This is a genomic window from Rhodobacter capsulatus SB 1003 (assembly GCF_000021865.1).
Lineage (GTDB): Bacteria > Pseudomonadota > Alphaproteobacteria > Rhodobacterales > Rhodobacteraceae > Rhodobacter > Rhodobacter capsulatus_B.
In genome coordinates, this window is record NC_014034.1 from 1116782 (window position 1) to 1226028 (window position 109247).

The 109247-nt window shown below is 67.4% G+C and carries 115 protein-coding genes, 1 tRNA gene, 3 pseudogenes and 2 riboswitches (2 of these 121 running past the window's edge); of the genes and pseudogenes, 79 read left to right on the forward strand and 40 right to left on the reverse strand.

Annotation, left to right across the window (positions count from 1 at the left end; all coding sequences use genetic code 11):
• Together RCAP_RS19200 and RCAP_RS05210 are read right to left on the reverse strand one after the other, a co-directional pair.
• On the reverse strand, nt 1-334 hold the 5' portion of the coding sequence (locus RCAP_RS19200; protein WP_013066776.1) for a hypothetical protein. 686 nt of this gene lie to the left of the window's left edge; 334 of the gene's 1020 nt are visible here — the first part of the coding sequence; its start codon is at nt 332-334; its stop codon lies beyond the left edge, outside the window.
• 13 nt (nt 335-347) lie between these two features.
• On the reverse strand, nt 348-2612 hold the full coding sequence (locus RCAP_RS05210; protein ID WP_131618284.1) for a hypothetical protein: 2265 nt from the start codon (nt 2610-2612) through the stop codon (nt 348-350).
• 399 nt (nt 2613-3011) lie between these two features.
• Here RCAP_RS05210 and RCAP_RS05215 point away from each other — a divergent pair, with 399 nt between their 5' ends.
• The 5 genes from RCAP_RS05215 to RCAP_RS05235 all read left to right on the forward strand — a co-directional run bounded on the left by RCAP_RS05215 (nt 3012) and on the right by RCAP_RS05235 (nt 6756).
• Nucleotides 3012-3506: a hypothetical protein gene (locus RCAP_RS05215; RefSeq protein WP_013066778.1), complete on the forward strand. Its 495-nt coding sequence runs from the start codon at nt 3012-3014 to the stop codon at nt 3504-3506.
• A gap of 1 nt (nt 3507) precedes the next feature.
• On the forward strand, nt 3508-3864 hold the full coding sequence (locus tag RCAP_RS05220; RefSeq protein WP_013066779.1) for a hypothetical protein: 357 nt from the start codon (nt 3508-3510) through the stop codon (nt 3862-3864).
• On the forward strand, nt 3861-4118 hold the full coding sequence (locus RCAP_RS05225) for a hypothetical protein (protein WP_013066780.1): 258 nt from the start codon (nt 3861-3863) through the stop codon (nt 4116-4118). The genes RCAP_RS05220 and RCAP_RS05225 overlap by 4 nt, the downstream gene beginning before the upstream one ends.
• Nucleotides 4119-4139: 21 nt before the next feature.
• Nucleotides 4140-6281 carry a heavy metal translocating P-type ATPase gene (locus tag RCAP_RS05230; RefSeq protein ID WP_013066781.1) on the forward strand — a complete coding sequence of 714 codons (2142 nt, stop codon included), beginning with the start codon at nt 4140-4142 and terminating at the stop codon, nt 6279-6281.
• Between the two features lie 88 nt (nt 6282-6369).
• Nucleotides 6370-6756 (forward strand): HMA2 domain-containing protein, encoded by a 387-nt coding sequence (locus tag RCAP_RS05235; protein WP_013066782.1) that lies wholly within the window; start codon nt 6370-6372, stop codon nt 6754-6756.
• A gap of 7 nt (nt 6757-6763) precedes the next feature.
• Here the strand turns inward: RCAP_RS05235 and RCAP_RS05240 are convergent, their stop codons facing one another.
• The 5 genes from RCAP_RS05240 to RCAP_RS18335 form a co-directional block, all read right to left on the reverse strand.
• Entirely contained in the window at nt 6764-7621 is an 858-nt protein-coding gene (locus tag RCAP_RS05240; RefSeq protein WP_013066783.1) for an ATP-grasp domain-containing protein, read from the reverse strand.
• Nucleotides 7618-8400: an ABC transporter ATP-binding protein gene (locus RCAP_RS05245; protein ID WP_013066784.1), complete on the reverse strand. Its 783-nt coding sequence runs from the start codon at nt 8398-8400 to the stop codon at nt 7618-7620. The genes RCAP_RS05240 and RCAP_RS05245 overlap by 4 nt, the downstream gene beginning before the upstream one ends.
• Nucleotides 8397-9440 carry a FecCD family ABC transporter permease gene (locus tag RCAP_RS05250; protein ID WP_013066785.1) on the reverse strand — a complete coding sequence of 348 codons (1044 nt, stop codon included), beginning with the start codon at nt 9438-9440 and terminating at the stop codon, nt 8397-8399. Before RCAP_RS05250 ends, RCAP_RS05245 begins: the two co-directional genes overlap by 4 nt.
• Nucleotides 9441-9450: 10 nt before the next feature.
• The gene (locus RCAP_RS05255; RefSeq protein ID WP_013066786.1) at nt 9451-10569 is read right to left on the reverse strand and encodes an ABC transporter substrate-binding protein; all 1119 of its coding nucleotides are present in this window, start codon (nt 10567-10569) and stop codon (nt 9451-9453) included.
• A gap of 123 nt (nt 10570-10692) precedes the next feature.
• Nucleotides 10693-11565 (reverse strand): helix-turn-helix transcriptional regulator, encoded by an 873-nt coding sequence (locus RCAP_RS18335; RefSeq protein WP_013066787.1) that lies wholly within the window; start codon nt 11563-11565, stop codon nt 10693-10695.
• 132 nt (nt 11566-11697) lie between these two features.
• On the opposite strand from RCAP_RS18335, the gene RCAP_RS05265 reads away from it, so the two are divergent.
• The 14 genes from RCAP_RS05265 to RCAP_RS05330 all read left to right on the forward strand — a co-directional run bounded on the left by RCAP_RS05265 (nt 11698) and on the right by RCAP_RS05330 (nt 22033).
• Complete coding sequence (locus tag RCAP_RS05265) at nt 11698-13824, forward strand: TonB-dependent siderophore receptor (protein WP_013066788.1); 2127 nt, start codon at nt 11698-11700, stop codon at nt 13822-13824.
• On the forward strand, nt 13824-15389 hold the full coding sequence (locus tag RCAP_RS05270) for an enterochelin esterase domain-containing protein (protein ID WP_013066789.1): 1566 nt from the start codon (nt 13824-13826) through the stop codon (nt 15387-15389). The genes RCAP_RS05265 and RCAP_RS05270 overlap by 1 nt, the downstream gene beginning before the upstream one ends.
• Before the next feature lie 258 nt (nt 15390-15647).
• A complete protein-coding gene (locus tag RCAP_RS05275; RefSeq protein ID WP_131618285.1) occupies nt 15648-16655 on the forward strand; it encodes an AAA family ATPase in 1008 nt (335 codons plus the stop codon).
• Nucleotides 16652-16888 (forward strand): hypothetical protein, encoded by a 237-nt coding sequence (locus RCAP_RS05280; RefSeq protein ID WP_013066791.1) that lies wholly within the window; start codon nt 16652-16654, stop codon nt 16886-16888. Before RCAP_RS05275 ends, RCAP_RS05280 begins: the two co-directional genes overlap by 4 nt.
• Entirely contained in the window at nt 16885-17277 is a 393-nt protein-coding gene (gvpO, locus tag RCAP_RS05285) for a gas vesicle protein GvpO (RefSeq protein ID WP_013066792.1), read from the forward strand. Before RCAP_RS05280 ends, gvpO begins: the two co-directional genes overlap by 4 nt.
• Nucleotides 17277-17732, forward strand: coding sequence for a gas vesicle protein (locus RCAP_RS20215; RefSeq protein ID WP_013066793.1), 456 nt, complete (start codon nt 17277-17279; stop codon nt 17730-17732). The genes gvpO and RCAP_RS20215 overlap by 1 nt, the downstream gene beginning before the upstream one ends.
• Nucleotides 17729-18163, forward strand: coding sequence for a hypothetical protein (locus tag RCAP_RS05295; protein WP_013066794.1), 435 nt, complete (start codon nt 17729-17731; stop codon nt 18161-18163). Before RCAP_RS20215 ends, RCAP_RS05295 begins: the two co-directional genes overlap by 4 nt.
• A gap of 3 nt (nt 18164-18166) precedes the next feature.
• Nucleotides 18167-18952: a GvpL/GvpF family gas vesicle protein gene (locus RCAP_RS05300; protein ID WP_013066795.1), complete on the forward strand. Its 786-nt coding sequence runs from the start codon at nt 18167-18169 to the stop codon at nt 18950-18952.
• Nucleotides 18952-19209, forward strand: coding sequence for a gas vesicle protein GvpG (locus tag RCAP_RS05305; protein WP_013066796.1), 258 nt, complete (start codon nt 18952-18954; stop codon nt 19207-19209). The genes RCAP_RS05300 and RCAP_RS05305 overlap by 1 nt, the downstream gene beginning before the upstream one ends.
• Nucleotides 19199-20149, forward strand: coding sequence for a GvpL/GvpF family gas vesicle protein (locus RCAP_RS05310; RefSeq protein ID WP_013066797.1), 951 nt, complete (start codon nt 19199-19201; stop codon nt 20147-20149). Before RCAP_RS05305 ends, RCAP_RS05310 begins: the two co-directional genes overlap by 11 nt.
• Nucleotides 20146-20841: a GvpL/GvpF family gas vesicle protein gene (locus RCAP_RS05315; protein ID WP_013066798.1), complete on the forward strand. Its 696-nt coding sequence runs from the start codon at nt 20146-20148 to the stop codon at nt 20839-20841. The genes RCAP_RS05310 and RCAP_RS05315 overlap by 4 nt, the downstream gene beginning before the upstream one ends.
• Nucleotides 20834-21043 carry a gas vesicle protein gene (locus RCAP_RS05320; RefSeq protein ID WP_013066799.1) on the forward strand — a complete coding sequence of 70 codons (210 nt, stop codon included), beginning with the start codon at nt 20834-20836 and terminating at the stop codon, nt 21041-21043. Before RCAP_RS05315 ends, RCAP_RS05320 begins: the two co-directional genes overlap by 8 nt.
• Nucleotides 21036-21698 carry a GvpL/GvpF family gas vesicle protein gene (locus tag RCAP_RS05325; RefSeq protein WP_013066800.1) on the forward strand — a complete coding sequence of 221 codons (663 nt, stop codon included), beginning with the start codon at nt 21036-21038 and terminating at the stop codon, nt 21696-21698. Before RCAP_RS05320 ends, RCAP_RS05325 begins: the two co-directional genes overlap by 8 nt.
• Nucleotides 21695-22033 carry a gas vesicle protein K gene (locus RCAP_RS05330; protein ID WP_013066801.1) on the forward strand — a complete coding sequence of 113 codons (339 nt, stop codon included), beginning with the start codon at nt 21695-21697 and terminating at the stop codon, nt 22031-22033. Before RCAP_RS05325 ends, RCAP_RS05330 begins: the two co-directional genes overlap by 4 nt.
• Before the next feature lie 10 nt (nt 22034-22043).
• Here RCAP_RS05330 and pcl read toward each other — a convergent pair whose 3' ends face one another.
• The 5 genes from pcl to RCAP_RS05355 are packed head-to-tail and all read right to left on the reverse strand — an operon-like array spanning nt 22044 to nt 25287.
• Nucleotides 22044-23309, reverse strand: a complete 1266-nt coding sequence (gene pcl, locus RCAP_RS05335; RefSeq protein WP_023911149.1) for a 4-coumarate--CoA ligase — start codon at nt 23307-23309, stop codon at nt 22044-22046.
• Nucleotides 23290-23781 carry a hypothetical protein gene (locus RCAP_RS19530; RefSeq protein WP_013066803.1) on the reverse strand — a complete coding sequence of 164 codons (492 nt, stop codon included), beginning with the start codon at nt 23779-23781 and terminating at the stop codon, nt 23290-23292. The genes pcl and RCAP_RS19530 overlap by 20 nt, the downstream gene beginning before the upstream one ends.
• Nucleotides 23782-23797: 16 nt before the next feature.
• Entirely contained in the window at nt 23798-24457 is a 660-nt protein-coding gene (locus tag RCAP_RS05345) for a hypothetical protein (RefSeq protein ID WP_013066804.1), read from the reverse strand.
• Nucleotides 24458-24460: 3 nt separating this feature from the next.
• Nucleotides 24461-24835 carry a photoactive yellow protein gene (gene pyp / locus RCAP_RS05350; protein ID WP_013066805.1) on the reverse strand — a complete coding sequence of 125 codons (375 nt, stop codon included), beginning with the start codon at nt 24833-24835 and terminating at the stop codon, nt 24461-24463.
• 23 nt (nt 24836-24858) lie between these two features.
• The gene (locus RCAP_RS05355; RefSeq protein ID WP_013066806.1) at nt 24859-25287 is read right to left on the reverse strand and encodes a hypothetical protein; all 429 of its coding nucleotides are present in this window, start codon (nt 25285-25287) and stop codon (nt 24859-24861) included.
• A 57-nt stretch (nt 25288-25344) separates the two neighbouring features.
• On the opposite strand from RCAP_RS05355, the gene RCAP_RS19205 reads away from it, so the two are divergent.
• From RCAP_RS19205 to RCAP_RS05370, 4 genes are all read left to right on the forward strand, one after another.
• Nucleotides 25345-25593 (forward strand): hypothetical protein, encoded by a 249-nt coding sequence (locus tag RCAP_RS19205; RefSeq protein ID WP_131725992.1) that lies wholly within the window; start codon nt 25345-25347, stop codon nt 25591-25593.
• Nucleotides 25594-25709: 116 nt separating this feature from the next.
• Nucleotides 25710-26162: a hypothetical protein gene (locus RCAP_RS05360; protein ID WP_013066809.1), complete on the forward strand. Its 453-nt coding sequence runs from the start codon at nt 25710-25712 to the stop codon at nt 26160-26162.
• Nucleotides 26159-27094 (forward strand): hypothetical protein, encoded by a 936-nt coding sequence (locus tag RCAP_RS19535; RefSeq protein ID WP_013066810.1) that lies wholly within the window; start codon nt 26159-26161, stop codon nt 27092-27094. Before RCAP_RS05360 ends, RCAP_RS19535 begins: the two co-directional genes overlap by 4 nt.
• 54 nt (nt 27095-27148) lie before the next feature.
• On the forward strand, nt 27149-28744 hold the full coding sequence (locus RCAP_RS05370; RefSeq protein ID WP_013066811.1) for an HAL/PAL/TAL family ammonia-lyase: 1596 nt from the start codon (nt 27149-27151) through the stop codon (nt 28742-28744).
• A gap of 9 nt (nt 28745-28753) precedes the next feature.
• On the opposite strand, the gene gvpA is transcribed toward RCAP_RS05370, so the two are convergent.
• Nucleotides 28754-28966, reverse strand: coding sequence for a gas vesicle structural protein GvpA (gvpA, locus tag RCAP_RS05375; protein WP_013066812.1), 213 nt, complete (start codon nt 28964-28966; stop codon nt 28754-28756).
• A gap of 209 nt (nt 28967-29175) precedes the next feature.
• Entirely contained in the window at nt 29176-30915 is a 1740-nt protein-coding gene (locus RCAP_RS05380; RefSeq protein ID WP_013066814.1) for a methyl-accepting chemotaxis protein, read from the reverse strand.
• 144 nt (nt 30916-31059) lie between these two features.
• On the opposite strand from RCAP_RS05380, the gene RCAP_RS05385 reads away from it, so the two are divergent.
• The 11 genes from RCAP_RS05385 to RCAP_RS19785 all read left to right on the forward strand — a co-directional run bounded on the left by RCAP_RS05385 (nt 31060) and on the right by RCAP_RS19785 (nt 42587).
• Nucleotides 31060-31758 carry a hypothetical protein gene (locus RCAP_RS05385; RefSeq protein WP_013066815.1) on the forward strand — a complete coding sequence of 233 codons (699 nt, stop codon included), beginning with the start codon at nt 31060-31062 and terminating at the stop codon, nt 31756-31758.
• Between the two features lie 128 nt (nt 31759-31886).
• Nucleotides 31887-32234, forward strand: a complete 348-nt coding sequence (locus RCAP_RS05390; RefSeq protein ID WP_013066816.1) for a thiol-disulfide oxidoreductase DCC family protein — start codon at nt 31887-31889, stop codon at nt 32232-32234.
• A 74-nt stretch (nt 32235-32308) separates the two neighbouring features.
• A complete protein-coding gene (locus tag RCAP_RS05395; RefSeq protein WP_013066817.1) occupies nt 32309-32587 on the forward strand; it encodes an SH3 domain-containing protein in 279 nt (92 codons plus the stop codon).
• Nucleotides 32588-32829: 242 nt separating this feature from the next.
• Nucleotides 32830-33084 carry a spike base protein, RCAP_Rcc01079 family gene (locus RCAP_RS05400; protein ID WP_013066818.1) on the forward strand — a complete coding sequence of 85 codons (255 nt, stop codon included), beginning with the start codon at nt 32830-32832 and terminating at the stop codon, nt 33082-33084.
• Nucleotides 33081-34058, forward strand: a complete 978-nt coding sequence (locus RCAP_RS05405) for a phage head spike fiber domain-containing protein (RefSeq protein ID WP_013066819.1) — start codon at nt 33081-33083, stop codon at nt 34056-34058. Before RCAP_RS05400 ends, RCAP_RS05405 begins: the two co-directional genes overlap by 4 nt.
• A gap of 415 nt (nt 34059-34473) precedes the next feature.
• Nucleotides 34474-35655, forward strand: coding sequence for a glycosyltransferase family 4 protein (locus tag RCAP_RS05410; RefSeq protein ID WP_013066820.1), 1182 nt, complete (start codon nt 34474-34476; stop codon nt 35653-35655).
• A gap of 10 nt (nt 35656-35665) precedes the next feature.
• Nucleotides 35666-36859: a DUF1972 domain-containing protein gene (locus RCAP_RS05415; protein ID WP_013066821.1), complete on the forward strand. Its 1194-nt coding sequence runs from the start codon at nt 35666-35668 to the stop codon at nt 36857-36859.
• Nucleotides 36856-37920: an NAD-dependent epimerase/dehydratase family protein gene (locus RCAP_RS05420; RefSeq protein ID WP_013066822.1), complete on the forward strand. Its 1065-nt coding sequence runs from the start codon at nt 36856-36858 to the stop codon at nt 37918-37920. Before RCAP_RS05415 ends, RCAP_RS05420 begins: the two co-directional genes overlap by 4 nt.
• A gap of 234 nt (nt 37921-38154) precedes the next feature.
• Complete coding sequence (locus RCAP_RS05425) at nt 38155-39309, forward strand: hypothetical protein (protein WP_023911157.1); 1155 nt, start codon at nt 38155-38157, stop codon at nt 39307-39309.
• A 3-nt stretch (nt 39310-39312) separates the two neighbouring features.
• Nucleotides 39313-40578 (forward strand): hypothetical protein, encoded by a 1266-nt coding sequence (locus RCAP_RS05430; protein WP_148214844.1) that lies wholly within the window; start codon nt 39313-39315, stop codon nt 40576-40578.
• On the forward strand, nt 40575-42587 hold the full coding sequence (locus tag RCAP_RS19785; RefSeq protein ID WP_013066825.1) for a glycosyltransferase: 2013 nt from the start codon (nt 40575-40577) through the stop codon (nt 42585-42587). Before RCAP_RS05430 ends, RCAP_RS19785 begins: the two co-directional genes overlap by 4 nt.
• A 59-nt stretch (nt 42588-42646) precedes the next feature.
• Here the strand turns inward: RCAP_RS19785 and RCAP_RS05440 are convergent, their stop codons facing one another.
• Entirely contained in the window at nt 42647-43567 is a 921-nt protein-coding gene (locus RCAP_RS05440; RefSeq protein ID WP_013066826.1) for a proline iminopeptidase-family hydrolase, read from the reverse strand.
• 77 nt (nt 43568-43644) lie between these two features.
• Nucleotides 43645-44430: a helix-turn-helix transcriptional regulator gene (locus RCAP_RS05445; RefSeq protein ID WP_013066827.1), complete on the reverse strand. Its 786-nt coding sequence runs from the start codon at nt 44428-44430 to the stop codon at nt 43645-43647.
• Nucleotides 44431-44709: 279 nt separating this feature from the next.
• Here RCAP_RS05445 and RCAP_RS05450 point away from each other — a divergent pair, with 279 nt between their 5' ends.
• Genes RCAP_RS05450 through RCAP_RS05470 form a run of 5 tightly spaced genes read left to right on the forward strand, consistent with a single transcriptional unit; the run spans nt 44710 to nt 51769 of the window.
• Complete coding sequence (locus tag RCAP_RS05450) at nt 44710-46392, forward strand: ABC transporter substrate-binding protein (protein ID WP_013066828.1); 1683 nt, start codon at nt 44710-44712, stop codon at nt 46390-46392.
• A gap of 26 nt (nt 46393-46418) precedes the next feature.
• Nucleotides 46419-47453 carry an ABC transporter permease gene (locus RCAP_RS05455; protein ID WP_115503929.1) on the forward strand — a complete coding sequence of 345 codons (1035 nt, stop codon included), beginning with the start codon at nt 46419-46421 and terminating at the stop codon, nt 47451-47453.
• Complete coding sequence (locus RCAP_RS05460) at nt 47453-48424, forward strand: ABC transporter permease (protein WP_013066830.1); 972 nt, start codon at nt 47453-47455, stop codon at nt 48422-48424. The genes RCAP_RS05455 and RCAP_RS05460 overlap by 1 nt, the downstream gene beginning before the upstream one ends.
• The gene (locus tag RCAP_RS05465) at nt 48421-50250 is read left to right on the forward strand and encodes an ABC transporter ATP-binding protein (protein WP_013066831.1); all 1830 of its coding nucleotides are present in this window, start codon (nt 48421-48423) and stop codon (nt 50248-50250) included. The genes RCAP_RS05460 and RCAP_RS05465 overlap by 4 nt, the downstream gene beginning before the upstream one ends.
• A 43-nt stretch (nt 50251-50293) precedes the next feature.
• A complete protein-coding gene (locus RCAP_RS05470; protein ID WP_013066832.1) occupies nt 50294-51769 on the forward strand; it encodes a leucyl aminopeptidase family protein in 1476 nt (491 codons plus the stop codon).
• A 57-nt stretch (nt 51770-51826) separates the two neighbouring features.
• On the opposite strand, the gene RCAP_RS05475 is transcribed toward RCAP_RS05470, so the two are convergent.
• The gene (locus RCAP_RS05475) at nt 51827-52480 is read right to left on the reverse strand and encodes a pyridoxamine 5'-phosphate oxidase family protein (protein ID WP_013066833.1); all 654 of its coding nucleotides are present in this window, start codon (nt 52478-52480) and stop codon (nt 51827-51829) included.
• Between the two features lie 57 nt (nt 52481-52537).
• On the opposite strand from RCAP_RS05475, the gene pdxR reads away from it, so the two are divergent.
• Nucleotides 52538-53971: a MocR-like pyridoxine biosynthesis transcription factor PdxR gene (gene pdxR / locus RCAP_RS05480; RefSeq protein WP_013066834.1), complete on the forward strand. Its 1434-nt coding sequence runs from the start codon at nt 52538-52540 to the stop codon at nt 53969-53971.
• 6 nt (nt 53972-53977) lie between these two features.
• Here the strand turns inward: pdxR and RCAP_RS05485 are convergent, their stop codons facing one another.
• Together RCAP_RS05485 and RCAP_RS05490 are read right to left on the reverse strand one after the other, a co-directional pair.
• Nucleotides 53978-55396, reverse strand: coding sequence for an amidohydrolase (locus RCAP_RS05485; RefSeq protein WP_013066835.1), 1419 nt, complete (start codon nt 55394-55396; stop codon nt 53978-53980).
• A gap of 228 nt (nt 55397-55624) precedes the next feature.
• Nucleotides 55625-55699, reverse strand: a tRNA-Gln gene (locus RCAP_RS05490).
• A 99-nt stretch (nt 55700-55798) separates the two neighbouring features.
• Here RCAP_RS05490 and RCAP_RS05495 point away from each other — a divergent pair.
• From RCAP_RS05495 to RCAP_RS05515, 4 genes and pseudogenes are all read left to right on the forward strand, one after another.
• On the forward strand, nt 55799-56986 hold the full coding sequence (locus RCAP_RS05495) for a BaiN/RdsA family NAD(P)/FAD-dependent oxidoreductase (RefSeq protein WP_013066836.1): 1188 nt from the start codon (nt 55799-55801) through the stop codon (nt 56984-56986).
• 512 nt (nt 56987-57498) lie between these two features.
• A pseudogene (locus RCAP_RS18805) lies at nt 57499-58281 on the forward strand (IS5 family transposase).
• 532 nt (nt 58282-58813) lie between these two features.
• Nucleotides 58814-59104 (forward strand): helix-turn-helix domain-containing protein, encoded by a 291-nt coding sequence (locus tag RCAP_RS05510; RefSeq protein ID WP_187148637.1) that lies wholly within the window; start codon nt 58814-58816, stop codon nt 59102-59104.
• Nucleotides 59094-60374, forward strand: a complete 1281-nt coding sequence (locus tag RCAP_RS05515) for a type II toxin-antitoxin system HipA family toxin (RefSeq protein ID WP_013066839.1) — start codon at nt 59094-59096, stop codon at nt 60372-60374. Before RCAP_RS05510 ends, RCAP_RS05515 begins: the two co-directional genes overlap by 11 nt.
• A 24-nt stretch (nt 60375-60398) precedes the next feature.
• On the opposite strand, the gene RCAP_RS05520 is transcribed toward RCAP_RS05515, so the two are convergent.
• From RCAP_RS05520 to RCAP_RS19215, 4 genes are all read right to left on the reverse strand, one after another.
• Complete coding sequence (locus RCAP_RS05520) at nt 60399-60836, reverse strand: hypothetical protein (protein WP_013066840.1); 438 nt, start codon at nt 60834-60836, stop codon at nt 60399-60401.
• 72 nt (nt 60837-60908) lie between these two features.
• Nucleotides 60909-61436 carry a DUF6634 family protein gene (locus RCAP_RS18345; RefSeq protein ID WP_013066841.1) on the reverse strand — a complete coding sequence of 176 codons (528 nt, stop codon included), beginning with the start codon at nt 61434-61436 and terminating at the stop codon, nt 60909-60911.
• Between the two features lie 119 nt (nt 61437-61555).
• Complete coding sequence (locus RCAP_RS18350; protein ID WP_131618289.1) at nt 61556-61849, reverse strand: P-loop NTPase family protein; 294 nt, start codon at nt 61847-61849, stop codon at nt 61556-61558.
• A gap of 120 nt (nt 61850-61969) precedes the next feature.
• Nucleotides 61970-62554 carry an AAA family ATPase gene (locus RCAP_RS19215; protein WP_187148642.1) on the reverse strand — a complete coding sequence of 195 codons (585 nt, stop codon included), beginning with the start codon at nt 62552-62554 and terminating at the stop codon, nt 61970-61972.
• Here RCAP_RS19215 and RCAP_RS18815 point away from each other — a divergent pair.
• Together RCAP_RS18815 and RCAP_RS19220 are read left to right on the forward strand one after the other, a co-directional pair.
• Nucleotides 62463-63014: pseudogene (locus RCAP_RS18815) on the forward strand (Mu transposase domain-containing protein); the annotation flags it as partial. The gene RCAP_RS19215 and the pseudogene RCAP_RS18815 overlap by 92 nt on opposite strands.
• Before the next feature lie 9 nt (nt 63015-63023).
• Nucleotides 63024-63243 (forward strand): annotated as a pseudogene (locus RCAP_RS19220) (ATP-binding protein); the annotation flags it as partial.
• Between the two features lie 273 nt (nt 63244-63516).
• Here RCAP_RS19220 and RCAP_RS05540 read toward each other — a convergent pair.
• On the reverse strand, nt 63517-64389 hold the full coding sequence (locus tag RCAP_RS05540; protein ID WP_013066844.1) for a glycosyltransferase family protein: 873 nt from the start codon (nt 64387-64389) through the stop codon (nt 63517-63519).
• A 96-nt stretch (nt 64390-64485) separates the two neighbouring features.
• Nucleotides 64486-65226 carry an NAD(P)-binding domain-containing protein gene (locus tag RCAP_RS05545; protein WP_013066845.1) on the reverse strand — a complete coding sequence of 247 codons (741 nt, stop codon included), beginning with the start codon at nt 65224-65226 and terminating at the stop codon, nt 64486-64488.
• A 154-nt stretch (nt 65227-65380) separates the two neighbouring features.
• On the opposite strand from RCAP_RS05545, the gene RCAP_RS05550 reads away from it, so the two are divergent.
• The 22 genes from RCAP_RS05550 to RCAP_RS05645 all read left to right on the forward strand — a co-directional run bounded on the left by RCAP_RS05550 (nt 65381) and on the right by RCAP_RS05645 (nt 86840).
• Nucleotides 65381-66190 (forward strand): alpha/beta fold hydrolase, encoded by an 810-nt coding sequence (locus RCAP_RS05550; RefSeq protein WP_013066846.1) that lies wholly within the window; start codon nt 65381-65383, stop codon nt 66188-66190.
• A gap of 6 nt (nt 66191-66196) precedes the next feature.
• Nucleotides 66197-68380 (forward strand): putative bifunctional diguanylate cyclase/phosphodiesterase, encoded by a 2184-nt coding sequence (locus RCAP_RS05555; protein ID WP_013066847.1) that lies wholly within the window; start codon nt 66197-66199, stop codon nt 68378-68380.
• Between the two features lie 75 nt (nt 68381-68455).
• Nucleotides 68456-68620, forward strand: coding sequence for a hypothetical protein (locus RCAP_RS19540; protein WP_013066848.1), 165 nt, complete (start codon nt 68456-68458; stop codon nt 68618-68620).
• Nucleotides 68617-68778, forward strand: a complete 162-nt coding sequence (gene hemP, locus RCAP_RS18820; protein ID WP_013066849.1) for a hemin uptake protein HemP — start codon at nt 68617-68619, stop codon at nt 68776-68778. The genes RCAP_RS19540 and hemP overlap by 4 nt, the downstream gene beginning before the upstream one ends.
• A gap of 151 nt (nt 68779-68929) precedes the next feature.
• Entirely contained in the window at nt 68930-70249 is a 1320-nt protein-coding gene (gene miaB / locus RCAP_RS05560; RefSeq protein WP_013066850.1) for a tRNA (N6-isopentenyl adenosine(37)-C2)-methylthiotransferase MiaB, read from the forward strand.
• A 219-nt stretch (nt 70250-70468) separates the two neighbouring features.
• Nucleotides 70469-71026, forward strand: coding sequence for an OmpA family protein (locus tag RCAP_RS05565; protein WP_013066851.1), 558 nt, complete (start codon nt 70469-70471; stop codon nt 71024-71026).
• 11 nt (nt 71027-71037) lie between these two features.
• On the forward strand, nt 71038-71340 hold the full coding sequence (locus tag RCAP_RS05570) for a hypothetical protein (RefSeq protein WP_013066852.1): 303 nt from the start codon (nt 71038-71040) through the stop codon (nt 71338-71340).
• Nucleotides 71341-71520: 180 nt separating this feature from the next.
• Nucleotides 71521-72540, forward strand: coding sequence for a PhoH family protein (locus RCAP_RS05575; RefSeq protein ID WP_013066853.1), 1020 nt, complete (start codon nt 71521-71523; stop codon nt 72538-72540).
• Entirely contained in the window at nt 72521-73033 is a 513-nt protein-coding gene (gene ybeY, locus RCAP_RS05580) for an rRNA maturation RNase YbeY (protein WP_013066854.1), read from the forward strand. Before RCAP_RS05575 ends, ybeY begins: the two co-directional genes overlap by 20 nt.
• 28 nt (nt 73034-73061) lie before the next feature.
• Entirely contained in the window at nt 73062-73967 is a 906-nt protein-coding gene (locus tag RCAP_RS05585; protein ID WP_013066855.1) for a transporter associated domain-containing protein, read from the forward strand.
• Nucleotides 73968-73988: 21 nt separating this feature from the next.
• Nucleotides 73989-75524, forward strand: coding sequence for an apolipoprotein N-acyltransferase (lnt, locus tag RCAP_RS05590; protein ID WP_013066856.1), 1536 nt, complete (start codon nt 73989-73991; stop codon nt 75522-75524).
• A 7-nt stretch (nt 75525-75531) separates the two neighbouring features.
• Nucleotides 75532-75580: riboswitch (SAM-SAH riboswitch) on the forward strand.
• A gap of 7 nt (nt 75581-75587) precedes the next feature.
• On the forward strand, nt 75588-76754 hold the full coding sequence (metK, locus tag RCAP_RS05595) for a methionine adenosyltransferase (protein WP_013066857.1): 1167 nt from the start codon (nt 75588-75590) through the stop codon (nt 76752-76754).
• Between the two features lie 250 nt (nt 76755-77004).
• Entirely contained in the window at nt 77005-77730 is a 726-nt protein-coding gene (gene trmB, locus RCAP_RS05600; RefSeq protein ID WP_013066858.1) for a tRNA (guanine(46)-N(7))-methyltransferase TrmB, read from the forward strand.
• Nucleotides 77731-77825: 95 nt separating this feature from the next.
• Nucleotides 77826-79169 carry a 3-phosphoshikimate 1-carboxyvinyltransferase gene (aroA, locus tag RCAP_RS05605; RefSeq protein WP_013066859.1) on the forward strand — a complete coding sequence of 448 codons (1344 nt, stop codon included), beginning with the start codon at nt 77826-77828 and terminating at the stop codon, nt 79167-79169.
• Between the two features lie 96 nt (nt 79170-79265).
• On the forward strand, nt 79266-79853 hold the full coding sequence (locus tag RCAP_RS05610) for a (d)CMP kinase (protein WP_013066860.1): 588 nt from the start codon (nt 79266-79268) through the stop codon (nt 79851-79853).
• 78 nt (nt 79854-79931) lie between these two features.
• The gene (locus RCAP_RS05615) at nt 79932-80564 is read left to right on the forward strand and encodes an NAD(P)H-dependent oxidoreductase (protein WP_013066861.1); all 633 of its coding nucleotides are present in this window, start codon (nt 79932-79934) and stop codon (nt 80562-80564) included.
• A 161-nt stretch (nt 80565-80725) separates the two neighbouring features.
• Nucleotides 80726-82405, forward strand: coding sequence for a 30S ribosomal protein S1 (gene rpsA, locus RCAP_RS05620; RefSeq protein ID WP_013066862.1), 1680 nt, complete (start codon nt 80726-80728; stop codon nt 82403-82405).
• 275 nt (nt 82406-82680) lie between these two features.
• A complete protein-coding gene (gene ihfB / locus RCAP_RS05625; RefSeq protein WP_013066863.1) occupies nt 82681-82968 on the forward strand; it encodes an integration host factor subunit beta in 288 nt (95 codons plus the stop codon).
• 6 nt (nt 82969-82974) lie between these two features.
• Nucleotides 82975-83331, forward strand: coding sequence for a lipopolysaccharide assembly protein LapA domain-containing protein (locus RCAP_RS05630; protein ID WP_013066864.1), 357 nt, complete (start codon nt 82975-82977; stop codon nt 83329-83331).
• Nucleotides 83332-83338: 7 nt separating this feature from the next.
• On the forward strand, nt 83339-84010 hold the full coding sequence (locus RCAP_RS05635) for a phosphoribosylanthranilate isomerase (protein ID WP_013066865.1): 672 nt from the start codon (nt 83339-83341) through the stop codon (nt 84008-84010).
• 116 nt (nt 84011-84126) lie between these two features.
• Complete coding sequence (trpB, locus tag RCAP_RS05640) at nt 84127-85359, forward strand: tryptophan synthase subunit beta (protein ID WP_013066866.1); 1233 nt, start codon at nt 84127-84129, stop codon at nt 85357-85359.
• A gap of 863 nt (nt 85360-86222) precedes the next feature.
• Nucleotides 86223-86840: a helix-turn-helix transcriptional regulator gene (locus tag RCAP_RS05645; RefSeq protein ID WP_013066867.1), complete on the forward strand. Its 618-nt coding sequence runs from the start codon at nt 86223-86225 to the stop codon at nt 86838-86840.
• 6 nt (nt 86841-86846) lie between these two features.
• Here RCAP_RS05645 and RCAP_RS18360 read toward each other — a convergent pair whose 3' ends face one another.
• From RCAP_RS18360 to RCAP_RS05660, 3 genes are read right to left on the reverse strand one after another with little or no spacing between them, the layout of a single operon-like run.
• Nucleotides 86847-87347, reverse strand: coding sequence for a GbsR/MarR family transcriptional regulator (locus RCAP_RS18360; RefSeq protein WP_013066868.1), 501 nt, complete (start codon nt 87345-87347; stop codon nt 86847-86849).
• Between the two features lie 9 nt (nt 87348-87356).
• Nucleotides 87357-88355: an aldose epimerase family protein gene (locus RCAP_RS05655; protein WP_013066869.1), complete on the reverse strand. Its 999-nt coding sequence runs from the start codon at nt 88353-88355 to the stop codon at nt 87357-87359.
• A 54-nt stretch (nt 88356-88409) separates the two neighbouring features.
• Nucleotides 88410-89372, reverse strand: coding sequence for a zinc ABC transporter substrate-binding protein (locus tag RCAP_RS05660; protein ID WP_013066870.1), 963 nt, complete (start codon nt 89370-89372; stop codon nt 88410-88412).
• A gap of 84 nt (nt 89373-89456) precedes the next feature.
• Here RCAP_RS05660 and RCAP_RS05665 point away from each other — a divergent pair, with 84 nt between their 5' ends.
• The 3 genes from RCAP_RS05665 to RCAP_RS05675 are packed head-to-tail and all read left to right on the forward strand — an operon-like array spanning nt 89457 to nt 91532.
• Nucleotides 89457-89960 (forward strand): Fur family transcriptional regulator, encoded by a 504-nt coding sequence (locus tag RCAP_RS05665; protein ID WP_013066871.1) that lies wholly within the window; start codon nt 89457-89459, stop codon nt 89958-89960.
• A gap of 2 nt (nt 89961-89962) precedes the next feature.
• On the forward strand, nt 89963-90754 hold the full coding sequence (locus tag RCAP_RS05670) for an ATP-binding cassette domain-containing protein (RefSeq protein WP_013066872.1): 792 nt from the start codon (nt 89963-89965) through the stop codon (nt 90752-90754).
• Nucleotides 90747-91532 carry a metal ABC transporter permease gene (locus RCAP_RS05675; protein ID WP_013066873.1) on the forward strand — a complete coding sequence of 262 codons (786 nt, stop codon included), beginning with the start codon at nt 90747-90749 and terminating at the stop codon, nt 91530-91532. The genes RCAP_RS05670 and RCAP_RS05675 overlap by 8 nt, the downstream gene beginning before the upstream one ends.
• 42 nt (nt 91533-91574) lie before the next feature.
• Here RCAP_RS05675 and RCAP_RS05680 read toward each other — a convergent pair whose 3' ends face one another.
• Complete coding sequence (locus RCAP_RS05680) at nt 91575-92522, reverse strand: 1-phosphofructokinase family hexose kinase (RefSeq protein WP_013066874.1); 948 nt, start codon at nt 92520-92522, stop codon at nt 91575-91577.
• Between the two features lie 144 nt (nt 92523-92666).
• On the opposite strand from RCAP_RS05680, the gene RCAP_RS05685 reads away from it, so the two are divergent.
• A complete protein-coding gene (locus RCAP_RS05685) occupies nt 92667-92876 on the forward strand; it encodes a hypothetical protein (protein WP_013066875.1) in 210 nt (69 codons plus the stop codon).
• A 13-nt stretch (nt 92877-92889) separates the two neighbouring features.
• Entirely contained in the window at nt 92890-93879 is a 990-nt protein-coding gene (locus RCAP_RS05690; protein WP_013066876.1) for a DUF6976 family protein, read from the forward strand.
• 43 nt (nt 93880-93922) lie between these two features.
• On the opposite strand, the gene RCAP_RS05695 is transcribed toward RCAP_RS05690, so the two are convergent.
• The gene (locus RCAP_RS05695; RefSeq protein ID WP_013066877.1) at nt 93923-94327 is read right to left on the reverse strand and encodes a metallopeptidase family protein; all 405 of its coding nucleotides are present in this window, start codon (nt 94325-94327) and stop codon (nt 93923-93925) included.
• 99 nt (nt 94328-94426) lie between these two features.
• On the opposite strand from RCAP_RS05695, the gene gltX reads away from it, so the two are divergent.
• The 4 genes from gltX (at nt 94427) to gcvP (ending at nt 100496) form a co-directional block, all read left to right on the forward strand.
• Nucleotides 94427-95755: a glutamate--tRNA ligase gene (gene gltX / locus RCAP_RS05700; protein ID WP_013066878.1), complete on the forward strand. Its 1329-nt coding sequence runs from the start codon at nt 94427-94429 to the stop codon at nt 95753-95755.
• A 185-nt stretch (nt 95756-95940) separates the two neighbouring features.
• Nucleotides 95941-96031: riboswitch (glycine riboswitch) on the forward strand.
• 136 nt (nt 96032-96167) lie between these two features.
• On the forward strand, nt 96168-97277 hold the full coding sequence (gene gcvT, locus RCAP_RS05705; RefSeq protein ID WP_013066879.1) for a glycine cleavage system aminomethyltransferase GcvT: 1110 nt from the start codon (nt 96168-96170) through the stop codon (nt 97275-97277).
• A 15-nt stretch (nt 97278-97292) separates the two neighbouring features.
• Nucleotides 97293-97649 carry a glycine cleavage system protein GcvH gene (gene gcvH, locus RCAP_RS05710; RefSeq protein WP_031321040.1) on the forward strand — a complete coding sequence of 119 codons (357 nt, stop codon included), beginning with the start codon at nt 97293-97295 and terminating at the stop codon, nt 97647-97649.
• A 12-nt stretch (nt 97650-97661) separates the two neighbouring features.
• The gene (gene gcvP / locus RCAP_RS05715; protein ID WP_013066881.1) at nt 97662-100496 is read left to right on the forward strand and encodes an aminomethyl-transferring glycine dehydrogenase; all 2835 of its coding nucleotides are present in this window, start codon (nt 97662-97664) and stop codon (nt 100494-100496) included.
• Nucleotides 100497-100723: 227 nt separating this feature from the next.
• On the opposite strand, the gene RCAP_RS05720 is transcribed toward gcvP, so the two are convergent.
• From RCAP_RS05720 to RCAP_RS05740, 5 genes are read right to left on the reverse strand one after another with little or no spacing between them, the layout of a single operon-like run.
• The gene (locus RCAP_RS05720) at nt 100724-101842 is read right to left on the reverse strand and encodes a beta-ketoacyl-ACP synthase III (protein WP_013066882.1); all 1119 of its coding nucleotides are present in this window, start codon (nt 101840-101842) and stop codon (nt 100724-100726) included.
• A 57-nt stretch (nt 101843-101899) separates the two neighbouring features.
• Nucleotides 101900-102841 carry a 2-hydroxyacid dehydrogenase gene (locus RCAP_RS05725; protein WP_013066883.1) on the reverse strand — a complete coding sequence of 314 codons (942 nt, stop codon included), beginning with the start codon at nt 102839-102841 and terminating at the stop codon, nt 101900-101902.
• A complete protein-coding gene (locus RCAP_RS05730) occupies nt 102841-103179 on the reverse strand; it encodes a tRNA-binding protein (protein ID WP_013066884.1) in 339 nt (112 codons plus the stop codon). Before RCAP_RS05730 ends, RCAP_RS05725 begins: the two co-directional genes overlap by 1 nt.
• A complete protein-coding gene (gene proC, locus RCAP_RS05735) occupies nt 103176-103988 on the reverse strand; it encodes a pyrroline-5-carboxylate reductase (RefSeq protein WP_013066885.1) in 813 nt (270 codons plus the stop codon). The genes RCAP_RS05730 and proC overlap by 4 nt, the downstream gene beginning before the upstream one ends.
• Before the next feature lie 24 nt (nt 103989-104012).
• Nucleotides 104013-104516 (reverse strand): type III secretion system chaperone family protein, encoded by a 504-nt coding sequence (locus RCAP_RS05740; protein ID WP_013066886.1) that lies wholly within the window; start codon nt 104514-104516, stop codon nt 104013-104015.
• Between the two features lie 259 nt (nt 104517-104775).
• Here RCAP_RS05740 and aroC point away from each other — a divergent pair, with 259 nt between their 5' ends.
• Nucleotides 104776-105876, forward strand: a complete 1101-nt coding sequence (gene aroC, locus RCAP_RS05745; protein ID WP_013066887.1) for a chorismate synthase — start codon at nt 104776-104778, stop codon at nt 105874-105876.
• 28 nt (nt 105877-105904) lie between these two features.
• On the opposite strand, the gene RCAP_RS05750 is transcribed toward aroC, so the two are convergent.
• The 4 genes from RCAP_RS05750 to hisA all read right to left on the reverse strand — a co-directional run bounded on the left by RCAP_RS05750 (nt 105905) and on the right by hisA (nt 108235).
• A complete protein-coding gene (locus tag RCAP_RS05750; protein ID WP_013066888.1) occupies nt 105905-106207 on the reverse strand; it encodes a DUF1330 domain-containing protein in 303 nt (100 codons plus the stop codon).
• A gap of 70 nt (nt 106208-106277) precedes the next feature.
• Nucleotides 106278-106589 carry a phosphoribosyl-ATP diphosphatase gene (locus tag RCAP_RS05755; protein WP_013066889.1) on the reverse strand — a complete coding sequence of 104 codons (312 nt, stop codon included), beginning with the start codon at nt 106587-106589 and terminating at the stop codon, nt 106278-106280.
• Nucleotides 106586-107347 carry an imidazole glycerol phosphate synthase subunit HisF gene (gene hisF / locus RCAP_RS05760; protein WP_013066890.1) on the reverse strand — a complete coding sequence of 254 codons (762 nt, stop codon included), beginning with the start codon at nt 107345-107347 and terminating at the stop codon, nt 106586-106588. The genes RCAP_RS05755 and hisF overlap by 4 nt, the downstream gene beginning before the upstream one ends.
• 168 nt (nt 107348-107515) lie before the next feature.
• Nucleotides 107516-108235, reverse strand: a complete 720-nt coding sequence (gene hisA, locus RCAP_RS05765; protein WP_013066891.1) for a 1-(5-phosphoribosyl)-5-[(5-phosphoribosylamino)methylideneamino]imidazole-4-carboxamide isomerase — start codon at nt 108233-108235, stop codon at nt 107516-107518.
• Nucleotides 108236-108372: 137 nt separating this feature from the next.
• Between hisA and RCAP_RS05770 the strand changes: the two genes are divergently transcribed.
• On the forward strand, nt 108373-108756 hold the full coding sequence (locus RCAP_RS05770) for a DUF2147 domain-containing protein (protein ID WP_013066892.1): 384 nt from the start codon (nt 108373-108375) through the stop codon (nt 108754-108756).
• Between the two features lie 66 nt (nt 108757-108822).
• Here RCAP_RS05770 and RCAP_RS05775 read toward each other — a convergent pair whose 3' ends face one another.
• A protein-coding gene (locus RCAP_RS05775) for a universal stress protein (protein ID WP_013066893.1) crosses the window boundary here: on the reverse strand, nt 108823-109247 show its 3' portion. Its footprint extends 415 nt past the window's final position; 425 of the gene's 840 nt are visible here — the last part of the coding sequence; its start codon lies off the right edge, out of view; it ends in the stop codon at nt 108823-108825.

Genomic DNA, 109247 nt, shown 5'->3' on the forward strand with positions numbered 1-109247 from the left:
GGCCCGGCACCGCCGCAACCGCGCGCGCCCGTCGTTCGGCGCCCGATGCCCCGGGCACCGGATCGAGCGTGGCGCGGATCTGCTCTGCCCCCGCGGCGGTCCAGAGCGCCTGGAATTCCACCGGATCGCCGATCGCCGAGAGGTTGCTGTCCTGCGCCCCGGGCTCGGCACAAAGCCCGCGCAGCGCGCGGTCCCATTGCGCGGCCGGGACATCGGCCCCGCCCGCCGCCCGACACGCCCGAGAAAGCGCATCGGAGGGATCGGCGGCGGGATCGGGGGCGGGGGGCGGCGCGGCGCCGCCCGCCGCTACGGCACAGGCTGGAACCGGGTCCATCGCGCTGCCGCCGCTATCGGGTCGTGATGCGGGCGGCCTGCAGCAGGCCCGGCGGTTCGGTGGCCACCGGCGGCAGGTGGATCTGCAGCTTGTTCGTCACTTCAAGCCGCCCCGTGCCCTTGCGGGTGCCATCGTTCAGCACGTAATCGGCGCTGTAATAGAACACGATGTCCGGTGCCCCGCGCGGCCGGTAAAGCGTGTAGTAAAGCGGCAGCGATTTCACGATCATGTCCGAGGCGGGCGGGATCATGTTGAAGGCGATCAGATTCACCGCCGACACCGATCCGCCGCGCCCCGCGTCCGGCGGCGGCGTGTCCTGCAGCCGCCGCATCAGGGTGAAGCTTTGCTGCGCCGCCTCGTGAAGATCGGCCAGAACCGTGCCCTTGGCATCGGCAAGTTGCAGGATGTTCAGCGACACCTGCCTGACCTGCGTCCAGTCGATCTCGTTGGTGAAGATCTCGACGCTGTAGATCTCTTCGGTATCCTTGAGGATCAGCGCCCGGCGGCTGTAGGGCACCTTGATGTTCGACAGCGTCGCGACGTCGCCATCGCCATAGATCACCTGTCCGTTCAGGTCGAAATAGGCGGTCTGCGGATCGGGCTGCGCCTGGAACGCCCAGGTCGGCGAGGTCGAAAGACCCGGCTGCGGTTCGGGTACCCAGCCGTCCCAGTTGTAGTTCGGCGGCACTTTCTGCGACGGGTTCTGGTCGTCGTGATAGGCGCCGTTGACATTCAGCTCGAGGAAGCCGGTGCCGCCCTTCATCGCCAGCGCCCGGAACGAGAAGGTCGTCAGATAGTCCTGCGGCGTGAACACGAACACCGTGTCGGCATTGTTCGATCCGAACAGCACCGGGGGCTGCACCGTGATCACCTCTCCGGTTTTCAGCTGATACCGCAGCCGGTAGTTGTAAGTGTTGGTGATCGGCACATGATAGGTGGAGGAAAATTCCACGGGCGTGCCGTTCCGGGTCATTTCCTTCGTCTGCAGCTTCGGCGGCTGACCGGCCGGAGGCGTCTCGAAGAAATCGATGAACAGCGTCCTGACCGCATAGGGCGAGGTGCCCTCGAACGGGACCCCGTTCCCGAGGCAGGTCACCTTGCGGATGCCAAGCAGGTTGGGCCGGAACGAGACCCGCGTCGCCGCGGTTTCGATCCGGTCGGAGGTGTAGGGGCTCTCGCCGCCGCCGAAATTGACCGTGTAGCGATAGGCATAGCCCGGCTCGAAGCTGCCGCCGCCGGGCGCGCGATACACGACCGAGCTTTCGCCCCCCTTGCCCAGGCTCAGCTTGAAGCTGTTGTCCGTGGTGCGGGTCGGATAGAAGACCTCGACCTCGACATCCTCGAAGCCGATGACGCCCGCCGCATCGCTCGGATCGCCCGTCAGTTCGAAGACCACGACCAGTTCGCGGTTGTCGACCTCGTGGTAGAGTTTTTCCCAGGTCGCGGCGTCGAAGCGGGGCAGGAACCGCGACACCGGCGTGCTCCATTCGACGATCGCATCTTCCGCATAGGTCAGGAAGATGTCGCTCACCACCGAGATCGGGTTCTGGTTGCCGGTGGCCTGGCGCTGCGCCGTCTCGATCGCCGAGGCGACCTGGGTTTCCAGCACGCTCCAGGCCCAGTCGCGCACCATCTGCACCACTTCGGGGGTGCCGCCCGCGCCCGGCGTGACCTTCACATCCCCCGCGCCCGAGGATTTCAGGTTCTGTTTCACCTCGACCAGAACCTGTTGCGACTTGCCCCAGGTGTCCTTCTTGGATTCATAGGTGCGCTCGTAGTCGATCGCCACCGAGGCGGTGTATTTCACCTCGGCCCTGGCGCCCAGAAGCTGCGTCAGCACCCCCATCGAATAGGTGATCGAGAACGGCGCCAGCCCCCCCGTGCCGGTGAAGGCGCCGACAAAGGTGTTGAGCGCCGCCTCGGTCTCCAGCTCGACCAGAAACCGCGCCACATTGGAGCCGAACAGCGAGGGCGAGACGCAGATCTGCTGGCCTTCGGGCTTGCCCTCGACCGGCAGGTCGAAGTCGAAGAACACGTCACCGCCGATCCAGGTGAACTGACCCCAGGCCCTGATGTCCGGGATCTGCTCCTGCGCGGCGCGCTTGGCATCCTCGGGGGCGAAAAGCTCGACCTCGAAGGTGCAGATCCCGGCGTTTCCGTCCTGATTTTTGAGGTATTTCGTCAGGTTGAAGGTCGGCTGGCCGTTGTCGATCCGCAATCTGGGCACGGGAACCAGATACCACAGGCCCTTGTCCTCGCGGTCCTGGAAAACGGTCACTTGCAGTTGATTTCCCTGGCCGTCCCTGTAGTCGACTTGTCGGGCAGTGGTCACGTCAAACATGATGTCGTCCCTTTGGCAACCTGCGGTTGAATACATTTTAGGCATTTCAACCAGAATGCTACACCGTTTCGGGCAATTTGAAAGCGCGAACTGGCGCGAAGGTAACGTCTTCGCGGGTATGGATTATTCATCTGTCAACCTTTGGTTGTGCGCGGATTGACCGATTCGGAACGGCGCCTTGCGAAAGACGGCCTCCGGGCCGGGGGCGGCCGTCCCTGACCTCCTGCGGCATTTTGCAACCATAGAAAAACAGTCGGGAATTTGTCTTGACCCCGGCCGGTCCGGGCTATTCAACTGAGGCGTGAACTGGCGCAAGCGAGACGGGACAGCGAGACGATGAGCAAGCACGACGACGAGGACGACGACCGGGGCCGGGGGCAGGGCGCTGCGGGCCCGGGGTTCGGGGCGGCGCCGCCGGTGGGGTGGTATTATTTCGGGCCGGAACCGCCCTGGGTTTCGGGCTGTGCGCCCGGCTGGGGGCCGCAGGCGGCGGCAGGACAGGCGGGGACAGGACAGGCGGGGGGACCGGGGTTTCAGGGCGGGGCGCAAGCGGGCCCGCAGCCGCAGCCCGACAACCGCGACCTGATGCAGGCCTTTGACCGGCTGGCGCGGGGCGATGTCTCGGCCGAGACGCTGGGGATGCTTTTCAACCTGCGCGACCGTGATTTCTGGAAAGGCGCGGTGGCGGGCTCGGCCGTGGCCCTCGCGCTGGCCAATCTGCCCGCGCTCAAGGCGATGTTCGCGGGCCTGGCCGCACAGGGCTTCGGCATGGGCGCCATGGCGACCCCGCCCGCCGCGGCGAAACCCGCCCCCACCACAGAGGAGAGCTGAGATGACTTCACAACCGAAAGCCGCGCCGCTGATGCCCTCGACCACGCAGATCGTGCGGGCCGGGGTGAACGGCGCCGCGATCACCGGCGCCTGGACCGCAATCAACGAGGGGATCCGGGTCCGCAACGGCCAGACCACGACCGATGCGGCGATGCGCGCGACCGCGAGCAGCGCCGCCATCGGCGCCGGGGCGGGGGCGGTGGCGACGCTTGCCGCGCATCTGGCGCGCAATGCGCCGGTGCTCGGGCTCGTCGCGCTGGCGGCGGGGGTGCTGTACTTCGCCAATTCCAGCCGCAAGCCCGCCCCGGCCGGCGCCGCCCCCGAAACGACCCCCGAGGATGCGGAGGCCGCGCAATGACCGACACCACCTCGCAAACCCCCGCGACTTCGGGCACGGACACCGGCCAGACCGGTCTTCTGTCGAACCCGCGGTTTCTGACCGGGGCGGTCGTGGGCGGGCTTGTCACCTATGTGCTGACCAACGAGGCGGCGCAGCGCAAGCTGATGGGGGGGCTTGCCCAGCTTTGGCTTGGGCTGCAGGGCGGGCTCGAGGAGGCGAAGGAACGCTTCCGCGATGCCGAATCCGAGGTGCGCTCGCAGCAGCAGAAGTAACGCCGAAGGGCAGGTGGCCGGATGCGTCTTGATCTTTCCCTGACCGGCGGCCCGTCCGCCCTGTCTGCGCCCGCTGGCGCCTTCCCGCTGCGGATCGCGCATGAAGCGCCCGGGCGGCTGCGGCTGAAACTGCCCTGGCTGGCCCGGCCCGATCTGGACAGCGAGACCCTTGCCCGGACGGTGCGGCAGATCCGCGGCGTCCGGTCGGTGCGGCTCAACCCGGCGGCGGCCAGCGTGATCGTCACCCATGACGGCACGGCGGCGACGCGGGCGCGGCTGCTCGACGGGATCGGCCGCCTCGATCCGGATCAGCTGCGCCGTCCTGCGCCGGGCGGCGCCGCCGGGGGACCCTCGGCCGCGCCGATCCTTGGCCGCCTGACGCTGCTTGCGGCGCTGCCGGTGCTGCCGCGGCCGGTCGGCCGGGCGCTGGTGCTTTGGGCGATTGCGCCGCGGGTTCTGGGGGGGCTGGATGCGCTTGTGACCCGGGGCGTCTCGGTCGAGGTGCTGGATGCGCTGGCGGTGTCGCTGGGCGTTGCCCGGGGCAGTTTCGGCACCGCGCTGACCACCGACATGATGATGGAGGCGGGCGAATATCTGGAAGAGACCACGATGCGGCAATCGGGGGCGCTTTTGCAGGGGCTGTTGATGCCCAACCCCGCGACCGCGCGGATCGAGCGGGCGGGGGCGGTGCTGGATCTGCCCTTCGAGCAGGTGGCGCAGGGCGATATCGTGGTGGTGCAGACCGGCGAGGCGGTGCCGGTCGACGGCCTGGTGATCGCGGGCGCGGCGCAGGTGAACGAGGCCTCGATCACCGGCGAAAGCCTTGCGGTGACGAAGGAACCGGGGGCGCAGGCGATTGCGGGCTCGACGCTGGAAAGCGGGCTGTTGCGGATCCGCGCCGAGCAGGTGGGGGCGGAAACCACGACGGCGCGGATCGCGGCGCTGATCCGCGGCGCGCTGGAGGAACGCTCCGAGACCGAGAAACTGGCGGGGGCACAGGCGAACCGGCAGGTCTGGATGACGCTGGGTCTTGGCGCGGCGACGCTGGCGGTGACGCGCGATCTGCGGCGGCTGTCTTCGGTGTTTCTGGTCGATTACGCCTGTCCGATCAAGCTTTCGGCCCCGGTCGCCGTGCGCGCGACGATGTCGGCGGCGGTGGCGCGGGGGATCCTGATCAAGGGCGGTCCCTCGATCGAGAAGCTCTCGGCCGCCGATACCTTTGTCTTTGACAAGACCGGCACGCTGACCGAGGGCACGCTGGAGCTGTGCGACGTGCTGCCCCTTGGGTCGCAGCCCGGGGCGGAGCTGCTGGCGCTTGCGGCGGCGCTGGAAACCTCTGCGCATCATCCGATTGCCCGGGCGATCCGTGCGGCGGCGCGGGCGGGCGGGCTGACGCCTCCCGCGACGGGCGATGTCGGGGTCGAGGTCGGCCAAGGGCTGCGCGCCCGTGTTGCGGGGGCCGAGGTGCTGATCGGCGCGCGGCATTTCATGGCCCGCGAGGGGGTGGATTTCAGCGCGCATGCGGCGCAGATCGAGGCCCTGGCCGAGGCTGGCAAGATGACGCTTTACATGGCGCTGGACGGGCGTCCGGCGGCGCTGTTCGGGCTGCGCGACCGGCTGCGGGCGGATGCGCGCGCCACCGCCAGCCGGCTGCGCCGCGCCGGGGTGAAGCATCTTGTCATGCTGACCGGCGATCGCCGCGCCCGGGCCACGGCGCTGGGGCGCGCGCTGGGCTTTGACGCGGTCCATGCCGAGCTGCGCCCCGAGGACAAGGCCGAAATTCTGGCGCGGCTGAAGGCCGAGGGGCGGCAGATCGCCTTTGTCGGCGACGGCATCAACGACGCGCCCGCGCTGGCTTCGGCCGGGGTCGGGATCGCGATGGCGCAGGGCGCCGACATTGCCCGGGCGGCGGCCGACATCACCCTGTCAGAGGACCGGATCAGCGCCGTGGCCGACGCGCGCGAGACCTGCGACCGGGCGATGGCGATCATCCGCACCAACACCACGCTGGCGCTTGCGATCAACACCGGGCTGTTCGTGGCGGCGTCCTCGGGGCGGCTCTCGCCGGTGGCGGCCTCGCTGATGCACAACGGCTCGACTTTCGCGCTTTTGCTGCATGCGCTGGCGCAGGCGGGCTTTCCCGAACGCCCCGTGCGGCCCTGACGCAAAGAGAGGGCCAGGATGCGCTTTATAATTCTTGACAGAATTACTTTGGTTCTGCATCCTTGCCGGACCAAGGACGGAGGCTTTCATGGTCTGCTGCGTGCATCACATCCCCGGCCGCGCCCGTTTCAAGATCGAGGCGCTGCGCCGCGACGCCGATCTGGCGCAGCGGCTGCATGAAAAGGTGGGGGCGCTGGAAGGCGTGCTGGCGGTGGAGGTGAACCGCGGCGCGGCCTCGGTGATCGTGCATTACCATGTCGGGCACGGCGAGGTGGGGGCGATCATGGATCATATCTGCGCCCATTGCCCGAAAGCCGCGCTGACCCGCCCGACGGCGCAGCCCGTCGCGAACCGCACGAGCGCGCCGGTTCTGGGGGCGAAACTCTCGCCCGAGTTCAAGCAGGCGATGACCGTGGCGATGAGCAAGGCGGTGCTGAACACCTTCATCACCCGCATCGTCGCCGCCGCGATCTGAACGCCGGTTACGCCTCGGGCCGCCGCGCCGCCGCGGCCGCGAAGCGCCGGGCAAGGCCGCGCCGCATCGTCGCCGCGGCATGGTCCAGAAACAGCGCCGGTTCGATCAGCTCGATTTCGGAAATCACCGGCCCGCGCGGCGTGTTCAGCAGATCGACCCGGGCATAAAGCGGGGCTGCCGTCAGCGCCGCCAGCGCCTGTGTCGCAAGGGTGATCCGCGCCGCGCCGGGATCGACCGCCTGCACGCTGGCGCCGAACTGGGTGTTGGCGCGAAAATCGCCCGCGGCGGGATTGCGCCGCACCGCATGGCTGAACCCGCCCGCGACGAAAACAAGCGAGGTCTCTCCGGCGGTGACCTGATCCAGAAACGGCTGCAGCACCACCGGAACCTCGGGCAGGGGGGGCATCGGCCCCGCGGCGGCGATCCGCGTGACGCCAAGGCCGCTTTGCCCGATCGCGGGCTTGAGCACCGCCTGCGCCCAGCCGCGCGCCGCGAGCTCGGCCCGGATCTGCGCCGCCTCGGGGCGGTCAAGCGCCAGCGTCGGCACCACCGCCACGCCGCGCTGCGCCAGATCGCACAGATAGGATTTGTGCAGGTTCCAAAGCATCAGCCCGGCCGGATTGCCAAAGCGCCCGCCCGCGGCGGCAACGGCCGCGATCCAGTCGGCAAAGGCCTGCGGCGTTTCCGCGTAATCCCAGGCGGCCAGCGGCAGGACCAGATCGGCACCGGCAAAGGGGGCGGCGCCCGCCTGCCAGGGGGCATGATCGACGGCCAGCCCCTCGGCCGCGAGCAGATCGATCAGCGTGGCAAGACCCAGCGCGGGCGCGGGCCAGCGCGCGCAGGTGGCAAGGGCGATCCGGGTCATGGCTGCGGCTCCGGCGGCAGCGGGCGGATCACCGGCGTGCCGCGGCTGTCGCAAAGGCGCTCGACCGCGACGCCGTAAAGCCGCCCGATCAGCGCGGGATCCAGCACCTCGGCGGGCGGGCCGTCGGCATGGACCTGCCCCCCGGCGAGCAGCACCAGACGGTCGCAAAACTGCGCCGCAAGGCTCAGATCATGCAGCACCATCAGCGTCACCAACCCCCTTGCCCGTGTTTCGGCTCTCACATGCGACAAAAGCACCATCTGGTGGTGCATGTCGAGCGCGCTGACCGGCTCGTCCAGCAAAAGCAGCCGGGGCTGGCGCAGCATCACCTGCGCAAAGAGCGCCAATTGCCGCTGCCCGCCCGACAGCGAGGCGATGTCGCGCTGTGCCAGATCGGCGATGCCGACGGCAGAAAGCGCCGTCAGCGCCTCGGAGATGTCGTCCTCGGACAGATGCATGTGCAGCGCATCAAGCTTGCCCAGCAGCACGACATCCAGAACCGAGAGCCCCGCCTCAAGGCCGGTGTCCTGCGGCATGTAGCCGATCGGCTTGCGCCAGGCGCGCAGGCCCCGCGGCGCCAGCGCCACGCCATCCAGCCGGATCGTTCCGGTCTCGGGGCGGATCTCGCCGAAGATCGCGCCGATCAGCGTCGATTTGCCCGCCCCGTTCGGGCCAAGGATCGCCACCACCTCGCCCGGGGCGACGCGCAGCCCGATCCCCTGCGCCGTGCACAGCGCGCCCCGCCGCAGCGTCAGGTTTTCCAGCGCAAGCCCGGTCATTTCGCCCTCAACAGGATCCAGAAGAAGAACGGCACGCCGACGAAAGAGGTGACGATGCCGACCGGAAACAGCGCCCCGGGCAGGATCACCTTGGACAGGACCGAGGCCCCCGAGAGGAAGGCCGCCCCCGCGATCATCGCCGCGGGCAGGAAGAAGCGCTGATCCTCGCCCACCAGCATCCGCGCCACATGCGGCGCGACAAGGCCGACAAAGCCGATGATGCCGACAAAGGAAATCGCCGTCGCGGTCATCACCGCCACCAGAACAAGGGTGCGAAAGCGCAGCGCCGCGACATCGACGCCAAGGCTTGCCGCCCGGGTCTCGCCCAGTTTCAGCGCGGTCAACCGCCAGCTGTCGCGAAACAGCAAGACGACGCAGACCGCCGTCACCACCGTCGTCACCGCAAGCGTGGTCCAGCTGGATTTCGTCAGGCTGCCGAACAGCCAGAACATGATCTGCTGGCTGATTTCCGGCGCGGACAGGAATTGCACCAGCGACAGGAAGGATTGAAACAGGAACAAAAGCGCGATGCCCGCCAGCACCAGCATGCTGGACGACACCCGCCGCAAGGACGCCAGCCCGAACAGGATCGAGGCGGCGAGCATGGTGAACAGAAAGGCGCCGATCGGCACCGCCAGCGGCAAGGGCAGGCCGAAACTGCCGTAGGCGATCACCAGCGAGGCGCCCAGCCCCGCGCGCGACAGGCCAAGCGTGTAGGGGCTGGCCATCGGGTTGTTCAAAAGCGTCTGGATCTCGGCCCCGCCGACCCCCAGGGCCGCCCCGGCGACCAGCGCCATCAGGGCCATCGGCAGGCGCAGATCCTGCACGATGATCCGCGTCATCGGCGCCACCTCCTCGGGGCGCAAGAGCGCGCGCAGCACCTCGGCCGGAGAGAGCAGCGCGGGGCCGGTGGCGATGTCGAGGATCAGGCCAAGAAGGCAGAGCCCCGCCATCACGGCAAGGATGCGCCAGCGCCGGAATTCGCTCCGGCGCTGGGCGGCGATGGCCTGCGACAGGCCCTTGGGCAGCGATGCCGTCACGGTGCCGGGGTCACTTGGCCAGGGTCAGGGCAAAGGTACCCTCGGGCGCGACCGGCAGATAGGTCTTCCAGAAGTCGCGATAGGCCGCCTCGGGGTCGAGATCGGCAAAGACCTGCGGGTAAAGCACCTTGGCGAAGACCTGGATCATCGCGTAATCGGCGATCGTGCGCGAGGCGCCCTGATAGACCGCATGCACGCGCCCGTCGCGCACCGCGGGCAGCTCGGCCCAGCCCTTGCGCGCGGTATAGCCCGCGAGCCGTTTCTGCGCCTCGGCCGGGTCGATGCCGACGCCCATCACCAGCGCCGACGGGTTCTGCGTCAGCTCGGTTTCGCGACCGGCCAGAACCACCACCTCGGGCTGCGCCGTCAGGATCTGTTCCTCGCTCAGCGGCCCCCAGTTGTCGATCACCGGCGCGGCGATGTTGTCGCCCCCCGCCAGCGTCGCCAGCGCCCCCCACATGCTCTTGCCAAAGCTGTTGCCGATCTCCTCGGGGCCCTTGTTGGCGAATTCGACATAGACGCGCGGCTTCGGCAGCCCGGCCTTGGCCAGCCGCTCCGAGACCATGTCCACCGTGCCCTGATAGAGCGCCGAAAGCTCGGCCGCGCGGTCGGTGCGGCCGGTGATCTGGCCCAGCAGCTCGGTCGATTTCGCATGCCGCGCCGGGTCTTCGGCGTTGTAATCGACGACGACGATATCGACGCCCGCTTCGTTCAGCCGGTCCTCGTCCGAGCCGAGCGCCTGATATTGCCAATCCGCCAGCACCACCACATCGGGGTTCAGCGACAGCGTCTTTTCGACCGAAAAGGTGCCGACCTCGAATTCGCCGACATCGGCGATGGTCTCGATCTGCGGCATCGCGGTCTTGAACAGCGTCCAGTTCGTCGGGGTCCAGCCCTCCCAGGCCTCGCGCGAGAGGCCGACGACCTTGTCGAAGCTTTCGGTGCCGCCGACGGCGATGTAATCGGTGAAATAAAGCCCCAGCACCACGCGTTCGGCGGGCAGGTTGACCTCGACCTTGCGGCCCAGAACATCGGTGAGGGTGGTTTCGGCGGCCTGCGCCGAGAGGGTGGCAAGGCCGGAAACGGCAAGACCGAGCGCGATGCGGCGCGCCAGAACATGGAATGACATCTTTTCCCCGGATCTGATGAACGGAACTGGCTGCCCCTCGGGGTGGCTGGCGTGCTTCTCGCTTGCACGATAAAAAGAGTCAACAATTTTCGCCCTGTGGCAGAGGACGGGGGCGGGGCGCTCTCAGCCCTCGGCCGGGGGCCTGCGCCGGGCCTCGGTCGGGGTGATGCCGGAGCGGTTGCGCAGCGCGGTGGCGAAATTCGCCGCGCTGCCATAGCCCGCCAGATGCGCCGCCCGGGTGACGCTGGCGCCGCCGCGCAGCGACCGCAATGCCATCTCCATCCGCTCGGCCCGGATCAGCGCGCCCAGAGAGCGGCCCTCGGTTTCGTGCACCAGACGTTCCAGACTGCGCAACCCGATCCCGCAACGCCGCGCCAGATCCGGGGCGGCAAGCTTTTCGCCCGCCGTCGCGGCGATCTCGCGGCGCAGCCGCGCCAGGATCGCCGGCCCGTCCGTCCGCCCGTCCGCAAGACCGCCGCCGGGATCCTCCGGCAGCGGCCGCGCCAGCGTCTCGGGCTGCTGCCCCGCCAGACCCGCGATCACCTGATCGAGCAGCGTCATCCCCAGCGCCATCCGCCGCAGCGGCGTCTTTTCGCGCAGGATCCTGCGCGCGGTTTCAAGCGGCGCAGGGCCGGGCAGGAACCGCAGCACCGCCAGATCCTGCCGCAGATCGGTCAGCGCCCCGGCGGGCGGCGTCGCCAGCCCGTCCAGCCAGTCGGGCGGCATCGCCAGCGACAGCTTGGTCAGCGGCTGGCCGACATTGTGTTCGAACACCACCTCGGTCGGCTTGCCGATGCGAAACAGCGCGCCATCGGGCAGGGTGCGGGCGTCCATCTCGATCCGCCGCCCGCCCAGCACGAAGCGCTGATGCCCGCCCAGCAGCAGGAACACCATCAGTTTCGGCTCGACCCGGCCGGGGGTGGGATCGATCACGCCAAGGCGCGGCTCGTTGAGGACGCCCAGTCGGAAGTCGCCGGGGAAGTGCTGGATGCTCATCGGAGGGTCCGGGGGATTTGTCGGAATTTCAAAGCGGATTGACGGGTTGCCAGAGGCGCCGGGGATCGACCCGGCCGAAGCGAGCCTATAATACCTGACAAAATTACACAAGATAAGCCTCAGGAGGCCCAGATGTCCCGACCCGCCCCCGTGCCCCGGTTTTCGCCGCTTCTGGCGGTGCTGATCTGTTCGACGGTGATTTCGGCCGCGCCGCTTTGCGCCGAGGAGGCGACCGAACTGCAGCAGATCGATGTGGCGGGCGCCGCCGTCGATCAGGCGGTGAACGGCTATGTCGCGCAGGGCTCGCAGTCGGGCACCAAGACGGCGGCGCCGCTGACAAAGACGGCGCAGGCGATTTCGGTCGTGCCGGCGCGCCAGATCGCCGATCAGGGGGCGACCTCGGTCGCGCAGGCTTTGCGCTACACGCCGGGGATCTTCACCGAATATCGCGGGTCGTCGAACCTGCATGACGAGACCTTCGTGCGCGGCTTTTATTACGTGCCGCGGTTTCTGGACGGGCTGGCCTTCGGCACCAACAGCTTCGGGCAGATCGACCCGGCGCTGCTGGAGCGGATCGAGCTGGTCAAGGGTCCGTCCTCGGTGCTTTACGGGCAGGCGAACCCGGGCGGGCTGATCGCGATGACGACGAAAAAGGCCGATGGCGCGCATCACGGCGAGATGGTGGCAAGCTTCGGCAGCGGCGACCGGGCGGGGCTGTCGGTCGATATCGGCGACCGGCTGTCGGACACGCTGTCCTGGCGGCTGGCGGGCACGGGCTGGCGCGTCGACACGCAGGAAAACGGGCTGGAGCAGGAACGCTATTCCTTTGCGCCCTCGCTGACCTGGGCGCCGACCGACGACACCCGGCTGACGGTTCTGGCGCTGGTGCAAAACGAGCCGAAGGCCGGGTTCCGCAACTTCCGCGAGGCGGCGGGCTCGCTGACGCCGACGGCGACGGGCGCGCTGGTGCCGTGGGATTTCCTGGTCTCGGACCCGGCCTGGGACCGCTCGACCCGCAACACCAAGGCGCTTGGCGTCGAATTCGAGCATGATCTGTCGGCCAGCACGACGCTGCGCGCCAGGGCCCGGCTGAGCCAAATCGACAGCGATTACCGCACCCTGACCTGGGGGGCGCTGGCGGCGGACGGGGTGACGATCTCGCGCACGGCTTCGGGCGGGACCGACGATCTGCGCCAGGGCCTGCTTGATCTGTCGCTGGAACATCGCTTCCGCACCGGCGCGGTCGAACACACGCTGCTGGCCGGGATCGATCATCAGGACAGCCACCGCGATTATCACTGGGGCTATGATTTCTCCACCGCCGCGATCGACTGGACGCACCCGGTCTACGGGCGGGACGATTTCGTGCTGAACGACCGCGTCAGCGACACCGACACCGATGCGCGCCAGACCGGGCTTTATCTGCAAGATCAGGCGACGGTCGGCAACTGGACCCTCTCGGCCGGGCTGCGCTTTGACGATTTCAAAAGCGAGATCAAGGACAACCAGACCGGCACGCGCAGCGTCTTCGACGATACCGCCACCACCGGCCGCATCGCCGCGCTTTACAGTTTCGCCAACGGCATCGCCCCCTATATCAGCTATGCGACCAGCTTCGAGCCGGTGACGCAATCCTCGGGCACGGCGACGCCCTTTGATCCGACCGAGGCCGAGCAGCTGGAAATCGGCGCGAAATGGGCCTCGGCCGACGGGCGGCTGTTTGCCCAGGCCGCGGTCTATGATCTGCGCCAGACCGGGGTTCTGGTCTACAACAACACCCTGTCGGTCTATGAGCAGATCGGCCGGATCGACAGCCGCGGGCTGGAGCTGGAGGGCCGGGCCGAGCTGGGGCAGGGCTGGAGCGTGATCGCCTCGGCGGGCTGGATCGATGCCGAGGTGAAGGAAACGACGAATGCGGCCGAGCTGGGCAAGACGCCCTCGCGGGTGCCCGATGTGACCGCCTCGATCTGGGGCAAATACACCGCCGGGGCGGGCTATGACGTCGCACTGGGGCTGCGCCACATCGGCACCTCGCAGGGGAACGGGACGAATACCTTCGAGGTGCCCTCGGTGACGCTGGTCGATCTGGCGCTGGGCTATGATCTGGGCCGTCTGACGCCCGCGGCCGAGGGGGTGCGGGCGCAGCTGAACGTGCAGAACCTGGCCGACAAGCAATATGTCGCCTCCTGCGCCAGCGCCTATGCCTGTTTCGTCGGCTCCGAGCGCACGGTGACCGTGAGCGTGAGCACCAAATTCTGATGCGTCCCGCGCTTTCCCTCGGCGGGATCGTGCTGGCGGCGGGGCTTGCCCTGCCGTCAGCGTCCTTTTGCGACGGGCTCGGGCCGGACGGGACGCTTTCGGCGACGCTGTCCGGCGGCGCGCGGCTGATCCCGCTTGCGGTGCCGGAGCGCAGCTATGTCAGCGGGCAGTTCCAGCCCGGCGGCGTCGAACAGGCGCTGGATCTGATCGGTCCGGACGGGCGGCGGCGCGATCTGGCGCGGGGCAGCGACGGCGTGCAGGAGTTTCATCTTGTCATGCCGCCCGCGGGGGCGCTGCGGGTCACCGGCGCCGCGGGCAGCGCCTTTTCGCTGCGCCTGACCCGGGTCGTGCCGCCCGGGGCGCAGGTCGCGCCGCCCTCGGTCCCGCGCAGCCCGCGGATCGCCGCGCTGGCCGAGACGCTGGCGCGCGGGGGCGACAGCCGGGCGTTCTGGGCCGAGGTGGCGCAGCAGGGCACGCCGCTGGTGGAGCCCGACGGCGACGGGCTGATCGTGACCTTTCTTTATCGCGGCGCGGCGCAGAACGTGCGGCTGGTGGGCGGGCCGTCGAACGATCACGACTGGCTCGAGCGTCTGGGAACCTCTGACGTCTGGCTGCGCAGCTATCGCGTCGGCCCGGATATCCGGCTGTCCTACCGGCTTGCGCCCGATGTGCCCGCGCTGCCGGGCCCGCCGCGGGCGCAGCGGATGGCGCTGCTGGCGACGGTCGGCCCCGATCCGCTGAACCCGCGCCGCTGGCCCGAAGACCGCGCCACCGCCTCGGTCTACGAGGGCCCCGCCGCGCCGGAGCAACCGGGCTTTCCGGCCCCGGCCCTGCCGGTGGAGGAGCTGCGCTTCGCCTCGGCGATCCTGCACAACAGCCGCCGGGTGCAGATCTGGCGCAGCCCCGGCTTTGCGCCCGCCGATCCGCAGGCGCTTTTGCTGGTCGTCTTCGACGGGCCGACGGCGGTGCGCGACTGGCGCCTGCCCGGGGCGCTGCAGGCGCTGGTCGCGGCGGGCCGCCTGCCGCCCCTGGCCGCCGTCTTCATCGACCCGATCGACAGCGAGACCCGCAGCGCCGAGCTGCCCGGCAATCCCGATTTCAGCCGTGCGATGGCCGAGGAGCTGCTGCCCTTTGCCGCCCGCCATCTGGGCCTGACGCCCGCGCCTGCGCGCACGGTTCTGGCCGGGGCAAGTTTCGGCGGGATCGCGGCGGCCCGGATCGCGCTGGATCACCCCGACCGGTTCGGCGCGGCGATTGCGCTGTCGGGCTCGTTCTGGTGGGCGCCCGAGGGGCGGGGGCCGCAGCCGCTGGTCTGGATGGCGGAACGCGCGCTGGCCGCGGCGCAGCTGCCGCGGCTGGTGCTGAGCGCGGGCAGCTATGAAACCGCAAGGCCGGACGAGGAGGGCCCGCCCCCCGATGACATCCGCGAGGCCAGCCGCCAGCTTTACGCCGTGCTGCGCGCCCGGGGCGCGGAGGCCGCCTTCCTGCCCCATGCCGGCGGGCATGACGGTTTCGTCTGGCGCGGCGAGCTGACCGAGGCGCTGCTCCGCCTTTACGGCCGCTGAGCCCGGCCCGGCCGGGCAATGCACGCCAAAGGCGATGTCCGGGGGCTGCCGCCTCCGGCGCGGGGCCGTTCCATCGCGGCGCTTTGCGCCCGTTTTGCGGCTGCGGCGGGCGGCCGGGAGCCAAGGCACATTGGGGTTCGGGTCGTCTTCGGTCCGTTTCGAGCTGTTTTTATTCACTCGTTCTTAAGTTGTGGGGGTTAAGCATGTTTTCGCACAGAAGATCGCGTGCAGAGCCAACGACCGGACCGGGAGGCCGACGTGAACCAGGTCACGCCCACATTGCCCAACACGTCGCCCCCGATTGCCAGCGCCGCCGCGGTGCCGCAGACGGATCCTGCGACGGCACGCATGACGATCCCGCGGGACCTGCCCTGGGGCGATGCGCGCACGCCGCTTTTTGAAGACGAGGAGTTGCGATCGCTGCTTGATCGCGCGGAAATCTACCTGCGCGAGGGGATCGCCATTCATTTCCGCGGTCCGGCCGGGGTCGGCAAGACCACGCTGGCGCTGCATCTGGCGCAACGCTTCGCCCGTCCGGTGACCTTTTTCGTCGGCAACGACTGGCTTGGCCGCGCCGACATCTTCGGCCGCGATCTGGGCGAAACCGTCTCGACGGTGCAGGACCATTACATTTCCTCGGTGCGCCGCGCCGAGCGCAAGAGCCGGATCGACTGGCAGGAGGCGCCGCTTGCCCGCGCCATGCGCGACGGCCATGTCCTTGTCTATGACGAGTTTTCGCGCTCCCGCCCCGAGGCGAACGCGGCCCTTCTGTCGGTGATCGAAGAGGGGGTTCTGCCGCTTTCCGACCCCGCCGCGGGGCGCAGCCACATCGTCGCGCATCCCGACTTTCGCGTCATCCTCACCTCCAATCCGCGCGATTACGTGGGGGTGCAGGCGGTGCCCGATGCGCTTTTGGACCGGATGATCACCTTTTCGCTTGACGGGATGTCGTTTGAAACCGAGGTCGGGATCGTGGCCACAGCTGCGCGCACAGATCCGGCGGATGCCCGCGCCATCTGTGCGCTGATCCACCTGTTGCGGGCCGAAAAGCCCGGCACGATGGAGATTTCAATGCGCTCGGGCATCATGATCGCGCGGCTGGCCCGGGCGGCCGGTGTCGCGCCCGATCCCGCCGATCCGGTCTTCGTGCAGATCTGCGCCGATGTTCTGGGCACGCGGATGCGCGGCAGCGATATCGACGATGTCATGGCGCTGCTGTTGCGGCCCGATCCCGCCCCGGCCGCCTGTGCGGGAGGCGCGCGATGAAGAAGCTCCGCCGGGTGACGATCCCGCAGCCGCCCAATGCCGCGCGCCGGATGCCGCGCACCCGCTTCGAAATCGCCGCGCAGCTGCTGCGCCTTGAATTCGAGCGCGCCCGGCTGCTCAACGAAATCGAGACCGCGCGGCAACGCGGCGCCGCCTTTTCGCGCCGCCTTGTCCGCACCTCGGAGACGATCCGCAACAATCTGAACCGATTGATGGAAGGAAAAGAGCCGTGAGCGCCGGTGCCAAGCAGATCGACCCCTTTGCCGAGGCGCAAAGCCTTGCCGCGCCGGCTGCGGCCGCGGCGCCCGGCCCCACCACCACCGGCCCCGCAACGCCTGCCGCCGGTGAAAGCTGGAAGGCCGAAGCCGGGGGCATGGCCCTGATCGAGGCGCTGGCGCTGGCCAGCCGCACCGCCGAGGAACTGACCGGACGCGCCGTCGACGCCGTGGTGAATTCGGAACTGAACGCCCATGGCGGCTGGACGATCGACATCGACGTGCTGGAAGCCAAGGCCAAGATGGGCACGAACGATCTTTTGTGCTGCTACCGGATCGGCTTCGGCGCCGATGGCAGTCTGGTCGGATATTCCCGCCTGCGCAGGTATCACCGAGAGGACGGCTGATGGGCTATCGCAGCGCCTCGCAGCCGGAAGGGCTTGCGGACGTCCTCGAGCGCATCCTCGACAAGGGGATCGTGATCGCCGGGGACGTGTCGGTCTCGCTGGTGGGCATCGAGCTGCTGACCATCCGCCTGCGGCTGCTGATCGCCACCGTCGACAAGGCGCGCGAAATGGGGATCGACTGGTGGAGCCACGATCCCTATCTGAACGGCCGCCTCCGCCCGGGCGAACCCGCGCCCGAGACCGAAACCGAAACCGCCGCCCTGCGCGACCGTCTTGCGCAGCTCGAGGCGCAGCTTTCCGCGCTGGGCGCGCAGGTCGGCGCCGCGCCCGCCCTGGCCGAGCCTGCGCTCCGGGGCCTTGCCGCCGCCGGGTCTTCCGCCCTGTGCGCGGCCCCCGAGGCGTCCTCGGCAGACGTCGTGCAACCCGTTTTCCGTCGTTACAAGGAGGCCCCATGACCAGCCCCCCCAACCCTCCCGAGCAGGGGCGCGAGGCGTTCGAAGAGATCGAACGGCGTTTCTCGCAGCTTCTCGGCCGACTTGGCCAGACCTTCGAGGAAGCCCTGTCGGCCGTGCCGCAGGGCACGGCCCGCAGCCGCACGCGCAGCTTCGTCGGCTCGGTCGACGAGTTTCTGGCGGAACGCCGACAGGCTGCCGCAGCGCCGGAGGCCGCGGAGATCGTGGAGGATGCGGCCGGTGCGGACATGCCGTCCCCCGACGCCGCCGCTCAGGCGCCGATGACGGGGGTCAGTCTGGATCTGTCCGGTGGCAGGCTGACCGTCGCTTTCGGGGAAGATCCCCCGGTCGAGATCGACCTGCCGAACCTGCGCCTCGGCGCCGCCTGGCGCGTCTCGATCGGCGGCGGCACCCTGCGTTTCGATCCGGATTGAGCCATGGGACATTATCTTTACGGCCTTCTGGCCCCCCCGGCGCGCGGCACGCTGGCGCAGATGCAGGCCGCGGCCGCGGGCGTGACAAGCCTTGGCGGTCCGGTCGCGCTGTCGGCGGTGGAGGGCATGCTGCTGGTCCATTGCCCCTGTGACCTTGCGGAAATCTCCCAGACGCGGCGCAACATGCTGGCCCATACCCGCATGCTCGAGGCGCTGATGCCGCTTGCCACCTGTCTGCCGGTGCGCTTCGGCGTCATCGCCCAGGATCTGGCGGAGGTCGCGCGGATGATCCACGAGCGCCGCGCGGAGCTGGTCGGTCATGCGCAACGTCTTCTGGATCCTGTGGAAATCGGGCTGCGCGTGCGCTTCCCGCGGGACCGGGCGCTGGCCCAGCTGATGGCCGAAACGCCGGATTTCGTGGCCGAGCGGGACCGGCTGATGGGGCAGGGGGCCGGGGCCCATTTCGCCCGGGCCGATTTCGGTCGCCGTCTGGCAGAGGCACTGGACGCGCGGCGCACGCGCGACCAGAAGCGGCTGCTGGCGGCGCTGCGCCCGCATGTGCGCGACCACGTCCTGCGCGCGCCCGAGGAGGATGTCGAAGTGCTGCGCGCCGAATTCCTGATCCCGGCCGCGGGGGTCGACGCCTTTTCGCGCATCGCGCATGATCTGGCCGCGGCGCTGGGCTTTGCGGGCGCCGCCGAACCGGAGCTGCAGGTGATCGGCCCCGCGCCGCCCTATCACTTCCTCTCGCTCAGCCTGGCGTTCGACAATACCTCGGAGGCCGCCTGATGGGCCTGTTGCGCAAGCTTTTGCTGGCCCCGGTGGAGTTGCCGATCACCGGCGCGCTCTGGATCGTCGAGAAGATCGCCGAGACGGCCGAGAGCGAATTGACCGATCCGGGCACGGTGCGGCGCCTGCTGCGCGGTCTTGAACAGCAGCTCGAAGCCGGGGAGATCACCGAGGAAGAATATGAATTTGCGGAAGAAATCCTGCTCGATCGCCTGAAACGCGGGCAAGCTGCGGAGGCACGATCCGGTGGCCCATGAGATCATTGCCATCCTGCCATGCGAAGCGGCCCAGCTGCCTTCGGGGCTGACGGGTGTCGTCGGCAGGGGGGCGACGGCCGTTCTGGCGCCCGCGCCGGGCTGGGCCGAGCGCCTGACCGGCGGGCCGAAGCAGACGGCCGTGCGCCATCACAGCCGACTGGAGGCGCTGATGGCGATGGGATCTGTCCTGCCCTTCGCCGCGGGCATCGCCTGCACGCCGGAGGAGGCCGCGCTGCTGCTGCGGCTTGATGCGCCGCTGATCGCGCGTCTTGCCGCCGAGATCGGCCCCCGGCGCCATTTTCAGCTTGCCCTCGACTGGGATGAAAGCCGCGTGCTTGCGGCCTTTCGCGACAGTCCCGAACTTGCGCCGCTGTTTTCGGGCGCCGCGGTCACCCCCGAGGCGCTGCGCCAGGCCATCACGGCGCTTGCGGACCGGCTGAGCGCCACCGCCCTGCGCCTGCTCGACCCGGTCGCGGAGGATCCGGTCGAACAGCCGCGGGCGCCGGGCTGTCTGCTCAACCTCGTGTTCTTGCTGCGGCCCGAGGACGAGCCCCGCCTGGATGCGGCGCTGCAGGCGATCGACGCGCTCTGGAGCGAGGGCCTGCGGCTGCGGCTGATCGGCCCCAGCGCGCCGATCAGCCATGCGCTTGTGGACATCGACCGCGCCGATGTCGCGGCGCTGGCGGCCGCGGCCGACCTGCTGAAGGTGGCGCCGGAGGCCGGACCGGAGGCCGTCACCGAGGCCGCGAAGGCGGCCCTGCGCAGCCCGGATCTGGCCGCCAATGCCGCCGAACAGATCCGTGCCGCGGCGCGGCTGCTGCTGCGCGCGGGGGATATCGCGGCGCTTGGCCTTTCGGGCGCCGCCACCCTGCCGCATCTTGTGCATCTTCGCCCCGGGGGGCGCAAATCTGGCCTGACCAGCTCTGGCGAGGCGGCATGACAGGGCTTGCGCTGCATGGATTCGTGTCGCCCGACGGGTGGAGCGCCGCGGCCGCCCCGCCCGCCCGGTGCGCTGTCGTTCTGGGTGGCGTCGCGGCGCTGGTCTCCGAGGCCGGGGACGCGCTTGATACCCCCGAAACGGCGCAGGCGGCTGCGCTTGCCCATCATGCGCTGATTTCGGCCTGGCATCGGCGGGGGCCGGTGTTGCCGGTACGGCTGGGGACGGTGTTTTCGTCGCAAGCCGCGCTGCAGACGGCGCTGGCGCCCAAGGCGGCGCAGCTGCGCGCGGCGCTTGACGCCCTCGCCGACAAGGAAGAGATGGTGCTGACGATTGTGCCTGCGGCACGGCCCCCGGATCTGCCGCCGCCCGCGGCGACCGGGGCGGATTGGCTGCGCGCCCGCAAGGCGGTCCGCGACCGCGGTCAGGCCCGGCAGACGGATCGACAGCAGACCTTGGCCGGTCTGCAGGACGCGCTTCGCGCTCAGGGCGTGGCCTCGCTGGCGGCGCCCGCCCCGCGCGAGGGCGGATCCCGCTGGCATCTTCTGATCGCGCGCGACGACGGCGCCGGGCTCGACCGCTGGCTGGCCGCGCAGGCCGATCGCTTCGATGCGGCGGGGCTCGACCTTACCCTTGACGGCCCCTGGCCGCCCTATCGTTTTGCTGCGGAGATTCTGGAGGCGCTGGATGGATGACCGGTTCAGCTTGCGGCTTTTCGGCCCCGAAGAGGTGTTCGACGCGCCCTCCGGGGGGCTTGCCGATCTGCTCGACGGGCTTTTGGGGCATGGTATCGTGCTGCATGGCGATCTGTGGCTGACCGTCGCCGATGTCGAGCTGGTCTATGTCGGTCTGAGCGCGGTTCTGGCGTCCCCCGAGGCCTTGCGGTCGCATGAGTGAGCCCCGGATCAGCGGCCTGGCCCCCTGGAGGGCGGATCTGCCGGATGTCATCGGCTGCCACGGCGGCTGGGTGCTGATGGGCGCCGCCGCGGATGAGACCCCGGAGGCCCGTCTGCGCCGTCAGGTCGGATGGTGCCGTGCCGCCGTGGATGTCCTGCCGCTCAGCCCGCGCCTTGCCCCGACACGGGCAGAGGCGGAGCGGCTCGTCGCGACGCGCGGCCCGGATCTGGAGCGGGCACATCGGCATATTCGGGGCCGACTGCAGGTGATCGTGCAATTGGAAATGTGCCGAACCGACCTTGGCCTTGTGCGACGCGAGATCTCGGGGGGACGCAGTTGGTTGCAAGATCGGGCGGAACGGGCCACGCGCGAGGCCAGGGCGAACGCAGATTTCGAGGCGCAGGTGCGGCGGGTGGTCCGCGCGCTTTTCCCGCGGGAGGGACAGGTCGTGACGCTTGCCCCAAGCGGAACAGCCGGGCAACTGCGGCTGCGCCGGGCGGTGCTTGTGCCACGCGCGGGCTTGCAGGCCTTCGCGGCGGCTCTCTCGGCGGATCTCGACCGCGACGGGCGGGGCGGTCTTTGGGACGTGATCGCGCCGCTGCCGCCGCTGGCCTTTGCCGCGCTCGAGGCGGGCCCGGGCGGAGCCGTGACATGAGCGCCGCGATGCATCTTGAGCTTGGGGATGTCGATGCGGTGCTGTCGCAGGCCGCGCGCAGCCTGGCGGCGGGGGGGCGGCTGACGCTTGATCCCGAACGGGTCGAGCAGGATCTGGCGCGGCTTGTGCTCGGCATCGTCGAGCTGTTGCGCAAGCTTATGGAATTGCAGGCGATCCGGCGGATGGAAGCGGGCAGCCTGACGCCGGAACAGGAAGAGACACTGGGCCTGACCCTGATGCGGGCCGAAGCGGCCCTGCATGAGGTGGCGGCGAAATTCGGCCTTCAGCCAGCGGATCTGATCCTGGATCTTGGCCCTCTGGGCCGCAGCGTCTGAGCGGCGGCGGTCAGTCCCAATCCCGGGCCTTGCCTTCGCGGGTCAGCGGCAGGGCGCGACCGAAGCGATAGTGTTGCGGCCGCGCCGGGGCGTCAAGCCCGGCTTCGGCGCGGGCACGCAGCCGCGCCTCCAGCCCGGCTTCCGCATCGGCGGCGCAGACCACGAAAGCCTTCAGCCGGTCGCCGCCAAGCCGCAGCGCAAGCGCCTCGACCCCGGGCTCGGCTTCCAGCACGGATTTCACATGTCCCAGACGGACATTGACGCCGCCGACCTGCAGCGCCTGATCGAGGCGTCCCTCGATCACGAAGCGGACCGGCCCGGTCCAGCGCAGCCGATCCTGCAGCGGCAAGGGGGCGGGGCCGTCGGAAATCCCGTCATCGGCGCTGCGGGACAGGAACGGCAGCAGGGTGAAAGCGGCGCCGGGGGCCCTGCGCAGGCCGATGCCGCCGGTTTCCGAGGCGCCATAGACCTCGGTCAGATCCTCAAGCCCTGCCGCAAGCAGGCTGTGCCACAGCGCGTCGGGCATCGGCGCACCGGAACTGACCCCGCGCAGACCGGGCGGGAAGGCTCCGGCCGCGCCCAGATGCGCCCAAAGATGCGGCGTGGCGATGATCAGATCGCCGGGCTGCGCCGTGCGCAGCGCCGAGGCGGGCGGCGCGGCGGTCAGATCGCGCAGGGCCGCACCTGCGAGTTCTGGCAGAAGCGCCGTGAACAGGCAGCCGAACAGGTGGTGCGCGGGAACGAGCCCGATCACCGCGCCGCCGGGCGCGGGGACGAGGCCCTGATCGCGGGCCATGCTGGCGGCTTCGCGCATCAGCTTCGGCCAGGGATGCGGGATCGGCTTTGGCGTGCCGGTCGATCCGGAGGTGCGAAACACCGCCTGCGCGGTTTCGGACCGGGCGGCCAGAAGGTCGAAATGCTGCATGATCCGGTCGATCCAGCCCTGCAGGGTCGGTTCGACATAGACGTAATCCTCGATCCCGGTGCGGGAGAGGTCGAAGAAATCGCGCACCGCCCCGATCAGGTCGAGCCGGGCGAGCGAGTCGAAGCCGAGACCCTCCTCGTCGATGCGCGGATCGCCGGTGAAGGCGGCTTCGGGCAGGATCTGGTTGCGCCCGCGCCGGGCCTCGGCGCGGATCAGGCTGATCAGAAGACGGCGCACCATCGCGGCGTCGGGGGCTTGTGGCAGGACCGCGCCGAGGCCGTCCGGGCCGGGGGCCGGGGGCGACAAGGCCCCGGAGCCGGCGCGCCGGACCTCAGGCATCGTCGAGTTCATAAAGGAACTCGCCCAGAAGCGCGGCGTAATGCTGCCGGACGGCGGCAATGCGCGCCTGCAATTCGAGCGCCTGACCGTAAAGCTCTGCCGCCGACAGCCCGGCCCCGCCCAGCTTCGCCTGCGGACGCACATCCTGCGCCGGATCGAAGGCTTCGAATTGCGAAATCGCCTCGTCCAGCGTGTCGGCCTGCCAGGCGCGGAACACGTCGCGCTCGTCCACCGAGGAGAAGAAGGTCTTGATCGCCGTCACGAACCCGCCATCGGCGGTGCGGAACAGGTTGATCTCGTACCAGTAGGGCAGATCGGGCGTGAAGCTCATCGCCATGCCCAGTTCCGCGCCGCGGAATTGCAGCGGGCGCGCACCGACGCGGCGCAGGCTGTAATCCAGCATCGAGGGATCTCCATACGGGGCGGTTTCCTCGTAAGCCTGTTGGGGAGCCGCGAATTGCTTGCTTTCCGTCATATAGGCCATGATGCCTCCAAGTCTGTCACTGTTGAACCGTGCCCCGCAGATGCGACATCAGCCGCCGCGGCGCTTGGCCGAAGAAGGTTTCCATTGCCCCCCGCTCGGCCTCGCTTGGCGTCAGGCCAACCGGATCGAGCAGCAGGACCAGAGGATCGAGCCCCGCCAGCAGCCGGGGCAGTTGCGCCAGATCCGTCACCCGCCGCGCCAGATGCATCGGACGGGCGGCCGCGACCCCCTCGATCTCGCGCTGGGCCGCGAGGACAAGGCTGTCGTCGGCGCTCAGATAAAGCGCCAGGTGCTGGCGGACCGTCACCGGGCAGTCTGCCAGCTGCAAATCGGCCGCGTCCGTCTCTTCGAGCAAGGCGGCGCCCAGAAACACGAGCGGGCGCGCGCCGTCCCGACGCAGGCGGATCCGTTCGCGCAGCGCCAAAGGGCAGGTGTCGGTGTCCCCGGCGTCGGGGGGCGGCGCCGTCACCGGCCCTTGCGCCTGCGGCCTGAGTTCCGGTTCCGGCAGAAGCGGGGCCCCCTGCCGGACCGGCGCCGCAGCGGCCCTTTCGGGCGGGCGGGCCGGCGTCGGCAGCCTGTCGGATCCCCCGGCCGGGTCCCGCCCCCGACCCGCGCGCCGCAGCTGCAGCAGCGCGGGCGAGATCGAGACGGAGATGTCGGGCCGGGGTGCGGCCACGGCTCAGGCCCGCTTCACGAAGAGCCAGCAGAACTGGCCGTCGGGTTGGGACTTGAGGTGGATCTTCACCGCCACTTCGGCGCCCTTGTAATTGAACTTGTAGTCCAGCATCACATTGGCCTGGCCGGTGCGGTTGAATTTCAGGAATTCCCCGTGGAACCGCTTGCCCTTGGCGCAGGGCGCGATCTCGTTGAAGAAATCGCGGCCGATCACCGTCGAGGGATCGCGGCCCGCGATCAGCCCCTCGGCCTTGTTGTATTTGGCGATCCGCCCCATGCGGTCGAGAAGCACGGCGCCGAACGGCAGGCTTTCCGCACGCGCGGGCTCGCGCGCCAGGATGTTGTCGATGTCGTTCGTCCCGAACGGAATGATTTCCATGTTCTTTCCTCGCGCAGGTTGAATTAGTGGCCGCTGGTGTCGACGCCGTTCTCGTTGTCGAGAAAGCTGTCGTTGCGGGTCATGGACATGTCGTGCACCCGGGTGACGGGATTGCCGTCGAACGTGGCGCAGTGCTTGGCGCGGCCCTCGGGGGCAACCCAGCGGTAGTCGGTCCGGCCCATCGTCACCACGCATTGCGGGATGATTTCGAACCGTTCCTTGGCGTCGTATTTGACCGAGTCGATCTCGATCTCCGAGGCTTCGCCGAATTCGACGAGCGCCTGCAGTTCATCGATCTTCGAGTCGACCTCGCGTCTGGCGACGATCCCCACCATCTCGGCGGCCGCCGCCATGACCCATTCCGGGAAGTCGCCCGTCACCCGCAGGTTCAGGGTGTCGCTACGGAAGGTGTAGCGCCCGTTATCGGTCATCAGCTGTCCAACAATATCCATCCGTAGCTCACTCCTCTCCAACTTGCAGGCCCGCCCTTCGAGGCGACCCAGTCGAACTTGCGGAAAAAGGTGGGCCCAAGGCTTGAACAAATCGCTAAAACGCGCGAGCCTGTTTTAGGCAAATCGAGGAAATGGAAAATGGCGGGTTACTCCTGGCAACCCCTCATCAGGCTGACGGTCGTGCCGGACGGGGCGGCGGAGCTGATTTATGTCTTCTCTGATCGCGCGCGCGCGAGCGAGATGGTCCGTTACCTGTCGGATTTCTTTCCCGGGGCGCAAATGCGGATTTCCGAAACTTTCAACTGACGGTTGATGAAAGATGACTTTCCGGGGTGTTTTCCCCCGGGAAAAGCCGTTTACGGCTATTTTACGGCGCTCGCGTCTACTCGCCTGATGAGTGCAGACAGCCCCCAGGCCGAATCATGAGCAAGAAATCCCGCGCAACCGGCCCTGCAAGGTCCCCCGGTGTCGCAGCTCCGAAGCGCAAGGCGCAGCCCGAGGCGCGGGCCGCGGCCGCGCCTGCCGAGGTGCTGTGCGCGCTGTGCTGGGATCGCACCGATCCCGCGGCCGGACAGATCCTGCTGTGCCGGGACGCGGCCGGAGGCTTTGCCGGATCGGTCGTCCTGCCCGGGATGCAGGCGATGCAGCGCCGTGCCGAGGATCTGGCGACGCTGATCTGCTGGCTTGAAGCGCTGCAGGCCCCCGCCCGTCCGCCGGGCGTCGAGGCGGGCTGCTCCGCCGAGTGTCTGGCCGAGGATCGGCTGGAGGATCTTCTGCTTCTCGCGGCCAATCGGGCGCTGCAGGACAAGTTTGACCAGTTGCGGGGCGAGGCGCTTGCGCTCTGGAGCGACATCGAAGGGAAGGATTGCCGATGACCGAGGGGTTCACCGCCTATCGCGCGCGCGCCGCATTCGTGCGCGGGGCGGCGCGCGATCATTTGCGCCAGCTGCGCATGGAGCGCATTGCGGCCCGGGAGGCGGCGCGTGCGCCAGAAAGCGGGACCGAGAGCGGGACAGAGCCCGCCCCCGAGCCCGCAGAGGAGGCCGTCCTTCTCCCCGCGCCGGAGATCGAGGCCGCCGGGACGCCCGCGCCGGAGCCCGCCGTCGCAACTGCCCCGGAGACCGCCGTCGCAGCGGCCCCGGAGCCGCCCGCACCCGAACCCGCGGCCCTTCCGCCGCCGGCGCAGGCCCGGCCCGGGGTGCCGCTCTCGCCGGGCATGCGCCGGATGCTGCAGGCGCGCGCCCGGGCGGCGGAGACGGCCGAAGATCCGGTCGCCGAGGCGCCGATGGCGGAGATCCCGGCTGCGGATTGCGTGACGGCGGAGCCCGCGGCGACGGAATGCCCGGTCGCGCCGGAACGTCCCGCCCTTGCGGCTTTGGAGGGGGCGACCGGGGCGGAAGACCCGTGTTGCGCCGCGCCGGAGCCGCCGTCCGAGCCCGAGGTCGGCGCGGCCGAAGACGTTGCCCTGCCGGAGGCGCCGATGCCGGACCCGGAGCTCGCCGCCGATGCCGCCGCGGTCCCAAGTGCCGCGGATCCCGCGGCGGAGATTTCCGGCGCGCCGTCCGAGACGCACACGCCCTGCGCGAGTGCGGCAGAGGGCGCCGCGGAGGATCGCAGATCGGATCTCGCACGTCTGCCCGGGGCGGGTCCGGGGCTGATCTGGATGCTGAAGGAATGCGACATCCACCGGCTGGAAGACCTTGCCGCCGCGGATTGCGCCGAATTGACGGCGCGGATGGGGCTGGCGGGACGGATTCTGGATCTGGGCGGCTGGATCGCTTTCGCGCGCGCGGCCGATCGGCATTAACCCTGCGTTAGCCATGTTGCCGCTATGCTCGATGCAACCATCGGGAGAAAGCGGATGACCCTGCAGTCACAGACGGCCAAGGACTGCCTCGCGCTGGACGGGGCGCTGACACTTGTCCAATGCGAGGCCATCGCGACACATCGCAGCCGGATTTCGGTGACCCCCGCGCTGCGCGAGCGCTGCGCGCGGGCCCATGCCCGGCTTGAGCACGCCATCGCCGAGCAGCGCCACATTTACGGCATCACCACCGGCTTCGGCCCGCTGGCGAACCGTCTGATCGGGGCCGATCAGGGGGCGGAGCTGCAGCAGAACCTGATCTATCATCTGGCCACCGGCGTCGGGCCGAAACTGAGCTGGGCCGAGGCGCGGGCGTTGATGCTGGCGCGGCTCAACTCGATCCTGCAAGGCGCGTCGGGGGCCTCGCCGGAGACGATCGACCGGATCGTTGCGGTGCTCAATGCGGGGTTTGCCCCCGAGGTTCCGGCGCAGGGAACGGTGGGCGCCTCGGGCGATCTGACCCCGCTTGCGCATATGGTGCTGGCGCTGCAGGGACGGGGGCGGATGATCGACCCCTCGGGCCGCGTGCAGGAGGCCGGGGCGGTGATGGATCGGCTCTGCGGCGGTCCGCTGACGCTGGCGGCCCGTGACGGGCTGGCGCTGGTGAATGGCACCTCGGCGATGACCGCGATTGCGGCCCTGACCGGGGTCGAGGCGGCGCGGGCGATCGACGCCGCGCTTCGGCACAGCGCGGTCCTGATGGAGGTCTTGTCCGGTCATGCCGAAGCCTGGCATCCGGCTTTCGCAGAGCTGCGCCCGCATCCGGGGCAGCTGCGGGCGACCGAGCGGCTGGCGCAGGCGCTGGATGGGGCGGGGCGGGTCTGTCGGACCCTGACCGCGGCGCGGCGGCTGACCGCCGCGGATCTGCGGCCCGAAGATCATCCGGCGCAGGATGCCTACAGTCTGCGCGTGGTGCCGCAACTGGTCGGCGCGGTCTGGGACACGCTGGACTGGCACGATCGTGTCGTCACCTGCGAGCTCAATTCCGTCACCGACAATCCGATCTTTCCCGAGGGCTGCGCGGTGCCCGCCCTGCACGGCGGCAATTTCATGGGCGTGCATGTCGCCCTTGCCTCCGATGCGCTGAACGCGGCGCTGGTGACGCTGGCGGGCCTGGTCGAGCGTCAGATCGCCCGGCTGACCGACGAAAAGCTGAACAAGGGCCTGCCCGCCTTCCTGCACGGGGGGCAGGCGGGGCTGCAATCGGGCTTCATGGGGGCGCAGGTCACGGCGACGGCGCTTCTGGCGGAAATGCGGGCGAATGCCACGCCGGTTTCGGTGCAGTCGCTGTCGACCAATGGCGCCAATCAGGATGTGGTCTCGATGGGAACGATTGCCGCGCGGAGGGCGCGGGCGCAGCTGCTGCCCCTGTCGCAGATCCAGGCGATCCTGGCGCTTGCCCTTGCCCAGGCGATGGATCTGCTTGACGACCCCGAGGGGCAGGCCGGATGGTCGCTTACGGCGCGGGATCTGCGGGACCGGATCCGGGCGGTCTCGCCCGGGCTTCGCGCCGACAGACCGCTTGCCGGGCATATCGAAGCGGTGGCACAGGGTCTGCGTCATCCCTCCGCCGCCGCCGATCCCCCGGCATGACGATCCGGATCAGGGGGTCTGCGGATCGACCGTAAGCCCGATGGCCTCGGCATATTTCAGCCAGGTTTCGACCGACGCGACGACGGCACGCAGTTCGATCGCCAGCAGTTCGATCCCGACAAGGGAAATCCGGACGAAGGCATCGACAACGATGCCCTTGTCGAGAACACGGTCGATGACTTCGGCGATGCTGGCCGAAGCAAGGCTCTTTTCGATGGCCATAGGGCTCTCCTCAGGTTGTGAAACGGGCATTCTGTCTGCCCCAAACTACTTTAGGATGAAGGGCTTAAACCGCCGTAAATCCGCGAATAACCGAAGTGCCCAATCATGTTTAACTGCAAGCATGGTTCGCGAATGGATAATCAAAAAGGCCGCGGGAAATTGCGCGGCCTTCGGAGAGAAAATATATCGGGGCGGACTGGGTTTAACCCTCAGCCGGTGTGCCGCCATTCCGCCGCGGAGGGATTTTCGTCCCGCCTGTTCCGGCTTGATTTCCATTCCACCGTTTCGGATGTGGCTTCGTCCAGATGGAATAGAGACATCTTGTTCATCAAGGTGTCGGATTTTTCCAGCAATCCTGCCGCGACAACCTGATTTTCCTGCGCCATCTGCCGGTTGTCCCGGGTCAGGCGGTCCATGGCCCCCATCTGCCCGGCCAGTTCCTGCATCGCCACCGATTGCGCCGCGCATTGCGTGGTGATCCGGCCCATCTGCTCGTGCAATTCCTGCACCGCCGTCTCGACATGGCCGATGGCCTTGCCCGAATCCGTCACCCGATCGCTGGCCACCTGAATGCTTTTCTCGATCCCGCTGACAAGGCCGGTGATTTCCGTGGCGGCATCGGCGGTCTTGGTCGCAAGCGAGCGCACCTCGTTCGCGACGATGGTGAAGCCCCGGCCCGCCTCTCCGGCACGGGCGGCCTCGACGGCGGCGTTGAAGCCCAGGATGCGCGATTGCAGGGCGATCGAGTTGATCAGGCTGGTGAAGCGATGGATCTGGCCGCTGACGGTGCGAATCGCCTCCATCGCGTCCTTGACCGAGCCGACGGCCTGGCCGCTTTCGGTGACCCGCTGCAGGCTCATTTCGGCGACATGGTTGCCCGCGCTGGCGGTCTTGGCCGTGGTTTCGATCTTGCGCGCGGTCGCGTCGATCGTCTGCAGGGTCTGCGACAGCGTGTGGCTTTGTTCGTCCGAGCGGCCCTGCAGCACCTCGGCCGAGGCCGCCACCTGGCCCGAGATCTGGCTCACCTCCTGCGCTTCGGCGGAAATCGCCGTCACGAGGCTCTTCAGCCCCGCGACCATCTGGTTGAAGTCTTCGCGCAGCGGTTCCAGCTCGATGTTGAACGGATCCTCGATCCGGGCTTCCAGCTCGCCCTGTTTCATCAGCGCGATCGCCCGGGACAGGGCGTTCAGCGCGGTTTTGCGTTCGGTCACGTCGGTGGCATAAAGCACGATCCGGTCGACGCAGCCCGCCGCATCCATCACCGGATCGAGCGAGCCCTGAATGAAGATGTCGCGCCCGGATTTCGACCGCAGCTGCAATTCCCCGACAAAGGGCAGACCGGCATCGCGGTCGGACCAGAATTCGGCATAATCCGCATCGCTCAGGATCGCGTCATCCTGCAGCCGGCGCGCGTCTTCGCAGACGAGTTCGCTCGGGTCGTAGCCCAGTGCATTGCAGAAAACAGCGTTGGCGGAGAGGATCATGCCCCCGGCCATGAATTCCGCGGTCAGCTGCGTGTTCTCGATCGCGGCAAGCCGGGTGCGGATGTCGAATTCCCGCCGCTGCGCATGGCTGACGTCAAGGGCGGTGATCGTCACGCCGCGGAACGTCCCGGCGTCGCAGCGGGTCGGGGTCAGGGCGGCCTTCAGCCAGAAGTTGCGCCCGTTCGGCAGACGTATTTCAAAACGCTGGGAAAATCCCTCGCCCTCCGAAAGGCCCTGCAAACGGGATTCGGCCTCAAGCGCGAAATCGCAGTGCGGGCCGATCAGGTCCAGGAATTTTTGGCCGATGATTTCCGCCGCGTCGATCGACCATTCTTCAAGCGCATGATCCGAACAGAAATCCACGATCCCCTCTGCATTCAAATGCAGCACGAGGACGGAGGCCATGACGGAACCGATGAGACCATCGGGAAGCGGGGGCTGCGTCTGAATATCGGTCTCGGTCATGCGGGATACCCTTGAATCACAGCGCAAAGGGTGCGCCCGCGGGGTAAAGGTGCCGTTAAGCGGAAACAGTTTGTGCCGACAGCGTTCACGAAATCTTATCTGCGCGCTTTTAAAACCGAGACAGGTTCAGCGCAGGAGAGTGGCATGCACGACGGCACGACCGATCCGCAATTTGCGACGACATCGCAGGAAATGACGGCCGGGACGGAAACTGCGGTTTCTGCGGAGCCCGCCGCGCCGGAGGAGGATTGGCAGCACAGCCAGATCTCGGTGATCTGGAAGGGTGTCGAAACGGTGATGCGCCACATGATCGGGCTGCTCGACAAGATCGACGCCGGGGTCGAGGGGCTGCGCGGCGTCGGCACGGAGCATGTCGGACGCGCGCTTGAGGACAATGCGCTGGCGGTGGACCGGATGCGCAAGCAGCTGCGCGAAGGCATCGCCCGGCTGGATCAGCAGCTGGTGGTGTTCTCGGCGCAAGGCCTTGCGCAGCAACAGGATCTGCGACGGCAGATGCGTGCGCTCGAAGCTCAGGTCGCGACGCTTGCGGCGACGCAGAAAGCGGCCGCGCCGGGTGCGCCCCCGGCCTGGGTCGAGGATCTGCTGACGCGGATCGAGGAGCGTCTGGCGACGCGGACGGCCGCGGCATCGCAGGAGCGGATCGCCGATCTGGAGCTGCAGGTGGCGGCCTTGCAGCGGCAGCTGTCCGAGGCGGCAAGACGCGATGTGGCGCCGCTGGGCGGGGCCGCGCAGGAGATCCGGCTGCTGCTGGCGGAGTTGATCGCCATCCAGGAACGCGACCAGAAAGAGGGCCGCGGCGGCGCGGCGCAACACGTCGCCTGACGCCCGGGCAAGAGATCGCCCCGGGGTCGGCGGAAGCGGGGGGCGTCACGCGCGCCGGTCCGCCGCCTTGACCGGCGCAGGATCCGGCCCATATCGAAACCGCACCCCCTGCGAAAATGAGGTCCGGCATGACGGCCCATGTGACGGTATGGTTCGACGGCGCCTGTCCGCTTTGCCAGCGCGAGATCGCGCTGATGCGCAGGCTTGACCGGCGCGGGGCGATCCGCTTCGTCGATCTTCGCCTCCCCGATGCCACTTGCCCGATCGACCGCGCCGCGCTGCTTGCCCGGTTTCATGCGGAGGAGAACGGCCGGCTGCTTTCGGGCGCGGCGGCCTTCGGGGCGATGTGGCGGGCCATCCCGCTTTTGCGCCCGTTCGGGCTTCTGGCGGGCTGGCCGCCCCTTGCTCCGGCCTTCGAGGTTGCCTATCGCCGCTTCCTGCATCTGCGCCCCCGCCTGCAAAAGCTGTTCCGCTAGCTTGCGGCGGCGGCCCGGCTTTCGTCGCGCCCGAGGATGTCGTATGCAGGCAAAAAAACGCGTCAGGACAGATCATGCGACTTCATCTTGCAGCCCTTCTTGCCCTGCTGATCGCCACCGCCTGTGCGCCCGGGAACGGCGCCGTGGTCAAAGGTGCGGGGCCGGACGATCTTTTGAAGCTGCGCGCGGGGCCGGGCCTTGATCACAAGATCATCCTGGGCCTGCCCGACGGAACGCGCCTGACGCGGGGTGCCTGTGTGACCAAGGCAGGAAAAGTCTGGTGCCGGGTTTCGCTCACCGACAGGCCCGAGGTCTCGGGCTATGTTTCGGCGGAGTATCTGGCGCATCGCTGAGGGCGCATCCGGCCCGCAACCGCAAGGCCCGTCCCCGGAGGCCGCCCGCAGCCCCGGGCGGGCCTGCCCCGGTTCCGTTCCGCTCTGCCTGCGACTCGCCACGCGCCGCCTCTGCGCGGGGGGACCGGCGGGCAGGTCACGGGAATAACGCTGCGAACGGTCCGTTTGGATCGCAGTTTCCTTTTCCCGCCATTCTCCTGCGCGGTCTGAGCCGTCAATCGGCAAACTCGAAGGAGAGACATATGGACGTCTTTGCAAAGCATGCGGTTTCGCTCGAAAGCCCCGCCGTCCGGCATTACGAGATCACGCCCAGCGATAGCACCGATCTGGCGCGGCGGCCGCGGGCGCTGCGGGTTCAGACCGGGGGGACGCTTGTGCTGCGCGACGAGACCGGCATCACCGTGACCTATACCGTCTTCGCCGGGGAAATCCTGCCGGTGCGTCCGGTGCGCGTGCTGGCGACCGGGACGACGGCGACTGCGGTGGGGTGGGAATGATCGCGCTTGGTCTTGGCCTCGGGCTTGCCGCCAATGGCGGTCCGGCCCTCCGGCGATATGCCGTGAATGGTGTCGCCCCCGTCGCGGTGCTTGATTTCGAACGGCATTTCCTGTCGCATCCGCTTGCCCTGACACGGGCCACGAGTGCGACCTATGCCGATGCGCTGCGGGCCGTTCAGACGGCCCCCGCCGATACGCCCCGCTATGATTACAGCACCGGTAAGCGGGCGCTGCTGCTTGAGGCATCCGCGACCAACCTGCTGCCCAACAGCGCGCAGTTCGAGGCCGCCTCCTGGGGCAAAACCCGGGCCAGCGTGCTGGCAAATGCCGCGCTGGCCCCGAATGGCACGATGACGGCCGACAAGCTTGTCGAAGATACCAGCAACAACAGCCATTTCGTCGCCCGCACCGGGACGCAGATCGCGGCGGGGACCTCCGTGACCGCCTCGATCTTCGTCAAGGCGGCCGAGCGTCGGTGGTTTGCCCTGGTGACCGCCGACAGCGCGAATGCCTTCCGCACCACCTATTTCGACCTGCAGACGGGGACGCTCGGGGTGGTGTCGCAGGGCGCGGCGGGGCATGTGGCGCAGATCGTGGCGGCGGGGAATGGCTGGTATCGCTGCAGCGTGACGCAGACGCAGGCGGCGAGCGGCAATTTCAACTTTTACCCGAGCGTTGCCAGTGCGAATGGCGCGACCTCTTACCCGGGGGATGGCGCCTCGGGGCTTTATCTTTGGGGCGCGCAGCTGGAGGCCGGCGCCGCGGTCAGTTCGGTCATTCCGACCGAGGCCGCGGCGGTGACCCGGGCGGCGGATCTGGCCAGCGTGGCGGTGGCGGCGGGAAGCTATGATCTCCGCCGGGTCGATGCCGCGGGAACGGCCGTCACCAAGGGGGTCGCGCATCCGGGCGGGGCGCTGACGATCGGCGCCGGAAGCCTCTACCTGCTCAGCCTTTTTCCGGCCGGGGCGCTCTGACCGGATCGAGCGGGGCGTTGCGCAAACGCCCCTTGCGGTTCTGGCAGAGCGACCGGCTGGCCGCGGCGGGAGGCCCCGGCGCGCGGGTGTCTTGCACAGCAGGGCCCGGTCGCAAGGCCGGGCCCTGCGGCGGATCCGTCATGGATGCTGCCTTGTTTTGCCGGGGCACAAGTGCTAAATGGCGAGTGAATTGATTCCGCTCGCCTTCTGGCTGTATCGGGGCGTGGGCGGGGTTTCTCTTGCCCCGGTTTCGGCGTTTGCGAGCACTTTGGTATATCCTTCTCGGATCGGCTGAAAATTATGCATGTGGTGGGAATTTGATGTCCATTTCGGAACAATCGGCGCTGCACGCCCCTTGCCGCGGGCCTGAAGACACCCCCGTTCCGGGTGAGGGCGCTTCCGGCAGGGTGTCCGGATGAAAGTGGTTCTGGTCTGCAACACCGACGGCGCGCTTGCCAATTTCCGCGCCCCCCTGATCCGTGCGCTGGTGGCGGCGGGGCATGAGGTCGTCACGATCAGCGGATCGGGCGGCTATATCGACACTTTGCGGGCGATGGGGGCGCGGCCGATCGTCGTCGAATTTTCCCGCCACTCCGCCGCGCCGCTGCGCAATCTTGGCCTGCTGCGCGATCTGCTGCGGCTCTTGCGGCAGGAACGCCCCGATGTGGTGCACTGCTTCACCCACAAGGCGGTGATCTTTGGCAGCCTGGCCGCGCGTCTGGCCGGGGGTTCGAAGATCGTGGCGACCGTCACCGGGCTTGGAACGCTTTTCGTGCGCGGCGATGCGAAGACACGGCTGCTGAAGACCCTGCTGGTCTGGCAGTATCGGCTGTTGCTGCGGCCCGATCAGCCGGTGCTGTTTCAGAACCCCGACGATCTGCAAGAGATGGTGTCGCTGCGCGCCGTCCGCCGGAAACAGGCGGTTCTGACCTATGGCTCGGGGATCGATCTGGCGGAATATGCGCTGCCGGACGCGCGATCCGTGGCCGAGGCCCGGCAGCAACTGGCGCAAGAGACCGGCCAGGACATGTCGAACCGGATCATCGCCTTGTTTCCGGCGCGCGGCGTTCCGGAAAAGGGGTTCAAGGAATTCTATGCGGCGGCCCGGACCCTGTCGGAACGCTTCCCCGGTCGCTTCGCCTTCGTCCATATCGGGTTGATCGACACCGAGGCCTCCGGCGCGCTGAGTGCCGAGGAGGTCAGGGCCAATGCGCTTGCGCAGGGGGTCCATTACCTTGGCTACAAGATCAACGCCCGCGACTACATGACCGCCGCGGATGTCGTCGTGCTGCCGTCCTACTACCGCGAGGGCGTCCCGAGATCGCTGATCGAGGCGCTGGCGCTGGGGAAATGCCTGGTCACCACCGACATGCCCGGCTGCCGGGAAACGCTGATCGACGGCTGGAACGGGTTTTTGTGCGGCACGCGCGATGCCGCCTCGGTTGTTTCGGCGCTGGAACGGATCGACGCGGATTTCAGAGAGACGGCGCGGCCACGGTCCCGCCAATTGTGCGAAGACCGGTTCGACGTGCGCCGGTTGAACGCCCTGACCTTCGGGCTTTACGGCCTGCCCGCGCCCGAAGCGGCGCAGGGCTGAGGGGGCGGGCATGGGCACATCCGGCAGCAGATCGACGCGGCGCTTGCGGCTGGCGATCATCGGATCGGTCGGGGTTCCCGGTCGCTATGGCGGTTTCGAGACGCTGGTGGAAAATCTTGCCACCCTTGCGCCGGGCCTGGCGCCGGACATGGAGCTGACGATCTATTGCAGCGCACGCGCCTATCCGCAGCGCGCGGCCAGTTTCCACGGCGCGAAGCTGCGCTATCTGCCGCTGAACGCCAATGGCGCGCAAAGCATTCCCTATGACATCCTGTCCCTGGCCTGGGCGGTCTTGTCGCGCGTCGATGTGGTGCTGGTGCTCGGGGTTTCGGGGGCGGTGGCAATTCCGCTGTTTCGCCGTCTTGGCGGGGCCAGGATCGTGACCAATGTCGATGGCATCGAATGGAAGCGCGAAAAATGGCGCGGTCTTTCGCGCTGGATCCTGCGGCTTTCGGAACGGCTGGCGGCCCGGCATTCGCATGCGGTGATTGCCGACAACGACCATATCGCGGCGCATATCCGCGAAAGCTACGGGGTGGACTGCGAAACCATCGCCTATGGCGGCGATCATGCGCTGGCGCCCGAAGCCGATCCCGCCCGTCTTGCGGATTTGCCCGCGGGCTATGCGCTGTCGATTTGCCGGATCGAGCCGGAAAACAATGTCCGCATGATCCTCGAAGCCTTTGCGCAAAGGCCGGGGGTGCCGCTGGTGCTGATCGGCAATTGGGCGGCCAGCGATTATGGGCGCGCGCTGCGCGACAGGTTCGGAACTCTGCGGCATCTTTTCTTGCTGGATCCGATTTATGATCTGGGCCAGCTCAAGGCGATCAGAGAGCAGGCGCGGTTTTACGTGCATGGCCATTCCGCGGGCGGCACCAATCCCTCGCTGGTCGAGGCCATGCAGTTTCACGAAGACATCCTGGCCTTCGACTGCGGTTTCAACCGGGCGACGACGGAAAATGGCGCGTTGTTTTTCCAGAACTGCGATGACCTTGGGGCCTTGATCGATGCGCTGCGCGCGGGAACCCGCGGCTGCGGCGCGGGGGCGATGAAGGAAATTGCCGATCGGCGATATGCCTGGTCCGTCGTGGCACAGCAGTATTTCCGGCTGGTGCGCCGTATGTGGGACGAAAAGCGGGCCGGGATCACCTCGGGTCCCCAAAAAGGATACCCGCGTCGCGCCGACGGGATCGAAAAGGAATGACCGTGCCGCATCAGGAGAATGCGCCTTTGACGGATCCGAAAACCGGGGCCGGCCGCAGGATTTTGCTGACCGGGACCGCCGGTTTCATCGGCTTTCACCTGGCCCGGCAGCTTCTGGCCGAGGGCTGGCGGGTGCAGGGCTATGACGGGATGACGGATTATTACGATGTCGCGCTCAAGCATGACCGGCATGCGATCTTGCGCGCGCATCCGAATTTCACCGCGACCGAGGCGATGCTGGAAGATCAGCCCCGCTTCGATGCCGTGGCCGACGCCTTCCGCCCCGAGGTGATCGTGCATCTGGCCGCCCAGGCCGGGGTCCGCTACAGCCTGGAAAATCCGCGCGCCTATCTCGACAGCAACGTGATCGGCACCTTCTCCGTGATCGAGGCGGCGCGGCGGCTGCAGGTGAAACATCTGCTGATCGCCTCGACCTCCTCGGTTTACGGCGCCAACCCGAAGATGCCCTTTGCCGAGACCGACAAGGCCGACACCCAGCTGACGATCTATGCGGCGACGAAAAAGGCCAATGAAAGCATGGCCCATGCCTATGCGCATCTGTGGAACCTGCCGGTGACGATGTTCCGCTTCTTCACCGTTTACGGGCCCTGGGGGCGGCCGGATCTGGCGCTTTACAAATTCGTCGATGCGATCCTCGATGACCGGCCGATCGACATTTACAACCACGGCGAGATGTATCGCGACTTCACCTATATCGACGACCTCGTGCGCGGGATCCGGCTTCTGATCGATGCGGTGCCGGTGCGGCCCGAGGATGGTATCGTGCCCGCGGGCGACAGCCTGTCGCCGGTGGCGCCGTTCCGCATCGTCAATATCGGCAATTCCGACAAGGTGCGGCTGCTGGATTTCGTCGAGGCGATCGAGGCCTGTCTGGGCAAGACGGCGCTCCGCAATTACCTGCCGATGCAAAAGGGTGATGTGCCCGCGACCTTTGCCGATGCGACGCTGCTGCACAGCCTGACCGGCTACCGGCCGCAGACTGATTTCCGCGAGGGCATCGCCCGGTTCGTCGACTGGTATCGCGGGTATTACAAGAAATGACCGGGCGGCGGGCAGATCCTGCGGCCTTCTTGAAGGGCGGGAACCGCGCGGAAGGCCGCAAGCATCCGCGCGGCCTCGCCGCCGAAACGGGTCCGGGGCGGTGATGCCCGCGGCGGGGGGGCCTCTCGGCGCGCGAAGGGCGGGGCAGGGCGGGTCCGTGCCCGCGCCAGACTATACGGGGGATGAGGGATCGTGTCCGGTTCTGCGGCGCTTTTGAAGATCGTGCGATTTGGAATGATCCGGGTGGTCCCGGGTCTGTTCAACTTTGCGCTGATCCCCTGGCTGCTGGTCACGCTTGGTCCGGCCGCCTACGGGGTCTATTCGACCTGGCTTGGCTATGCGGCGCTGGTGGCCAATACGGTGGCCGCGATCGTGACGCAGCCGATGTTCCGCTACCTGCCGCATCGCCCCGAGGAGCGCGAGCTGTTCACCGGCTTCGCCCTGGTGGCGGCGCTTGCGGCCGCGGCGCTGAGCGGCGGGATCTTCCTGCATCTTGGCGTTTCGACGAGCTTTGCCCTTGGTTTTGCGGCCTTTTCCTTTGGCACGGTGCTTGGCTCCTCGGTCGGCGTCGATTTCGTCCTGAGCCAGCGGGTGATGCGTCTGGCCAGCTTCGAGGCGCTGCGCATCCTGTCGATCCTGGTCGTGCTGGCGCTGCCGCTGCTGCGCGGGCTGCCGCTGCGGACCGAGGATGTCGTCCTTGGCCTTGCGGTGTCGAACCTGCTGCCGATCCTGCTGCTGGCGGGGCGGCCCCGGCTGGCGCTGCCCTCACGCGAGTGGCTTGTCCGGACCCTGTCTTATGGCGCGAAATCGGCGGCCTGGCTCATGATGGCGGGGCTGCCGATGGTCAGCGCCAAGACGATCCTGATGCAGGCCATGCCCGAACATGCCTTTGGCGCCTATACCGCGGTGGCGGACCTGACCTATCGCGGCTTCGCGCTGGCCAATGCGGCGCTGATGATGTGGGCCTTTCCGCTGCTGTCGGCGCAATTCGACGCGGGCGAGGTGGCCGAGACCCGGCGCACCCTGCGGTTCACGCTGCTGGTCTATACCGGTCTGGGCGCAACGGCGGTGGCGGTGCTTCTGGGCGGGATCAACCTGTTTCGGATTGACGCGGCGGCGCTGCCCGGCGGGATGATCGGGGTGGCGCTGATCACGCTGGCCAGTTTCGGCTGGCACGGCATGTCGATCGCGCACAAGCCCTTCGAGATGACGCAGCGGACAACGCAGATGGCGGCGCTGATGGCGCTGGGGGTGGCGGGCTTTTACGCAAGCACCTTCGGGCTGATCCGGCTGGCCGGGTTCGAGGCGTTTTACGTGGTGATCCTGAGCCTGATCGCCGTCGCCCTTGTCTATGGCGGCATCGGGCTGAGCCAGAAACTGGAGCGGTAGAGAATGCATGAGGTTTCTCGGGATTTTATCTCCGAATGTTCCCGCCGCCCCCAAGTGCGAACAAATCCGATCGAGTTGTGTCTCTGGCTTGGCTTGTCGACGCTGACGGTTATCCTGCCGAATGCGTTGAAGGAAATTGCCGTGATGTTTCTGCTGCTTACGGCAGCATATTATGTATTCTGGAAGCGTTATCCCATTAATTTCAGATTGCTTGCGATATGGCTTGCGATCGCCGGAACGTCATTGCTTTATATCCTTGTCGGAATGGCTAGGGGAGCGCCCCTTGAGGCCGGAAGTCAAGTTCTGATTATCTACATACTGAGTCCTCTGCTTTGGATTATTTCCTTGAATGGTGCGCTCGCCACCTTCGGGTTGGCTCGTATTGTTGTTTTTTTGCTTTTTTTGACCTCCGTGGCAATCGCGTCTCAGGCTTTTTATTACTGGGCTTTTCCTTCGGGGCGGTTTTCAGCTATTCTGACCTATATGGCCGGAGTGCCAAACCTTGATTTTTCAAACAATCAAGTCGCAGCCGTCATGTTTGTTTTTGGCTCAATGACTTTTCTTTACGCGGGACTTTTCGCCTCTCCAGATGTCTTGAAGCTGAAGTCAGTCAGACTGGTTTTGATCGTCGCTTCTTTTGTTTCGGCCGTCACATCTGGTCGAAGCGCAGTGATCCTTGCGGTGGGAATCGGAGCGTTCATATATTTTGTGTCCTCAATTGGCCTTTCGTTTCGTGTGTCGCGTTCGTTGTTTTTCGGCATTGTTGCGATCATCCTTGGCCCCATGGTCGGTGGATATTTTCTTTCTGAACTCTATGGCATTGATATTTTCGTTTCCGTGAATGAATTGATCGAGAAAATAACCTCCGGCGGGGGTGCGGGAAGGCAAGATTATCTGCCAAGTCTTATTAGTGGTGCCGCTGACTATTATTTTTTTGGTGCTGGTCACGGAATTGGGGTCGAGTTTACAGTAAGCGAAAAATACCCCTGGAGATATGAAGTCGTTGGTGCCGCCACCCTGTTGAGAGTTGGTCTTGCCGGAACGATCATCTATTGTCTTCCGTTTATTTTTGCGCTGTGGGCTGCTGTGCAAAAGGCGCGGCGGCGCGGTCTCGATAAATACGAGAAATACATGCTGGGCGGCTTGATCTCCTCGTTGTTCGTCATGAATACGAACCCCTATGTCGAGGCTGTTGTGTTCCAGTGGATGTTTGTTTTGCCGTGCACCTATTTTATCAACTGCGCCAAGACGGGTCAAAAAATACCATGAAAACCGATATCGTCATCGTCAACTGGAACTCCGGCGCGCAGCTGCAGGCCTGCATCGAGAGCATCCGGGCCCATGGCGCGGGCCGGGTCGGGCGCTGCATCGTCGTCGACAACGGCTCGCAGGACGGTTCCACCGATTTTCTGGCCGGGGCGGAGGATGTGGATCTGTTGGAAACCGGGCAGAACCTCGGGTTTGGCAAGGCCTGCAATCTGGGCGCCGCGCGGGGGCAAAGCCCCTTCGTGCTGTTTCTCAATCCCGATGCCTGGCTGCAACCGGGGTCGCTCTCGGTTCCGCTCGACTTCATGGCGCGGCCGGAAAACGACCGGGTGGGGATCGTCGGCATCGCGCTGACCGATGCCGATGGCACGGTGCAGCGCAGTTGCGCGCGGTTTCCGACGCCGCCCGGTCTGGTGGCCACAAGCCTTGGCCTGAAGCGGCTTTTCCCGGCGCTGGGCACGCATATGCATGACTGGGATCACGCCACAAGCCGCGAGGTTCCGCATGTGATCGGCGCCTTCTATCTGATCCGGCGGCCGCTGTTTGAACAGCTGCAGGGCTTCGACGAGCGGTTCTTCGTCTATCTTGAGGATCTGGATCTCTCGCTGCGGGCGCGGCAGGCCGGGTATCGGTCATATTTCCTGACCGAGGCGCAGGCTTGTCACGCGGGCGGCGGCGTCTCGGCGCAGGTCAAGGCGCATCGGCTGTTCTATTCGCTGCGCAGTCGGGTGCAATATGCGTTCAAGCATTTCTCGGCGCCGGGGGCCTGGGCGGTGGCGGCGGCAACGCTGGGCATCGAACCCGTGACGCGGCTGGGCCTGCTGCTGGCCAAGCGCCGCTTTGACGAGATCGGCGATCTGGGGCGGGGCTATGCCATGCTGTGGGGCTGGGCGCTGCGCGCGCCCTTCGGGGCCGGACAGCGCGGCGCCGCCACGGCGCTGCGGGTCACGATCCTGTCGCGCTACAGCCGGATGGGCGCGTCAAGCCGGTTGCGCACGATGCAATACCTTCCCCATCTGGAACGCGCCGGGGTCGAGGTGACGCTGGCGCCCTTCTTCGACGATGCCTATCTGCGCGCGCTTTACGCCGGAAAGCGGGACAAGGGCGGTCTGGGCCGTTTCCTCTGGCGCAGGCTGGCGCATTGCGGCGCGGCGCGGCGGGCGGATGTGATCTGGGTCGAGAAAGAGGCGCTGCCGTGGTTCCCCTGGCCGCTGGAGCGGCTGTTTCTGCCGCGCGGCGTGCCGGTGATCAGCGATCACGACGACGCGGTCTTTCACCGCTACGATCAGCACCGCAACCCGCTGGTGCGGCGTCTTCTGGGGCGCAAGATCGACGGGGTGATGGCGCATTCGGCGCTGGTGACGGCGGGCAACCGCTATCTGGCCGAACGGGCGGCGGCGGCGGGGGCGGCGCGCATCGAGATCGTGCCGACCGTCGTCGATCTGGATCACTACCGGGTTCCGGCGCCGAAGCCGCCGGGCAGCCGGCTGGTGATCGGCTGGATCGGCACGCCGGGCACCTGGGCCAAATACATGGAGCCGATGCGCCCGCTTCTGGCCGCGCTTGCGCAGCAGCATGATGCGACGATCCTGGCGGTCGGCGCGGGCGAGCCGCCGGGGGCGCAGGGGTGTTTCGATTTCAGGGCCTGGAGCGAAGACACCGAGGCGGAGCTGATCTGCCAGATGGACATCGGCCTGATGCCCCTGCCCGACACGCCGTGGGAGCGGGGGAAATGCGGCTACAAGCTCATTCAATACATGGCCTGCGGGCTGCCGGTGGTCGCCTCGCCGGTGGGGGTGAACCGCGACCTCGTTAGCCCGGGCGAAAACGGCTTTCTGGCCACGACCGAGGCGGAATGGCGCGCGGCCCTTGACCGGCTTGCCGCCGATCCCGGGCTGCGCCGCCGCATGGGGGCGGCCGGGCGGCAGAAGGTCGAGCAGGGCTACAGCCTTCAGGTCTGGGGGCCGCGTCTGGTGGAGATGATCCGCGAGACTGCCGGGCAGCGCCGGTGACCTGACCGCCCGGCCGGGCGTGCCCGGGGCAAGCCGCGGCCCCGCCCGATGGGGGAGGGTCAGCCGTCGCAGAGCTTCAGGAAGTCCGACACCGTGGCAAGGCAGAGATCCTTTTCCTCGACATGCGGCATGTGCGAGGAGTGCTCGAACAGCACCCAGCGGACATCCGGGATGTTTTCGACCAGCGGCTTCGTCACCAGCGGCGTCGCCTCGTCGTATCTGCCCGAGATCACCAGGGCGGGCACGTTGATCAGCGGCAGGCGGTCTTCGATCGTCCAATCCTTCATCGTGCCGATGACGTGGAATTCCGTGGGCCCGTTCATCGCGTTGTAGACGGTGCTGTCGCGCTCCATCAGCGCGAAGGTGCGCGTCACCTCGGGCGGCCAGGGATCAAGGCGGCAGACATGGCGCAGGTAAAACACGCGCGAGGCCGCCAGATAGTCGGGATCGCTCAGCGTTCCGGCGCGTTCGTGGCGCAAGAGCGTGTCCTGCACCTCGGGCGGCAATTCGGCGCGCAGCCGGTTCGCCTCGGCCACCCAGGTCGGCATCGAGGCCAGCGAATTGGCGAAGATGATCGCCTTGAGCCCCTTCGGGCGGCGCACCGCATGTTCGCCGCCCAGCATGCCGCCCCAGGACTGGCCAAGCAGGGCGTAGCGATCGGCGATGCCGAGATGGGCGAGAAGGTTGTCGAGTTCGGCCAGGAACAGCTTCACCGTCCAGAACGCGGGGCCCTTTTCGGGCAGATGCGTCGAGTTGCCGTTGCCAAGCTGGTCGTAATGGATCACCGCGCGGCCATCGAGCGCGGTGATGCCCTTGAAACTGTCAACGTAATCATGCGTGCAGCCCGGCCCGCCATGCGCGATCACAAGCGGCAGCTTGCCATTCGTCAGATCGCCGGTGACGCGATACCACGTCTGCCAGGCGCCGAAGGCGGCCTTGCCTTCGCGCGTCGGAATGTCCGTCCCGTCCGGTCCTTGCATCTCATCCTCCCGTGCTGCCCGGTCAAGCCTAGCGAAGGCCTGCGCCCCGGGGCAGCTATCAAGAATGAGAGGAGGTCTCAGATCAGGCCGCGCCGGACCGCCTCGGCCACCGCATGGCTGCGGTTGCGCGCGCCAAGCTTGCGCACCGCCGCGTTCAGATGCATCACCACCGTCGGCACCGAGCGTTCGATCAGCCGCGAGGTTTCCTTGGCGGACCGGCCCTGTGCGGCATGATCGAGACATTCGCGTTCCCGCGCGCTCAGCGCCGGGGTCCGGGGCTGGGGCTGGGGCGGTGCGGGATCGGCGGGCGCGGGGGCGCCGATGTCGTTCTGGAACGCCTGCGCCATCAGCGCGAAGCCCGGCAGAACCTGCGCCGCAACGGCCGCAAAGGCCCGGCCGGGCCCGTTCCAGAGCCCGTTCACCGTGACATAGCCGCCGCCGGGCAGGTGGATCGGCACGGTGATGCCATTGACGAAGCCGCTTGCCGAGATGAATTCGACCACCGGGCGGGAATTGCGGGTCAGGAAGCTGGCGCTCAGATCGCCCGCCTCGGCGTCATAGCTCCAGACGAAGGGCGCGACCGAATTCACCGCCACCGCCTGCACCGGATCGACATGGGCATAGCCGCGGCCGCACCAGTAGTCGATCATCCCCGGATCAAGGTTGCGCACCATCATCACCGCGGGCGCCGTCACCGTGCCATCGGTTTCCCGATGCCGGGGGGTGTAATCGTAGATCAGCGCCGAGGCGCCAAAGCCGCGGGCGATCTCGAAGAAGCGGTCCACCTCCCGCCCGAGCCCGGAAGCCCCGGCGGCCTCCGGGCCGGGACGGGGTGTCGCGTGATGCGCGGCAGATGATGCCATGTGCTTCCTCCCCAGCGGCCCACTATCAATCTTGATAGGTTACGCAGGACGGGACCTTGCCACAATATCGGCCGATGGGAAGGCACCGATGCGCCCGAAATCAGAGAAACGATGCCGAGGCGTGAAGAAAAGCCCGAAAATCGAGCAATCTGCCGCTGCGACCCGCCCCGTTTTGCGGCGGGTCTGGCACAGTGGCACCGCGAGACTCGATTCGACTTCCCGTTCTGCCGCGCCGGGGCGCCCGCCCCGGACATCCGGAAATCCAGCAAGGAGTAGACCATGATCCCCAAGCTTCCCCCCGCAAGGACGGCACGCCGGGCCGGACCCGTTGCGATGCTCGCGCTTCTGGCGGCGCTGGGCCCGACGCTGGCGCAGGCCGAGGACGCGCATCGCGGCGGCACGCTGCGGCTGGTCTCGGTGTCCTCGCAGGGCACCCTTGACCCGCATATCAACTACACCTCGCAGTTCTGGCAGCTTTACGCCTTCCTTTATGACGGGCTCGTGGGCTTCAAGAAGGTGGGCGGCACCGACAGCAAGGACATCGTGCCCGATCTGGCCGCGGCGATGCCGGTGATCTCGAACGACGGCAAGACCTATACCTTTACCCTGCGCAAGGGGATCAAATTCGCCGATGGTTCCGACATGACGGCGACGGATGTGGTGGCCTCGTTCCAGCGCATCTTCAAGGTGCTGGGTCCGACCGCGGGCACGTTCTACAACGGCATCGTCGGCGCCGAGGCCTGCCTGGCCGATCCGGCGAGTTGCACGCTTGCGGGCGGCGTGATCGGCGACGAGGCGGCGGGCACGGTGACGATCAACCTGACGGCGGCCGATCCGGAACTGCTCTTCAAGCTGTCCGTGCCGCATGCCGCGATCCTGCCCTCGGAAACCCCGGCCAAGGACAATGGCAACACCCCCATTCCGGGCACCGGCGCCTATGTGGTGAAAAGCTACGACGCCAACAATTCCATGGTGATCGTGCGCAACCCGGCCTTCAAGGAATGGAGCAAGGACGCGCAGCCCGACGGCTATGTCGATCAGATCGTCTACACCTTCGGCGGCACCGAAGAGGCCGCCGTGAACGCGATCCTGAACGGGCAGGCCGACTGGATGTTCGACACGCCGCCCGCCGATCGTCTGGCCGAACTCTCCACCTCGGCCCCCGGGCAGATCCATCTCTCGCCGCTTTCGGCCTGGTGGTATGCGCCGATGAACGTCAACCTGCCGCCCTTCGACAATCTGAAGGCGCGTCAGGCGCTGAACTATGCCATCGACCGTGACGCGCTGGTGTCGGTCTTTGGCGGCCCGGCGCTGGCCAAGCCCGTCTGTCAGGTGCTGCCGCCGGAATTCCCCGGCCACGAGGATCAGTGTCTTTACACCCTGGATCCCGGCACCGAATGGACCGCGCCGGACATGGACAAGGCGCTGCAGCTGGTCGAGGAAAGCGGCACCAAGGGGCAAAAGGTCACCGTGGTGACCGAGGACAACGCCGCCTCGCGCGGGATCGGCACCTATCTGCAATCGGTGCTGTCGGATCTGGGCTACGAGGCCGCGGTGCAGACGATCTCGGGCGATATCCAGTTCACCTATATCCAGAACACCAACAACAAGGTGCAGCTCTCGATCAGCCAATGGTATGCCGATTATCCGGCCGCCTCGAACTTCCTCAACGTGCTTTTCGGCTGTGACTCCTTCCATCCCGGCACCGATGCCTCGATCAACATTTCGGGCCTGTGCGACAAGGATATCGACGCGCAGATGAAGGCGGCGATTGCGCTTGGCGCCACCGATCCGGTCGCGGCCGACAAGGACTGGGCCAAGATCGACCGCGCGGTGATGGAACAATCGCCCGCGCTGCCGCTTTTCACGCCGCAACAGGTGGACCTGCTCAGCACGCGGGTGGGCAATTACCAGTTCTCCAGCCTGCACCACTGGCTGATCGCGAATGCCTGGGTGCAATGACACGTGAAGACGGCGACGCCCCGGACATGACACCCGATCTTATCCCCCCGTCCCCGGCCGCATCGGCCGGGGGCGATCTGCCGCCGCCCGCGGGCCCCTGGCGGCGCGCGCTGACCGGCCTTGCCGCAAGCCCCACCGCGGTGCTTTCGGGGCTGGGCATCCTGCTGATCGTTCTCGCAATGGCGCTTGCGCCGGTCTATGCGAAATATGTCGCCAAGACCGATCCGTTCCGCTCGGGGCTGAGTGCGAAGATCCTGATCGACGGCAAGCGCTCGCCGGTGATGGTGCGCTCGACCGAGGGGCTGGGCCTGGGCGTCACGCCGATCGGCCCGACCTGGGGGCCGCAATATTTCCTGGGCGCCGATGCGCAGGGCCGCGACGTGGCGGCGCGGTTTCTCTATGGCGGGCAGAATTCGCTGTTCATCGCCGGGGCCGCGACGCTTCTGTGCCTTGTCTGCGCGGCGCTTGTCGGCATTGTGGCGGGCTATGCCGGGGGCGTCGTGGACACGGTGCTGTCGAACCTGATCGACATGATCTGGGCCTTTCCGGTCTATCTTCTGGCGATCTCGCTGTCGATCGTGATGCTGGGAAAGACCTTTGATTTCGGGCCGATCCACCTGTCCTCATCTAGCCTGATCGTGCCGATCGTGATCATCGGGCTGGTCTATGTGCCCTATGTCGCAAGGCCGGTCCGCGGCCGGGTGATCGCCATCACCAACAGCGAATTCGTGCTGGCGGCGCGCGGCCTTGGCATCCGGCCCTCGCGCATCCTGTGGCGTCACATCCTGCCCAATGTCGCCACCACGCTGATCGTCTTTGCGCCGATGCTGATGGCGCTCAACATCGTCACCGAAAGCGCGCTGTCGTTCCTGTCGGTCGGCGTGCAGGCGCCCAATGCCAGCTGGGGCACGATCCTGCAGGACGGGCAGGCGCTGCTTTATTCCCGCCCCGTCGTCTCGATGGCGCCGGGGCTGGCGATCATGGTGACGGTGATGCTGCTCAACCTGTTCGGGGATGTGCTGCGCGACATCCTTGATCCGAAATCCGTGCGGGGGCGCTGATGCTGGCGGCAGTTCTGGCGCGGCTTGCGCGGATGGCGGTGGTGATGCTGGGGATCAGCATCCTGACCTTCCTGATCTTTTTCGCCACCCCCGGCGCCGATCCGGCCGCGCGGATCGCCGGGCGCAATGCCGCGCCCGAAACGGTGATCGCGGTGCGGCACGACTTCGGCCTCGATCGGCCGATCTGGGTGCAATACGGGGTGATGATGCGCAAGATGTTCATCACCGGCGATTTGACGTCGTTCGTCAACCGCGGCGAAAAGATCGTGCCCGCGCTGCGCGCCGCCGCGCCGGTGACGCTGTCGCTGGTGGCAGGCGCCGCCGTGCTCTGGATGGTGCTGGGCGCGGTCACCGGCATCCTTGCCGCGGCGACCAAGGACCGGTGGCCCGACAAGATCCTGATGGGCGTCTCGATGATGGCCGTGGCCATGCCGGTCTTCTGGGTCGGCGAGATGGTCAACCTGATCACCCAGAGCCGGTTTCACGACACCTGGGCCTTTTCCTGGGTGCCGCCGCTCGGCTACGTGCCCTTCACCGAAAGCCCCTTGCGCTGGGCCTTGGCGCTGGTCTTTCCCTGGCTGACGCTCGCCTTCCTTTACATCGGGCTTTACGGGCGGATGCTGCGCACGGGCATTCTTGAAACCTATCAGGAAGATTACATCCGCACCGCCCGCGCCAAGGGGCTGACGGCGCGGCGGGTGCTGCTCAAACACGCCACCCGCAGCGCGATCATTCCCGTCGTCATCATGTTCGGCATGGATTTCGGCGTGCTGGTCGGCGGGGCGGCGGTGCTGACCGAAGTCGTCTTCGGTCTCAACGGCGTGGGGCGGCTGACCTATCAGGCGCTCAAGGCGCTGGATCTGCCGATGATCATGGCCTCGGTGCTTTATGCCTCCTTCTTCGTGGTGCTGGCCAATGCCGTCGTCGACCTTCTGTGCATTCTGATTGATCCGAGGATGCGGCGCAAATGACCGATCTTTCCCCCGCCGCGCCGATCCTGAGCGTGCGCGATCTGCGCGTCTCCTTTGCGGGCGCGCGCAAAAGCTGGACCCGGGTGGTCAACGGCCTGTCGCTCGATGTGGCGGCGGGGGAAACCGTGGCGCTTGTGGGCGAATCCGGCTCGGGCAAAAGCGTCACCTCGCTGGCGCTGATGCGTCTGCTCGATCCGGCGACCAGCCGCATCGAGGGGCGGATCACCCTTGACGGCCACGAGGTGCTTGCCCTGTCCGAGGCCGAGATGGTGGCGAAGATCCGCGGCCAGCGCGCCGCGATGATCTTTCAGGAGCCGATGACCAGCCTGCACCCGATCTACACCGTCGGCGATCAGCTGATCGAGGCGCTGACCTGCCACCGGCCGATGCCGCTTGCGCAGGCGCGCAAGGCGGCGGTGGCGCTGATGGAGCGGGTGCGCATCCCCGATGCGGCGCGCAGGCTCGGCGATTATCCGCATGCCTTTTCGGGCGGAATGCGGCAGCGGGTGATGATTGCGATGGCGCTGGCCTCGCGGCCGAAACTGCTGATCGCCGATGAGCCGACGACCGCGCTCGATGTCACGGTGCAGGGCGAAATCCTGTCGCTTCTCAAGGAGTTGCAGGCCGAATTCGGGATGGCGATGCTGTTTGTCACGCATGACATGGGGGTGGTGGCGGAAATGGCCGATCGCACCGTGGTGATGCTGCGCGGCGACGTGGTCGAGGACGGCCCGACCGAACAGGTGTTCCGCGCCCCGCGCCAGCCCTATACCCGCGCGCTTCTGGCCTCGGTTCCGGCGCTCGGTTCGATGGCGGGCGAGCCGGTGCCGCTGCGCTTTCCGGTGATCGACACGGCCACGGGCCAGGTCACGCCGGGCAGGCCGCTGACGCGCCAGCCCGACCTCACGGCGCCGCTGCTTCAGGTGCGCGGTCTGGTGACGCGGTTCGATGTGCGCGGCGGGCTGTTGCGGCGCAGGGTGGCCCGCGTGCATGCGGTGGAAAACCTGTCCTTCGCGATCCATCCGGCCGAAACGCTGGCGCTGGTGGGCGAATCCGGTTGCGGGAAATCGACCACCGGCCGGGCGATCATCCGGCTGGCGGCCGGGCAGTCCACGGGCTCGGTGCGGCTGGGCGAGACCGAGCTTTTCGCGCTCGATCCCGGGCGGTTGCGGCTGCAGCGGCGCGAGATCCAGATGATCCCGCAAGATCCGCTGGCCAGTCTCAATCCGCGCATGACGATCGGCGAGGCGCTGGTCGAGCCGTTCCTCGAACACTGCATGGGCAGCGCCGCCGAGGCCCGCGCCAAGGCCGCGCGGCTGATGGGGCAGGTGGGGCTGGATCCGGCGATGCTGGAACGCTTCCCGCATGAATTTTCCGGCGGGCAGCGGCAGCGGCTCTGCATTGCCCGCGCGCTGATGCTCGACCCGAAGGTGATCATCGCCGATGAATCGGTCTCGGCGCTGGATGTCTCGGTCAAGGCGCAGGTGGTCAATCTGCTGCTCGACATTCAGGAACGCACCGGCATCGCCTTTCTGTTCATCTCGCATGATATCGCGGTGGTGGAACGGATCAGCCACCGCATCGCGGTGATGTATCAGGGCGAGATCGTCGAAATCGGGCCGCGCGCGGCGGTGATGGAAAACCCGCTGCATCCCTATACGCGTCGGCTGATCGACGCGGTGGCGATCCCCGATCCGGCGCGTCGCCATCTGCGCCGCAGCCAGCCGCCGTCGGAACTGATGAACCCGATCCGTGATCTGGGCTTCGTGCCACCGAAACGGCGCTATCGCGAGGCCTCGCCCGGCCATTTCGTGCGCGAGGATTGAGCCTTTCCGCGCGCACCATCCCCTTCAAACTTCAGAGGTTGTCATGCCTGTCACCGTTTCCCGCTCCACCGGCCCGATGCCCGATACCCGCGTCGTCATCCTGCCGCTGACCGCCGCGCTCGCCCTTGGCCCGCGGGCCGCGGCGCTGGAGGCGGCCTCAAAGGGCGCGATCCGCCGCGCGCTGGACGCGGCGCGGTTCAAGGCGGCCGAGGGGGCCTGCCTTGATATTCTGGCGCCGCAGCGGCTGGCCTCTGCGCGCATCATCGTTCTGGGCCTTGGCGCCCCCGAGGCGCTGACCCCCCTTGCGGCGACCCGGGCGGGGGTGGCCCTTGCGCGCCATCTTGAAGCCCTGGGCGAAGAGGCCGCGACGCTGGTGCAGGATGGCGACGGCCCCGAGGCGGCCGAGCTTCTTGCCGCGCTCGTCCACGGGGTGCGGCTGGGCAATTATCGCGCGCCCCTGATGGGCCGCGCCGATCGGCCCTTCACGCTGCAGCTGGCCCTTGCCACCGATCTTGAGGCCGATGCCGCGCTCGCCCGGATGGAGGCGCTGGCCGAGGGGGTGACGCTGGCCCGCGATCTGGTAAACTTTCCGGCCAGCCACCTGCATCCCGACAATTTCGCCGATCATCTTGGCCCGCTTGCCGCCGCCGGGATCGCGATCGAGGTGATGGACGCCGACGAATTGGCGCGTCTGGGGATGAATGCGGTTCTGGCCGTCGGCATGGGCTCGGCGCGCAAGCCGCGGGTGATCACCCTCCGCTATCGCCCCGAGGGCAGCCCCGAAGCGCCCGTCGCGCTGGTCGGCAAGGGGATCTGTTTCGACGCGGGCGGGCTGTGCATCAAGTCCGGGCCGCAGATGTTCGGCATGCGCGCCGACATGAGCGGGGCCGCGGCCGTGATCGGCGCGATGCTGGCGCTGGCGCGGCAGGGCAGCCGCGAACATGTCGTGGGGGTTCTGGGCATCGCCGAAAACCTGCTCTCGGGCAGTTCCTACAAGCCCGGCGACATCGTCACCACGCTCTCGGGCAAGACGGTCGAAGTCTATGACACCGATTGCGAGGGCCGGATGGTTCTGGCCGACATCCTTTATCTTGCGGCCAGCCGTCATAAACCGCGGGTGATCGTCGATCTGGCGACGCTGACCTATTCGGTGATGCAGGGGCTGGGCCATGTCTTTGCCGGGCTGTTCGCCACCGATGATGACCTTGCGGCAGAGCTTCTGGCGGCGGGGGAAAGCGTGGGCGAGCGGTTCTGGCGGCTGCCGCTCGATCCGGCCTATGAGGTGGAGTTGCGCACGCCCTTGGCCGATCTGCGCCAGCATGCCGCCGATCTGCACGATGGCGACGCGCCCCATGCCGCGGCCTTCCTGCGCCAGTTCACCTGCGGCTGTCGCTGGGCGCATCTTGACATCGCGGGCAAGGAACTGGCCGAGAAAGACCTGCCGCTCGCCCGTCGCGGCGGCACCGGCTTCGGGGTTCGTCTGCTTGAAGAGTGGATCACCGAGGTCGCGCAGGCGTAAAGCGCGCGTGCCCGGCTGCGTCGCAAGCCGGGCACGAAAGACCAATCGGCAACAGGCTCAGCCGATCCGCGGCTTGCGGGCGTGATCGGGCACGGAAACGCCCGGCAGGTTGCGCGGATCGGGGATCGGCGCGCCGATCTGCAGCGACACCGGCACCACCCCGGCCCAGATCGGCAGGGCGTAATCTTCCGGCTCGTCATTCGGCCCGCCGCTGCGCAGCTTGGCCGAGCCTTCCGTGATCGGCAGGCCAAGCACCATCGTGCCCTTCAGATCCTGCGGATGATCGGGGCGCAGCCCCTCGTAGCGGCCGGGGAAAAGATGGTTCACGAAAGCCGCAAGCCGGGCCAGTTTCTCGGCCGGATCCTCGACCACGAAGGCGGTGCCAAACAGCGTCACCGAGCGCGAATTGACCGTGTGATGAAAGCCCGAGCGCGCCAGAACGAAGCCGTCAAGGATCGAAACCGAGAGACAGACTTCGGTTCCCTTGCCCGCCCGCAGCGCGCGGCTGGCCGAGGAACCGTGCCAGTAGACATGATCGCCCTCGCGCCATTGCAGCGTGGGCGTCACATAGGGTTTGCCCTCCATCACATAGCCCACCGAACACAGCGGCTGGGCATCCAGAATGGCGTCGATGGTGGCGCGGTCATGGGCGCCGCGCTCGTGCAGGCGGCGCAGGCGGCTGCGTTCGGTGACGGCAAGGCTCTCGCTCATCGGGGTCTCCTGAATCCGTTGCTGTTGCAGGCCTAGCGCGATAGTGGATATGGGAACATGGCCAATCCGGATAAAAAAGACCGATCCACTTTCGAGGCCGCGCTGTTCGGCCTGACGCTTGCCCGCGGGGCCGGGCCGTTGCATCTGCAGCTGACCGAGGCCCTGCGGGCGCTGATCCTGCGCGGCGGCGCGGCCGGGCGGCGGCTGCCTTCCAGCCGGGCGCTGGCGGGCGAGCTGTCGGTGTCGCGGCTCACCGTCACCACCGCTTATGACCAGCTGATCGCCGAGGGCTATCTGCAGACGCGTCCGGGCGCGGGCACTTTCGTGGCCGGGGATCTGCCGCATCTGGCCCCGCCGCCGCCGGGCGTGCCGCCGCTGACGCGTCACACCGCGCCGGTCCTGCCCTTCCTGCCCGGTCTGCCCGATCAGCGGCTGTTTCCGCACCGGCTCTGGGCGCGGCATCTTGAACGGGCCTGGCGCGCGCCCGAGGCCGGGTTGCTGGACCGGGCCGATCCTTTCGGCTGGTATCCGCTGCGCGCCTCGATCGCCGATCATCTGGCGGTCTGGCGGGGCCTTGCCTGTACGCCCGAGCAGGTGGTGATCACCTCCGGCGCGCGCGACGTGACCGAGATCCTGTGCCATGCGCTGTTGCCGCCGGGCGCTGCGGTGGCGACGGAGGACCCCGGCTGGCCGGTGCAGCAGGCGCTTCTGGGCGATCTCGGGGCGCGGCCGCTTCCGCTGCGCATCGGCGCCGAAGGGCTTGACCCGGCAGCGATTCCGCAGGGCACGCAGGCGGTGATCGTCACCCCCTCGCGGCAGTATCCGACCGGGGTGGCGATGGCGCTGCCGCAGCGTCTTGCGCTGCTGGGCTGGGCGCGCGCGACGGGCGGGCTGATCGTCGAGGATGATTACGACGGCGAATTTCGCTATCGCGGCCAGCCGCTGCCCAGCCTTGCCGGGCTCGACGGTCTGCGCGCGACGCTTTATTCCGGCTCGTTCTCGAAGCTGCTGAGCCCGGGGCTTCGGATCGGCTATCTGGTGGTGCCCGAAGCGCTTGCGGGCCGGGTGCGGCGCTATCTGGCGCGGGGTGGGCTGCGGGTCTCGCTGCTGCCGCAACCGGCGCTTGCGGCCTTCATGGCGAGCGGCGAATTTGCCACCCATCTGCGGCGGATGCGCCGCGTTTATGCGGCACGGCAGGCGGTGCTGATCGATGCCTTGCAGCCGGTGGCCGGGCTGCTGGAGCTGCGCCCGGATGCCTCCGGCATGCATCTGGTGGCGCCGCTTGCGGCCGCGCTGCGCGCCCGCGCCTCCGATGCGGAGATCGTCCTGCGCGGCGCCGATCGCGGGCTGACGCTGAAGGCGCTGTCGGCCCATGCGCAGCTGCCCGCGCCGCCGCAGGGCCTTGTGCTGGGCTACACCGCCTTTGACGAGGCGCAGATCCGCGCCGCCGCCGCGCGGCTGTGCGATCTGCTGCGCGAGATCGCCGCCTGAGGCGACTCAGACGGGGCGCGGCACCAGCGGCGGGGCAAGATCGGCGGGCAGGGGGCTGGTATAGGGCGTGCGCGCCAGACGGCGGGCATGTTCGGCCTGCGCCGCGGCCAGCAGCTCGGTATCGGTCCAAAGCCGCTCGGCCAGAAGCGCCATCGCGCTTGCCGCATGCGTCATGCCCTTGTGCGCCGCCGCCGATTTGCCCTGCGCGGTCAGCTGCCAGCTGTGCCCCGGCGTGCCGATCGCATGGCAGGCCACCAGAACTTCGGTCGTGGGCACCGCCCAGGTCACATCCGAGACATCGGTCGAGCCGATCATCTTGTCCCCGCCCGGCTTGAGCGGCACGATCCAGTCGCAGAGCGGCGCCGCGGTGGGCTCCTGCGCCACGGCGCGCCAGGGCGCTTCAAGGTCGGTCGGGCTCAGCGTCGCGCGGATCGCCTCGGCATAGGCGCGGTCGGCGGCATCAAAGGGCACGCCGCCCAGATCCTCCAGCACCTGCTGCATGGCGCGGTCCATCACCTCGTTCACCAGGTTGTTCGACACCGCCGAGATCACCTGAAAATCAACCGCCGTGCCCGTCATCAGCGCCGCGCCGCGGGCCACGTCCTTCACCCGCTCGACCAGCGCCAGCATGTCCGAAAGCTCCAGCGCCCGGATCGAATAGCGCACCCTGGCGCGGGCCTGCACCACATTCGGCGCGGTGCCGCCCGCGTCCATATAGGCGTAGTGGATGCGGGCGCCGTTCACCATATGCTCGCGCAGGTAGTTCACGCCGACCGACATCAGCTCGACCGCATCCAGCGCCGAGCGCCCCAGATGCGGCGTCGCGGCGGCATGGCTGGCGCGGCCGGTGAAGCTGAAATCCATCCGCGTGTTGGCAAGGCTTTCGGGGTCATCGACCCGGGTCATGCCGTCGGGGTGCCAGGTGATCGCGGCATCGACCCCCGCAAAGGCGCCGTCGCGCACCATGAAGGCTTTCGCGGCGCCGCCCTCCTCGGCGGGGCAGCCGTAATAGCGCACCCGGCCCGGCGTGCCGGTGGCGGCCAGCCAGTCCTTCAGCGCGCAGGCCGCCAGAAGCGAGGCCGCGCCCAGAAGGTTATGGCCGCAGCCATGGCCATTGCCGCCCTCGACCACCGGCTGCGGCTCGGCGATGCCCGCGACCTGGCTCAGCCCGGGCAGGGCGTCATATTCGCCAAGGATCGCGATCACCGGCCCGCCGTCGCCCGCTTCGCCCATCACCGCGGTCGGAATGCCTGTGACGTTTTCGGTGACGCGAAAGCCCTTGGCGCGCAGCATCTCGGTGTGGGTGGCACAGGAGGCAAACTCGCCGTAAAGCAGTTCCGGCGTGTCCCAGACCCGGTCGGCGAGCGCCGTCAGATCCTTGCGGTGCCTGTCGATGGCCTCCAGGACGGGATGAGTGTTTCGCATGGGACCTCCGGGCGGTTTTGCGGCCAGACTGGTCCTGCGGAAAGGCCGCGACAAGGCGTGGCGTTGTGTCGGTCACAATCTGTCGAAGGCGCAGATGAGCGGGACGACAGGATCGGGGCAGGGCTGGAGGGGGCATCGGGGGCTTGTGGTGCCCGGTGTGCACCCCGGTTCAGGACGCCTGAGCCCCGAGGGCTGGGTCCAGGTCTTGCAAGACTGATCCGGAAGAAGTGGCTGGGGTACTAGGATTCGAACCTAGGAATGGCGGTACCAAAAACCGCTGCCTTACCGCTTGGCGATACCCCAACGCTGTGCGGCGGTGTTTAGCCAAGGCTGCGGGAGGGCGCAAGAGGAAAAATCACGAAATCCGTTGCGCTTTTTTTCCGCCGCGGGCAAAGCCCTCGCATGACCCAATATGACGCCATCATCCTTGGTGCGGGGGCCGCCGGGCTCTTTTGCGCCGCCGAAGCCACCCGCCGCGGCCGCCGCGTGATCGTGCTGGATCACGCGCAGCGCCCGGGCGAAAAGATCCGCATCTCGGGCGGCGGGCGGTGCAACTTCACCAACCGCGAGCTGACCCGGCAGAACGCGCCCGAACAGTTCCTGTCGGAAAACCCCCGGTTCGCGCTGTCGGCGCTCAGCCGCTTCACCCCCGCCGACATGATCGCCCGGGTGGATGCCGCGGGAATCGCCTGGCATGAAAAGCACCGCGGCCAGCTGTTCTTTGACGGCAAGGCCTGGCAGCTGGTCGATCTGCTGCTGGCCGATCTGCGCGCGGGCGGCGAGATCGGGCTGGGCTGCAGCATCGAGACGGTGCGGCAGGGGGCGCAGGGATTCGAGGTGGTCACCTCGGACGGGATCTTGCGGGCGGCAAGGGTGGTGGTGGCGACGGGGGGCAAGTCGATCCCGAAGCTCGGAGCCACCGGGCTGGGCTATCGCATCGCGGAAAGCTTCGGGCTGCGGCTGACCGAGACCCGGCCCGGCCTTGTGCCGCTGACCTTCGCCGAACAGGATCTGGCGCGCACCGCGCCCCTGGCGGGGATCGGCCTGCCCGCGCGGGTGAGCCTGGGCAAGCGCAGCCTCGAGGAGGATCTGCTGTTCACCCATCGCGGCCTGTCGGGCCCGGCGATCCTGCAGATTTCCAGCTACTGGCGCGAGGGCGACGCGCTGACGATCGACCTCGCGCCGGGGCGCGACATCGCCGCCGAGCTGGCCGCGATCCGGGCCGAGACCGGGCGGATCGCGCTGCACACCGCGCTGGGGCGGCTTTTGCCCGACAAGCTGGCGGCGCTGGCGGTGGCGCAATCGGGGCTGTCGGGGCGGCTGGCCGATCACGGCAACCGCGCGCTGGCGCAGCTGGCGGCGCAGGTGCAGGCCTGGCAGGTGCGTCCCGTGGGGTCGGAGGGCTATCGCACCGCCGAGGTGACGGTGGGCGGCGTGGCGACCGAGGCGCTGGAGGCGAAGACGCTGGAGGCAAAGCAAGTGCCGGGGCTGCATTTCATCGGCGAGGTCGTCGATGTGACCGGCTGGCTCGGCGGCTACAACTTCCAGTGGGCCTGGTCCTCGGCCTGGGCGGCGGCGCAGGTGTTGTGAGCGGGCAGGGGCGCTGCCCCCCCCCTCTTGGCCTGCGTGTCATCTTTCCTTGTCCCCGCAACGTCCTCTCGTGGGTCTATGACCGGAAGTGCCGGTCAATCCGCAGACAATCCCGGACCGTTTCGGCGGTCGTCGGCAGTGCGTCAGGGGCCGAGGGGGAGGCGCGGAAGGGCTGGGGGCAAGTCTGACCTCCCTGATTTGCCCTGAAACTGCCCGGCCCTCAATCTTGACGGAACGGGGGGAACGATCTGGCCGAAATCGTCTGAAAACCGCGCGAAACGGCGCAAGACTCGCTCAGCGCGCGATTGCGAAGGCTGCAAGTGTCAATCTTGCGGCACGTTTGAGGGACCGGCACCCAAATGTCACGTGCCACCCAAACTTGCCGCAAATTGCGGACTTCATGTAAATGAGATTACGTAAGTGCTTGATATGTAGTGGCAATATGGGCCGTGTTGACAAAACGGATTCCCCTCCGTGGTCAGCTGTGATTCAAGATCATCTCTACGTGGGAGGTGACCTTGGCACGCAACCTGATGTCCGACGACGAATGGGCATTCTTTGAGGGCTTCATCCGGGCCGTCCGGCATCCGAACGGGCGCAAGCCTGCGGACCATCGGCTTGTTCTAGATGGCATTTTCCGGATCGCGCGAACCGGTGCGCCGTGGCGGGACCTGCCAGAGGAGTTTGGCAAGTGGTCATCTGTCTACCGGCAGTTCCGGCGCTGGACGCTCGCCGGGCTGTGGGAGGACGTCCTGGATGGCTTGAACCACGCGGGGCGCTGGCGCCCGACAAGCTCCAGATGGTCGACAGCACTGTGATCCGCGCCCATCATCATGCGGCGGGCGCAAAAGGGGGACTCCGAAGAAGCTTTTGGCCGTTCAAGGGGTGGGTTCTCGACCAAGATCCATTTGCGCGTCAACGGTGTCGGCCTTCCGATGAGAACCGAGATCACGCCGGGGCAGGTTTCCGACTACACCGGATATGATCTGGTGATGGCGGACAACCTGCCACAGCCCGCCGGTCTGGTCGCTGACAGGGGCTATGACTCTGATAAGGTTCGAGAAGATATCGATAGTCGTGATGCCCTACCGATGATACCGATGCGCAAGCACCGGAAGGTTCGCAAGGTCGTCGACATGGCCATATACACGTTGCGCAACAGGGTCGAGCGCTGCTTCAACAAGTTGAAGAACAGCCGTCGGCTGGCAACCCGATACGACAAAACCGCAGACAGTTTCCTCGGCTTCATAGACATCGCCTGCATCAGGCTCTGGCTCCGCCATTTGTCAACATGACCTAAGACAACTTCTGCACTCTACCTGTGGCAGCCCCAAGAAAATGGAAAGTATTTATCGGAAAAAAGTTGTTCAGTATTGACTTGTGGCTGCAGACTGTTGCGTTGCTGGGCGTATATCGCATAAATATCTATATTTTTCAGTCATATGTGGCGTGGCGCATCGTTCTGAGTGGCGCAGGGTGAATGGTTGCACTCCTCCCCCAGGGGCGGAGGTTCAGCCCCCGCTGATCGGAGCCTCGAAGGGGCGGGCATCTGCGCGCAACCTGATCCCAGCCGACAGTTCGACCGGTAAGGCCCGATCGGGCCGCTCGAGCAGGGGAAAGGTTGTCCTGCTCACGTTTGTGGATCAACAGTATTCGGAATATTGTTTCTTATAGGTATTTTTAAGAACTTAAAGTGCATTAAAGGGATCAAATCACATGTAGTGCGTTGAGTCCATCGTCGCAATGCCCTAAGGTGCCGCCATCAAAACCCCTCATTCCGCCCGTCCGATGGAACGTCTCCAGCCGCTGTCCCTTGCCACGCGTCGCATGCTTGCGCTGCTCGCCGACGAGATTCAGGCGCGCCGGAAGCTCTTGCGCTGGAGCGAGCAGGACCTTGCCGACCGGTTGGGATGCGCGCGAAAGACGGTGCGGGCACTGGAAAGCGCAAAGCCCTCGGTGGCGATCGGCACGGTGTTCGAGGCTGCGGTTCTGGTCGGGCTGGATCTGTTCGGGGGCGAGGCTGCGGTCGAGGCGCGGCATGCCGAGACCCGGCTTCGGCTCGATCTGCTGCCGCGTCGCATCCATTCCCGCAAGCCGGAGCTGAAGGATGATTTCTGAACCGACGGAACTCTTTGTCTGGATCTGGCTGCCGGGCGCGTCGCAGCCGGTGGTGGCCGGGCGGGTCGCACGCGAAGGCACGCGGATATTCTTCAACTACGGGCGCAGCTACCTTGAGCGGCCCGATGCGATCGCCGTTTTCGATCTCGACCTGCCGCTGCGTGCGGGGTTGATCGATCCGCCGCCCGGGCACGATCTGGCGCCAAGCCTGCGCGATGCGCTGCCGGACCGTTGGGGGCGGCGCGTCATTGTGCATGACCTTCTGGGATATCGGCGCGACGAGATCGCCGGGGATGCCTTTGGCGAGATGACCTTCATGGCGCGGTCTGGCTCCGATCGGATCGGGGCGCTCGATTTTCAGGCCTCGGGGCAGGAGTATCTGCCGCGGGAGGGCGAAGAGGCGAGCCTCGACGAGCTTATGGCTTTTTCCGACCGGATCGAAGCCGGGGAGCCCGTTCCGCCTGCGCTCGACCGGGCGGTGCTGCACGGCAGTTCCATCGGTGGCGCGCGTCCCAAGGCGCTGCGCACCGATGCGGGATCCGGGCGCAAGCTGATCGCGAAATTCTCGGCGGCGAGTGACAGTTTTGCGATGGTGAAGGCGGAATTCGCCGCCATGCGGCTGGCGGCCCTGGCCGGGATCGACACCGCCCCCGTCACGATCACCCGAGCGCTTGATCGCGACGTTCTCCTGGTGGAGCGGTTCGACCGGGTTCCCGCTGCGGCGGACGGATGGGCGCGCAGGGCGATGGTTTCGGCGCTGACCTGGACGCAAGAGCACGAGATGGCGGCGCATCACATCTCCTATCCCGGGCTCGCCGACATCATTCGCAAGAAGTTTCATGCGCCGAAACAGACCCTGCGCGAGATGTTTTCGCGGCTGACTTTCAACATTCTGGTCGGCAATACCGATGACCACGCGCGCAACCATGCGGCCTTTTGGGATGGCAAGCTGCTGCGCCTGACACCTGCCTACGACATTGCCCCGCAGCGGCGCGCGGGCAGCGAGGCGAACCAGGCGATGATCATCGCCGAGGGGCGCCGGACGTCGCAGTTGACCCTCGCCCTGAGCGCCGCGCCGGCGTTCTTGCTTGATACCGGGACTGCCCGCGGGATCATCGATGCGCAGGTCGAGACAATCGCGCGGCATTGGCGGCAGGTCTCTGATGAGGCGGGCATGACGCAAGTCGAGCGGCGCTTTTTCGCGGGGCGCCAGTTTCTGCCGGCCTATGCGTTCGACGACTACGGTCCGGCGGTGGGTCTCGAACCCTGACCGCAGGACGGTCGGGGCCGTCTCTCACCGACCGATCTGGCGTTGCTCCAGGGTCTCATCGTCGCCGTCGCCGCGCATCGCGTCGGCGATCAGGTGATCGACCATCTCTTCGAAATAGCCGATCAGTTCCCGGTGCAGCGTGCGAAATTCCGCAGCCACGGTCGCCTCGAACGCGCGCTGCCGCACGCGGACCATCACCGTGGTGCGGCGCTGCCGGGGATAGCGGTAGGGGCGCACGCCGTGCTTGCGGCAGAGCGCCACGAAGATGCGCACCGACCAAGTGTCGGGAAAGGTGTATTGCATCTCGGTTTCAGGTTCGTCAACGGGCGCATCGGCGCCAAGACGGGCCTGCAAGCGGTCGATCGCCGCCCCGGCGGCGGCGCGCTCGCCCTCGGTGGCGCCGCGTGCGAAGAGAGCCTCGAGCCGGGCGAGCTTGGCGCGAATTTCGGCGTCTCGGGACATGGTTTTCTCCGGGCAATGGGGGCTTGCGCCAGATCTGGCGAGAGCGAACCCTCCCTTGCCCCGGCGAAGGGCTCAGGTCCAGCCCCCGGCGATCGGAACATTGAAGAACTGCGCATCTGCGCGCAACCTACCCTTGGCGCGCAACGCAGCGAGGACGGCCCGATCGGGGCGGCCGAGCAGGTTATAGCGCGAAAATGTGCGTGCCCATCCCTTGTCGAGAGCGATGCGAATAAGCGGCGAGGTCATCGTCCGGGCGCCCTTGCGCAAACGAGGATGACCGGTGACGACGCCGACCGGCACCGGCAGATTGTCGACCACGGCCGCGCACCAGCGATCGATCCGGGGCGCATCGGCAAGCATGATCGGCTCTGGCTCGGCCTGGGTCAGCGCATCGAGATGGTTGCACAGGCTGACCAGATCCCGCGCCAGGATCGGTGCGGCAGGATCCAGGCTTTGTGCCCAACGCCAGGTGCCCAGCAGCTGGGCGATATCCGGGGTGATGTCGCGTTGCGCGCCCGGACGCAGATGTATTGTGTCGCGCAGCGCGTCGGAGAGGCGCTGCAATGGGCGCAGCGGATCGACGATATCATCGGGTGTCATTGCGGCCCTCCGGGTCACGGGAAGAATGCGAAAACGGCGCCGGATCAGTGATGCCGAGAGCGTCGGCCATAGCCGCGCACCACCGCGACCCAGTCCAGCAACTGCCTCAGGCTGAGGGGCTATCCCGCAAGGACGGTGAGCAATTCGCGACCATGGGCCACGGTCTCGACATCGTCGATAGCGGCGGTCATCCGGTCATAGAGCGCCAGCAGATCCGGCAGCCCCGGGTCGGGCACATGCAACACCCTGCACCGATCCTGCAGCGGCACGGGGACGTTGCGCAGATCATTGGCCGTCAGCGCCCAGCTGATATGCGACACGTCGATCCGCACGCGGTGGACCGGGCATTCGGAGTGCGCCGCGGTCCCGGGATCGAGCACCTCGAGCAGGCTCGTGACGATGGGCCTACTCATGCCGCGATCGCTGGTGACCACCCCCGCCTTGTCGATTTCATCGACTATTATCAGCGGTTTGGCCACGCGCGTTGCCAAAAGAATCTCGACCGGGACGCTGGGTGTGGCGCTGCCCCAACCCTATTCGACGCCTCCGATCCGGAACCCCGAAGACCCGGATCCGACGTCGATCCGACGCAACGGCACGCCCGCAACTGCCGCGAGCTGGCGCGCATAATGACTCTTGCCGCAACCCGGGTTGCCGACCAAGAGGATCGGGGGCAGGCGCAGCCCGGTGTGGCCGGTGGAGACGGATGAGAGCAACTGCTGCCAGATCACTGTCGAGACCGCTGCCATCCACGGTGCCTCGGCATGCAGCGCGGCGGTCAGGACATCGATCTCATGCGGCGTTCTGGGGCCAACGACCCGCGCGCCTTCGCGGGCGATACGGCGGAGGGCCGCGCGTTGCTCAGACTTGAGTTCCGCGATGCCTGGCAGGGCCGCGAGCTTGCGTCTGAGGCAGGCTTCGATCCGAGACTGTAGCCGGCCGGCCGGGAAATATGCGGTGTTGCCATGACGCGCCTGCCAGCGTTTGCGGAGCGCGTTCGTCACTTCGGTCGCGTCCCCGAGGCTCCACAGCGTGCCCGCTTCCGTGTCAAAGACCTGCACCGTGCGGTTCGATAATAACAAGTATTCCGTCCTGGCCACGGCCGTCGGCCGTCCCATCGAGGTGCATGCCTATGCCGAGCGGATCGTGATCCGGCAAGATGGAGTGATCGTGGGAGAGCACGCCCGCGCCTTCGGGTGGGGTCAGACAGTCTATGATCCATGGCACTATGTACCTGTTCTGGCACGCAAACCCGGCGCGCTGCGCAACGGTGCGCCCTTCAGGGACTGGGTTCTCCCACCCGCCATGGCCGCGATCCGGCGCAAGCTGAAGGGCAGCGATGATGGCGACCGGCAGATGGTCCAGATCCTGAGCGGCGTGCCTAATGACGGGTTGCAGGCCGTCGAAGCCGCCTGTCGGGAAGCCGTGGATCAAGGCGTCCATTCCGCGCCGGTCGTCATCAACATCCTTGCGCGCCGACGCGACCCAGCCCCGCCACCGCTTCTATTCACCCCCACCGCGCTACGCCTGACCCACGAGCCCGTGGCCGATTGCGCCCGCTATGACAGCCTCAGGAGGACCAGCCGACACCTGATCAGCCGCCTCTACGAACGCACATCCATCCTCGTCACCACCAACCTCGCCTTCGGCGAATGGCCGTTCGCCATGGGCCTCGGACCAGTGGCGGCTCCATGGCTCACTCTTCGGCGACGCCAAGATGACCACGGCACTCCTCGACCGCCTGACCCATCACTGCGAGATCATCGAAACCGGTAACGAGTCCTGGCGCTTCAAAAACCGCGCCTGACCCCGATCAGGGCCTGACCCGCCTCCACTCTGTGATCAGTTCCGTCGGCTCAGGCCCTGATCTCTACGCCGCAAAGGGGGGCAATCTTGAATGCCGATAAGGGGTCAGTTTTGCCTGCCGATTGACAGATTTGGCCGAAATCGTCTGAAAACCGCGCGAAACGGCCGCAGAATCGCTCAGGCGCGATTGCGGAAGCTGCAAGTGTCAATCTTGCGGCGTTTCCCCGTCATTGCGGCACGTTTGAGGGACCGGCACACAAACGCACGGCCGCCCTCAGAACCACTGGCCCGGCTCCATCAGGCCGAGGTCCATCAGCTGGCGGCTTGACCACTCGAAGGGCACCGAATTGTCCCACCGAAACGTCGGGATGTCATAGGTCGAGCCCGGATTGCGCTTGAGCGCCTTGGCCACCCGGAAAGACGCGATCGCTGCCGTCAGATTGTGGTGCCAGGGACAGGCATAGGTGTTCCTCTCCTCGTCCGAGAGCGTGTGATCGGCCCGCAGTTCCAGACCCGGGGCGGTGCGAAACAGCGCGATCCGGTCGATCTTGCGCCGCGCCGGGGGGATATGCTCGTCGAACCGCCAGCGCAGACCGCCGAAGAAATCCAGCTGTCGTTCGCGCGGGCGGCCCGGATTGCCCGGATCGGGGCGGCTCAGCGCGTAATAGCCGGTGCGGTCCAGCATCGCCTCGGCCAGGTTCACCCCGTCGGGGTTCTTGCCCAGATCGGCGGCGTAAAGGTCGATCACGTAGCTCAGCATGCCGAAACGGCGTTCCTCGGTGTGGAAGGCCAGCATTTCCCGGACCGTGCGGGTCTCGCAGAAGGGATAGAAGAGATATTCGGCGTTGAAGCCGTAATAGAACCAGGTGCCGGTCGGCGCGGCCGCGATCAGCGGGTTCAGCGCGTCCAGAAAGGCCTCGGGGTGCGCGGCGATCCAGGGAATGCGATGGACCTGCGCCGCCAGATCGGCGGGCAGGCGCAGCGCCTCGGGGGCGCAGAGGATCAGCGTGCGAAAGCCGAGCTTGAGATGGTGGCGCAGCGTGCTTTCCACCTCGACCAGATCCTCGACCAGGATCACCGCGACCGGCCCTTTGGCCAGAACCTCGCGCGCCACGCGCAGGAAATCGGTCTGCGAAGCGTAATCCATGCCGTCATGCCCCCTTTTGCGCAGGGTCGCGGATGGCGCGGGCAAATGCAAGCGGGCTTGACCGCGGCAACAGCGGAGCAGGGCAGGGGGGAGGGCTCAGCGCGGCGGCGCCCGCCCGGCCAGATCGTCAAGCCCGGCGCGCAGATCCCCTGTCAGCCCCGCGCGCTCCATGTGCTGGCGCAGCCGCCGGTTGTAGCCGCCCGGGGTGTCAAGCGCCGTCAGAAGATCGCGCAGCGGACCGGCGGCCAGGCTGGTGGCGACGAGATCGCGCAGGAAGACCTCGGCCGCGGCGGGGTCGCTGACGCGCGGGGCCAGCCAGGCCGCGGTGTCCGCCAGCGCCAGCGCCAGCGGCGACAGCACCGCCTGCGCCACCAGAAAGTCGGCCAGCTCGGCCTCGGAGGCGAGCGCGAAAATCCGGTTGCGCGCGCCGAACAGCGCCGTGACCAGCCCGGTGTCGCCAAAGGCCAGGATCGGCGATCCGCCCGCGGCGATGGCGGGATAGGGCAGCATCACCGCCTCGGCCCGGGCCGGGGCGACCCAGGCCGCGACCTCGGTCAGCGCCGCCCCCGCCATCAGAGAGATCACCCGCTGCCCGGGCCGGAACCGCAGCCCTGGCAGAACTGTGGCCGCTGCCCCCGCGACAAGGCCGAGGATCACCACATCGGCCGCCTCCAGCACCGCCTGATTGGGCGCCACGCGCAGCCCCGCGACCTCGCGCGCCAGCGCCGCCGCCCGGGTCGCGCTGCGGTCGGAGACGGTGATCTCGTGGCCGTCCGCGGCAATCCCCCGCACCACCGCCTCGGCGATCGCGCCCGTCCCCAAGATCCCGATCCGCATCCGCCCCCCGTTCGCGCCCCCGCGATTTGCCTCAGACAAACCGGAACACGCGCGGATTGCAAAGATTTTCGCGCGGCAAGGTTTGCAGAACGAATTTTGGCCGGTAGAGTTGTGTTTGATGCGGGACCGATTCAACTTTCGGGGGCAGGGGGCGATGCTTGACAGCCTGGATTGCAACCTTTGCATGCTTGGCGCGCAGGGCGCGCCGGTGGTCTTGTCGCATGGCTACGGCTGTGACCAGACCGTCTGGAAGGATGTCGCGCCGTCGCTGGCGCTGCGGCATCGGGTGGTGCTGTTCGATCACGCGGGCTGCGGGGGCGCCGATCCGGCGCTTTACGACCGTCAGCGCCATGCCCGCCTGCAGGGCTATGCCGAGGATGTCATCCGCCTGCTGACCCGGCTCGATCTGGGGCCGGTGCGGTTCGTCGGCCATTCCATCTCCTCGATGATCGGCGCGCTTGCGGCACTCGAGCGGCCCGATCTTTTCGCCGAGCTGGTGATGATCGGCCCCTCGGCCTGCTATCTGGACGAAGAGGGCTATCACGGCGGTTTCAGCCGCGACACGGTCGAGGATCTGCTGGCGCTGATGGACCGCAATTTCATTGGCTGGGCGGCCAGTTTCGCGCCGGTCGCCACCGGCAACCCCGACCGGCCGGATCTGGCGCGGGACTTCGCCCGGCGGCTGCAGCGCAACGACCCCGAGATCGCCTCGGCCTTTGCCCGCGCCACCTTCTTTTCCGACACCCGGGCGTTCTTGCCGCTGTTGCGGGTGCCGGTGCTGATCCTGCAATCGCCCGACGATCCGATCGCGCCGGACACCGCGGTCGATTTCGTGCATCGGGCGATCCCGGGCAGTCGGCTGGTGCGGCTCGACAGTTCCGGCCATTGCCCGCATATCAGCCATCCGCAGGCGGTGGCCGCGGCGCTGCGGACCGCCTTTGACACGCCGCCGCCGCAGGCCTGATGTGTGATGAGCCCGCCGACGCCCCCCATCTCTCTCTCGGCGCGCGGGACGCAGGAACCGGACCTGGCGGCGCCGGACGCCGATCATGGCGCCGCCTTGCGGGCCGCGCCTTGCGGGCTTTTGCAGCTGGATGCCGCCGGGCGCATCGAAAGCGCGAATGCGACGCTGTGCGACTGGATCGGGCGTCCCGCCGCCGAGGTGATCGGCCGGCTTGATCTGGCGGCGCTGCTGTCTCCGGCGGGGCGGCTGTTCTGGACCACGCATCTGCTGCCGCAGCTGCGGCTGAACGGGCGGCTGGACGAGGCGTCGCTGTCGCTGCCCGACCGCCGCGGCGGGGCGCGGCGCTGCCTGCTGTCGGCGCGGCGAAACCCGGACGGGGGCAGCGTGCTGGTGCTGTTCGAGGCCGAGCGGCGGCATCTGTTCGAAGAGGACCAGGCGCGCGAGGTGGCGCTGGCGCAGACCCGCGCGCATTGGCTGACGCAGATCGAGCGCATGGCCGAGGTGGGCGCCTGGTGCTGGGATCCGGCACAGGACCGGCTGCAGGGCTCGGACCGGATGTTCGACATTCTCGGGCTGCGGCCGGGCCCGGCGGACGGGCTTGACGCGCTGCTCGACCGGCTGGTCTCGGAGCCGCTGCGGCGGCAGCTGCGGGCCAGTCTGACCGCGCCCGGGGGGCTGCATCCGCCGCTGGATCTGGAGGCGGCGATCCGCACCCCCGCGGGGGCGCTGCGGCAGATCCGGCTGTCTTGCGAGGCGCTTTGGGCAAAGGGCCGGGTCGAGCGGGTGCAGGGGGTGATCTGCGACATCACCCGGGCGCAGGAAGACCGGCAGCGGCTGTGGCGGATGGCGCATGTCGACGATCTGACCGGGCTGGCGAACCGGCACCACTTCCGCAGTCGGCTGCGCGACGCCTGTGCCGCGGCGGATCCGCTGGCGCTGGTGGTGATCGACATCGCCGATTTCGGCGCGGTGAACCATCGCTTCGGGGCGGATCGGGCCGATGCGATGCTGCGCGAGATCGGCGGGCGGCTGGCTTCGCTGCTGCCCGGGGACGGGTTCGCGGCCCGGCTGGTGGGCGACGAATTCGCGCTGCTGCTGCCCGCCGCCGATCCCGATGCGGCGGCGCGCGGGCTGGCGGCGGCGGCGGCGGCGGCGCTCGAGGCGCCGCTGGCCGGGTTCGGCGGCACGGTGCGGCTGCGCGCGGCGATGGGGCTTGCGGCCTTCCCCGAGGATGGCCGCGCCCCCGAGGCGCTGTTTGCCCGCGCCAAGGAGGCGCTGAGCGAGATCAAGCGCGCGGGCGGCGGCGCCGATTTCCTGCGCGGCGCGATGCTGGCGCGGGTCGGCGCGCGGCGGCGGGCGATCGGCTGCGTGCGCGACGCGGTGCAGGAGGACCGGATCCGGGTCTGGTATCAGCCGAAGCTGCGGCTGGCCGATGGCGCCCCGGATGGCCACGAGGCGCTGGTGCGGATCTTCGACCGGGCCGGGCAGATCAGCGGCCCCGGGGATTGGGCCGAGGCGCTGGACGATCCCGAATGCGCCGCCCTGCTGGATGCGGCGGTGCTGCGCCGGGTGCTGGCCGATCTGCGCCGACCGGAGCCGGGGATGGGGCCGGGACTGGGACGGGTGGCGGTGAATGTCTCGGAACACAGCCTGCGGCGGGGCGATTTCGCCACGCATCTGCTGCGGGCGCTGGCGCGGGCCGGGGTGGCGGCGGCGCAGATCGAGCTGGAGATCGTCGAGACCGTGCTGGTGGACCAGCGCACCCCCGAGCTGGTGGCGGGGTTCGAGCGGCTGCGCGCGGCCGGGATCCGGATCACGCTGGATGATTTCGGCACCGGCTTCGCCTCGCTGTCGCATCTGCGCGATCTGCCGATCGACGGGCTGAAGATCGAGAAATCCTTCGTGCTGGGGCTGCAGGCGGATGCGCGCAACGCGCCGATCCTGCGCGCCATCGTGATGCTGGCGCAGGCGCTGGGTCTGCACACCGTGGCCGAGGGGGTGGAAAGCGCCGAGGTGGCCGATCTGTTGCGCGACCTCGGGTGCCAGACGGCGCAGGGCTATCATTTCGGCCGCCCGCAACCGCTGCCGGAGCTGGCGCCAGAACTGGGGCCGGACCTGGGGCCGGAGCAGGCGCCGCTGCCGCTGCCGGTCCCCGTCGCGACGGGGCTGCCGCAACGGGTTCCCGACTAAAAGATTCGGGCTTTACATACCCAATCATTTCTGTCAGGTTTAGGTCATTGATCGCAACCCGCCGAGGATCTGCCCATGGCCCTTGCCCTTCCCTTCCGCACCTGCCCGGCCGCGCCGCAGCGCGACGACCGGGGGCAGGTTTCCTTCTCGCTCTCCGATCTTGTCGCCGCGCTGTGCACCGGGCTCGATCACGCCCATCGCCACGAAACGATCCTGGACCGGCGGGAGGGACGCGCATGAACATGAGCCTTCCGCTGTCGGGCAGTGCGACCCCGGTCCTGCCCGCCCATGATGCGCGCATCCTGACCCGGGGCGGCAATCTGGCACAGATCGATCTCGACGGACAAACCTATACGCTGCGTATCACGCGGCAGGGAAAGCTGATCCTGACCAAGTAAGATCGCGGTCGGCCAGCGTCCCCGCACTCTCTCATCGCTGACTTGGGGCCGGGCAACCGGCCCTTTTTTTCTGCCCCGGCGGCACCGTCCCGCCGCAAAACTTGCGGCACGGGCCCGTTTGCGGTATCGGGCGCCAACCCCGGGAGGCCCCATGTCCGACGCGCCGAAAAAGCTGCACATCAAGACCTATGGCTGTCAGATGAACGTCTATGACAGCGAGCGCATGGCCGAGGCGATGGGCGTGCAGGGCTATACCCTGACCGATGACCCGGCCGAGGCCGACATGGTGCTGCTCAACACCTGCCACATCCGCGAAAAGGCCGCCGAAAAGGTCTATTCCGATCTGGGCCGGCTGCGCCCCTTCAAGGAGGCGAAACCGGGGCTGACGATCGGCGTCGCGGGCTGCGTCGCGCAGGCCGAGGGTGCGGAGATCATGCGCCGCATGCCGCTGGTCGATCTGGTCGTGGGCAGCCAGAACTACCACCGCCTGCCCGAGATGGTGGCGGCGGTCGGGCGCGGCGAACGCCCGGTGGACACCGAATTCCCCGCCGAGGACAAGTTCGAGCGTCTTCCCGAACGCCCGGTGCAGGCGCGGCCCACGGCCTTTCTGACCGTGCAGGAGGGCTGCGACAAGTTCTGCGCCTTCTGCGTCGTGCCCTATACGCGGGGCGCGGAAATCTCGCGTCCGGTGGCGCGCATCCTGACGGAAGCCGAAAAGCTGGTGGCCAAGGGGGTGCGGGAAATCACGCTTCTGGGCCAGAACGTCAACGGCTATCACGGCGACGGCCCGGACGGCAGCTGGGGGCTTGGCCGTCTGGTGCGGGCGCTGGCCCGGATCGACGGGCTCGACCGCATCCGCTACACCACGAGCCACCCCAACGACATGGCCGAGGATCTGATCGCAGCGCATGGCGACGAACCGAAGCTGATGCCCTATCTGCATCTGCCGGTGCAATCGGGCTCGGATCCGATCCTGAAGGCGATGAACCGCAAGCATACCGCCGAGGATTATCTGCGCCTGGTCGAGCGGCTGCGCGCGGCGCGGCCCGATCTGGTGCTGTCGTCCGATTTCATCGTCGGCTTTCCCGGCGAGACCGAGGCCGATCATCAGGCCAGTCTGGATCTGATCCGCGCCGTGGGCTTTGGCGCGGCGTTTTCGTTCAAATATTCGCCGCGTCCGGGCACGCCCGCCGCCAGCCGCACCCCGGTCGCGGCCGAGGTGGCGGATGCGCGGCTGCAGGAGCTGCAGGCGCTGATCACCGCGCAGCAGAAGGCCACGCAGCTCTCGATGGTCGGGCGCAAGGTGGGCGTGCTGTTCGAAAAGCCCGGCCGTCTGCCCGGGCAATGGGTCGGCAAGTCGGATTACCTGCATGCGGTGCATGTCACGGCCGAGGGCATCGGCCCGGGCACATTGGCGCAGGTGAGAATCACCGCTTCGGCGCCGAATTCGCTGGCGGGCGAGGTGCTCTGACCCGCTGGGGCAGTCCGGAAAAGCTTTCCCGATTGCACGGGATTTGCCGCATCTGCCGCGAAACTGCCCCAATTCGCGCAAATTGCGCCCCGGTTTGTTCCCGCTGGCGCCACAATAACCGGGCGAAAGCCCTTTCCTTGTTTCAAGGTTTTGTTACTGTGGTTCATATTCGTTAACGCCCCGGCCCGGCCGGGGCGGCCATTCTAGGAGGCGTGGGGGATGACAAGATTGACCCTGGGGGGGGCACCCGTGGTCGCGATCTTTGGTGCGGCGGCTCTGGCTCTGGCGGCTTCGCTGGGCCCGGTGGCGGCGCAGCAAAAGGCCGAGACCTACATTCCGGCGATCTGGATCGACCCTGACGGCTGCGAACATTGGGCGATGGATGACGGCACCGAAGGCTACATGGACGCGCGCAAGACCCGCGACGGCCGCCCGGTCTGCCATCGCAACGTCTGCGGCGTGCTGCAGACCGACACGCTTTTCGCCACCGACAGCACGAAGCTGACCGCCTCGGGGCGCGGATATCTGCAGCAGTTCTTCACCACCGCGCAGGCGCGCAGCTTCATCATCACCGGCCATACCGACAGCCGCGCCTCGGATGAATACAACATGCGCCTGTCCAAGGGCCGCGCCGAGGCCGTGGCGGGCGTCGCGCAGCAGGTCGGCGCCCCGGTGCTGGCGGTGAACTGGTATGGCGAACGGATGCCGAAAGCGACCAACGCCACCGCCGCGGGCATGGCGCAGAACCGCCGCGTCGAAGTGATCTGCGTGAAGTGAGGGGCACCACCATGAACGGCACGAAATTCCTGCTGCTGGGCGCCGCGGCGCTGGCGCTGGCGGCCTGCGACAACAGCTACGGCCCCGACAAGTCGATCGACCGCGGCATCAATTCCCACCATCTGAGCACGCTCAAGGCCGGGGTCTGGGTCGATCCCGAGGGCTGCGACCACTGGATCATCGACGATGGCGTCGAGGGCTACATGTCCGCCCGCGTCGATGATTACGGCAAGCCGATCTGCTCGGGCGCCGCGCCGCCGAACACCGCCGTCGGCCCGTTCAAGCAGGGCTCGCCGGTTCCCGATTACCTTTGACCGGGAAACCGGCATCTGCCCAAAAACAAGGCAATCCGGCCGCGCAACGCCCTGCGCGGCCGCTTTCATGTCGCACAGATGAATTTTTTGCCCCGACGCGGCTTTCGGGCCAACCAGCGCTTGCGTGGGACCCGGGGGGGGTGCACCATATCTTTACCAACCTAACCCAGGGAGACGTTGTTGGGCTTCAGCGCGATCACACCCCCGCCCCGCACTCAGGACGCTTACGAGACGCTTCTCGAGTATCCCGACAACCGGTTGCTGATCGACCTTTGCGGCGAATTCGACCGCAATCTGGCGCAGATCGAGCACAAGCTCTCGGTGCATATCCTGCGCCGCGGCAATCAGCTGGCGGTGGTGGGCACGGCCGAGGCGCAGGGGCAGGCGGGCTCGGTGCTCAATGCGCTTTACGCGCGGCTGGAGGCGGGCAAGCCGATCGACGCGGGCGAGATCGACGCGGCGATCCGGATGTCGGATCTGGGCCATGACGGGGTCTCTGTCGATGAACAGCTGGAGATGTTCGCGGCCGGAAAATACGAAATCCGCACCCGCAAGAAGCAGGTCGAGCCGCGCACGGATGCGCAAAAGGCCTATGTGCGGGCGCTGTTCGAGCATGAAATGGCCTTTGGCATCGGGCCTGCGGGCACCGGGAAAACCTATCTGGCCGTCGCCGTCGGCGTGACGATGCTGATCGGCGGTCTGGTCGACAAGATCATCCTGAGCCGTCCCGCGGTCGAGGCGGGCGAGCGTCTGGGCTTTCTGCCCGGCGACATGAAGGACAAGGTCGATCCCTACATGCAGCCGCTTTACGACGCGCTGAACGACTTTCTGCCCGCCAAGCAGATGGCCAAGCTGATGGAGGAAAAACGCATCGAAATCGCGCCCTTGGCCTTCATGCGCGGGCGCACGCTGTCGAATGCCTTTGTCGTGCTGGATGAAGCGCAGAACGCCACGACGATGCAGATGAAGATGTTCCTGACCCGTCTGGGGCAGGGGAGCCGGATGGTGATCACCGGCGACCGCACGCAGATAGACCTGCCGCGCGGCACCGCCTCCGGCCTTGCCGATGCCGAACGCATCCTGGGCGGGGTGAAGGGGATCGCCTTCAACTATTTCACCGCCGCCGATGTGGTGCGTCACCCGCTTGTGGCGCGGATCATTGACGCCTATGAACGGTCGGATGAAGGAACCGCTGGTTGACTGTCTGATCGAGGAAGCGGCCTGGCAGGGGATCGACCTTGCCGGGCTTTCGGAACGCGTGGCCCGGATTGTCCTGACCGATCAGGAGCTTGACCCGGAGGCCTGGGAAATCAGCCTGATCGGCTGCGACGATGCCCGCATCGCCGATCTGAACGCCGAGTTTCGGGGGAAACCTACGCCCACCAATGTCCTGTCCTGGCCCGCGCAGGATCTGGCGGCCGAGGACGACGGCGAGGAGCCGTATTTCCCCGAGCCCTTCGTGCCGGGCGAGCGTGATTCCCTTGGCGACATCGCGATTTCCTATCAGACCTGCCTGCGCGAGGCCGAGGCCGCGGGCAAATCCGTTCACGATCATGTCACACATCTGGTGATACATGGCGTTTTGCATCTTCTGGGCTATGACCACATCCGCGACGCAGACGCGCAGTTGATGGAAAGCATCGAAGTGCGTATCTTGGCCGCCTTGGGGATCGCCAATCCCTACGAGATCTAGCCCCGCGGGGCACAGTTGGAAAGGAACGATGGGACAAGTCGCAGACGGAAGCAATTCCGCCGCCGCCGCGCCCGCTTCGGAAGCCGAAGCCGGCGAGAGTAGCAACGAACCTCAGCCTAGAGGCTTTTTCGGGCGCATATTGGGTGCGCTTGGCGCCTCTCCGGGCGAGGCCGGTCCCGCCGAGGCGCAATCCGCCGCCACCGCGGCCGCCCCTCTGGGCCTGCCGGGGCTGGGCAACCTGCGCAAGATGCGGGTGGGCGATGTCGCCGTGCCAAAGGCCGAGATCGTCGCCGTTCCGGTCACCACCCCCCGCGACGAGCTGGTCGAGGTCTTTCGCACCCAGGGCTATTCGCGCCTGCCGGTGTTCAAGGACACGCTCGACAGTCCGATGGGGCTGGTACACCTGAAGGATCTGGCGCTGGCGCATGGCTTTGGCGGCGCCCCGGGCCGGTTCTCGCTGCGCAAGCTGTTGCGCCCGCTGCTGTATGTGCCGCCCTCGATGCCGATCGGTGTTTTGCTGCAAAAGATGCAGCTGCAGCGCATCCACATGGCGCTGGTGATCGACGAATATGGCGGGGTGGACGGTCTTGTCACGCTGGAAGACCTGATCGAACAGGTGATCGGCGAGATCGAGGACGAACATGACGAGGAAGAAGACGGCCTGTGGAAGCTGGAAAAGCCCGGGCAATGGCTGGTGCAGGCCCGCACGCCGTTGACCGATTTCGAGGCCGAGATCGGGATGAAACTGGCCGATGCCGAAGAGGGCGCCGAGATCGACACCCTGGGCGGGCTTGTCTTCATGCAGATCGACCGCGTGCCGACCCGGGGCGAGGTGATCGTGGCGGAAAACGGCGTCGAATTCGAGGTGGTGGACGCCGATCCGCGCCGGGTCAAGCGGCTGCGGGTGCGGCTGCCGGGCGTCGCCGCCGAATAGAACAAGCAGAACGGAACTTCCATGCGCGTGCCCCCGCTTTACAATCCCGCGGTCAAGATCCTTGTCTGGGGGCTGGCCGCGCTTCTGGGGGCGGGGGTGGCGCTGGGACAGGCGCCCTTTGGCCTGTGGGGCGTGGCGCTGGTCGCGCTCTCGCTTCTGATCGCGATGGGGCAGGCGACCTCTCCCTTTCGGGTCGGGCTGGCGGCGGGCACCGGCTATGCGGCGCTGGCGATGTTCTGGATCGTCGAGCCCTTCTTCGTCGAGCCCGAGATCTATGGCTGGATGGCGCCTTTCGCGCTTGTTTTCATGGCCTTGGGCATGGGGCTCTTCTGGGCCCTGGGCATGAGCCTTGGCGCGCGGCTGGGGGGCGCTTCGGTCTCGCGTTCGGCGGGGGTGGCGGTCGGGCTTTTCGGCGCCGATCTGGTGCGCAGCTACATCTTCACCGGGCTGCCCTGGGTGCTGTTCGGCCATATCTGGATCGACACGCCGCTGGCGCAGGGCGCGGCCCTTGTCGGCGCGATGGGGCTTGGCGCGCTGACGCTGGCGCTGGCGGTGCTGCCCTGGCTGATGCCCCGGGCGAACTGGCGACTGCCTGCGGCGGGCGTTTCGGCGGCGGTGATCGCGGCGCTTTGGGGCGCGGGCAGCTGGCAGCTGGCGCAGCCGGTGCCGCCGCGGGCCGCGCCGGTCAATCTGCGCATCGTGCAGCCGAATGCGCCGCAGGATCTGAAATGGCGCCCGGACTATGCCGAGGAATTCTTCTTTCGCCATCTGGATCTGACCGCGCAGCCGCCCGCACCCGGCAAGCCTGCGCCCGATCTGATTCTCTGGCCCGAAACCGCGGTGCCCTTTCTGCTCGATCGTGCGGGCGACGGTCTGACGATGATCGCCGAGGCGGCCCGCGGCGTGCCGGTTGCCGTGGGCATCCAGCGCGAGGAAGGCCTGCGCTATTTCAACAGCCTGGCGATGATCGGGGCGGGCGGCAAGATCGGCCCGGTCTATGACAAGGTGCATCTGGTGCCCTTTGGCGAATACATCCCCTTTGGCGATGAGCTGGCCCGGTTCGGGATCAGCGCCTTTGCCGCGCGCGAGGGCAACGGCTATTCCGCGGGGGTGACGCGCAAGCTGCTCGATCTGGGGCGGCTTGGCCTTGTGCAGCCGCTGATCTGCTACGAGGCGGTCTTTCCGCAGGACATGCACGCGGGTCGCCGCCCCGACTGGCTGTTGCAGATCACCAACGACGCCTGGTTCGGCGAGATGTCGGGCCCGGTGCAGCATCTGGTGCAGGCGCGGTTTCGGGCGATCGAATTCGGCCTGCCCTTGGCGCGGTCCGCCAATACCGGGATCTCGGCGCTGATCGATGCGCGCGGGCAGGTGGTGGAAAGCCTCGGCATGGGGCAACAGGGGGTGATCGACGCGGCCTTGCCCGGGTCCTTGCCCGCGCCGCCCTATGCGCGCTGGGGCGATCTGCCCTGGCTTGCAGGTCTTATCGCCGCAGTTGCCCTGGTTTGGGGGCTTGGGCGCAAATCGCGCGTTGACCGGCGCAGAATCGGGGGCTAGCGTCCCTTCACCACTCCAACGGCTTCCTGGCGGGGTGGGAACACATCAATGGAGCACTTCCCCATGTCACGTTCTAATTATGTCTTCACTTCCGAGTCCGTCTCGGAGGGTCACCCCGACAAGGTCTGCGACCGCATCTCCGATGCCGTTCTGGATGCCTTCCTTGCCGAAGAGCCGAATGCCCGCGTCGCCTGCGAGACCTTCGCCACCACCAATCAGGTGGTTGTCGGTGGGGAAGTGGGTCTGTCGGACAAGGCGAAACTGGCCGAGTTCATGGGCCGCATCGACGGGATCGTGCGCGATTGCGTCAAGGATATCGGCTATGAACAGGACGCCTTCCACTGGGCGACGCTGAACTTCGCCAATTACCTGCACCCGCAATCGGCGCATATTTCGCAAGGCGTCGACAAGGACGGGGCGGGCGATCAGGGCATCATGTTCGGCTATGCGACCGACGAGACGCCGGAACTGATGCCCGCGCCGATCCAGTATGCCCATGCGATCCTGCGCCGTCTGGCCGAGGTGCGCAAATCGGGCGCCGAGCCGACGCTGGGCCCGGATGCGAAATCGCAGCTGTCGGTGCGCTACGAGGACGGCAAGCCGGTCGGCGTGACCTCGATCGTGCTCTCGACGCAGCACAAATACGAATCCCAGACCTCGGATGACATCCGGGCCATCGTGGAGCCGCATATCCGCGCGGTTCTGCCCGCGGGCTGGATCGACGAGAAGACCGAATGGTGGGTGAACCCGACCGGGACCTTTGTCATCGGCGGGCCCGATGGCGACGCCGGTCTGACCGGCCGCAAGATCATCGTCGACACCTATGGCGGGGCTGCGCCGCATGGCGGCGGGGCCTTCTCGGGCAAGGACCCGACCAAGGTGGACCGCTCGGCCGCTTATGCCGCGCGCTATCTGGCGAAGAACGTGGTGGCCGCGGGTCTGGCGAAGCGCTGCCTGATTCAGGTGTCCTATGCGATCGGCGTGGCGAAACCGCTCTCGATCTATGCCGACACCTATGGCACGGGCGAGCTGCCGGATGCGGAAATCGAACGTATCGTGGCGGAATGCATGGATCTGACCCCGCGCGGCATCCGCACGCAGCTGGATCTGAACCGCCCGATCTATGCGCGCACCTCGGCCTATGGCCACTTCGGCCGCGCGCCGGAAGCCGATGGCGGCTTCAGCTGGGAGCGCACCGATCTGGTCGAGGCGCTGAAGAAAGCGGTCTGAGCCGGTTTCAAAAGATCACGGGGAAGGGGGCTTCGGCCCCCTTTTTCATGCGTTGCAGGATATTTCGCCTCGGGCAAGCCCGAGGCGACCCGCGGGCTCCGCCCCCCGCACCCCCCGGCGTATTTTGCCAAGGAAAAGCGCAAGACCGGGAAGGGTCGCGGTCAGAGCCCCCGGCGGGTCGCCTTGGCAAAAGCATCGCAGCCCATCCCCCCTTGACCGGGAGCCCCTTTGCGCCCTAAGGCGCAGCCCCATGACCGAGAGCCCCGAAACGCCCGACACCGCCCCGCCCGCCCCGCAACCGGAGTGGCGCAATTTCTATGGCCGCCGCTCGGGCAAGACGATGCGGGCCTCGCAAAAGACCTATATCAGCGAGGATCTGGCCTCGCTCACCCCCGGCGGCATCTCGAAAGAGGACAACCCGGGCCGCGAGACTCTCGACCCCGGCACGATCTTCGGCAAGGACGCGGCCCTGTGGCTGGAGGTCGGCTTCGGCGGCGGCGAGCATATGGTGCATATGGCGGCCCGCAATCCGGGGGTGAACATCCTCGGCTGCGAGCCCTTCATCAACGGTGTCGCGATGTTGCTCGGCAAGATCCGCACCGCGGGGGTGACCAACGTCGCGATCTGGCCGGGCGACGTGCGCGACGTGATGGAGGTGCTGCCCGAGGGCTGCATCGCCAAGGCTTTCCTGAATTACCCCGACCCCTGGCACAAGCGCCGCCACCATCGCCGTCGCTTCGTCACGCCGGGCTATCTGGGCGCGCTGTTCCGCATCCTTGCCCCGGGCGCCGAATTCCGCGTCGCCACCGATATCCCGAATTACATGGAGCAGGCGCTGATCGAGGCGCCGAAGGCCGGGTTTGACCTTGTCGCCCATTCCGGCACGCCCTGGGACGACTGGCTTTCGACCCGGTATGAGCAAAAGGCGCTGCGCGAAGGCCGGGTGCCCGATTACGCCACCTTCCGCAAGCCGTAAGCCGGGCAAGGGCGTATTTGCGCCAAGAAGAAACGCAGGGCTTTTCGGTCGGGGCGCGGTGCGCTAACAGGGCCCTGACATTCAGGGAGGCTTTCATGTCCGCTCACGGTTCCCCCATCCGCATGACGTCGCGCAAGGGCGGCCCGCTTTCGGGCGTGGCCGCGGTGCCGGGCGACAAGTCGATCTCGCATCGGGCGCTGATCCTTGGGGCGCTGTCGGTGGGCACGACGCGGATCACCGGGCTGCTTGAAGGCCAGGACGTGCTGGATACCGCCAGGGCGATGCAGGCCTTTGGCGCCACCGTCACCCGCACCGGCCCGGGCGCCTGGACGGTCGAGGGGGTGGGGGTCGGCGGTTTTGCCGAACCGGCCGAGGTGATCGATTGCGGCAATTCGGGCACCGGCGTGCGGCTGATCATGGGCTGCATGGCGACCAGCCCGATCAGTGCGACCTTCACCGGCGATGCCTCGCTTCGCAAGCGGCCGATGGGGCGGGTGACCGATCCGCTGGCGCTCTTCGGGGCGCGGTCCTACGGGCGCGCGGGCGGGCGGCTGCCGATGACGCTGGTGGGCGCGGCCGAGCCGGTGCCGGTGACCTACACCACGCCGATGGCCTCGGCGCAGGTGAAATCGGCGGTGCTGCTGGCGGGGCTGAATGCGCCGGGGCAGACCGTGGTGATCGAAAAGACGCCGACCCGCGATCACACCGAGCGGATGCTGCGCGGCTTTGGCGCCGAAGTCACGGTCGAGGCCACGCCCGAGGGCAACCGGATCACCCTCACGGGCCAACCGGAGTTGCGCGCGCAAGAGGTGGCGGTGCCGCGCGATCCCTCTTCGGCGGCTTTCCCGGTCTGCGCGGCGCTGCTGGTGCCGGGCTCGGACATCCTTGTGCCGGGGGTCAGCCAGAACCCGACCCGCAACGGGCTTTTCCTGACGCTGCGCGAGATGGGGGCCGATATCGAATTTCTCAATGAACGCGAGGAGGGCGGCGAGCCCGTGGCCGATCTGCGCGTGCGCCATTCGGCCCTGACGGGCATCGCAGTGCCGCCCGAGCGCGCGGCCGCCCAGATCGACGAATATCCGGTGCTGGCCGCTCTGGCCGCCTGTGCCAGCGGCACCACCGTGATGCGCGGTGTGCACGAGCTGCGGGTGAAGGAAAGCGACCGCATCGCGGCGATGGCGCGCGGGCTCGAAGCCTGCGGCGTCCGGGTCGAGGAAGACGAAGACACGCTGATCGTGCATGGCCTTGGGCCCGATGGGGTGCCCGGCGGCGCCACCGTCGCCACCCATATCGACCACCGCATCGCGATGAGCTTCCTTGTGCTCGGCCTTGTGTCGCAGCAGCCGATCTCGGTCGATGACGGCTCGCCGATTGCCACCTCCTTCCCGGTGTTCGAGGATCTGATGCGCCAGTTGGGCGCCAGCATCACCCGGGACTGAGGTCGAAAGGGCGTATTTGGACCAAGAAAAAGCCCATGGTTTCTTCTTGGTCCAAATACGCAAACTGCAACGTAAAAGCCCCGTGCGAGGTTCAAGATGATTTTCACCGTGGCGATCGACGGGCCTGCCGCAGCGGGCAAGGGCACGATTTCGCGCGCCGTGGCCGAACGCTTCGGCTTTGCGCATCTCGATACCGGGGCGCTTTATCGCGCCGTGGGCGTCAAGGGCGGCGATCCGGTGGCCGCCGCGCGCGGGCTGACGCCCGCGGATCTGGCGCGGGATGATCTGCGCACGCTGGAAGCGGGGCAGGCGGCCTCGAAGGTCGCCGTGATCCCCGAGGTGCGGCAAGCTCTGCTTGACTTTCAGCGCGACTTTGCCCGGCGCGCCGGTGGCGCGGTGCTGGACGGGCGCGACATCGGCACCGTCATCTGCCCCGAAGCCGAGGTGAAGCTCTTCGTCACCGCCAGCCCCGAGGTGCGGGCGCATCGGCGCTGGCTGGAGGTCGGCGGCGACGCCGCGCAGGTGCTCGCCGAGGTGAAGGAGCGCGACGCCCGCGACATGACCCGCGCCGATGCGCCGCTCAAACCCGCTGCGGATGCCGTGGTGATCGACACGTCACGTCTGAGCATCGAGGAAGCCATCGCGGCGGCCTGCGCGGTGGTGTCCGAACGGCTGTGCAAATAGGCGCAGAAGCTTTCGTTGCTTCGTGCGGTTGTGCGCATATCTTGGCGCCACACGCTCAACCGCGAAAGGATGCCCCCGATGTTGCTTGATACCCTGAACTGGCGCTATGCGACGAAAAAGATGGACCCGGCCAAGGCCGTTTCCGAAGACAAGGTCGAAAAGATCGTGACCGCGGCGCAGATGGCGCCGACCTCCTCGGGGCTGCAGCCCTTTGAAATTCTGGTGATCACCAACAAGGATCTGCGCGCCAAGATCTCGGCCGCGGCTTTCGGTCAGACCCAGATCACCGATGGCTCGCATCTGGTCGTCTTTGCCGCCTGGGACAATTACACCGCCGCGCGCATCGACGCGGTGGTCGATCTGCATGTCGCCGAACGCGGCATCCCGCGCGAGATGGTGCAGCCCTATTACGACAACCTCAAGGCGATGTATCTGGCCCGCAGCGAAGAGGTGAACGCCGCCCATGCCGCGCATCAGGCCTATATCGCCTTCGGCATCGCGCTGGCGCAGGCGGCCGAGCTGGAAGTCGACGCGACCCCGATGGAGGGTTTCGATCCGGCCGCGGTGGATGAAATCCTGGGTCTGCGGGAAAAGGGCCTGCGCGCCGTCACGCTGATGCCGCTGGGCTACCGCGCCGCCGAGGGCGACTGGCTGGCTGGCATGAAGAAGGTGCGCAAGCCGCTTTCGGAGCTGGTGACCCGCATCGACTGAGGCACCGGGGCCGAAAACCCTTGCCCCACAGGCGATTCCCGCCTATAGGGGCCACGTCCGCAAGGGGGCAGGCGCAGGTCTGCCCCCTTCGGCATACGCAACGAAAGACCGGCGGAGCCAACCGCATGGCCAGAAAACCCACATAAAGGAAACTAGACCGCATGTGCGCCAAAGCTAGCATGGAAGAATTCGAAGCCCTTCTGAAGGAAAGCTTCGAGATCGACACCCCCCAGGAAGGGTCTGTCGTCAAGGGTAAGGTCATCGCCATCGAGGCGGGCCAGGCCATCATCGACGTCGGCTACAAGATGGAAGGCCGCGTTGATCTGAAAGAATTCGCGAATCCCGGTGAAGCTCCCTCGATCGCCGTCGGCGACGAGGTCGAAGTTTACCTCGATCGCGTCGAAAACGCCCGTGGCGAAGCCGTCATCTCGCGCGAGAAAGCCCGTCGCGAAGAAGCCTGGGACCGTCTCGAAAAAGCCTATGCCAGCGAAGAGCGCGTCGATGGCGCCATCTTCGGGCGCGTCAAGGGCGGCTTCACCGTCGATCTGGGCGGCGCCGTGGCCTTCCTGCCGGGCAGCCAGGTCGACGTCCGTCCGGTGCGCGACGCGGGCCCGCTCATGGGTCTCAAGCAGCCGTTCCAGATCCTCAAGATGGACCGTCGTCGTGGCAACATCGTTGTCTCGCGTCGCGCCATCCTGGAAGAATCGCGGGCCGAACAGCGCGCCGAAGTCATCGGCAACCTGACCGAAGGTCAGATCGTCGACGGCGTCGTGAAGAACATCACCGAATACGGTGCCTTCGTTGATCTGGGCGGCGTCGATGGCCTGCTCCATGTCACCGACATGGCCTGGCGCCGCGTCAACCACCCGTCGGAGATCCTCACGATCGGCGAGACCGTCAAGGTCCAGGTCGTCAAGATCAACAAGGACACCCACCGCATCAGCCTCGGCATGAAGCAGTTGCTGAACGACCCGTGGGATTCGGTGGAAACCAAATTCGCGCTGGGTTCGGTCCACAAGGGCCGCGTCACCAACATCACCGATTACGGCGCCTTCGTGGAGCTGGAAGCCGGTGTCGAGGGTCTGGTGCACGTCTCGGAAATGTCCTGGACCAAGAAGAACGTCCACCCCGGCAAGATCGTCTCGACCTCGCAGGAAGTCGACGTCATGGTGCTGGAGATCGACACCGCGAAACGTCGCGTCTCGCTCGGCCTCAAGCAATGCCTGCGCAACCCGTGGGAAGCCTTTGCCGATGCCCATCCGGTGGGCAGCGTGATCGAGGGTGAAGTCAAGAACATCACCGAATTCGGTCTGTTCATCGGCCTTGAAAACGACATCGACGGCATGGTGCACCTGTCCGACCTGTCGTGGGACAAGCGCGGCGAAGAAGCGATCCAGGAATACCGCAAGGGCGACGTCGTGCGCGCGGCGGTCACCGAAGTCGACACCGACAAGGAACGCATCTCGCTCTCGATCAAGGCGCTGGATGCCGACACCTTCTCGGATGCGGTCGATGGCGTGAAACGGGGCTCGGTGATCACCGTGAACGTCACCGCGATCGAAGACGGCGGCATCGAGGTCGAATACAACGGCATGAAGTCCTTCATCCGCCGTTCGGATCTGGCCCGCGACCGTGCCGATCAGCGCCCCGAGCGCTTCCAGGTGGGCGATCACGTCGATGTGCGCGTCGTCAACATCGACAGCAAGACCCGCAAGCTGGGCGTGTCGATCAAGGCGCGCGAGATCGCCGAAGAGAAGGAAGCCGTGGAGCAATACGGCTCGTCCGACTCGGGCGCCTCGCTCGGCGACATCCTCGGCGCCGCGCTCAAGGGCCGCGAATAATCTTTCCCGCAAGGGATCGGAAAGGCCCCGCTTTTGCGGGGCCTTTTGCTTTGCGCGATTCGCCACGGGGGGGCGCGTCGGGGGCGAAACCGGCTTTCCGCGGGGTAAGCCGATGGGTGCGTGCGTCCGAGCGCCGCAGATCGGGCCCGAAACCGCGATGGCATGCGATAATTTCCCGCCTTTCCAAGCCATTGCTGTTTGTGTCGCGGAAAATTCCTCCTATAGTCGGCGCAAGAACCAGTCCGGGTCGAGCCGGGTGACGGGGGAGATGACGCATGATCCGCTCTGAATTGATCGCCAAGATCGCCGAAGAGAATCCGCATCTGTTTCAGCGCGACGTGGAGAAGATCGTGAACACGATCTTCGAAGAGATCATCGAGGCGATGGCCCGCGGTGATCGCGTCGAGCTGCGCGGCTTTGGCGCCTTTTCGGTGAAGAAACGGGACGCTAGAACCGGGCGCAATCCGCGCACCGGCACATCGGTCGCGGTGGATGAAAAACACGTGCCCTTCTTCAAGACCGGCAAGCTTTTGCGTGACCGGCTGAACGGGGGAGAGGAGTAAGACCCGATGTTCCGCGCGATCCGCTACCTGTTCCTGGCTTGCCTGATCCTTGTTCTGGTGACGCTGGCGATGTCCAACCGCGAGGTGGTGACGCTGAGCCTGCTGACCTCCGAGATCGAGGCTTTCGTGGGCTTCAACCTGCATCTGCCGGTGCCGCTGTTCTTCGTCTTCTTCGGCGGCATGGTGCTGGGGCTGGGCGTCGGCTTCGTCTGGGAATATCTGCGCGAGCATCGCTTCCGCAAGACCGCCCGCAAGGCGACGAAACAGGCCGCGACGCTGGAGCGCGAACTGGGGCGGCTGAAGGAAAAGACGCAGGGCCCGAAGGACGAGGTTCTGGCGCTGCTCGACAAGCCGCGCGCCTGAGGGCGCCGTGGTCACCGTCGCCGTCAACCGTGGCCGCCCCGGCGGGGTGCGCTGCAAGATCTGCGGGCTGAGAACCCCGGCCGATGTGGGAGCTGCCGCGATGGCGGGGGCGGGCTACATCGGCCTTGTGTTTTTCCCCCGCTCGCCCCGGCATCTGGAGATCGGTGCCGCCCGCGATCTGGCGCTGGCCGCGCCGGTGGGGCTGGCCAAGGTCGGGCTGGTCGTCGATGCCGAGGACGCGGATCTGGAGGCGATCACCGCCTCGGTGCCGCTCGACATGCTGCAACTTCATGGGCGCGAAAGCCCGGCCCGGGTGGCCGAGGTGAAGGCGCGGTTCGGCCTGCCGGTGATGAAGGCCCTGGGCGTGGCCGAGGCGGCCGATCTGGCGGCGATCGCCGAATATGAGGCGGTGGCGGATCAGATCCTGATCGATGCGAAAGCGCCGAAGGGCGCGGCGCTGCCGGGCGGCAATGGCCTGTCTTTCGACTGGCGGCTGATTGCGGGCCGGGTCTGGCAACGTCCGTGGATGCTGGCCGGGGGGCTGACGCCAGAGAACGTGGCGGAAGCGGTGCGGCTGACCGGGGCGGCTCAGGTCGACGTGTCGTCGGGGGTGGAATCGGCGCCCGGGGTCAAGGAGGCCGCCCGGATTGCCGCCTTTGTCGCGGCGGCGCAGGGGTAGGGTGGGGTTTCACCCCCACACCCCCAGCGTATTTTGGCCAAGAAGAAACAGGAACTTTACCCCGAGGGGGGGGCGCGCTATCTGCTGTTGGCGCGTGAAGGACAAAGGGGACGGCGATGGCGGAAGATCGGCTCAACAGTTTCATGACGGCTCCGGACGAGAGCGGCCGGTTCGGCATTCACGGCGGGCGCTTCGTGTCCGAAACGCTGATGCCGCTGATCCTTGAACTCGAGGCGCAATACGAGCACGCCAAGACCGACCCGAGCTTCTGGGCCGAGATGGAGGCGCTTTGGAAGCATTACGTCGGCCGTCCCTCGCCGCTTTATTTCGCGCCGCGGATGACCGAGGAGCTGGGCGGCGCCAAAGTCTATCTGAAGCGCGAGGAGCTGAACCACACCGGCGCGCACAAGATCAACAACGTGCTGGGGCAGATTTTGCTCGCCCGGCGCATGGGCAAGACCCGGATCATCGCCGAGACCGGGGCGGGGCAGCATGGCGTGGCGACGGCCACCGTCTGCGCGAAGTTCGGGCTGCAATGCATTGTTTACATGGGCGCCACCGACGTTGAACGTCAGGCGCCGAACGTGTTCCGGATGAAGTTGCTCGGCGCCGAGGTGGTGCCGGTGACCTCTGGTCGCGGCACGCTGAAAGATGCGATGAACGATGCTTTGCGCGACTGGGTGACCAATGTGCGCGACACGTTCTATTGCATCGGCACCGTCGCGGGGCCTGCGCCCTATCCGGCGATGGTGCGGGATTTCCAGTCGATCATCGGCAAGGAAACCCGCTGGCAGCTGCAGGAACAAGAGGGCGAAGGCCGTCTGCCCGACACGATCATCGCCTGCGTCGGCGGCGGCTCGAACGCCATGGGGCTGTTCCATCCGTTCCTGGATGACCCTTCGGTGCGCATCATCGGGGTCGAGGCCGGAGGGCTTGGGGTGGACGACCGGATGCAGCATTGCGCGTCCTTGACCGGCGGGCGCCCGGGCGTGCTGCATGGCAACCGCACCTATCTGTTGCAGGACGAGGACGGGCAGATCCTGGAGGGGCATTCGATCTCGGCCGGCCTTGATTATCCGGGCATCGGGCCGGAGCATTCGTGGCTGCATGACATCAAGCGCGCCGAATATGTCTCGATCTCCGATGCCGAGGCGCTCGACGCCTTCCAGTTCTGCTGTCGGACCGAGGGGATCATTCCGGCCTTGGAAAGCAGCCATGCGCTCGCCCATGTGATGAAACTCGCGCCGACGCTGCCGAAAGACCACATCATCGTGGTCAACCTCTCGGGCCGGGGCGACAAGGACATTTTCACCGTGGCGAAGCACCTGGGCGTCGAGATGAAGGTCTGATCCGCCCGGCGGAGGACCCGATCAAGGCGGCGCCCGGGGCGCCGCTTTTGGTTTTCGGCCTCTACACCAAGGTTTATGCGGCGCAATCCGGCACGAAAACCGCCGGTTTATACCTTTCGCTGAATTGCCTTTCCGGGTGAGGCGGGCGAACAGGGCCGTGTCGCGTCCCCCAAACGTGACCTGCTGACCTCGACACCGGGCCGGGCCGCCACTCACGATGCGAACGGGCCGTTGTCGGGAGGCCGGGACAGATGTACTGCTTCGCCAGGGCGCGCCCGCGTCCGGCGGTTCCTCAGCGCGCCCCGATCCAGCGGAGGGGGCGCGCCTTTTTCGGAGTGAGATCATGCGATCGCGCCTGCCCCGTCTTGCCCCCGTCGCGCCGCTGGCGCTGAGCCTTGCGCTGGCTGCGCTTGCCGCCCGGGCCGAGACCCAGGCCGAGATCGTGGCGCAGATGCAGGCCGAGGGCTACCGCTCCATCGAGGTTTCGACCACCTGGCTGCGCCGGGTGCGGATCGTCGCCGAGGGGGGGGCGGGCCTGCGCGAAGTGGTGATCGACCCCCCGCAACGGCGAGGTGCTGCGCGATTTCGCCGATCGCGCGCCGCGCCGCGGCGGGATGGCGCCTCCGCCCGGACCGCGTCCGGGGGGCATGCCGCCGGGGGGCGATCCGTCGCGCCCCGGGGGGCCGGGCGGCCCCGGTGGCCCCGGACCCGGTGGTCCCGGGCCGGGCGGCCCCGGGCCGGGCGGGGCAGGACCGGGCGGGGCAGGACCGGGCCGGGATGGCGGGCCGGGCGGCCCCGGATCCGGTGGCGACAGGGGGCCGGGCGGCCCCGCGGGTGCCGGGATGGGTGGGTCCTGACCGATCATGGCCCTGACCGATCCGACCGACCTTCCCCCCGCGCCGCAAGGCCCGCTGCGGCGCCCGGCCTGGCTGAACCTGCGCGTCGCGCTGCTGCCGCTCTTTCTTGTGCAGACGGTGACGGCGCTGTTCTTCGTCTCTGACATCGTGTTTGCGCTGCTGGGCATCGAGGTTGCCCCGATCAACTGGAAACTGCGCGAGGCAATGGAGATCTCGGCCGCGCTCGGGCTGGTGCTGGGGCTGGTCTTCGGCGCGCAGGCGCTGCTTTCGGCCCGGCACGAGGCGCGGGTGGCGACGGAAAAGCTGCGCCGGGCCTCGACCGCCTTTGCCGAATTGCTGAGCGAGCGCTTTGCCGAATGGCGGCTGACCGCGGCCGAGCGGGAGGTGGCGCTGTTTGCGATCAAGGGGCTGACGCTGGCCGAGATTGCCGGTCTGCGCGCCACATCGGAAGGCACGGTGAAGGCGCAGACGGCGTCGATCTACCGCAAGGCGGGGGTGTCGACGCGCAGCCAGCTGGTGTCGATCTTCATCGAGGATCTGATGGACGAGCCCACCGCCCGGTTCACCGACATCCCGGCCAGCACGATCGGCCCGCCCAGACGCGCGGCGCAGGGCGGCCGCTGAGCCGCCTCACTTCTCGCCGCGGTGCTTTTTCTTCGCCTTCTTCTCGGCGGCCATGCCCTGCATCAGCTCGGTCAGATCGCGGCGCATCAGCTTTGAAAACCACTGCGAGGCCGCCCCGGCCATCTCGGCCAGATCCTGCATCCGGCTGTCGTCCTCGGCCTGGGCAAGCGCGGTCAGCCGGTCGACCAGCGGCGCGATCTCGCGGCGGTGCCGTTCCGCCAGACCGGCGCGCAACAGCGCCCAGGGGTTCGGATCGGCGGTGAAGAAATCGCGCCGCAGCCCGGGCTTGCGGCTGACCTGCACCAGACCGGCCTGCCGCAATTCCTTGAGCGCGACCGAGACATTCGAGCGTGAAAGGCCAAGTCCCGTTGCCAGATCCTCGGCCGAGGGGGTGTCGGTGGCCCGCCAGATCGCGGCCAGGCATTGCCCGGCGGCGCGGCTCAGGCCGAAGGCGCTGGCCAGATCGGCGAAAAGCTGCGTCAGATCCGAGGGGGCAGGCGCGGTCATGGGGCCTCTTCAAGCGGCGGGACGGCGGGTCAGGTGCACGGCGCTACGTTGCCGCCAAGGCGTGCCGGGCGCAAGCGTGATCGGCGGGAAATCGGCGTGGCGGGGCGCATCGGGCCAAAGCTGCGGCTCCAGCGCCACCCCGGCATGGGCGTCATAGGGCGTGCCCGTCAGCCCGGGGAAGGGGGCGGACTGAAGCGCGCGGCCGTCATAGATCTGCAGCCCCGGCGCGTCGCTGTGCAGATCAAGGTGGACGCCCTTTGCCCCCGTCAGCTGCGCCACGGGGCGCAAGCCACTGCCTGACAGGCAGAAATTGTGATCGACCGGGGGCAGGTCGGGCAGCGGTCGGGGGGCGCGCAGATCAAGGGTCAGCGTCTCGACCGGCACCGGGGCCAGCGGCAGGTTTTCGGCATCGGTGGGCAGGATGTGATCGGCCGCGACCGAAAGCCTGTGCCCCGCCGTCGTCGCCGTGCCGTCCAGGTTCCAATAGGGGTGATGCGCCAGGTTCATCAGCGTCAGCGCATCGGTTTCGGCCGCAAGCGTGATTTCCAGCGTGGCCGGGGGGGCCAGCCGATAGCTGGCGCGGATCACCCGGTTGCCGGGCAGCGCCGCCGCGCCATCGGGCAGATCAAGACGCAGGGTCACCGCCGCGGCGCGGACCTCCTCGATCGTCCAGATGCGCTGCGAAATCCCCTCGGCGCCCGAATGCAGCAGGTTCGCCCCGTCATTGGGCTGCGCCTGCCACAGGCGCCCGTCGAGCGTCACCTGCGCCCGCCACAGCCGGTTCGCCACCGGCCCGACCACCGCGCCGCACCAGTGCAGGCGCTGTTCGTAAGCGGCCAGAAGATCCGAGCCCAGCACCAAAGGCCAGGGCGTGCCCGCCAGCCGCAGATCCTGCAGCGTCGCCCCGAAGGTCAGGACGCGCGCGGTCAGCTCGCCCGCGCGCAGCGTGATCGCCTCGACCGTCTGGCCGGTGGCGGTGGTGCCGAAACGGCGGATGTCTGATGTCATGGGGCCTCCCGCTCTGGTGCTACTCCAGCACGGAAGGCCCCAAAGAACAAGGGATTACGGCGCGAGGCAGTCGCGCATCGCCCGGCCGAGACCCGTCAGCACCGCGTTATAAAGCCCGGGCCCATAGGGCAGGGTCGAGCCCTCGGGGTCAAGCGCGGCGCCGCGTTTCGCCGGCGTGCCCTCGAGCAGCATCTCGACCTGTTTCGGATCGTGGTTCGCCTCGGGGAAGGCGCAGACGACGCCCTTGGCGCTCAGGCTGTCGCGCAGATCGCGCAGATGCGCCGCGCCCGGATCGGCCGCATCGCCCATCGAGACCGAGCCCGCCGAGGTCAGCCCGTAATGGCTGGTGAAATAGCCATAGGCATCGTGAAAGGTGACGAAGGGGCGGCCCTTGAGCGGCGCCAGGTCCGCCATCAGCTGCGCATCGAGCGTCGCCAGCCGCAGCCGCGCCTGCGCCGCATTGGCAATATAGGTCGCGCCATGTTCGGGGTCGCGCCGCGCCAGTTCCGAGCCGATCAGCGTCAGCCATGTCCCCGCATTCACCGGCGAAAGCCAGGCATGCGGGTCAAGCCCCTCGTGGTGATGCTCTTCGCCATGTTCGTCGTGATCATGCGCGTCGTGATCGTGGCCCTCGTGGGCGTGGTCCGGCGCATGGCCGCCGACATGCGGCTTGCCGCCGAAATCAAGCAGCAGCGTGCCCGGCGCATCCAGCAGCGCCACCGCCTTGCCCGGGCCCTGCAGCCCGTCGATGGCGCGATCGAGCCAGGGCGTCATCTTGGGGCCGACCCAAAGCACCAGATCGGCCTCTTGCAGCGCCGCCGCCTGGCTGGGTTTCAGCTGATAGGAATGCGCATTCCCCCCCTGTTCGAGCAGAACGGCGGGGCTGCCCAGATCGCCCATCACCTGCGCGACAAGCGAGTGCACCGGCGGGATGTCGGTCACCACCTTGGGCACCTCGGCAAGGGACGGGCTGGCAAGGGCGGACAGCAGCAGGGCGGTCAGGGCGGGGCGTTGCATGGGATTCCTCGGCAAGGCTTGCGGGTCGGGAGGCGGTTCTCTATGTTATGAGATAACAAGTCAAGCGAAATGTGATAGAGTAACATGAACGGCAAGACCGATCCGGGCCGCGCCTTCGCGCATCACGACCACGCCCATTGCGCGGGCGACACCTTGGCGCGGGCCGAGGCGGAAGCCGCGCGGCGGGGGCTGCGCTTCACCCCGGTGCGCAAGCGGGTGCTGCAGATCCTGCTCGAGGCCCACCGGGCGATGGGCGCCTATGAGGTGCTTGACCGGCTTTCGGCCGAGGGCTTCGGCAATCAGCCGCCCGTCGCCTATCGGGCGCTCGAATTTCTGGTCGAGGCGGGTCTGGCGCATCGGGTGCAGGGGTTGAATGCCTTTGCCGCCTGCATGCATCCCGGGGAAACCCATGCGCCGGTGTTCCTGATCTGCCGCGATTGCGATGCGGTGGCCGAGGCGCAGGCGGCGCCGGTGCGGGCGGCGCTCGATCAGGTTGCGGGGGCGCTTGGCTTTGCCATCGAGCGCGCCAGTTTCGAGGCGGTGGGGCTCTGTCCCGCCTGCCGGGCGCGGGCGGAAGGTCGGGCGTGACCATGCTGATCACGGCGGAAAATCTTTCGGTGCGGCATGGCGAGGCCGTGGTGCTGACGGGGGTCGATTTCACCCTGGCGCCGGGCGAGATCGTCACTGTCGTGGGGCCGAACGGCTCGGGGAAATCGACGCTGATCCGGGCGCTGATCGGGCTCGAACCGGCGGCGACGGGGCGGGTCAGTCGCGCGCCCGGGCTGCGCATCGGCTATGTGCCGCAAAAGCTGCATATCGACGCCGGTCTGCCGATGACGGTGCGCCGTTTCCTGTCGCTGCCCCGGCGCGTCAGCGATGCGGCCGCTGCGGCGGCGCTGGCGCGGGTCGGCGTTCCGGGGCTGGGGCCGCGGCCGCTTGCCCGGCTTTCGGGCGGGCAGTTCCAGCGCGTGCTTCTGGCGCGGGCGCTCTTGGGTGCGCCGCAGGTGCTGATCCTCGACGAGCCGACGCAGGGGCTGGATCAGCCCGGCACGGCGGCCTTTTACCGGCTGATCGAGGAGGTCCGGGCCGAGACCGGCGCCGCGGTGCTGATGGTCAGCCATGACCTGCATGTGGTGATGGCGGCCTCGGACCGGGTGGTCTGCCTCAATGGCCATGTCTGCTGCGCGGGCACGCCCAAGGTGGTCTCGGCCGCGCCGGAATATCGCGCGCTCTTCGGGCTGGGCACCGGCGGGGCCTTTGCGCTGTATCGCCATGTGCATGACCACGAGCATGACGAGGGTCACGGTCACGACCCCGCCGCCCCGCACAAGGCGCATCCCTCTGCGCATGTGCATGGACCGGAGTGTCGCCACGATGCTTGACGATTTCCTGATCCGCGCGGCGCTGGGCGGCGTCGGGCTGACGCTGGCGACGGGGCCCTTGGGCTCTTTCGTGATCTGGCGGCGCATGGCCTATTTCGGCGATGCGACGGCGCATGCCGCGATTCTGGGGGTGGCGCTGGCCTATGGTTTTGGCGTCTCGGTCTATGCGGGCACGCTTGCCGTGGCGCTGGCCATGGCGCTGACGGTGGCCAGCCTGTCCGGGCGCGGCCATGCGATGGATACGGTTCTGGGCGTGCTCGCCCATTCGGCGCTGGCCTTCGGGCTCGTCGCGGCCTCGTTCTTTTCCGGGCTGCGGGTCGATCTGTCGGCCTTCCTGTTCGGCGACATCCTGGCGGTCAGCCGCACCGATCTGGCGGTGATCTGGGGCGGTTCGGCGCTGGTGGCGGCGGTGCTGGCCTGGCGCTGGCAGGGGCTTTTGACCGCGACGGTGAACGAGGAACTGGCGCAGGCCTCGGGGCTTGATCCGCGGCGCGAGCGGCTGGTGCTGGTTCTGGCGCTGGCGCTGACGGTGGCGGTGGCGATCAAGATCGTCGGGGCGCTGCTGATCGCGGCGTTGCTGATCGTGCCCGCGGCGGCGGCACGGCAACTGGCGCGCGGGCCCGAGACGATGGCGCTGGCCGCCACCGGGATCGGTGCGCTGGCGGTGCTGGGCGGGTTGCAGGCCTCGCTCGCCTTCGACACGCCTGCCGGTCCCTCGATCGTCGCGGTGGCGGCGGGGATCTTTGCGCTGACGCTTCTGCTGCGGCGCGCGGGCTAGGGGCGCAGGGGGGCAGAGCCCCCCTCGTCCCCGGTTTGGGTCTCAGATCTTTTCCAGCGACGAGGCGCGCAAGAGCCGTTTCACATCGGCCAGCGTGCAAAGGTCGGTGGCGGGTGTCATCACCGCCGCCGCCGCCGCCGCCGCGCCCCAGCGCAGCGCCTCGGGCAGGCTCAGCCCGCGGCCGAGGCTGAGGGTGAAGGCGGCGACGAAACTGTCGCCCGCGCCGACCTTGGAGACCACCTTGTCGGGAATGGCCTGCGCCACCCAGCGCTCGGTCTCGGTCGCAAGCACGTTGCCATCGGCGCCGCGGGCGACGACGACGGCGCGGGCGATGCCGCGCCGGACCAGGTCCTGCGCGAAATCGGCGCTGTCGGCGCGCGCGGGCAGGGCGCGGCCCGCCAGCTCCTCGGCTTCAAGATCATCCATCCGCAGCACGTCGACGGGCTTCGCCCCGGCGGTCAGCAGCTGGTGCAGCGCCTTGCCCGAGGTATCCAGAAAGAACCGTGCCCGGGTGCGGGCGATTTTCGTCGCCAGCCGCGCCGGAAAGTCGTCGGGCACGCCCGGCGGCTGGCTGCCCGAGAGCACGACGATGCCGTTTTCGGGCGCCGCTTTTGCGATCCGGTCCATCACCTTGGTCACGTCGCTGGCCGACCAGGTCGGGCCGGGCATGACGAAGCGGTATTGTTCGCCCGTCGTCGCATCGGTGACGGTCAGGCTTTGCCGCGTCTCGCCGGGGGCGGGGAAGGGGGCAAGGCCGATCCCCTGTTCGGCCAGCAGATGCATGACCTTGTCGCCGGTGGGCCCGCCAAGGGCCACGAAGGCGGTGGAATGGCCGCCCAAGGCCGAGATCGCCCGGCTGACGTTCAGACCGCCGCCGCCCGGATCGGTCTCGGGGCGGGTGCAGCGCAGCTTGCGTTCGGGGGCGACCTGATCGGCGTGGATCGAAAGATCGACGGTGGGGTTCAGGGTGACGGTCAGGATGGCAGTCATGCCGGGCCTTTCTTGCGGCCCGCGCGGGGCCGGTTTCGGGTCTTTGGCGCTAACATTGCAGGTTCGCGCGCGCGGGGGAAGGGCGGAAACCGGACTTTAACGGATTGCTGGTGTGATCCGCGTCACATCCTGAGGAGGAGAAACATGATTCCCGATCTGTCCGATCCGCGCTGGAAACGGGTTCTGACCAGCAATTCCGATCTGTCGTCGGCCTCGCTTGCCACGCGCATCCTGATCTCGCGGTTGCGCCGGGAAGTGGCGGAGGCGCCCACGGCCCTGGCCGGAAAAATCGGGGAGTTGCGGGACTTCGTGACGAAGAACCCCTTTGCCCTGTCCGATGCGGCGAAATTCTGAACGGAGACGACCGATGAAGAACGAAATGCTCACGGTCGCGGAAGCGGCCAAACGGATCGAAGCGGGCGACGTGATGGCGATCGCGGGCGACGAATCGCTGCTGGCGCAGCTGCCGCGCGGGGCCTGGATCGGCGGCACCACCGTCTATTTCGTCACCGAGGAGGGCGGCGCGGTGGTGCGCGACAAGCTTTTCTGCACCACCTTCCCCAAGGCCAGCGGCGCCACGCCGCGCCATCTGTGGGTGGACGAGCTGCCCCGCATCGCCGAGGGCTACAGGCCCGGCGGCGTCACCATGATCATGATCCCGGCCTTTTCGGTCGCGCATTCGCAATTCGCGGTGGACGGGCAGACCTGGCCGGGCCTGTTCGATCAGCCGCTGGCGGGCTGGATCACCGGCGTGCATCTGGATGACATCGGCAAGAAGGCGCCCAAGGTCTTCGACGGCGCCACCGGCAAGGGGCATGACGAAGGCGCGGTGCTGCTGCATGTCGCCCTGCCCGAAGGCGTCACGATCGATCTCGACATTCTCAACATCTTCGCCCAGGGCGATGACGCGAAGCTGACCTTCACTTTCACCGAGGGCGGCTTTGCGGCGAAGACCGCCAGGGTCAACGGGACCGAGGTCGATCTGGCGAGCTACATCAGCGAAAACGGCATCGACACCCGCCTGCCGCTGGTGGCGAATTATGCGGGCGCGCTGGTCAATGTCTCGATCCAGTCGGTCGATGTCGCGGCGGGCGAGGTGAAATTCTATGCCCCGGTCGTGGCCGGGGTGGAATATCGGCTGGCCAATGCGCTGGGCTCCTATGCCCAGGCCTTCGCGCAGGGCGCGGGCGAGGCCGGGTCGGGGCAGTATTCCTGCAACTGCATCCTGAACTATCTTTACGGCGAGCTGGAAGGCCAGCGCACCGGCCGGTTCACCGGCCCGGTCACCTTCGGCGAAATCGCCTATATCCTGCTCAACCAGACGCTGGTGCGGATGGAGATCACCGACGCCGCCTGAGCGACGCGAAAGACGGCGGGGCGGTCCGGCAGGGCGGCCCCGTTCATTCCCACCAGCGGTCGATGCGGGCGATATCGTCATCCGACCAGCCGAAATGATGCGCCAGCTCGTGCACGAAGACATGCGCGACCAGCGCATCGAGCGCGACATCGCCGCGCCCGACCCATTCATCGAGGATCGGACGCCGGAACAGCCAGATCACATCCGGCCCGCTGGGATCGAAGACCGATTTTTCCGTCAGCGGCACGCCCTCGTATAGCCCGGTCAGCTCGAACGGGTCTTCGATCTGCATTTCGTCGAGCACCGCCTCGGCGGCGAAATCCTCCACCCGCAGCACCACCGCGGCGGCGGGGCCGCGGAACGCCTCGGGCAGCGCGGCCCGGGCGGCTTCGGCCATCGCCTCGATCTCGGCGAGGCTCGGTGCCTCGCGGCCTTTCCACTGCTGCATCTTCACGGTTCCTTGCTTTTCGCGGGCGCGGGCTTTCCCTGCCAGATATGGACAAAAGCGCCAGCCTGTGAAAGAGCAGACCGTCAACAGGAGAGCCCGATGACCGTCGTTACCCGCTTCGCCCCCTCGCCGACCGGCTATATCCATGTCGGCAACCTGCGCACCGCCCTGATGAACTACCTTGTCGCCCGCAAGGCCGGCGGCACCTTCATCCTGCGCATCGACGATACCGATCAGGAACGCTCGAAGCAGGAATATGTGGATGCGCTGAAGGCGGATCTGGAATGGCTCGGCCTGACCTGGGACCGCGAGGAACGCCAGTCGCTCCGCTTTGACCGTTACGAGGCGGCGGCGGAAAGCCTGCGGTCGGTGGGGCGGTTCTACGAATGTTTCGAAAGCCCGACGGAACTGGACCTGAAGCGCAAGAAGCTTTTGAACATGCACAGGCCCCCGGTCTATGACCGCGCGGCGCTGAAGCTGTCGGCCGAGGACAAGGCCCGGCTGCGCGAGGAGGGCCGCGACGGCTACTGGCGCTTCCTTTTGAACCAGACCCGGATCGAATGGCATGACGGCATCATCGGCGACATTTCGATCGACGCCGCCTCGGTCTCGGACCCGGTCTTGATCAAGGCCGACGGGCAGGTGCTGTACACCTTCGCCTCGTCCGTCGATGACATCCAGATGGGCGTGACCCATATCGTGCGCGGCGCCGACCATGTGACGAACACCGCGACGCAGATCCAGATCATGGAAGCGCTGGGCGGCGTGCCGCCGAGCTTCGCGCACCATTCGCTGCTGACCGGCGCCAAGGGCGAGGAGCTGTCGAAACGGCTTGGCGCGCTCTCGATCCGCGATCTGCGGGCGAATGGCATCGCGCCCGAGGCGCTTTTGAGCCTGATGGCGCGGCTTGGTTCCAGCCAGCCGGTCGAGCTGCGGATGAGCCTTGACGAGATCGCCGAGGGCTTCGATCTGAGCCAGTTCGGCGCGGCGCCGACGAAATTCGACCCCGAGGATCTGATTCCGCTGACCCGCGCGCGCAACCAGCATCTGCCGTTCGAAAAGGTCGAGGAGGAGATCCGCAAGCTGGGCATTCCGCCGCATCTGGCGCGGGATTTCTGGGCCGTCGCCTCGAAGAACATCGACAAGCTTTCCGACCTGGCGCATTGGGCCGAGCTGGTGATCGAGGGCGCCGAGGCGGTGATCGACCCGGAAGACGCCGAATTCGTTGCCGCGGCGCTGGCGCTTTTGCCCGATCTGCCCTTTGCCAAGGATACCTGGGCCGTCTGGACTGCGGCGGTGAAGGACGCCACGGGCCGCAAGGGCAAGGGGCTCTTCATGCCTTTGCGCAAGGCGCTGACGGGGCAGGCGCATGGGCCCGAGATGGCCGATCTGATGCCGCTGATGCAGAAGGTGCGCGCCAAGGCGTGACGGCTGGGGGCTGAAGGCTGGGGGCGCTGCCCCCAGACCCCCGGGATATTTGTGGCAAGATGAAAGGGCCGCGGGTTTTCCGGCCCTTTTTTCATGTCCGGGTCCGAAGGTGTCGGTTTTTTCTCGAAAGCGTCGGATTTGTTTTTCCCTCTTGCCAGAGTGTCGCAGGACGGGCTAGATCAGGGGCGTCAGGATCGGGAGACGCTGGCCGCAAGGTCAGGGCCGAAGGAGCAACCGCCCCGGTAAACTCTCAGGCAAAAGGACCGTTCTGACAAAGAACTCTGGAGAGTGACCCCGAAACGGGTCCGCCGAAGGGATAACGATCTCAGGCGCCGACAGGCAGGGACAGGGGGGGCATCGAGCGGGTGAAAACCCAGGGATTCGGTGCCGGGTTTCCGGCTTGGGGGATGCGATGGCCGGGGATACGGGCTTGAAGCGCACGGCGCTTTGCAATCTGCATGTGGAATTGGGGGCGAAGATGGTCCCCTTTGCGGGCTGGGACATGCCCGTGCAATACCCGATGGGGGTGCTGAAAGAGCATCTGCACACCCGCGCCGCGGCCGGGCTGTTCGATGTCAGCCATATGGGGCAGGTGATCCTGCCGATCGAAGCGGTGGCGGCGCTGGAGGCGCTGGTGCCGGTCGATATCGCCGGGCTGGGTCTGAACCGGCAGCGCTATGCGATGTTCACCAATGAGGCGGGCGGGATTCTGGACGATCTGATGGTGGCGAACCGCGGCGATCATCTGTTTCTGGTCGTCAACGCCGCCTGCGCCGAGGCCGATATCGCGCATCTGCGCGCCCATGTGCCCGGTGTGACCGTGGTCGAGGGCCGCGGCCTGCTGGCGCTGCAAGGGCCACTGGCGGAAACCGCGCTGGCGCGGCTGGTGCCGGGCGTCGCCGCGATGCGCTTCATGGACAGCGCGCGCTTCGTTTGGGAGGGCGCCGATCTTTGGGTGTCGCGGTCCGGCTATACCGGCGAGGACGGCTTTGAAATTTCCGTGCCCGATGCGGTGATCGAGGGCTTTGCCCGCGCGCTGCTGGCGATGGCCGAGGTGGCACCGATCGGCCTTGGCGCGCGCGACAGCCTGCGGCTCGAGGCCGGGATGCCGCTTTACGGCCATGACATCGACACCGAAACCACGCCGGTCGAGGCGGGGCTTTCCTGGGCGATCCAGAAGGCGCGGCGCAGCGGTGGCGCGCGCGAAGGCGGCTTTCCGGGCGCGGATCGTATCTTGCGCGAGCTGACCGAGGGGGCCGCGCGCAAACGCATCGGCCTGCGCCCCGAGGGCCGGGCGCCGATGCGCGAAGGCGTTGAAATTTATGCCGAAGCGACGGGCGGCAGCCCCATCGGCCGGGTCACTTCGGGCGGCTTTGGCCCCTCGATCGACGGGCCGATGGCGATGGCCTATCTGCCCGTGGATCTGGCCCCCGGCGCCACCGTTTACGGCGAGGTCCGCGGCAAGCGGCTGCCCGCCCGCGTCACCGACCTGCCTTTCCATCCCACCAGCTACAAGCGATAGGAGCCAGCAATGCCGATCCGTTACACCCCCGAACACGAATGGCTGCGCATCGAGGGCGACCTTGTCGTCGTCGGCATCACCGAACATGCCAGCGAACAGCTGGGCGATGTCGTCTTTGTCGAGCTGCCCGAGGTGGGCCGCAAGGTCGAAAAGGGCGACGAGGTCTCGGTGATCGAATCGGTCAAGGCCGCTTCCGACATTCTGGCGCCGCTTGCGGGCGAGATCGTCGAAGTGAACGAGGCGCTGCCGGATACCCCGGCGCTGGTGAATGAAAAGCCGATGGAGGCCTGGTTCTTCAAGATGAAGGTCGCCGATCTGGCCGCGGTCGAGGACTACATGTCCGCGGGCGCCTATGAGGATTTCATCGGATAATCGAGCAAGATCATGAGCTTCACCCCCACCGATTACGACCCTTACGATTTCGCCAACCGCCGCCACATCGGGCCAAGCCCGTCCGAGATGGCGGAGATGCTCAAGGTGGTGGGGGTGCCCAGCCTCGACGCGCTGATCGACGAGACGGTGCCGCGGGCGATCCGTCAGGCGGCGCCGCTTTCGTGGCCGCCGATGACGGAACACGAGCTGCACGACAAGCTGCGCGAGGTGCAGAAAAAGAACGCCGTGATGACCTCGCTGATCGGGCAGGGCTATTACGGCACCGCGACGCCGCCCGCGATCCAGCGCAACGTGCTGGAAAACCCGGCCTGGTATACCGCCTACACGCCCTATCAGCCGGAAATCGCGCAAGGCCGGCTGGAGGCGCTGCTGAACTATCAGACCATGGTCGCCGATCTGACTGGCCTGCCGGTGGCGAATGCCTCGCTGCTCGATGAATCGACCGCCGCCGCCGAGGCGATGATGATGGCCGAACGCTCCGCCAAGTCGAAGGCGCGGGCGTTTTTCGTGGACCTGAACCTGCATCCGCAGACGGTGGCGGTGCTCGAAACCCGGGCCGCGCCCTTCGGGATCGAGATCGTCAAGGGCCAGCCCGACGAGCTCGTGCCCGATGCGGTTTTCGGGGCGATTTTTCAGTATCCGGGCACCTATGGCCATGTCCGCGACTTCACCGATTACATCGCGATGCTGCATGAAGCGGGGGCGATTGCGGTGGTGGCAACGGATTTGCTGGCGCTTTGTCTGCTCAAGGAACCGGGGGCGATGGGCGCCGATATCGCCGTGGGCTCGGCGCAGCGCTTTGGCGTGCCGATGGGCTTTGGCGGTCCGCATGCCGCCTTCATGTCCTGCCGCGATTCCTTGAAACGCACGATGCCGGGGCGGATCGTCGGGGTGTCGATCGACGCGCGCGGCAACAAGGCCTATCGGCTGTCGTTGCAGACGCGCGAGCAGCATATCCGCCGCGAGAAAGCCACCTCGAACGTCTGCACCGCGCAGGCGCTTCTGGCGGTGATCGCCAGTTTCTACGCCGTTTTCCACGGGCCGAAGGGGCTGCGCGCGATTGCCGAGCGGGTGCATCTGAACGCGGTCCGCGTGCGCGATGCGCTGGTCGCCGCCGGGGCCGATGTGGCGCCGCAGGCGTTTTTCGACACGATCACCGTGCGGGTGGGCGTGGGGCAGCAGGGCATCATGGCCGCCGCGCGTCAGCACGGGATCAACCTGCGCAAGGTGGGCGAGGGGCGCGTCGGCATCTCGATTGACGAGCTGACCGATGAAGACGTGCTGGTGCGGCTTTTGGACAGTTTCGGCATCAAGACCGTGCCGCCGATGGGGCAAACCCTTGGCTTCCCGGCGGAAATGCTGCGTGAAACCGATTATCTGACGCATCCGGTCTTTCACATGAACCGCGCCGAGTCGGAGATGATGCGCTACATGCGCCGTCTGTCCGACCGCGATCTGGCGCTGGATCGGGCGATGATCCCGCTTGGCTCCTGCACGATGAAGCTCAATGCGGCGGCGGAAATGGCGCCGCTCACCTGGCACCGCTACAACTCGCTGCACCCCTTCGTTCCGGCCGATCAGGCGGGCGGCTATGCCGAGATGATCGAGGATCTGACGGCGAAGCTGTGCGAAATCACCGGCTATGACGCGTTTTCGATGCAGCCCAATTCCGGCGCGCAGGGCGAATATGCCGGGCTGATGACGATTGCCGCCTATCACCGTGCCCGCGGTGACGCGCAACGCGATATCTGTCTGATCCCGGTTTCGGCGCATGGCACCAACCCGGCCTCGGCGGCGATGGCGGGGATGAAGGTGGTCGTGGTCAAATCCGCGCCGAATGGCGATGTGGATCTGGAAGATTTCGCCGACAAGGCGGCGCAGGCGGGCGACCGGCTGGCGGCCTGCATGATCACTTATCCCTCGACCCATGGCGTGTTCGAGGAAACGGTGAAGGAAATCTGCGCCATCACCCATCGCCATGGCGGGCAGGTCTATATGGACGGCGCGAACATGAACGCGCTCGTGGGGCTGGTGAAGCCGGGCGAATGCGGCTCGGACGTGAGCCACCTCAACCTGCACAAGACCTTTGCCATTCCGCATGGCGGCGGCGGTCCCGGCATGGGGCCGATTGGCGTCAAGGCGCATCTGGCGCCCTATCTGCCCGGCCATGTGGAGACCGACGGCAAACCCGGGGCGGTGTCTGCCGCGCCCTATGGATCGGCGTCGATCCTTTTGATTTCCTGGGCCTATTGTCTGATGATGGGGGGCGAGGGGCTGGCGCAGGCGACCCGCGTGGCGATCTTGAACGCGAACTACATCGCGGCGCGGCTGAAGTCCGAATACCCGATCCTTTTCATGGGCAACCGTGGCCGGGTGGCACATGAATGCATCCTCGACACCCGGCCCTTTGCCGAAGTGGGCGTGACTGTGGATGACATCGCCAAGCGGTTGATCGACAACGGTTTCCATGCGCCGACGATGAGCTGGCCGGTGGCAGGGACGCTGATGGTGGAACCCACGGAAAGCGAGACCAAGGCCGAGATCGACCGTTTCATCACCGCGATGCTGGCCATTCGGGAAGAGGTCCGCGACGTGGCCGAGGGGCGGATCGCGGCCGAGGACAGCCCGCTGCATCACGCGCCCCACACGGTCGAGGATCTGGTGGCGGGTTGGGACCGGAAATACTCGCGCGAGCAGGGCTGTTTTCCGCCCGGCGCTTTCCGCGTCGACAAATATTGGCCGCCGGTGGGGCGGGTCGACAACGTCTATGGCGACCGCAATCTGGTCTGCACCTGCCCGCCGGTGGCGGACTGGGCGGCGGAGTAACGGCGTTTGGCCGAGGCCATCGCCTCGGCCTTGCGCAGGGTTTCCGAGTATCCGGCCGCGGCCCAAAGGCCGTCGGCCAGCGCCCGCCCCGCCCTCGGCGGGCGCTTCTCGCCCGCCGGGACGGGCGCCGGCCTCTGTTCGGGCTTGGGGCAAACGGTCTTGGGGCGGCGTTGCACTGACGGGCGGGGAAAGGCAGTGCCTTTCCTGATCCGCCCGAACCGGCCGTTTCAGAACCGCTCCACGATCACCGAACCGACCGAATAGCCCGCGCCGAAGGAGCAGATCAGCCCCCTATCGCCCGGTTTCAGGTCGTCGGAAAACCGGTCAAAGGCGATGATCGACCCGGCAGAGGAGGTATTGGCGAATTCCTGCAGGATGTTGGGCTGTTCCCCGGGCACCGGATCGCGCCCCAGCACCTTGCGGCCGATGAAATCATTCATCGTCTTGTTCGCCTGATGCAGCCAGAGCCGCTTCAGACTGCTTGCCGCCACGCCCTCGGCCTCCAGATGATGCAGGATATGCGCCGAGACCAGCGGCAGCACTTCCTTGAAGACCTTGCGGCCCTCCTGCATGAATTGCATGTCGCGCCGATCCGCCAGCCCGTCGGGCCGGGTGCGGCGCAAAAAGCCGTTGTTGTTGCGGATGTTGTTCGAAAACTCGGTCGCGCATTTCACCGAGCGGATGGCGAAGCCCTGCGCGGCATCCACCTGCCGCTCGATCAGCGTGGCCGTCGCCACATCGCCGAAGATGAAATGGCAATCGCGGTCGCGCCATTCCAGATGCCCCGAGGTGATTTCCGGGTTCACCACCAGCGCCCGCCGCACCGAGCCCGCGCGGATCATGTCGGCGGCCGCCTGAATCCCGAAAGTGGCCGAGGAACAGGCGACGTTCATGTCGAAGGCAAAGCCACCCGCGCCCAGAAGCTTTTGAATTTCAATCGCAATGGCCGGATAGGCGCGTTCCATGTTCGAGGCGGCACAGATCACCAGATCGACCTCTGCCCCGGTGCGCCCGGCCTTGGCCAGCGCCTTTTGACAGGCATCGACGGCCATTTCCGCCATGATCCCGGGCTCGTCATCGGAGCGCTGGCGCAGCGCCGGATACATCCGGTCGGGATCCAGAACGCCTTTGCGGTCCATCACATAGCGGCTCTCGATCCCCGAGGCTTTCAGGATGAATTCCGACGAGGAATGCTCCATCGGGCTGATCTCGCCTTCGGCGATCTGATCCGAATGCGCGGCGTTGAAACGGTCGGCATAGGCGTTGAACGCGGCTACAAGGTCGTCGTTCGAAATCGCATCGGGCGGCACGAAGACGCCGGTTGCGGTGATGGCTGGCTGATACATGAAGGCTCCCCCAGGGTCGGGGCCAAATTCCGCCGGGCCGCGGCTGTCGTCAAGCCTTCATAAAGCGTTTGGCAGCGGCGTGCCGTCACGGAAGGCGCGCAGATTTTCCACCGCCATCAGCCCCATCGCATCGCGGACCTCCTCGGTCGCGGTGCCCAGATGCGGAAGCAGCGTGACGTTTTCAAGCGCGATCAGGGCCGGGGGGACGTGGGGCTCGTGTTCATAGACATCCAGCCCGGCGCCGCCGATCCGGCCCGCCTGCAGCGCCGCGATCAGCGCGGCCTCGTCCACCACATCGCCGCGCGCGACATTGATCAGATGGGCGTGGGGCGCCATCAGCGCCAGTTCCGCCGCGCCGATAAGGTGATGCGTCTCGGGTGTTGCGGGCACGGCCAGAACGACGAAATCCGATTGTGCCAGCAGATCGGGCAGGGGCAGGGGGGTGGCCGGGACATCAAGGGTTTTCGGGCTGCGCGACGCATAGGCGACCTGCATGCCGAAGCCGAAATGGGCGCGTTTCGCCACCGCCTGACCGATCCGCCCCATGCCGATCACGCCCAGCCGCTTGCCCGTCACATGCGCGCCCAGCATCTGCGTCGGCGCCCAGCCGGTCCAGCCGCCCGCGCGCAGCATCCGCTCGCCTTCCGACGCGCGGCGTGCCGACATCAGCAACAGCGTCATCGCGATATCGGCCGTGGCATCAGTGACGGCGCCGGGGGTGTTCGTCACCGCCAGCCCCGCCGCCTTCGCCGCCGCCAGGTCGATATGGTTCACGCCGACACCGAAATTCGCCAGCAATTTCGCGCGGATGGGTCCTGTGAAGGCCTCGGCCCGCAAGGCATCGCCCAGGGTCGGCAGGAGCGCATCATAGGTGGCCAAAGCGTCCCGCGCCTCGGCCAATGTCATCGGCGCGTCACGCTCGCGAAACTCGGCGGCAAATTCGGCGCGCAGGATCGTCTCGATGCGCGGCGTCAGCGCCCGCGTGACCAGAACCCGCATCAGAACATCTTCCCGCCCAAGGGCACGTCCTGCCCCGGGCCGATCAGCACCACGGCGCCATCGGCATCAGGCAGGCCCAGCACCAAGGCTTCGGAGCGGAACGGCCCGATCTGGCGCGGCGGGAAGTTGACGACGCCCAGAACCTGCCGCCCCATCAGCGTTTCCGGCGTGTAATGCACCGTCACCTGCGCCGAGGATTTCTTCACGCCGACCTCGGGGCCGAAATCGACCCAAAGCTTGTAGGCGGGCTTGCGCGCCTCGGGGAAGGGTTGCACGTCGACGATGCGGCCGACGCGAATATCGACCTTGGCGAAGTCGTCGTAGCTGATCTCGCTCATTGGCCCAGTTCCCGCCCGCGGTCCGCCGCGGCCTTGACCGCGCGCTGCAACAGCCCCGGAAAGCCGGTTTCGGGGTCCATCAGATGGGTGAGCGCCGCCGCCGTCGTGCCGCCCGGAGAGGTGACGTTGACGCGCAGCTGCGCCGGGCTTTCCGTGGCATCTTCCGCCAGCTGCCCGGCGCCGCCCACCGTCGCCTTGGCCAGTTTCATCGCCAGATCGGCAGGCAGCCCCTCGGCCTCGCCCGCCGCGGCCAGCGCCTCGATCAGGTGAAAGACATAGGCCGGGCCCGAACCCGAAACCGCCGTGACCGCATCCATCTGATGCTCGCCCTCCAGCCGCACCACCTGACCGACGGCAGACAAGAGCCCCTCGGCCAGATCCAGATGCGCCGGGGTCGCCGTCGCATTGCCGCAGATCGCGGTGATGCCGCGGCCGATCGCGGCGGGCGTGTTCGGCATCGCCCGCACCACCGGCGTCGAAGCCCCCAGAATCGCTGCATATTTCGCAAGCGTCGTGCCCGCGGCCACGGTGACGAAAAGCGTCTCGCCGCCCCCCATCGCCTGCAGGCCCGGCAGCGCCTCGGCCATCATCTGCGGCTTCACCGCCACCAGAACCACGGCAGGCGCCGCAGGCAGGGCGCTGTTCAGCGCCACACCGCTGCCCTTCAGCCAGTCGCTTGGAAACGGCTCGACCACATGCACGGATGTCGGCGAAAGCCCCTGCCGCAGCCAGCCCGCAAGCAGCGCAGAGCCCATCTTGCCGCAGCCCAAAAGCACCAGCCCGCGGGCCTCGATATCGGAAAAATCCATCGCAATCCCCCTTTTGGGGGCAGATTAGGCGCGGCCGTAAGCCTCGGCAATGGCGACTTTCATCGCCGCCTCGGGCGTGTCATTGCCCCAGGTGGTCAGCTGCATCGCCGGGTAGAAGCGTTCCGACACCGTCAGCGCCGAGCGGATCATCCGGTCGATCTGCTCATGCGCGGCGATCTGCCCGCCCGCCAGCACCAGCCCATAGCGCCAGACCATCAGCTTTTGCGCCGCCCAATAGGTGAAGGCCCCGGTCCAGCATTGATCGTTGATCGCATTGAGAAGCTCGAAAAGCGCGCCTTCGCGGTCCTTCGGCGGGTCGATCTCGAAGGTGGAGATCAGCCGCAGCGTCTCTTCGCTGTCCGACCAGGCCAGCGTGATCGCATAGGACCGCCACTGCCCCTCGACCGTCATCGCGATCTGGTCGTGGGCGACGCGGTCAAAGTCCCACTCATAGGCAAGCGCGACGCTTTCGACCACATCGATCGGATGCAGATCGGAGCCGTCCAGGAAATCTTCGCTCAGTGCCATGCGCGTCCCGTTTGCCTGTGTGCCCATCAAAGAGCCCCGCTAGGATTCGCCGGGGCCACTATGAGCGGCAGTTTTCCCTGCCGTCCCTACAAGATATCGTGGGGCCTGCAGACCCCTGTGTAAAGCAGATTATCGTGGATAAGTCGTGAAGCCTGCGGAATCCCGGGGATAATTCCGATGCTTGCGGGGGGCGGGCGGGGCAATTCGCGCTTTATCGGCGCGCGGCCTTGGCTTATGGCGGATGCAAACGGAGGGCCCCATGTCGTTCAACAGCTTCGGTCACATCTTCCGCGTCACCACCTGGGGCGAAAGCCACGGGCCTGCGCTGGGCGCCACGGTCGACGGCTGCCCGCCCGGCATCGCGATTTCCGAAGAATTCATCCAGGTGTTTCTGGACCGCCGCCGCCCGGGCCAATCGGCGATGACGACGCAGCGGCAGGAACCGGACCGGGTGCGGATCCTGTCCGGCACCTATGAGGGGCGCACGACCGGCACGCCCATTCAGTTGATGATCGAGAACACCGACCAGCGCTCGAAAGATTACGGCGAGATCGCGCGGCAGTTCCGCCCGGGTCATGCCGACATCACCTATCACCAGAAATACGGGCTGCGCGATCCGCGCGGCGGGGGCCGCTCGAGTGCGCGGGAAACCGCGGCGCGGGTGGCGGCGGGTGGCGTCGCGCAGGCGGTGCTGCAGGCGCTGGTGCCGGGCCTGACGATCACCGGCTACATGGTGCAGATGGGCGAGAAACATCTGAACCGCGCCAATTTCGACGCCGCGGAAATCCTGCGCAACCCGTTCTTCCTGCCCGATGCTTCGGCCGTGGCGGAGTGGACCGACTATCTCGCCGCGATCCGCAAGGATCAGAATTCGGTCGGTGCCGCGATCGAGGTGGTGGCGACGGGCTGCCCCCCTGGTCTGGGGGCGCCGATCTATGCCAAGATGGACAGCGATCTGGCGGCGGCGATGATGACGATCAATGCGGTCAAGGGCGTCGAGATCGGCGAGGGCATGGCGGCGGCGGCGCTTTTGGGCACCGAGAATGCCGACGAGATCGTGATGGGGCCGAACGGGCCGGACTATCTGAGCAATCACGCGGGCGGCATTCTGGGCGGCATCACCACCGGGCAACCGATCGTGGTGCGGATGTCGGTCAAGCCGACCTCCTCGATCCTGACGCCGCGCCGCTCGATCAACACGGCGGGCGAGGCGGTCGAGGTGGTGACGAAGGGCCGTCACGATCCCTGCGTCGGCATCCGCGCCGTGCCGGTGGCCGAGGCGATGATGGCCTGCGTGATCCTTGATCACCTGCTTTTGGACCGCGCGCAGACCGGCGGGGTCCGCGGCCAGATCGGTTAACCGATCCAGCCCTCGACCCCGGATCGGCTCAGCCGATCCAACCCTCGACGATGCAGATATCGGCCTCGGAAACCGGCGTGCGCAGTCCCAGCGCATGCTGGTATTCCGGGCTCAGGTAACAGGCGCGCGCGGCGGCGAGGCTGGGAAATTCGATGACGATGGTGCGCGGGCGCAGATCGCCCTCGACCACCTCCATCGCGCCCCCGCGGACAAGGAAACGCGCCCCGTATTTCGCAAAGGCGGCGGCATTGGCGGCGCGGTAGGCCTGATAGGCCTGCGGATCCTCCACGGTGACATGGCCGACCCAGTAGCCCTTGGGTGTCTCGCTCATCTTCCCCTCCCGCTTTCGGTCAGCCTGCGGGGCAGGGGGGGATTTTGCAAGCGTCTTGGCCCGCGACCTTTCAGCCCCGCGCGGCTTTCTCGGCAATGCCAGATGTGCCCGCGCGGCGGTCCAGCTCGGCCAGAACCTCGTCCAGGCTCACGTCGCGCGCGGCCAGCATCACGGTCAGATGGTAAAGCACGTCGGCGGCTTCATAAACAAGGTTCGCACGGTCGTTCTTCACCGCGGCGATGATCGCCTCGACCGCTTCCTCGCCGAATTTCTCGGCGCATTTTTCCGGGCCCTTGGCGAAAAGCTTCGCGGTCCAGGAACTTTCGGGATCGGCGCCCTTGCGGGCTTCGACGGTGGCGGCCAGGCGGGACAGGGCGGTCATGCAAGCCTCATCGGAATGCCGGCGGCGGCCATGTGGGCTTTCGCTTCGCCGATCGTGTAGGTGCCGAAATGGAAGATCGAGGCGGCAAGGACCGCCGAGGCATGGCCCTCGGTCACGCCCTCGACGAGGTGATCGAGCGTGCCGACGCCACCGCTGGCGATCACCGGGATCTTCACCGCATCGGCAATGGCGCGGGTGAGGGGAAGGTTGAACCCGGCCTTGGTGCCGTCGCGGTCCATCGAGGTGAGCAGGATTTCCCCCGCCCCCTTCGCCTCGACATGCCGGGCAAATTCGACCGCGTCGATGCCGGTCGATTTGCGCCCGCCATGGGTGAAGATCTCCCACCGCCCCGGTTCGACCGTCTTCGCATCGATGGCGACGACGATGCATTGCGACCCGAAGCGATCGGCGGCTTCGGCCACCACATCGGGATTGGCGACGGCGGCCGAATTGAAGCTGACCTTGTCGGCCCCCGCCAGAAGCAGCGCACGGACATCCTCCTGCGTGCGCACGCCGCCCCCCACGGTCAGCGGCATGAAGCATTGCTCGGCGGTGCGGGTCACCAGATCGAACATCGTGCCGCGGTTTTCATGCGTGGCATGGATGTCAAGGAAACACAGCTCGTCCGCGCCCGCCGCGTCATAGGCCTTGGCGGCCTCGACCGGGTCGCCCGCGTCGATCAGATTGACGAAGTTCACGCCTTTGACCACGCGGCCATCGGCCACGTCGAGGCAGGGAATGATGCGCGTCTTGAGCATGGGGCACTCCTTTGGCGCCTTTCTAGCGGGCGTCTTGCGGCTTGGAAAGCGTCGAGCGGGGCTCTGCCCCGCACCCCGGGATATTTGTGGCAAGATGAAACCGAAGCCTCTTCATCTTGCCACAAATATCCCGGGGGGAGTCCCGCAGGGACGGGGGGCAGCGCCCCCCTAGGCCTTCAGCGCCGCAAGCGCCGCTTGCAGATCAAGCGCGCCGTCATAGATTGCCCGGCCCGAGATTGCGCCTGCGATCACGCCGGTGTCGCGCAGCGCGATCAGATCGGGCAGCGAGGAGACGCCGCCGCTGGCGATCACCGGGATCGTGACGGCGCGGCCAAGGGCCTCGGTCGCCTCGATGTTCGGGCCGGTCATCGCGCCGTCGCGCAGGATGTCGGTGTAGATGATCGCCGCCACGCCCGCATCTTCGAAGCTTTGCGCCAGATCCGTCACCAGCACGTCGGTTTCCGTGGCCCAGCCCTTGGTCGCCACCTTGCCGTTCCTCGCATCGATGCCGACCGCCACTTGCCCCGGGAAGGCCTTCGCCGCTTCGCGTACGAGATCGGGGTTTTCCACCGCCACCGTGCCGAGGATGACGCGGGCCAGGCCCTTCGAGAGCCAGCGCTCGATCGTCGCCATGTCGCGGATGCCGCCACCAAGCTGCGCCGGAACGGTGATGCGGGCCAGGATCGCCTCGACCGCGGCGCCGTTCACCGGCTCGCCCGCAAAGGCGCCGTTGAGATCGACCAGATGCACCCAGGCGCAGCCCGCCGCCTCGAACTTCGCCGCCTGCGCCGCCGGATCGGTGCCGAAGACCGTGGCCTTGTCCATTTCGCCGTGCAAAAGCCGCACGCAGTTGCCGTCCTTGAGGTCGATTGCGGGATAGAGGATCATGGGCTGGCTCCTTGTCGCTTGCCGCCTCTTGCCATGGGGGAGGGCGCTTGCCAAGCCCGGGTCAACGTCACGTCAGGCTTGCCGGGAATCGGGCGCTGTGTCGCAATGACGCGCAGGGAAACCGGGAGGAGAGACCGATGAAGACGACCCTGATGGCGGCGGGCCTGTGCCTTGTGGCGGGGATGGCCGCGGCCGACCCGATCGAGGGGCTGTGGCAGACCCAGCCCGACGACGGCGCCTATGCGCATGTGAAGATCGCCCCCTGCGGTCCGGCCTTTTGCGGCACGATCGTGAAATCCTTCAAGGAGACGGGGCCTTACGACTCGCCCAATGTCGGCCGGCAGATCGTCATCGACATGGTGCCGAAGGGGCCGGGCGCCTATGAGGGCAAGGTCTGGCGGCCCTCGAATGACAAGATCTACATCGGCAAGATCGCGCTTTCGGGCAAGTCGATGAAGCTGTCGGGCTGCGTCGCGGGCGGGCTGATCTGCAAGGCGCAGGCCTGGACCAAGGTGGACTGACCCCGCAAGATGAAGCGGCGCCCCGTGGGGCGCCGTTCGCTTTCGTGAGTGGCAGTCGTCGTTCGTTCAATGCGCCATCAGCACCGGCACTTCGGCCATCTCGAGCATGTTGCGGGTGGCGCCGCCCAGGATCGCCTCGCGGAAGCGCGAGTGACCATAGGCGCCCATCACCACCATCTCGGCCGAGGTGTCGCGCACATGGCGGTTGATCACATCCGAGATCCGCGGCAGCGTCTTGGCCAGAACCGACACTTCGACCTTCACGCCATGCCGCGCCAACCATTGGCTCAGCTGTCCGCCCGGGTCGGACCGTTCCGGTCCATGCGCGGGCGGGTCGATCACCGTGATGTCCACCAGCGTCGCCGCCTTGAGCAGCGGCAGCGCCTTGCGGATCGCGTTCATCGCCTCGTTCGACTGGTTCCACGCCACCACGACGCGGCGCGGCGCAAGCGACGCCACCGGCGCATCGGGCATGATCATCACCGGCGACT

Coding starts and splice junctions, on each gene's coding strand:
- RCAP_RS05410 (WP_013066820.1), top strand. CDS start 34,474: ATGAAAGTGGTTCTGGTCTGCAACACCGACGGCGCGCTTGCCAATTTC.
- RCAP_RS19215 (WP_187148642.1), bottom strand. CDS start 62,554: ATGGGACGGCCGACGGCCGTGGCCAGGACGGAATACTTGTTATTATCG.
- RCAP_RS05695 (WP_013066877.1), bottom strand. CDS start 94,327: ATGCAGCAGTGGAAAGGCCGCGAGGCACCGAGCCTCGCCGAGATCGAG.
- RCAP_RS18345 (WP_013066841.1), bottom strand. CDS start 61,436: ATGACACCCGATGATATCGTCGATCCGCTGCGCCCATTGCAGCGCCTC.
- RCAP_RS05555 (WP_013066847.1), top strand. CDS start 66,197: ATGAGCCCGCCGACGCCCCCCATCTCTCTCTCGGCGCGCGGGACGCAG.
- RCAP_RS05265 (WP_013066788.1), top strand. CDS start 11,698: ATGTCCCGACCCGCCCCCGTGCCCCGGTTTTCGCCGCTTCTGGCGGTG.
- RCAP_RS18350 (WP_131618289.1), bottom strand. CDS start 61,849: ATGAGTAGGCCCATCGTCACGAGCCTGCTCGAGGTGCTCGATCCCGGG.
- RCAP_RS05230 (WP_013066781.1), top strand. CDS start 4,140: ATGCGTCTTGATCTTTCCCTGACCGGCGGCCCGTCCGCCCTGTCTGCG.
- RCAP_RS05450 (WP_013066828.1), top strand. CDS start 44,710: ATGATCCCCAAGCTTCCCCCCGCAAGGACGGCACGCCGGGCCGGACCC.
- RCAP_RS05360 (WP_013066809.1), top strand. CDS start 25,710: ATGAGCAAGAAATCCCGCGCAACCGGCCCTGCAAGGTCCCCCGGTGTC.
- RCAP_RS05615 (WP_013066861.1), top strand. CDS start 79,932: ATGTTGCTTGATACCCTGAACTGGCGCTATGCGACGAAAAAGATGGAC.
- RCAP_RS05740 (WP_013066886.1), bottom strand. CDS start 104,516: ATGGCACTGAGCGAAGATTTCCTGGACGGCTCCGATCTGCATCCGATC.
- RCAP_RS05425 (WP_023911157.1), top strand. CDS start 38,155: ATGATCCGGGTGGTCCCGGGTCTGTTCAACTTTGCGCTGATCCCCTGG.
- RCAP_RS05330 (WP_013066801.1), top strand. CDS start 21,695: ATGAGCGCCGCGATGCATCTTGAGCTTGGGGATGTCGATGCGGTGCTG.
- RCAP_RS05770 (WP_013066892.1), top strand. CDS start 108,373: ATGAAGACGACCCTGATGGCGGCGGGCCTGTGCCTTGTGGCGGGGATG.
- RCAP_RS05520 (WP_013066840.1), bottom strand. CDS start 60,836: ATGTCCCGAGACGCCGAAATTCGCGCCAAGCTCGCCCGGCTCGAGGCT.
- RCAP_RS05685 (WP_013066875.1), top strand. CDS start 92,667: ATGATTCCCGATCTGTCCGATCCGCGCTGGAAACGGGTTCTGACCAGC.
- RCAP_RS05675 (WP_013066873.1), top strand. CDS start 90,747: ATGCTTGACGATTTCCTGATCCGCGCGGCGCTGGGCGGCGTCGGGCTG.
- RCAP_RS05405 (WP_013066819.1), top strand. CDS start 33,081: ATGATCGCGCTTGGTCTTGGCCTCGGGCTTGCCGCCAATGGCGGTCCG.
- RCAP_RS05235 (WP_013066782.1), top strand. CDS start 6,370: ATGGTCTGCTGCGTGCATCACATCCCCGGCCGCGCCCGTTTCAAGATC.
- trpB (WP_013066866.1), top strand. CDS start 84,127: ATGGCGGAAGATCGGCTCAACAGTTTCATGACGGCTCCGGACGAGAGC.
- RCAP_RS05720 (WP_013066882.1), bottom strand. CDS start 101,842: ATGTATCAGCCAGCCATCACCGCAACCGGCGTCTTCGTGCCGCCCGAT.
- RCAP_RS05385 (WP_013066815.1), top strand. CDS start 31,060: ATGCACGACGGCACGACCGATCCGCAATTTGCGACGACATCGCAGGAA.
- RCAP_RS05495 (WP_013066836.1), top strand. CDS start 55,799: ATGACCCAATATGACGCCATCATCCTTGGTGCGGGGGCCGCCGGGCTC.
- pyp (WP_013066805.1), bottom strand. CDS start 24,835: ATGGAAATCATTCCGTTCGGGACGAACGACATCGACAACATCCTGGCG.
- RCAP_RS05725 (WP_013066883.1), bottom strand. CDS start 102,841: ATGCGGGTTCTGGTCACGCGGGCGCTGACGCCGCGCATCGAGACGATC.
- RCAP_RS05510 (WP_187148637.1), top strand. CDS start 58,814: ATGCTTGCGCTGCTCGCCGACGAGATTCAGGCGCGCCGGAAGCTCTTG.
- RCAP_RS19535 (WP_013066810.1), top strand. CDS start 26,159: ATGACCGAGGGGTTCACCGCCTATCGCGCGCGCGCCGCATTCGTGCGC.
- RCAP_RS05225 (WP_013066780.1), top strand. CDS start 3,861: ATGACCGACACCACCTCGCAAACCCCCGCGACTTCGGGCACGGACACC.
- RCAP_RS05610 (WP_013066860.1), top strand. CDS start 79,266: ATGATTTTCACCGTGGCGATCGACGGGCCTGCCGCAGCGGGCAAGGGC.
- RCAP_RS05570 (WP_013066852.1), top strand. CDS start 71,038: ATGAACGGCACGAAATTCCTGCTGCTGGGCGCCGCGGCGCTGGCGCTG.
- hisF (WP_013066890.1), bottom strand. CDS start 107,347: ATGCTCAAGACGCGCATCATTCCCTGCCTCGACGTGGCCGATGGCCGC.
- RCAP_RS05370 (WP_013066811.1), top strand. CDS start 27,149: ATGACCCTGCAGTCACAGACGGCCAAGGACTGCCTCGCGCTGGACGGG.
- RCAP_RS05395 (WP_013066817.1), top strand. CDS start 32,309: ATGCGACTTCATCTTGCAGCCCTTCTTGCCCTGCTGATCGCCACCGCC.
- RCAP_RS05380 (WP_013066814.1), bottom strand. CDS start 30,915: ATGACCGAGACCGATATTCAGACGCAGCCCCCGCTTCCCGATGGTCTC.
- RCAP_RS05240 (WP_013066783.1), bottom strand. CDS start 7,621: ATGACCCGGATCGCCCTTGCCACCTGCGCGCGCTGGCCCGCGCCCGCG.
- RCAP_RS19785 (WP_013066825.1), top strand. CDS start 40,575: ATGAAAACCGATATCGTCATCGTCAACTGGAACTCCGGCGCGCAGCTG.
- aroC (WP_013066887.1), top strand. CDS start 104,776: ATGTCGTTCAACAGCTTCGGTCACATCTTCCGCGTCACCACCTGGGGC.
- rpsA (WP_013066862.1), top strand. CDS start 80,726: ATGTGCGCCAAAGCTAGCATGGAAGAATTCGAAGCCCTTCTGAAGGAA.
- RCAP_RS05280 (WP_013066791.1), top strand. CDS start 16,652: ATGAAGAAGCTCCGCCGGGTGACGATCCCGCAGCCGCCCAATGCCGCG.
- pdxR (WP_013066834.1), top strand. CDS start 52,538: ATGGCCAATCCGGATAAAAAAGACCGATCCACTTTCGAGGCCGCGCTG.
- ihfB (WP_013066863.1), top strand. CDS start 82,681: ATGATCCGCTCTGAATTGATCGCCAAGATCGCCGAAGAGAATCCGCAT.
- RCAP_RS05750 (WP_013066888.1), bottom strand. CDS start 106,207: ATGAGCGAGACACCCAAGGGCTACTGGGTCGGCCATGTCACCGTGGAG.
- metK (WP_013066857.1), top strand. CDS start 75,588: ATGTCACGTTCTAATTATGTCTTCACTTCCGAGTCCGTCTCGGAGGGT.
- hisA (WP_013066891.1), bottom strand. CDS start 108,235: ATGATCCTCTATCCCGCAATCGACCTCAAGGACGGCAACTGCGTGCGG.
- RCAP_RS05270 (WP_013066789.1), top strand. CDS start 13,824: ATGCGTCCCGCGCTTTCCCTCGGCGGGATCGTGCTGGCGGCGGGGCTT.
- RCAP_RS05585 (WP_013066855.1), top strand. CDS start 73,062: ATGGGACAAGTCGCAGACGGAAGCAATTCCGCCGCCGCCGCGCCCGCT.
- RCAP_RS18360 (WP_013066868.1), bottom strand. CDS start 87,347: ATGACCGCGCCTGCCCCCTCGGATCTGACGCAGCTTTTCGCCGATCTG.
- aroA (WP_013066859.1), top strand. CDS start 77,826: ATGTCCGCTCACGGTTCCCCCATCCGCATGACGTCGCGCAAGGGCGGC.
- miaB (WP_013066850.1), top strand. CDS start 68,930: ATGTCCGACGCGCCGAAAAAGCTGCACATCAAGACCTATGGCTGTCAG.
- ybeY (WP_013066854.1), top strand. CDS start 72,521: ATGAAGGAACCGCTGGTTGACTGTCTGATCGAGGAAGCGGCCTGGCAG.
- hemP (WP_013066849.1), top strand. CDS start 68,617: ATGAACATGAGCCTTCCGCTGTCGGGCAGTGCGACCCCGGTCCTGCCC.
- RCAP_RS05680 (WP_013066874.1), bottom strand. CDS start 92,522: ATGACTGCCATCCTGACCGTCACCCTGAACCCCACCGTCGATCTTTCG.
- RCAP_RS05415 (WP_013066821.1), top strand. CDS start 35,666: ATGGGCACATCCGGCAGCAGATCGACGCGGCGCTTGCGGCTGGCGATC.
- proC (WP_013066885.1), bottom strand. CDS start 103,988: ATGGATTTTTCCGATATCGAGGCCCGCGGGCTGGTGCTTTTGGGCTGC.
- RCAP_RS05245 (WP_013066784.1), bottom strand. CDS start 8,400: ATGACCGGGCTTGCGCTGGAAAACCTGACGCTGCGGCGGGGCGCGCTG.
- RCAP_RS18335 (WP_013066787.1), bottom strand. CDS start 11,565: ATGAGCATCCAGCACTTCCCCGGCGACTTCCGACTGGGCGTCCTCAAC.
- RCAP_RS19540 (WP_013066848.1), top strand. CDS start 68,456: ATGGCCCTTGCCCTTCCCTTCCGCACCTGCCCGGCCGCGCCGCAGCGC.
- RCAP_RS05320 (WP_013066799.1), top strand. CDS start 20,834: ATGGATGACCGGTTCAGCTTGCGGCTTTTCGGCCCCGAAGAGGTGTTC.
- RCAP_RS05550 (WP_013066846.1), top strand. CDS start 65,381: ATGCTTGACAGCCTGGATTGCAACCTTTGCATGCTTGGCGCGCAGGGC.
- RCAP_RS05325 (WP_013066800.1), top strand. CDS start 21,036: ATGAGTGAGCCCCGGATCAGCGGCCTGGCCCCCTGGAGGGCGGATCTG.
- RCAP_RS05485 (WP_013066835.1), bottom strand. CDS start 55,396: ATGCGAAACACTCATCCCGTCCTGGAGGCCATCGACAGGCACCGCAAG.
- RCAP_RS05220 (WP_013066779.1), top strand. CDS start 3,508: ATGACTTCACAACCGAAAGCCGCGCCGCTGATGCCCTCGACCACGCAG.
- gcvT (WP_013066879.1), top strand. CDS start 96,168: ATGGCCGGGGATACGGGCTTGAAGCGCACGGCGCTTTGCAATCTGCAT.
- RCAP_RS05295 (WP_013066794.1), top strand. CDS start 17,729: ATGACCAGCCCCCCCAACCCTCCCGAGCAGGGGCGCGAGGCGTTCGAA.
- RCAP_RS05445 (WP_013066827.1), bottom strand. CDS start 44,430: ATGGCATCATCTGCCGCGCATCACGCGACACCCCGTCCCGGCCCGGAG.
- RCAP_RS05420 (WP_013066822.1), top strand. CDS start 36,856: ATGACCGTGCCGCATCAGGAGAATGCGCCTTTGACGGATCCGAAAACC.
- trmB (WP_013066858.1), top strand. CDS start 77,005: ATGACCGAGAGCCCCGAAACGCCCGACACCGCCCCGCCCGCCCCGCAA.
- RCAP_RS05660 (WP_013066870.1), bottom strand. CDS start 89,372: ATGCAACGCCCCGCCCTGACCGCCCTGCTGCTGTCCGCCCTTGCCAGC.
- RCAP_RS05430 (WP_148214844.1), top strand. CDS start 39,313: ATGCATGAGGTTTCTCGGGATTTTATCTCCGAATGTTCCCGCCGCCCC.
- RCAP_RS05390 (WP_013066816.1), top strand. CDS start 31,887: ATGACGGCCCATGTGACGGTATGGTTCGACGGCGCCTGTCCGCTTTGC.
- RCAP_RS05475 (WP_013066833.1), bottom strand. CDS start 52,480: ATGAGCGAGAGCCTTGCCGTCACCGAACGCAGCCGCCTGCGCCGCCTG.
- RCAP_RS05730 (WP_013066884.1), bottom strand. CDS start 103,179: ATGAGCGAGATCAGCTACGACGACTTCGCCAAGGTCGATATTCGCGTC.
- RCAP_RS05665 (WP_013066871.1), top strand. CDS start 89,457: ATGAACGGCAAGACCGATCCGGGCCGCGCCTTCGCGCATCACGACCAC.
- RCAP_RS05460 (WP_013066830.1), top strand. CDS start 47,453: ATGCTGGCGGCAGTTCTGGCGCGGCTTGCGCGGATGGCGGTGGTGATG.
- gltX (WP_013066878.1), top strand. CDS start 94,427: ATGACCGTCGTTACCCGCTTCGCCCCCTCGCCGACCGGCTATATCCAT.
- lnt (WP_013066856.1), top strand. CDS start 73,989: ATGCGCGTGCCCCCGCTTTACAATCCCGCGGTCAAGATCCTTGTCTGG.
- pcl (WP_023911149.1), bottom strand. CDS start 23,309: ATGAACTCGACGATGCCTGAGGTCCGGCGCGCCGGCTCCGGGGCCTTG.
- RCAP_RS05455 (WP_115503929.1), top strand. CDS start 46,419: ATGACACCCGATCTTATCCCCCCGTCCCCGGCCGCATCGGCCGGGGGC.
- RCAP_RS05470 (WP_013066832.1), top strand. CDS start 50,294: ATGCCTGTCACCGTTTCCCGCTCCACCGGCCCGATGCCCGATACCCGC.
- RCAP_RS05465 (WP_013066831.1), top strand. CDS start 48,421: ATGACCGATCTTTCCCCCGCCGCGCCGATCCTGAGCGTGCGCGATCTG.
- RCAP_RS05630 (WP_013066864.1), top strand. CDS start 82,975: ATGTTCCGCGCGATCCGCTACCTGTTCCTGGCTTGCCTGATCCTTGTT.
- RCAP_RS05400 (WP_013066818.1), top strand. CDS start 32,830: ATGGACGTCTTTGCAAAGCATGCGGTTTCGCTCGAAAGCCCCGCCGTC.
- RCAP_RS05655 (WP_013066869.1), bottom strand. CDS start 88,355: ATGACATCAGACATCCGCCGTTTCGGCACCACCGCCACCGGCCAGACG.
- RCAP_RS05565 (WP_013066851.1), top strand. CDS start 70,469: ATGACAAGATTGACCCTGGGGGGGGCACCCGTGGTCGCGATCTTTGGT.
- RCAP_RS05355 (WP_013066806.1), bottom strand. CDS start 25,287: ATGGATATTGTTGGACAGCTGATGACCGATAACGGGCGCTACACCTTC.
- RCAP_RS05755 (WP_013066889.1), bottom strand. CDS start 106,589: ATGACCGCCCTGTCCCGCCTGGCCGCCACCGTCGAAGCCCGCAAGGGC.
- RCAP_RS05645 (WP_013066867.1), top strand. CDS start 86,223: ATGGCCCTGACCGATCCGACCGACCTTCCCCCCGCGCCGCAAGGCCCG.
- RCAP_RS19530 (WP_013066803.1), bottom strand. CDS start 23,781: ATGGCCTATATGACGGAAAGCAAGCAATTCGCGGCTCCCCAACAGGCT.
- gvpA (WP_013066812.1), bottom strand. CDS start 28,966: ATGGCCATCGAAAAGAGCCTTGCTTCGGCCAGCATCGCCGAAGTCATC.
- gcvP (WP_013066881.1), top strand. CDS start 97,662: ATGAGCTTCACCCCCACCGATTACGACCCTTACGATTTCGCCAACCGC.
- RCAP_RS05255 (WP_013066786.1), bottom strand. CDS start 10,569: ATGTCATTCCATGTTCTGGCGCGCCGCATCGCGCTCGGTCTTGCCGTT.
- RCAP_RS05440 (WP_013066826.1), bottom strand. CDS start 43,567: ATGCAAGGACCGGACGGGACGGACATTCCGACGCGCGAAGGCAAGGCC.
- RCAP_RS05515 (WP_013066839.1), top strand. CDS start 59,094: ATGATTTCTGAACCGACGGAACTCTTTGTCTGGATCTGGCTGCCGGGC.
- RCAP_RS05670 (WP_013066872.1), top strand. CDS start 89,963: ATGCTGATCACGGCGGAAAATCTTTCGGTGCGGCATGGCGAGGCCGTG.
- RCAP_RS20215 (WP_013066793.1), top strand. CDS start 17,277: ATGGGCTATCGCAGCGCCTCGCAGCCGGAAGGGCTTGCGGACGTCCTC.
- RCAP_RS05300 (WP_013066795.1), top strand. CDS start 18,167: ATGGGACATTATCTTTACGGCCTTCTGGCCCCCCCGGCGCGCGGCACG.
- RCAP_RS05690 (WP_013066876.1), top strand. CDS start 92,890: ATGAAGAACGAAATGCTCACGGTCGCGGAAGCGGCCAAACGGATCGAA.
- RCAP_RS05305 (WP_013066796.1), top strand. CDS start 18,952: ATGGGCCTGTTGCGCAAGCTTTTGCTGGCCCCGGTGGAGTTGCCGATC.
- RCAP_RS05540 (WP_013066844.1), bottom strand. CDS start 64,389: ATGGATTACGCTTCGCAGACCGATTTCCTGCGCGTGGCGCGCGAGGTT.
- RCAP_RS05545 (WP_013066845.1), bottom strand. CDS start 65,226: ATGCGGATCGGGATCTTGGGGACGGGCGCGATCGCCGAGGCGGTGGTG.
- RCAP_RS05315 (WP_013066798.1), top strand. CDS start 20,146: ATGACAGGGCTTGCGCTGCATGGATTCGTGTCGCCCGACGGGTGGAGC.
- RCAP_RS05215 (WP_013066778.1), top strand. CDS start 3,012: ATGAGCAAGCACGACGACGAGGACGACGACCGGGGCCGGGGGCAGGGC.